The organism is Nocardia sp. NPDC046473, from assembly GCF_040645995.1.
Taxonomy (GTDB): domain Bacteria; phylum Actinomycetota; class Actinomycetes; order Mycobacteriales; family Mycobacteriaceae; genus Nocardia.
Window position 1 is genome coordinate 227,949 of the sequence record NZ_JBEYZJ010000013.1, and the last position, 97,072, is coordinate 325,020.

The window sequence follows — 97,072 nt, forward strand, 5'->3', positions numbered from 1 at the left end:
TGATCTGCTACGAAATCGCGGTCACCACCCGGGAGAAGGAATACTTCGGGCTGCTCGTCGACGAATGTGTCGAGGTGTTCTTCACGAAGTATGGCGATTACACCCTGGCGGCCATGTTGCCGGAGCTCGGCCTGTCCGCCGACGCCATTGCCACCGAAATCCTGCGCTACGGCCCGGCGGTGATCGAGGGTGCGAAGCGAAACGGTGTGCTGTCCACGTTGATTCGGGAGCGGCTGGAGCCGTTCTACACCTCGGAGAAGGTACTCGCAATTCTCGGCGGCGAGTAGCCTCCGTCCTCGCTTGCTGATGGGTTGCCGATCCTCGGCAGCCCATCAGTGCGTTCGGCAGCGGACCGTCGTCGCTCGAGGTGCGCGCAAGGCGACGACTCGGCTACTATCCGAGGGCATTTCGGGCCGGCGCCCGGATGCCGACTGATCGACAGCGATGCCGCACCGACCTCGGTAGGTATTAAGTTCTGCTACAACCTTGAACCACCTTTCTGTCCAGATCTGGACAGTTGGTAGCAACGGGTTGCAGTGCGGGTTGAAAAGTATGAACAAAGTTCCCTATCTGGGGTTCTCGAGTTGACGCCGGACCGGGCATATGGGATTTTGCTCGGAGACTTTCCGTGCGCTCGTCGTGGAGCTGTCACGGCCAGCTTTTCGGAGGAGTAGCAGGTTGGTGCGTTCACGTCTACGGCAACCAAAGCCCGGGGACACACCGGATCTCACTATTGCGGTTCCCTCCGGGAACTCCAGTGGCAGAATGTCGGCCGTCATCCGGCCGAGGACCATCGGCGGTCAGCTGACCCGAATTCTCGCGCTCGCGCTGATTTTGGTGCTCGCCCTGCTGGGAGTCACTGTCTATCGCGAACTCTCGGACTTCCGCGAGTCCAACGACACGGTGAAGTCCGTCTCGCTGGCGCTGAGCGTGCAGGACCTCACCAACCAGATCCAGCGTGAGCTCGGTCTGAGCAACGGCCTGCTCGGCGGCGACAACCGCCTGCAGCAGCCGCTGCTCGACCAGCGCGGCAAGGTGGACAGCGCGCTCGGCGCGCTCACCAGCGCCGCGGCCGGGGATACACCCGGTGCGGATCAGGTGCGTTCGGCGCTCGGCCAGCTGAATCTGCTGTCCAACACCCGCACCCAGATCGACACGCGCCGCGTCAGCAGGCAGGTCGTCTTCCAGTTCTACACCGACGGCGTCACCGCGCTGAACCGTCTCGCGCTCGGCCTCGACCAGGCGCGCGACCCGCAGATCCAGCGTGGTCTGCAGGCCCTCTACGCGCTCGGCGCGGCCAAGGAGGAGGTCGACAAGGAGCGAGGCTTCCTCAACGGCGTCTTCACCGCGGGCCGCTTCAACGGTGGCGAGTACGTGCAGTTCATGGAGATCCGCTCCACCAAGCTCGCGGGCTTCACCGCGTTCTCCCGCTACGCGACCAAGGGCCAGCAGGCCAAGCTGGACGCGGCGCAGCTGAGCGAGAACGCCACCAAGGCAGACCAATCCGAGAGCATCGCGATCGCCTCGAGCGACGGGCCGCTGGTCCGCGAGGTCGACCCGATGACCTGGTGGACGCAGATGTCCAGCGTGCTCGATGAGCAGCGCACTGTGCAGCAGGCCGTCGGCGACGACGTGCAGGCCCGCGCGGACAGCCTGCGCGCCGCCGCGGCGACCAAGCTGATCTTCTTCCTCGTCGCCTCGGCCATCGCCATCGCCGCGATGATCGTGCTGGTGATCACCTCGGTGCGCGCCATCGTCCGCCCGCTGGCCGCGCTGGCCGGCGAGGCCGACGACGTGGCGACGCGCCGCCTGCCCCAGGTCATCGAGGCCTGGTCGCGTGCGGACGACAGCCGACCGGAGGCGCCGATGCCGGTGCTGGCGCCCGCGGGTGCGAGTACCGAAATCGCCGCCGTGGCAGGCGCGCTGGACCGCGTGCAGACCACCGCCTTCGAGCTGGCCTCGCAGCAGGCGCTGGTGCGCCGCAACACCACGGAGTCGATGGCCAACCTGGCCAGGCGCAACCAGAACCTGGTCCGCCGCCAGCTCGGCCTGATCAGCGAGTTCGAACGCGAGGAACTCGATCCCAAGGGTCTGTCCAACCTGTTCGAGCTCGACCACCTGGCCACCCGCATGCGCCGCAACGCTGAGAGCCTGCTGGTGCTCGTCGGTGAGGCGAGCCCGCGGCGCTGGGCCCAGCCGATCGCACTGAGCGACGTGATCCGCGCGGGTCTGTCCGAGGTCGACGACTACCGCCGGGTGGTGCTGCGCCGGGTGGACGATGTGATGATCACCGGCGCGGTGGTCAGTGAGCTCGCGCATATGCTCGCCGAGCTGATCGAGAACGGACTCGCCTTCTCCCCACCGGATCTCGAGGTCGAGATCTACGGGCGCCGGGTGCCGCACGGCTATCTGCTCGCCGTCGTCGACCACGGTGTCGGCATGCCGATGGATCAGCTGGCCCAGTCGAACGCCAGGCTGCGCGGCGAGCAGGACTTCATCGTCGCGCCGACCCGCTACCTCGGCCACTACGTGGTCGGTCGGCTGGCCGAGCGGCTCGGCATCGACGTCGAGCTCAACGTCTCGCCGGTCAGCGGCATTGTCGCGCGGATGTCGCTGCCATTGGAAATCCTTGTGCAGGAAGGGGATCGACGGCCCGCCGCGGTGCAGGCCAAGATCTCCGGCACCGGGTTGGAGCGGTCCTGGGGCGCCGATTCGGAATCGAACGGCGTGCCTGAACTGGAGTCGGGGCCGAATACGAACGGCGCCATGACTTCTCCGGCCGTGATCCGCGGCAACAGCGCGCCGGAGCCGATCCCGCCGAGCCCGCGCGGTCCCGCCCATGCGGCGCCGGCGATCTCGTCGAACGAGCAGAACGATGCGGACCGCAGGGCCGAGGGGCCGTGGACCGCGGCGCAGCGGGCGGTGCCGCGCAACGACCAGTACAACGGTCCACAGCATGCCGCGCCGAACGCTCCCGCGCCCTCCGCGTACTCCCAGTTCGTTTCCCCGCCATCGGTTTCCACGCCGCCACCGGCACCGCCGGCGCAGCCGAGCAACCTGACCGATACCGGAACCTGGCGGCTGCCCGATGCGCCGGACGGTCACTACGGTGTTGCCGAAAGCCTGTACAGCGGAAACGGATCGGCGAACACGGGCTCGGCACCACGCACCACGCGGAACGGACTTGTCAAGCGCAACAAGAAGTCTCGCACCGCGGGCACCGCGCCGGGCACCGAGCCGCGGCGGGACACCAACGGTACGTCGGAGCGTCCGGATCGGGCGCCGATTCCGGAGCGGTCGCCGGAGGAAACCCGTAGCATGCTTTCGTCGTTCCGGGCCGGACACGACCGCGGCGCCCCGCCGCCGCCGTCGACCACCCGTCCCTACGTCGGTGCCCGCGACCACGACACCCGCGCCGACGATCAGGCTCAGACCATCGCAGAGGAGAACCGGTGACCACTCACTTGCCGAGCGCCGACCCGCACACGTTCAACTGGATGCTCGCGAACTTCGTCCGGGAAACCGACGGTGTCCGCGACACCGTCGCGGTCTCCTCGGACGGACTGCTCATCGCGATGTCGGACGGCCTGGACCGCACCTCAGCGGACCGGCTTTCGGCCATGGTGTCGGGGCTCGCCAGCCTCGCCAAGAGTGCGTCACGCAGTTACTCCTTCGACGGACTCAAACTGATCATGATCGAGATGAAGCGTGGTTTTTTGCTCGTCTCGGCCATGGGTGACGGCAGCTGCCTCGGCGTGATCGCCGACGGCAATTGCGATGTCGGCCTTGTCGGCTACGAAATGGCCGTGCTGGCCGAACGCGCCGGGTCGCTCCTTGACCCGGCGTTGATATCCGAGTTGCGAGAGACGTTGCGAAGATGAGAGATCCTGACCGGCCGAGGCTGCCGGACCCGCGGATGATCCCGATGAATCAGATGTTCGGGTGGTTCGATCCGGACCGCCCAGGCCAGCAACAACCGCCGGCCGAAGAACTTGTCGACAGTGATGAACAGTTTGTGCGTCCCTTTGTCGTCACCGCGGGGCGCACTACGCCGTTGATGGACGGTTTGCGCATCGAAACCCTGGTGCAGGCGCCGCCCTCGGCGCTCTCCGCACCGCTGCAATTCGAACAGCGCACCGTGGTGCAGCTGTGCCAGCAGCCCCACTCCATCGCCGAAATCGGTACCGCGCTGCGTGTTCCGGTCGGTGTCGCAAAGGTCGTCGTGAGCGACCTCGTCGCCGGCGGGTATGCGACCGTGCGCGAGGCCGATCAACTGTCTACCGCTGCCATCGAGAGGATCAGGGACCTTGTACGGGCACTCTGACGTGAACAGTCCGCCACCGCCGACGATGCCGTCGTCGGTGAAGATCGTGATCAGCGGTGGATTCGGTGTCGGCAAAACAACATTCATCGGCGCGATCTCCGAGATCGAGCCGTTGGTCACCGAAGCGGCGATGACCGAGGTATCGCTCGGCATCGACGATCCGGGCCGGCGCGCGGACAAGACGCAGACCACGGTCGCGCTCGACTTCGGCCGAATCACGTTGGACCGCTCGTTGATTCTGTACCTGTTCGGCACGCCGGGCCAGGACCGGTTCGTCTTCCTGTGGGACGACCTGGTCGACGGCGCGCTCGGCGCGGTGATCATGGTGGACACCAGCCGGGTCGACGACTGCTACCCGGTGCTGGACTACTTCGAGGAGAAGCAGACGCCATTCGTGGTGGTGGTCAACCGCTTCGACAACGGCGTGCATTTCGACCTTGCCGAGGTCCGCGAGGCGCTGGAACTGGACGACTGGATTCCGGTGCTGGAATGCGATGCGCGCAACCGTGAATCGGTCAAGGACGTCCTCGTCGCCTTGCTCGAGCAGGTCCTGTTCCACCGACTATCGGTGCAGGGTCTGCCCGCCTGACGATCCCCCGTGGGTCACGGCCGCAGCCATTCCGTCAAAGCGGCCGTGACCACGTCGGGTCGCTCCTCCATCACGTAGTGGTCGGCGCCCGCTATCCGGGTCAGCGTCGCGTGCGGAATACGCGCGGCGAGATCCTCGGCAATGGAGTACGGGCACGGCCGATCCTGGTCGCCCCAGATCACGGCGGTGGGCGCGGTGATCGTGGGCAGGCCCGCCGCCAACTCCGGCCGGATCTCGACGCGATAGTCGGCGCAGAAATGGGCGAACCAGCGTCTACCGGCGCGGGTATCCAACCAGCCGACGTACTCATCGAGCAGGGCGTCGTCGAAGCAGCCCTTGCGGGCGTAGCGGGCCAGCGACTTTCGATGTAAATCGCCGAGTGGCAGGCGAATCAGCAACTCCCGCAATACTCGTCGTCGTCCGGCTATGCCGAGCCTTGCGAAGTGGCGGTAGTACGTCGCCGAAAATGTTTGGTGTGCACGGGAATTCATAATCGCGAACCGGCGAACCCGCTCCGGATGCCGTAGCAGAAACCCGAGGCCGAGGAATCCGCCGTAGTCGTGCGCGGCCAGATCGACCTGCCCGAGCCCTATCTCGTCGAACATCATCTCGATCCGGGCGACCTCGCTGTCGTAGTCGCAGCGCAACGCGGGATTCCGGTCGGAGGCACCCCAGCCGAGCAGGTCCGGCGCGATCACTCGCCGCTCGGTCGCCAACGCGGTGATCTGATGTCGCCAACAGTGATGGTTCTGCGGGTACCCGTGCAACAGCACCAGCGGATCCCCTTCGCCCACTTCGAGATAGCGCAGCCGCGCACCCTCGATGACGACCTCACGCATCCGCTCGTCCGTCTGCATCAACACCCCTCCACCCGCGTTCCGGCGTATCCCCGCCCGATGCTACGACCAGCACGCCGTTCTCAGGCAGGATTTTGGTGCACGGCGGCAGGCTAGGGTGGCGCGGGTGGGTGAGATGAAGGAGCGGATGCTCCGTGGGGAGTTGTATCGGGACAACGATGTGGAGTTGGTGGGGGAGCGGCGGCGGGCGCAGCACCTCTGCGATCAGTTCAACCGGTGTGGGCCGGAGGAGACCGAGCAGCGGGACGCGGTGTTGCGTGAGCTGCTCGGGCAGTTGGGAGAGGGGTCGTGGATCATGCCGCGATTCCAGTGCGACTACGGCTATCTCATCGAGATCGGCACGAACAGTTTCCTGAACTATGACGCGATCCTGCTCGACTGCGCGCCGATCACCATCGGCAACGACGTGTCCATCGGGCCGCGCTGCCAGCTGCTGACGGCGCTGCACCCGATGGCGGACCACGAACTGCGCAGGCAGCGGTGGGAGACCGCCGCTCCCATCCGGATCGGCGACAACGTCTGGTTCGGTGGCGGCGTCATCGTGTGCCCCGGGGTCACCGTCGGGGACGACACGGTGGTCGGCGCGGGCAGCGTGGTCACCCGAGACCTGCCGCCACGGGTTTTCGCAGCCGGTAACCCGGCGCGGGTGATCCGCGAGTTGTAGCCGCGGCGGCGTTACTTCTGAGCGATGATGCGCGTGCCGATTAGTTCGGCTCTGCTGTGCCGTCAGTACTGGTGTCCCGCTTTACCGAAGGAGAACAAACAATGAGCAACGGCAAAGATCTCGCTCTCAGCCACGTCGCCATGCTGGTCGGCGACCAGGAGCAGGCGCTGGAGTTCTACCGTGACGTGCTCGGGCTCGAGGTCCGCCAGGACATGCCGTTCCCCGGCGGCCGCTGGCTGACTGTCGGACCGTCCGGTCAGCCCGGCATCGAATTCATCCTCGAGGTGCCCGAGATGAACCCGTCCGACGAGGCGCGCAAGGCAGCTCAGGCGCGGCTGCAGAACGGCGCGGCAGGCACGCTGATCTTCACCACCGAGTCGGCCGACGACACCTTCGCTCGTCTGCGCGATGCGGGCGTCGAGGTCACCCAGGAACCGATCTCGCAGCCGTACGGCGTGCGCGACTGCGGCTTCCGCGACCCGTGGGGCAACCACCTCCGGTTCTCCGAGGTGCTCGGCTGAGTCCAGCGAAACTCGTTGATCCCCCGGGTCTCCCGGGGGTGACAGCGCAGGCCGGACGGCTTTCCGGCGCTCGGCGGCGACACGGTGTGGGCGGCGTCGCATACCAACGCGCGCCGGACGGCAATACTGTTTGATCATGGGTGAATCGACGAGCGAGACGCAACAGGACGCCATTCGGCCGCTACGCGACGACATCCGATTCCTCGGTGGTGTACTCGGCGACACCATTCGGGACCACGAGGGTCCGGAGGTGTTCGACCTCATCGAGCGGGTGCGTATCGAGGCCTTCCGGGTGCGGCGGGCGGAGGTGGACCGCAGCGCGGTCGCCGAGATGCTGGACGGGGTCGAGATCGGGGTGGCGCTGCCGCTGATCCGCGCGTTCAGCTATTTCGTGCTGCTGGCCAATCTGGCCGAGGACATTCAGCGCGATCGTCGCCGTAAGGCGCACGAGGCGGCCGGTGAGCCGCCGCAGGATTCGTCGCTGGCCGCCACCTATCGCAAGCTCGACGCGGCGGCGTTGGACGGTGCCGAGGTCGCGGACCTGCTCGCCGACGCGCTCGTTTCGCCGGTGATCACGGCGCACCCCACCGAGACCCGCCGTCGCACCGTCTTCGACAGTCAGACCCGCATCACCGAACTGATGCGGCTGCGTCAGCGCTACACCGAAACCGAGCGTGAGCGCACCGAATTCGAGCAGCAGATCCGTCACCAGGTGCTGAGCCTGTGGCGCACCGCGCTGATCCGGTTGCAGCGCTTGCGGATCCAGGACGAGATCTCGGTGGGCCTGCGCTACTACGACATCACCCTGTTCGACCTGATCCCCGCGATCAACGCCGAGGTGCGTGCGGCGCTGCGCTCGCGCTGGCCAGGCGCTGAACTGCTGCCGCGGCCGATCCTGCGGCCCGGCTCGTGGATCGGTGGCGACCGCGACGGAAACCCGTACGTGACAGCGGATGTCGTGCGGCAGGCCGGACATCAGGCGGCCACGGTAGCCTTCTCGCGGTATCTGCGCGAGCTGGTGGAACTGGAGAAGGCCCTCGCCCTGTCGGCGCGCCTGGTTCCGGTGACGCCCGCGGTGGCCGCCCTCGCCGCGGCCGGATATCCCGATCCGGCCAGTCACGCCGACGAGCCGTATCGCCGTGCGCTGCACCGCATTCGGGGTCGACTGACCGCGACCGCCCAGCGTGCGCTCGGTGCGGTGCCGCCGAACGGTTTGGATGTCGACGCCGAGCCGTACCCGACCCCGCAGGCGGTGCTCGACGATCTCGACGCCGTCGACACCTCGCTCCGTGCCAGCGGCGACGGTCTGCTCGCCGACGACCGCCTCGCCGCCCTGCGCCACGCGATCGAGACCTTCGGCTTCCACCTGCAGGGCCTGGACATGCGACAGAACTCGGAGGTGCACGAACAGGTCGTCGCCGAGTTACTGGCCTGGGCCGGTGTGCATCACGACTACGCGAGCCTGCCCGAGCAACAGCGCGTCGAACTGCTCGCCGAGGAACTGCGCACCCGCCGCCCGCTGCTCGGCCCGCACGCCAGGCTGAGCGAGCTGGCCCGCAAAGAGGTCGACATCGTCTGTGCCGCACGGGATGTGGTGGACACCTTCGGCACCGAGGCGGTACCCAACTACATCATCAGCATGTGCACCTCGGTCAGCGACATGCTGGAGGCCGCGTTGCTGCTCAAGGAGGGCGGCCTGCTCGATCCCGGCGAGCCGGACGGGCCGCCGCACTGCTCGGTGGGCATCGTTCCGCTGTTCGAGACGATCGAGGACCTCGGCGCTGGCGCGGCGACACTGGCTGCCGCACTGGACGTTCCGGTGTACCGAGACCTGGTCGCGGCGCGCGGGATGCGGCAGGAAGTGATGCTCGGGTACTCCGATTCCAACAAGGACGGCGGCTACCTGGCCGCGAACTGGGCGCTCTACCGGGCCGAACTCGATCTCGTCGAGGTCGCGCGTAAGTCCGGTATTCGATTGCGGCTCTTCCACGGTCGCGGTGGCACCGTCGGTCGCGGCGGCGGCCGCAGCTACGACGCCATCCTCGCCCAGCCGGCCGGTGCGGTGCGCGGTTCGCTGCGGTTGACCGAGCAGGGCGAGGTGATCGCCGCCAAGTACGCGGAACCCGGTGCGGCGCACCGCAATCTGGAGTCGCTCATCGCGGGCACACTGGAATCCACGCTGCTCGACGTGGAGGGACTCGGCGCGGACGCCGAGCCGTCCTACGAGCTGATGGACGAACTGGCCGACCGGGCCCGCGCGGCCTATGCCCGGCTGGTGCACGAAACACCGGGATTCGTCGAGTATTTCCGCCAGTCCACCCCGGTGGCCGAGGTCGGCGACCTGAACATCGGCAGCAGGCCCGCCTCCCGCAAACCGACCAACTCGGTGTCGGACCTGCGCGCCATCCCGTGGGTGATGTCCTGGAGCCAGGCCAGGGTGATGCTGCCCGGCTGGTACGGCACCGGCACCGCGCTGGAGGAGTGGATCGGCGGCGATCCCGAACGGCTGGCGACCCTGACCGACCTGTACCGCCGCTGGCCGTTCCTGCGCACCGTGCTGTCGAACCTGGCGCAGGTGATGGCCAAGAGCGACCTCGACATCGCCGCCCGCTACGCCGAGCTGGTCGAGGATGCGGCGTTGCGCGAGCAGATCTTCGGCATGATCCGCGACGAGCACGCCAGGACCATCCGGATGCACGCCGCGATCACCGGCAACGACCACCTGCTCGCCGACAACCCATCCCTGGCCGAGTCGATCCACAACCGCTTCCCCTACCTGGAACCGCTGAACCAAATGCAGGTAGAGCTACTGCGCAGACTCCGCGCCGGCGACGACTCGGAGTTGGTCAAACGAGGCATCCTGCTGACCATGAACGGCCTCGCCACCGCACTACGCAACTCCGGCTAGCCGCACGTCCCGCACGGTCGCCCCGCCATCGACCGAAGGCGCCCTTCAGCACGTCCAGCCAACCCAAGGGCGCCCTCGGTCGAGGTAGACGCTGACGGGCGACTGACCGGCGGCGGCCTTCGGTGCCTCAGGGCGGCTGGAGGGCGCCTTCGGTCGGGGTTCGTATCCGATGTAGCCAGACGTGGCACTGGTCGTAGGCCCTTTTTCCGGACGCGGACTCGCCGCGTTGACACGCGTGCGTTTGTCAGAAGTGGTGCGGCTTAGGCGACCGAGCGGGCGGCCTGGGACAACGTGGTGTCGACGAAGGCTTGCGCGGCGGCGGTCAGTGGGCCGCCGCGGTGCACCAGCCACTGGGGGAGCTGCTCCGGTGGATCGAATCGGTAGACCTCGGCTCCCGCGCGCACGGCCAGGTCGTGCCAGCCGTCGGGCATCAGCCCGGAACCGATGCCGCGCAACACCATCGGCAGCACCACACTGCGGTCGCCGACCTCGGCGGCGATGTGCAGATCGCCGACGGTGGCGGCGAGCCGGTCGAACCGGGCCCGGACGGCGGTGGCGGGCTGGGTGATGACAAAGCTCATGCCGCGCAAGTCTTCTGGCGTAACTGTGCCATCGGTGCCGATCTTCGTGCCGGGCGGCGTGACGAGCAGGAACTGTTCGTCACGCAGGTGATGCGCCACCAAACCGCGGCCCGCGGGTCGCTCCGCGCTACCGCAGACCCCCGCCTCGCAGCGTCCACGCAACACCATGGCGACCACCTCCGCCGCCGACAGTGCCGACCACGTGCCCACTGTCAGACCGGGGTGATGCTCGCGCAGTTCGGCGATGGTGCTGATCACCGGTTCCAGCGTCGAGGACGAGGTGGCGGCCACATCCACCCGCCCGACCACGCCCTCGCCGACCGCCTGCGCGGCGGCCCGCAGCGCATCCAGATCACGCAGCACCTGCCGCGCCCGATCGGCCATGAATTCCCCGGCATTGCTCAGCACGGCGTTGCGGCCGACCCGGTGGAACAGCGCGACCCCCAACTCCCGTTCCAGCTTGCCGATCGCCCGCGACAGCGACGGCTGGGCTACCCGTAACGCCCGCGCAGCGTGGGTGAACCCGCCGTGCTCGACGATCGCGACGAAGTACTCGAGCTGCCTGCGTTCCATAACCATAGGCTATCGGTTTGGTGCCATAGATGTCTTGGACGTACGTACCGTTAGCGGGAGATACTCGGCAGGTGTTCACCACGCGTCCCACCTTGCAGGGCACCTTCGGGATGGTGTCGTCAACCCACTGGCTCGCCTCGGCCGCCGCGATGGCGGTGCTCGAGGACGACGGTAACGCGTTCGACGCGGCGGTCGCCGCGGGGTTCGTGTTGCACGTGGTCGAGCCACATTTGAACGGCCCGGCCGGCGAAGTGCCGATCATCCTGGCGCCCGCGGGGCTGCCCCCCCGTGTGTTGTGCGGCCAGGGTCCGGCGCCGGCCGGGGCCACCATCGCGCGCTACAACGCGCTCGGCCTGGACCTGGTGCCCGGCACCGGCCCGCTGGCCGCAGCCGTTCCCGGCGCGTTCGATGCGTGGATGGTGCTGCTGCGCGATCACGGCACCAAGCGCCTCGCCGAGGTGCTGTCGTACGCGATCGGCAATGCCGAGCGCGGCCATCCCGCGGTCGAGCGGGTCGGCGAGACCGTCGAGACGGTGGCCGAGCTGTTCGAGAACGAGTGGACCACCTCCGCGGAGCTCTACCTGCGTGACGGCAAGGCCCCCGCCGCGGGCGCGTTGCTGCGGAACCCGGTGCTGGCCGCGACTTGGCGACGGCTGATCGCCGAGGCCGAGGCCGCCAGCTCGGATCGAGATGCCCAGATCGAGGCCGCCCGCCGCATCTGGCGCGAGGGCTTCATCGCCGAGGCGCTGGTCGCCGCGTCCGCGCGGCCGACCATGGACACCTCCGGCGAGCGGCACGTCGGCACGCTGACCGGCGACGACCTCGCGAATTTCAGTGCGTCGTACGAGAACCCGGTCACCTACACCTGGAACGGCTGGACCGTCGCGAAGCCCGGCCTGTGGAGCCAGGGCCCGGTCATGCTGCAACAGCTCGCACTGCTGCCGGAACGGCTGGAGTACGGCACGCCGGAGTATTACCACACGCTGATCGAGGGCTCGAAGCTCGCGATGGCCGACCGCGAGGCCTGGTACGGCGACAGCACCCAGGTCTCGCTCGCGACGCTGCTTTCTCCTTGGTACAACGCGCAGCGCAGCGCGCTGATCGGCCCGCAGGCCTCCTTCGACCTGCGCCCGGGCAGCCCGGACGGCCAGCGCCCCCGGCTCAGCGGCTACGTGCAGACCAATTCCGTTGACGCCGTGGACGTTCCGCTGGGTGCGGGCGAGCCGACGGTGGCCACCTCCGGCGCCACCCGGGGCGACACCTGTCAGCTCGATATCGTGGACCGCTGGGGCAATATGATCGCGGCGACGCCCAGTGGCGGCTGGCTGCAGTCCAATCCGGTGGTGCCCGAGCTCGGCTTCCCGCTCGGCACCCGACTACAGATGGCGTGGCTGGAACCGGGCCTGCCCAATTCGCTCGCGCCGGGCCGCCGCCCGCGCACCACGCTCAGCCCGTCGCTGGCGCTACGCGACGGCGAGGCGGTCATGGCCTTCGGCACGCCGGGTGGCGATCAACAGGATCAATGGAGCCTGCATTTCTTCCTCGCCGTGGCGATGCGCGAGAAAGTGCGCGGCGGCCTCGATCTGCAGGGCGCCATCGATGCACCGAACTGGCATCAGGAAAGTTTCCCCGGCTCGTTCTATCCGCGGGCGATGAGCCCGGGTGCGGTGATCGTCGAGTCGCGGATCGGCACCGAGGTGATCTCCGACCTGGAACGACGCGGACATCGCGTGACGGTGGGCCCGCCGTGGTCGGAAGGCCGGTTGTGCGCGGTAGCTCGCGACCGGGAGAACGGTGTACTTTCAGCTGGAGCCAATCCCCGTGGCATGCAGGGCTACGCCGCGGGACGATAACTGAATATTTGAACGACAAATAGCGGTCCGGATACGCCGGACCGCTATTTGTCGTGTCATTTGTGAGTTCGCACCGATTCATCCGATGACGTAAACAAGAACAATCTACGAAAAGGAATACCCGGCGAGAAAAGTGCGAAACGTTGAAGTATCTTGTAGCGCATGCTCGCTCGCTTCACACGGATGCTGGTGCTCGGCGTGACCGCCGTCGCCATCGCCTCCTGCGCACCCGTACAGCACCCCGCTGGAACGGCAACGCACACAGATGATTACGGCACACCCGTGGGATCGCAGCCGGTACGTGAGGGCGGCGACCTGGTGATGGGCCTTTCCTCCGAACCCGACAAGCTCGACCCGACCACTTCCAGCTCGCTGTACACGCGGTTCGTCATGAACTCGATCTGCGAGAAGCTCTACGACAACGACTCGTCCGGAAACCTGGTGCCGCAGTTGGCAACCGCGTTGCCCACCGTCTCCGAGGACGGGCTCACCGTCACCATTCCGGTCCGCGAAGGCATCAAGTTCGCCGACGGCGCCCCGTTCGACGCGGCCGCGGTGCAGACCAGCCTGCAGCGGCACTTCAGCATGAAGGGCTCGCAGCGGACCAGCGAAATGGGTCAGATCGCGGCCATCGAGACGGCCGATCCGACGCACGTTGTGATTCGCTACAAAAAGCCGTTCGCACCGATCACCGCCGCGCTCGCCGACCGGGCCGGAATGATCATGTCCCCGGTCGAACTCGCGAAGGACGAGGGTAAGAACTTCTCCGATCACCCGGTGTGCGTCGGGCCGTTCAAATTCGTCAAGCGGGTGCCGCAGACCTCGATCGAGGTGGCCCGCGACCCGCTGTACTACGACGCGAAGAATGTGCACCTCAACAAGGTGACCTACCGGATCATCACCGACGCCAACATCCGCGCGGCGAATCTGCGCTCGGGTGACATTCAGGTCGCCGACACCATCTCGCCGCAGGACGTGGACGCGTTGGCCAAGGATCCCGACCTGCGGGTGCTGCAATCCGGCTCGCTCGGCTTCTACGGCGCGTACCTCAATATCGGCAACGTCGACGGCGTCGGCAAGCCGACCAAGCAGATCGACACCCCGATCGCGAAGGATCCGCGGGTCCGGCTGGCGTTCTCGCTGGCCACCGACCGGAAGACGCTGGTCGACACGGTCTTCAACAACTGGTTCGAGACGGCCTGCTCGGGCATCGTGCCCAAGAGCACGTTCGCGACGGACGCCGGAATCGCCTGTCCCGCTTACGACCCGGAGCGGTCGAAGCAATTGCTCACCGAGGCCGGGGTGAAGCTGCCGTACCAGGTGACAATGCAGGTGACGAATTCCCCGGACCAGCTCCGGTACGCACAGGCCTGGCAGGCCAGCCTCGCGGCGGGCGGATTCGACCTGAAAATCGTGCCCACCGAGTACGCGACCCTGTTGGACGTGCAGAAGCGCGGCACCTATGAGGCGCTCTACCTCGGCTGGTCGGGCCGGCTCGACCCGGACGCGAATATCGCGAAGTTCCTCACCACCGGCTCGGCCGGTAATTACGCCGGATACAGCAACCCCGCGCTGGACGACCTGTTCGGAAAGGCCGCCCGCGCCACCGACCCGAAAGAGCGGGCCGAGCTGTACGGCAAGACAACGGCGTTGATCCAGGCGGACAATCCCTACGTCTACACCTACCGAATCCGGGTGCTCACCGTGCACACCAAGAAGGTGACCGGCATCGAGGCCTACGCCGACGGTGTCATCCGCCTCGGTAAGGCCGCGTTCACGGACTCGAAGAGCTGAAAAGGCGCGTCGCAGCGCAATAGCTGAACACCGAACGGGAATAGCGGTCCGGAGTCGCCGGACCGCTATTTTCCGTATCGATTTCCGTCCGCCTTCATTTCGTTCAGTGGCGGTTAAGAGAACAATGTACAAAAAGAAACGGTGGTGGCGAAAAATGCAGCGTGTTGAAGTATGTTGTAGCCCATGCTCGTTCGCTCCACTCGGATGGCGGTCCTCGGTGTCGTCGCCGCCGTCCTCGCTGCCTGCGCACCGACGCAACACGCCACCGAGACCGCAACGCACGTCGATGATTACGGCACACCCGTAGGCACGCAGCCGGTGCGTGAGGGCGGTGATCTGGTGATGGGCCTGTCGAACGACCCGGACAAGCTCGATCCGACCACCTCCAGCTCGCTCTATATGCGCTACGTGATGAGCACGATCTGCGAGAAGCTCTACGACAACGACGCGTCCGGAAACCTGGTGCCCCAGTTGGCCACCGCGCTCCCGGATATCTCGGCGGACGGGCTCACTGTCACCATTCCGGTGCGCAGCGGGATCCAGTTCGCCGACGGCACTCAGTTCAACGCCGACGCGGTCGAGACCAGCTTGCAGCGGCACTGGAAGATGGAAGGCTCCCAGCGCACCGGCGAGATGGGCCCGATCGACGAGATCGAGGCCGCCGACTCCACCCACGTGGTGATCAAGTACAAGGAGCCGTTCGCCCCGCTCACCGCCGCGCTCGCGGACCGCGCCGGGATGATCATGTCCCCGACGGCGCTCAAGGAGTCGGACAAGAACTTCGGCGATCACCCGGTGTGCGTCGGGCCGTTCAAGTTCGTCAAGCGGGTGCCGACCACGTCGATCGCGGTCGTCCGCGACCCGTTGTACTACGACGCGAAGAACGTGCACTTCGATTCGATCACCTACCGGATCATGGCCGATCCCAAGTTGCGCGCGTCGAATCTGCGCTCCGGTGACATCCAGGTCGCCGACACCATCTCCCCGCAGGACGTGGACGCGATGACCAAGATTCCGCAGCTGCGGGTGCTGCAGTCGGGGTCGTTCGGCTTCCAGGGTCTGTATCTCAATGTCGGCAATGTCGACGGCGCGGGCAAACCGGTCAAGCCGATCAACACCGCCATCGCGAAAGACGCGCGGGTCAGGCTGGCGTTCTCGCTGAGCACCGATCGGGAATCGCTGGTCAAGAAGGTGTTCAACAACTGGTACGACACGGCCTGCACGCCGATCGCGCCACGCACGTCTTATGCGACACGGGCCAGCACCGTATGCCCGCTCTTCGATCCGAAGCGATCCAGGGAGCTGCTCGAGGAGGCGGGTGTCCAGCTCCCGTACCCGGTCACCATGCAGGTGATGAACGTGCCGGATCAGCTCCAGTACGCCCAGGCGCTGCGGGACAGCGTGGCGGAGGGTGGCTTCGATCTGCGGATCGTGCCCGCCGAATACTCGGCCATGCTGGACGCGCAGAAGAAGGGCACCTACGAGGCCCTGCTGCTCGGCTGGTCCGGCCGCATCGACCCGGACGGCAACATCGCCCGGTTCCTGACCACCGGCTCGAACGGTAACTACAGCGGATACAACTCGCCCGCCCTGGACGACATCCTCGGCTGGGCCGCACACAGTACGAGCGCCGCGCAACGCGGCGCGCTTTATGAGCAGGCGGTGCGGTATATCGCACGGGAGAACCCGTATGTCTACACCTACCGGCTGCGTAACTTGACCGTGCACTCGACATGGGTGACGGGCATCGAGGTGTACGCCGACGGCACTGTCCGGCTCGGCAAGGCCGCGTTCGTCGCGGATCGGAAGGGCTGAAAATCCATGTTGCAGTATGTGTTTCACCGTCTGTGGCAGTCCGCTGTCACGTTGGTGCTCGCGTCGATCGTGATCTTCATCGGGGTGCGCGCGCTGCCCGGTGACCCCGCCACGGTGATGGCGGGCGAGCAGGCCGACCCGGCGGCCATCGCCGCGGTGCGCGCCGAACTCGGGCTGGACCGGTCGCTGCCGGTGCAGTACTTCGAATTCGTCTGGCACGCGCTGACCGGTGATTTCGGCCGGTCGATCCGTACGGGCACGCCGGTGATCGACATGATCGGCACCACGCTGCCGGTGACCGTGCAGCTCGCGGTGTACGCGATGATCATCGCGGTGCTGGCCGGGGTGATCGGCGGCGTGATCGCGGCCGTGTACCGCGGCCGCTGGCCCGAGTGGGTGGCCAACGGGTTCTCGCTGGCCGCGCTGTCGGTGCCCACCTTCTGGGTCGGCATCCTCTCGGTGCTGTATCTCTCGGTGCACCTGAACTGGTTCCCCGCCTCCGGTTACGTCTCGCCGTTCGAGCATCCGCTGCGCGGCCTCTACTTCCTTACGCTGCCGGCGATCATCCTCGGCCTCGCGCACGCCGCGGTGGTGCAGCGCCAGACCAGGTCGTCGATGGTGGAGACGCTGACCGCCGACTTCGTTCGCACGGCCCGGGCCAAGGGCCTCGGCCGCGGCGCGGTGATCTTCCGGTTCGGCCTGCGCAACAGCCTGATCGTGGTCACCACGATCGTCGGCCTGCAGCTCGGCGGGCTCATCGCGGGCGCGGTGGTCACCGAGCGCATCTTCAGCCTGCCCGGCATGGGCAAGCTGACTCTCGACTCGGTGTTCACCCGCGACTACCCGGTGATCCAGGCGGTCATCCTGGTGATCGCCGCGGCCTACATCGTGATCAACCTGCTGGTCGATGTGCTGTACACGGTGATCGACCCCCGCGTGCGAGTGTCCGGGAGGGCGCAGTGACTATTACCGATACTCCGGTCGTCGAAAACTCCCCCGGCGTCGAGAACAAGCCGCTGGAAACGCCGCCGCTGGCGGCGGTGCGTGGTCGGGTGCTGCGTCAGCTGTTGCGCAACCCGCTCGGCGTGGTCGGCGGCGTACTGCTGCTGATCGTGATCTTCGTCGGCGTGTTCGCGCCGCTGCTCGCCCCGTATTCGCCGAGCGAGGTGCACTTCCCGACCCCGTTCCAGCAGCCAGGCACCGTCGGATTCCTGTTGGGCACCGACGATCTGGGCCGCGACATTCTGTCCCGCGTGTTGTACGGCACGCGTGCCTCGCTCGAGGTCGGCGTGCTGTCGGTGCTGTGCGCGGTGCTGATCGGCGTACCGCTCGGCCTGCTCGCCGGGTACTGGCGGACGCTGGACATGATCCTGTCCCGGCTGTCCGACGTGCTGCTCGCCTTCCCGTTCATCATCCTCGCGGTCGGGCTGACCGCGATCAACGGCGGCGGGCTCGCCGACGCCGCGATCGCGCTCGGCATCGCCCAGGTGCCGATCATGATGCGGGTGGTGCGCGCGGAAACGTTGCGGCTCAAGGAAACCGACTTCGTGCTCGCCGCGAACACGATGGACGTGCCGTCCTGGAAGATCCTCGGCGAGCACATCCTGCCCAACTCGCTGGCGCCGATCATCGTGCAGGCCACGGTGATCATGCCGACCGCGGTGCTCGGCGAGGCGATCCTGTCGTTCCTCGGGCTCGGCATCAAGCCGCCCGCGCCGAGCCTCGGCATCATGCTGTCCGACGCACAGCAGTACCTGACCCGCACGCCGTGGCCGGGCATCTTCCCCGGTGTGGCGCTCGCGATCATCTGCTTGGGATTCAACCTCTTCGGCGACGCCCTGCGGGACGCGCTCGACCCGAAGACACGGCGCTGAAGGAGCCCGAATGAACACAGTATCGCCTAGCGATTCCATGAGGGGCGGCGGTCGGGTGGCGGGTGGGCCAGAACCACTCTTGGAGATCAGCGATCTGCGGGTGTCCTTCGGTGACGTGACCGCGGTGCACGGCGTGGACCTGGTCGTCCAGCCGGGGGAGCGGGTCGCGGTGGTCGGCGCCTCCGGATCCGGCAAGTCCACCATGGCCCACTCGATCATCGGCCTGCTGCCCGGCTCCGGCCGGGTGACCGGCGGCACCATCAAGTGGCGTGGCGAGGACATCACGCACGCCGAGGAGAAGCGGCTGCGCGCGTTGCGCGGCAAAGAGATCGGGCTGGTACCGCAGGACCCGATGTCCAACCTGAACCCGGTGTCGCGGGTGGGTCGACAGGTGTCGGAAACCCTGCTGGCGCACAAGCTCTGCACGCGCAGCGAGGCGAAGGAACGCGCGATCGAGCTGCTCGGGCAGGCGGGTCTGCCCGAGCCCGCGCGGCGCGCGCGGCAGTACCCGCACGAGTTCTCCGGCGGTATGCGCCAGCGTGCGCTGATCGCGATCGGCCTGGCCTGCCGGCCGGATCTGCTGATCGCCGATGAGCCGACCTCGGCGCTGGATGTGACGGTGCAGCGGCAGATTCTGGATCATCTGGAGAAGTTGACGCAGGAGCTCGGCACCGCGCTGTTGCTGGTTACCCATGACCTGGGGCTGGCGGCCGAGCGGGCGGACCGGGTGGTGGTGATGTCGGACGGGCGGATCGTCGAGTCGGGGCCCGCGCGGCAGGTGCTGACGGATCCGCAGGAGGAGTACACGCGGCGGTTGGTTGCGGCCGCGCCTGCGTTGATCGCGCCGCGGCGGGCTGATCCGGTTGTGGTGGACGAGGTGCTCGAGGAGAAGGCTGCGGGTGGCATTGCCGAGGGTGCGGCTGCTGACGAAACAGCCACTGGCGGTACGGGTTCCGACGAGAAGGCCGCCGAGGACAAGACAGCGGCCGAGGACAACGCTGCCGACGAGAAGGCGATCGACGAGAAGGCTGTCGATAGCAAGGTTGCCGTCAAGAAGGCCGCCAAGGGCAACGGCAAAGTGGTTACCGAGAAGGTAGTCGCGGAGACCGAGGTCGAGGCAGCCGACGGCGAGGCCGCTGCTGAGAAGTCTGCTGGCGACAAGAGTGCCGACGAGAAAGCCGTTGCCGAGAAGGCCGCCGACAAGTCGACCGACGCGGCGGCTGTTGACGATGCCGCCGAGGAGAAGGCCGCTGACGCGAAGGCCGCTGACGACAAGTCGACCGATGCGGAGGTTGCCGGCGACGCTGCTGCCGAGCAGGGCGCCCACGGCGAGGTCGCCGACACGAAGACTGCCGACGACGCAGCGGCCGAGGCGAAGGTCGACACCGCGAAGGTGTCCGCCGACGAGCCCGCTGCCGACGAGCCGTCAAATGCGGTGCCCGCCAAGGATTCGCCGATCCTCGAGGTGTCCGGCATCAGCAAGGAGTACCGGATCCGCGGTCGCGGTGGGGTGCTGCGCGCGGTCGACGACGTGTCGTTCACCATCGCGCGCGGCCGCACCACGGCGATCGTCGGCGAGTCCGGCTCGGGCAAGACCACCACCGCGCGGATGGTGCTCGGCCTGGTCACCGCCACCTCCGGCACCATCAAGCTGAACGGTGTCGACATGGTCGGGCTCAGCGGTGCGCCGCTGCGTGCGGCGCGGCTGTCGATGCAGCCGGTGTTCCAGGACCCGTACGCCTCGCTGGACCCGATGTGGACAGTCGAGCGGCTGATCGCGGAACCGTTGCGCGCCTTCGGCATCGGTGATCGCGAGGCTCGCCGCAAGCGGGTTGCCGAACTGCTGGAGCAGGTGGCGTTGCCCGCCGCGATGGCGCACCGGTACCCGAACGAGCTGTCCGGTGGTCAGCGCCAGCGCGTCGCGATCGCCAGGGCACTGGCCATCGAGCCGCAGCTGGTCGTGTGCGACGAGGCGGTGTCGGCGCTGGATGTGCTTGTGCAGGACCAGATCCTGACGCTGCTCGCGTCACTGCAGGAGCGGCTCGGCGTCAGCTACCTGTTCATCTCGCACGACTTGGCCGTGGTTCGCGCGCTGGCCCACGAAGTTGTCGTGATGCGGGATGGCCGTGTGGTGGAACAGGGTCCGGTCGAGGACGTCCTCACCGCGCCTGCCGACCCGTACACGCGCCAGCTGCTGGACGCGATCCCCGGCGCGGGTGTCCTCGGCGGTGGCGTGTCCGGCGATGACAAGACCGACGCCGATGCTGTCGCAGCAGCGGTCGATAGTGAATTGGCTGCGAAGGTCTAAGGACCGCAGCCGAACCCAGCCCCCGCGTCGCGGCTGACTACGCGGCGCGGCAACAGCCGCCCCGACCCATCCGTGGGCCGGGGCGGCTTGTTGGTTGTCGCCCGCCGCGCATCTATTCTCCAGCCGCGCAAGTAATTGCTGGCAATCTTGTGCGCGGCTGGAGAATTTGTGCGCAGGCTGAATCTGAACGGGGCGCTGTTCGTTTTCTACTCGGAGACGATCGCGACGGCGTCGATCTCGACGAGCATTTCCGCCCGCGGCAGTCCCGTGAAAACGGTGGTGCGGCTGGGCAGTACGTCACCGGTGGTGTTGGCGTTGACGAACTCGCCGTAGGCCTCGTTCATCGCGCCGAAGTCGTCGCGGGTGGTCAGGTAGACGCGCAGCATCACCACATCGTCGAACGTCGCCCCGCTCGCGTCGACGATCGCCTTCACATTCTGCAGCGTGCGGATGGTCTGTGCCGCAACGTCACCCGGGTACAGGTACTCGTTGGTCACCGGGTCCACCGGGCCCTGTCCAGAGACCTGCACGAACGGCCCCTTGCGCACGCCCTGGGAGAACGTGTGCGCGGGGGCGGGCGCGTCGGTGGTGCGGACGGCGATCTTCTCACTCATGGTCAGCCTTTCGTGGATGTGGTTGCGCGGCCGGGGATCCAGCCGAGCTCGGCGGAGATGGCGTCGGCCGCCGCGCGAACGCGCGGCAGTTCGGCCAGCACCTGGTCGTGGTCGAGGAGCATGTCCGGCACCGACATGGAGACCGCGGCGACCACCGCGCCGGTGCCGTTGCGCACCGGGACACCGATGCAGTTGACGAAGCTCTCGTGTTCCTCGTGGTCTTCCGCATAACCGAGGGCGGCAACCTTTTCCAGCTCGATCAGGTAGCGCTCGGGCGTGCGGATGGTCCGTTCGGTGAACGGGTGGAAGTCGATCTTGTCGGCGATGATCCGCCATTCCGACCGGGGCAGCGCCGAGATCAGCACCTTGCCGACGGCGGTGCAGTGCAGCGGCGCCGGGCGGCCGACCCGCGAGTACATCCGCACGCTCTGGGTGGCGTCGAGCTTGTCGATGTAGATGACATCGCCGGACTCGTAGGTGGCCAGATGGATCGTCTGTTTGGTGTCGGCGTTCAACGCGCTCAGGTGCGGTCGCGCGAGGGTGCGCACGTCGCGCTGCTCCAGGGTGCGGTTGGCCAGTTCGAACAGCCGCGACCCGAGTCCGTACCGGTGCTGGCTGTCGTGGGTGACGAAGCGCTGCGCCTCCATCGTCTGCAGCAACCGCAGCACCGTCGACTTGTGCACGCCGAGCTGGGTCGCCAGCTGATCCAGCGATCGCGAATCCTCGCCGAGCGCAACAAGAATGGTCAACGCACGCGACAAACTCTGACTCATGACTGCGACTCGCTAGCTCTAAGGTGACTCACGACTCCGCCTCGCTAGCGCTCGGCTCCGTCGTGCGCCACGGCACACTGGGTACTTGATTCACTCGCTGACGCTCGTTCATGAGGCCACATTCTGATTGACGCTGTCGTTGTAATGCAGCTCGGCCCAAGCAATTTCGTCCACGGCGGCCAGTCGCTCCAGTATCGCCGGTGCGGGCAGCACGGCGCCGTCGCCGGTTTCGGTCAATGCCGCTGCGGCACAGAGGTGCCCGAATCGGAGGCGCTGCACGAGCGGTCGTCCGTGTAGCAGCGCGGCGAGATAGCCGCCGGCGAACGCGTCGCCCGCGCCGATCCGTTCGGTGATCTCCAGCCCGAGCGCGGGTACCTCGACGCGCTCGGTACCGGCGAATCCGGTGACCGTGTGCGCGTCGTTCTTGACGATCAGCTGCGCGGGTTCCGGGAACAGCGCGCGCAGCTCGTCGGCGTCGTCGGTGCCGAACACCGCACCGGCCTCGTCGGCGCCGAGGAACACCACATCGCTGCCGCGGACGTGGCGCGCGAGCACCTCGGCGGCCAGTTCGCCGCGGCCGGCCCACAGCGCGGGCCGGAAGTTCAGGTCGAAGCTCACCAGTCTGCCGTCCCGGGGGAGTGCGAGCAGCGCCTCGGTGAGGCCGGTCGCCGACTCCGAGAGCGCGGTGGTGATCCCGGTGAAGTGGATCAGACGGCATTGCGCGAGCAATTCGGCGGCCGCGGTCGCCGCGAGATCGGCGGGCGAGAGCGCGCTGGCCGCCGAGCCGGTCCGGTAATAGAGCATGCGGCTGGCCCGGTCGGCCAGATCGGTGGCCTTACCCGAGCCGCTGCCGCGCTCCTTGACATACACCGCGGTCGGCCTGCCCGGATCGGTGACGACCGCCGACACGTCGACGCCGCGTGCCGCCAGATGCGCGACGAGATATCTGCCGAACCCGTCGTCACCCACTCGGGACAACCACGCGGTGTCGACGCCGAGCTGGCGCAGCACGGTGGCCACGTTCGCCTCCGCGCCGCCCGCGGTCCGTTCGAAGATCTCCGACTCCTCCAGCGGTCCCGGCTGCGCCACCAGCACCGCGAGTCCCTCGCCGACGGTTACCGCCCGTGAGCGGGTCGACGTAGGCCACGTCACACCGATCTCCTTCCTGTGCTTGCGGCCACCGGCCATCCCGTGCAGAATAACCACACGAAACACGATGCGCAACAAGCATTGCAAAATATGCAATAGCCATACGCTATGCATAATGAGGTGAATTCGCTGGGAAGGAATGCCGTGGCGATCGACGAAGACGTCGTAGCAGGACTCGGAGACCGGAAGATCGGTCCCGAGCACAAAGGGCTGCCGCCCGCCGCCTGGGGGCGCACCGTGCGCGAATTCCTCGCCACCGCACCGAGTCTCGAGCAGTTCGAGACGCCACTGCTCACCATCGACCGGTCCGCCGTCGCGGCGAACATCACTGTGATGGCCGAGTGGGCCGGTGCCGCAGGGGTGCAACTCGCGCCGCACGGCAAGACCACCATGTCACCGCAGCTGTGGGCACAGCAGCTGGCCGCGGGTTGCTGGGGCATCACGCTGGCCACCATCTGGCAGGTGCAGGTGGCGCGTTCCTTCGGCGTCGGCCGGATACTGCTGGCCAATGCGCTCGTCGATCCGGTCGGATTGCACTGGGTGGCCGCGGAATTGGCGAACAATCCGGGCTTCGAGTTCGTCTGCTGGGCGGACAGCGTCGAGACGATCGAGCTGATGGACGAGCACCTGCGGTCCGCGCCGGGCTCGGCGCAGGTTCGGGTGCTCGTCGAACTCGGTGGGCCACATGGTCGTACCGGTGCGCGCACTATCGAAGAGGCGCACGCCGTCGCGGCAGCTGTCACCGGCGCGCAGCGGCTGACGCTCGCCGGCGTGGGCGGCTACGAGGGCGCGCTCGCGCACGACCGCACTGCCGACGCCACCGACACGGTGCGGCATTACCTCGACGAACTCGCCCGCCTGCATCGCGAACTCGCGGCCGCCGGACGGTATCCGGACGGCGCGATCGTGACCGCGGGCGGCAGCGCCTACCAGGACCTGGTCGTCGAACGACTGGCCGGTCTCGCCGATGAGCAAGGCGCACAGGGTGTTCCGACCTCGGTGGTGCTGCGGTCCGGGGCGTACATCATCCACGACGACGGCTTCTACTCGGGCATCTCGCCGTTCGCCGCGTCGCGCAGTGCGACGCCGCTGCGTTCGGCCATGCACGGCTGGGCGCGCACCGTCTCCCGTCCGGAGCCGGAATTGGCGCTGCTGGATGCGGGTAAGCGCGACCTGCCTTATGACGAGGGCCTTCCGGTGCCGCAATGCGTTGTGGGCAAGCAAGCTTCGGCGATGGACCCGGCGGCGACGGTTTCCGCGCTCAACGATCAGCACACGTTCCTGCGCCTGCCTGCCGGAACCGAGCTGCCGGTGGGTTCGGTGGTGCGGTTAGGCCTGTCGCACCCGTGTACCGCCTTCGACAAGTGGCGGCTCATCCCGGTGATCGATGACGCCGACGCGTCGTCGCCGCGGGTCGTCGACCTCCTGCATACGTTCTTCTGACGAGCCGATGACCATGACGGACTTACTCTTTCGCGACATCGACATCATCGATGGCACCGGTGGGCCGCGCTTCCGCGGCGACGTGCTGGTCGAGCAGGGGCGCATCGCGCGGATCGCCGAGCCGGGCAGCATCGACGGCGCTGAACGCATCGTCGATGCGGGACCCGGTGCGGTGCTGTGCCCCGGTTTCATCGACATGCACGCCCACTCGGATCTGCATCTGCTGACCGAACCCGGCCACTTCCCGAAGATCAGCCAGGGCATCACCACCGAGCTCATCGGGCAGGACGGCCTGTCCTACGCACCGATCGACGACGCCACCCTCGCGGTGGTGCGCCGCCAGATCGCCGGGTGGAACGGCAATCCCAGCGATCTCGACTTCTCCTGGCGCAGCGTCGGCGAGTACCTGGATCGGCTCGATCGCGGGATCACGCCCAATGCGGCCTATCTCGTTCCGCAGGGCACGCTGCGGTTGCTCGTGGTCGGCTCGGACCAGCGTCCGGCGACGGCCGAGGAGATCGGCCGCATGCAGGACTTGCTGGCGCAAGGGCTGCGTGAAGGTGCGGTCGGTATGTCCAGCGGGCTCACCTATACGCCTGGAATGTATGCCGACACCGGGGAATTGGCGGCGTTGTGTCAGGTGGTCGCCGAGTTCGGTGGGTTCTACGCGCCGCATACCCGGTCGTATGGCGCGGGCGCGCTCGACGCGTACGCGGAGATGATCGGCCTGGCGCGGACCACCGGCTGTGCGCTGCATCTCACGCACGCCACCATGAACTTTCACGTAAATCGTGGGCGGGCACCGGAATTCCTTGCGCTGATCGACGCGGCGCGGGCCGAGGGCTGCGACATCACCCTGGACACGTACCCGTATCTGCCTGGTGCGACGACGCTTTCGGCGCTGCTGCCGAGTTGGGCGATGTCCGGCGGGCCGGATGCGGCGCTGGCCCGGCTCGACGATGCCGAGACGCGGGCGCGAATTGCCGTGGATGTGAACGTGAACGGGTCCGACGGCTGTCACGGGGTGACCGTCGAATGGGAGACCATTCAGATCAGCGGCGTGGCGAACGCGGAGCTCGACGAGTACGTCGGCAAGCGGGTGGCCGAGATCGCCGCCGAGCGTGGCCTGGCGCCGGTCGAGGTGTTCTTCGATCTGCTGCGGCGCGACCAGTTCGCGACCAGCATCCTGCAGCACGTCGGGCACGAGGAGAATGTGCGCGCGATCATGGTGCACCCCGGGCATATGGGCGGCAGCGACGCGCTGCTCGCACCGGCTCGGCCGCATCCGCGCGCCTGGGGCACGTTCCCGCGCTATCTCGGACATTACGTGCGCGAACTCGGCGTGCTCGAACTCGAAGACTGCGTGCACCACCTGACCGGGCGGCCCGCCGATCGGTTGCGACTCCGTGATCGCGGCCTCGTATTCACCGGGTACGCCGCGGATTTGGTGGTATTCGATCCGGCCACCGTCGTGGACACCGCGACGTTCGACAACCCGAAACAGCAGGCGCGCGGCATTCGGCATGTGCTCGTCAACGGCGAGTTCGCCATCGAAAACGGCGCCCCCACCGGAACACTCGCCGGACGTGCGCTGCGCATGGACGCTTCGCGGAAGGAAACATATTGAGTACCTCGGCCATGCAGGTGATCCGCGCCGATCGCGTGCTGAGCGTGGTTCGCGCACCCGAGATCCCCGATCCGGTCGCGCTCGCCGAAGCGCTTGCGTCGTCCGGTATTCGGGCGCTGGAGCTCACCTTCACCACGCCGGGAGTGCTCGGCTATCTGACCGCCGCGCGCGCGGCCGAGGGTGCTGTGCTCGGTGTCGGCACGGTGCTGACCGGTGAACAAGCCAAGGCCGCCATCGACAGCGGCGCGCAATTCCTGGTGACCCCGGGTCTGCGCGTGGAGGTGGCGGAAGTCGCCGCGCAGCACGATATTCCGGTCGTGATGGGCGCTTTCACGCCGAGCGAGGTGCTGACCGCGCTGGATCTCGGTGCGGCCGCGGTGAAGATCTTCCCCGCCAGGGCGCTCGGCCCCGGCTACCTGAAGGACCTGCGTGGTCCGTTCCCTGACGTGGCGCTCATCCCTTCGGGTGGCGTCAACGCGGGTAATGCCGCCGAATTCCTGGCCGCGGGCGCAGTTGCCGTCACGGCCGGAACCGACGTTGTTGCCCCTTCCGATGTCGCAGCGGGCCGCTGGTCCGAAATCGCTTCGCGCGCGACATCGTTCGTTCGATCCATGAATTGAGAGGTCCACCATGGGTGCCACCGTAGATTGGTTGCGCACTACCACCCCGGGGCTGCTTGTGCTCTGTGGGCTCGCGATCGCTGTGTTGCTGTTCGCCATTATCAAGGTCAAGCTGGAGCCGTTCATCGCGCTGCTGCTCACCGGACTAGCGCTGGCGCTCGCCGCCGGGCTACCGGTGTCGAAGATCGTCGGCACGGCGATCAAGTCCGGTGATTCCATCCTGGAGACCGGCTTCGGTGGCATCCTCGGGCACATCGCGGTGATCATCGGGCTGGGGACGGTGCTCGGCGCGATCCTCGAAAAGTCCGGTGGCGCCGATGTTTTGACCCGCAAGCTGCTGGATCTGTTCGGTGAGCGGGGCGCTCCGGTGGCGATGGGCCTGCTCGGGCTCATCTTCGGCATCCCGGTGTTCTTCGATATCGGCATCTTCGTGCTCGCGCCGCTGATCTACGTGGCCGCCAAGCAGGGCGGTCGATCGCTGGTGCTGTACGCCATGCCGATGCTGGCCGGGCTCTCGATGACACACGCGTTCCTGCCGCCGCACCCGGGTCCGGTGGCGCTCGGTGGCCTGCTCGGGGTGAGCCTCGGTTGGCTGATCCTGATGGGATTCGTCTGTGGTATACCGGGATTCATTGCCGCGGGCATCGTGTGGGGCAGCTACATCGGCAAGCGCATCCAGGTCGAGGTGCCCGAGGAGTTCCTCGTCCGCAAGGACGCGGAGACGGAGACCGCTCCCGATGAGGGGGAGCGGGCTTCCGGCGGTTCGGGCGGCGTCGCCACCAAGACCGTGACCGCGACGCCGCCGTCGGTCGGCCTGATCGGCGCGATCATCGCCATCCCGTTGATCCTGATCCTCGGCGCCACCTTCGGTACCCAGTTGCTGGACAAGGATTCCCAGCTGCTGCAGGTGCTGACGTTCTTCGGCACGCCCGCGGTGGCGCTGCTCATCGCGGTGCTCGTCGCCTTCTACGTGCTCGGCGTGCGCCGCGGCTCCACCGTGCAGGAACTCAGCCAGCTCACCGCGGAATCGCTGCGGCCGGTCGGCATGCTGCTGCTGGTGGTCGGCGCGGGCGCCTTCTTCGGAAAGGTCATCTCCGCCACCGGAATCGGCACCGCCCTCGCCGACACCATGTCCGCGGCCGGGCTGCCCGTGATCGTTCTCGCCTACATCATCAGCTGCGGTCTCCGCATCGCCCAGGGCTCGGCCACCGTCGCCATCGTCACTACTGGCGGCATCGTCGCGCCCCTGGTAGCCGGTGGCGGCTACTCCCAGATGTCGATCGCGCTGATCGCCATGGCCATCGCCGCAGGCTCGATCATCCTCAGCCACGTCAACGACGGCGGCTTCTGGATCATCGCGAAGTTCTTCAACATGTCCGTCAAACAAACCCTGCAAACCTGGACCGTCCTCGAAACCATCCTCTCCGTAGTGAGTTTCGCGGTAGCGGCAATCCTGTTCGCCATCGTCAGCTAGCCCTGGCGGCCGACACCGAAGTCCTTTGCGGGGCTGGATAACTGGTGGAGCACCACGCTCGTCGAGACAACCGACGATCGCGGCCACCGAACTCCAGCCCCGCGTCGGTACAGGCAATGATTCCATTGCACCAGTGCTCGACTGGACGTGCTGACAGCGGAGTCATTGTGATCTATCGAATGCGGATCTATCGGGCCGTCGAGGAGAACCTCGCGGTCTTTCACGACTTCTTCCGGACGCATTTGCTGCCGGTGCAGCTGCGGCATGGGGCGCGGCTGGTCGGTCGGTGGGAGACGGAGGACGGGCGGGTCGTCGCTGTGTGGGAGTACGACGATGACGAGGCGTATCGCCGGATCCAGGCTGCGGTTGCGGCGGATCCGGCGACGCATCGGGCGCAGGAGGTTCGTCGGACCCTGCCGATGCTGTTCACCGCACGGGAAGAGGTGTTCATGCGGGCAGCTCCGGAAGGGCTGGCCAGTCCTAAATCATCTGATGGTGCAGGCTAATTGGCTAAGCCGTGGTGGCAGCGGGTGGCTTTCTCGGAGGGCGGGTATCAGCCTCGGTCAGCTGCCTCGAACGATCTGTGCCGCGCCTGCTTTTGCTCGCCGCGCACGAGATGGCTGGCTATTGCGTACGCGGCGGGCGAGGTTGTGCGCGCGGAGCGAGATTGTGCGCGGCGGCGGTGGTCTACCCTGCGGGCGGTCTGCGAGTTGTTGCGCTAGTCGTGGTAGCGCGCGTGCATTCGGGCTGCGGTTTGCGCCATCTGGGCTCGTAGTGCGGGGGGATCGAGGATCTCGGCGTATTCGGCGAGGGGCATGAGGCCGTGGGCGAGGACCTCGTAGGACTCTGAGGGGACGGTTAGTTCGACCCAGCCCTCGGCGTCGGGTTCGGTGGCGGAGGCCAGTGCTTCGGCGACGGCGACCGGTTCGTTCATCAACCTGAGCAGGTGGAGGTGGGTGGTGGCGATTCGGCAGCGGGCGCGCACGCGCAGCATCGATTGCGCGAAATCGGCTGCTGCCGTTGACCAGTGGTCGGCGAGGTCGAAATCTGTAGGTCGGTCGAAGGATTCGCTCGTCTGCTCGGCGGAGCGGACGCGGCTGACGCGGTAGGAGCGGATAGCGGTGCCGTCTCGGGCGACCAGGTACCAGGTGCCTGCCTTCATGACCAGGCCGAGCGGGTCGAGGGTGCGGTCGACGACTTTGTCCTTGCGGCCGTAGCGCACCCGCAGCTTGCGGTCGTGCCAGAGTGCGTCGGCGACGGTGCTCAGGGTGGGGGTCTCGTCGGGGCGATGGAACCAGCCGGGCGCGTCGATGTGTACTCGTTCGGCGATTCGGGTTGCGCGGCCGCGCAATTCGGGTGGGAGGGCGGCGAGCACCTTGAGTTGCGCGGTGGCCAGGACGGTGCCGAGGCCGAGATCGGCTGCCGCGCCGGGCAATCCGGCGAGTAGGACGGCGTCGGCCTCGTCGGTGGTCAGGCCGGTCAACCGGGTTCGGTAGCCGTCGACGAGTTGCACGCCGCCGGCGCGGCCCGGCTCGCTGTATACCGGCACGCCCGCCGCGGACAGCGCTTCGACATCCCGGTACACGGTGCGCACCGATACCTCGAGCTCCTTGGCGAGCTCGCCTGCCGTCGATCGCCCGCGCGTTTGCAGGATCAGCAGCAGCTGCACCAGTCGACTCGCGCGCATGAGTCGAGATTAGCCGTAAAACCTGACATAAGATGTCAAGGATTGTTCGTACTGTCGTGAATATGACCACTTGGAGCGAGTTCACCGCAGCAGCGCCACATATCTCCGAGCTCTTCGTGCGCAGGTACACCGCCACCGGCTACCTGTGCATGCTCGGCACTCTCCGCTCGGACGGCTTCCCGCGGATCAGCCCGGTCGAGCCGCGGATCTTCGAGGACATGCTGGTGATCGCGGGTATGCCGGGCACGACGAAGTTCCGCGATCTGGCTCGCGACCCGCGATTCTGCCTGCACACCGCGACCGTCGACACGAAGGTCAGCGACGGTGACGCGAAACTGTTCGGCACGGTCGTCGACTTCCTGGACAAGGAGGTTCATGTGCGCTTCGCGCAACAGTTGTTCGATGACACCGGGTTCGATATTCGCGGTCAGGAGTTCGACCACTTCTACGTCGCGGATGTGAGCAGCGCGTCCACCGTCGAGGTCATCGATGACCACCTCGACATCACCATCTGGAAGCCGGGTCAGGGGGAACGGGTAGTGCGTAAGCACTGACGCCGGTCAGCGCGCAGGCGCGAGCTGTGCGGCGATCGCCGCCGGTACCGGCACGCCACGTTTGCGTATCTCGTGTTGAAACCGTTGCACCAGTGGGTCATTGGGCGTGGTGGTGAGGCAGACCACGTCGCGGAAGATCGGCGGGCGCAGGCTGCGGACGACGCCGGGGAAGCTCGCGGACAGCGCGGTGGTCGGCACCAGGGCGGTGCCGAGGCCCGCTGCGGCGAGTTGCGCCGCGGTGGTCGCCTGCCTGGTGCGCGTCGCGACGGTGAGCGTGACGCCGTGGGTGGCGGCGATGTCGTCGAGCCAGGCGCCGAGGCCGTTGTCCGGGTGATAGTGCACGATCGGTTGTGCGGCAACGTCTTTGAGGGGCATCGGTGTCGCGGTATCCGCCGCTGCCAGCGCGGCGACGATTTCCTCGCGCCCGACCACTTCTAGCGGCCCGTCCCACTGCGACGGTCGCGGTCCGATGCCCAGATCGGCCGCACCCGTGCCGACGAGCTCCGAAAGTGTGTCGGCACTGGTCATTTCGTGCAGCGTGACGTGCACGTCCGGATGACGCCGCCGCCACCCGCGCAACACCGGCGCGAGCAACCCGGCGGTCATGCTCTCCGCGCACGCGATGCGCAGCTGTCCCTGCGCGCCCGCCGCTACGGCCCGCCCGGTGGTCACCACCCGCTCGGCCGCCGCCAATGCGGCCCGGGCATCCGCCGCGATCGCCCGCCCCGCCGCCGTCGCCCGCACCCCGCGCGGCAATCGCTGCACCACCGGCGTGCCGATCTCCCGTTCCAGCGCCGCGAGCTGATGCGACAGCGCGGGCTGAGACATGTGCAGCCGGGCCGCCGCCTCGGTCACCGACCCGAAGTCGAGCACGGCGACGAGGCATTCGAGCGCTCGCAACGTAGCCATTCGCAAATTCTATCGGAAGGTTAGAAAAGATCGATATCACGACGGGATTGCACCGCTGCGGCACCACGTTGGAACTCGGTGAAGGACAACCACTACCGAGGAGATACCCATGACAGGTTCGATGGACGGCAAGAAACTCGTCATCATCGGCAGCAGCTCCGGCATCGGTCGGCAGCTCGCCGCCGACGCCATCGCCGCGGGCGCGACGGTCGTGCTGGCCGGGCGGAACCCGCGAGCATCGGGCACCGCGAGCGTTGATCTCGGCGATGAGGAATCGATCGCGCGACTGGCACACGACGTAGGCGAGCTCGACTACCTGGTGTCGGTCGCCGCCGCCCACGCGAACGGACCGGTGGCCGGCCTTGACCGCGCGGCCGTGACAAGGGCCTTCGACGCCAAGGTGATCGGACCGATCATGCTGGCCAAGCACTTCGGACCGCAGATTCGGGAGGGCGGTGCCATCCTGCTCTTCTCCGGAGTAGCAGCCTGGCGGCCCGCGCCGGGCCGAGCGGTGATGGCGACGACCAACGGTGCCGTGAGTTTCCTCGCCGAGGCACTGGCGGTAGAACTCGCACCGATTCGCGTCAACGCGTTGTCGCCAGGCATCGTCGACTCCGGCGCCTGGGATGGCATGGGCGAGAACAAGAACGACTTCTTCGCCGCTATCGCCGCAGCCAATCCCGCACGGCGCGTGGGCAGTTCGGCCGACATCTCAGCGGCCGCGATACTCGCCCTGACGAATCCGTTCATGACCGGCACGACGCTGCATGTCGACGGTGGTGGTCGCCTGGCGTGAAATCCACGCCACCGGTGTAGCGGTGTGCTGCGCACCTTCTGTGCCGCCGCGCACGAAATCGGCAGCTGATTTGTGCGCGGCGGGAGAACCTGTGCGCGGCAGCCGACTCGATGCGTGGTCGGTCAGCGGTCACTCGGCGCGGGGGATGCGGTTGAGCACCTCGGTGGCGAGTTGGTTTGGATCGATGCCGAGTGCTTGCAGTGCGGGGCGCACGACCTCGTCCTGCTGCGCGAGGAGCCCGAGCAGCAGGTGCCCGGTATCGACTCTCTTGCTGTTGGATTTGCGCGCTTCGGTATCGGCGCGCGCCAACGCCTTCTGCGCTTGCGTCGTGAAATGCGGGGTGACCGTGGCGGTGACCCGATACTTCGCGACGGCGCGCAGCGCCTGCCGTAGTTTCTCGTGCGTGAGACCCAGCGTGGTGACGGCCGTGCCGACCGGCGTCGCCGGATCGTCGGCCGCGGTGCTGGTCAGCGCGAGCAGCAAGTCGCTCGGTTCGATGTGCGCGTGTTCGAGCTCCTGCGCTTCCCGCAGACTGTTCTCCAGCGCCTTTCTGGCCTGCTTGGTGAACGGAATGTGGCCCGACATGCTGTGATCCGTGGTTCCCGGCGGCAGCGCGATCTCCGCACGTGCCGTCGCCGGATCGATCCCCAGCTCGGCCAGTGCGCGCGCCGTGGTGGCAGCGGAACCGATCTCGCAGGTTCGCAGCACGGCGAGCAGCATGTGCTCCGCGCCGATGTAGTCGTGGCCGCGCTCGCGCGCCTCTTCTTGCGTCAACACGATGACCCGGCGGGCTTGATCGGAGAATCTCTCGAACATAGCGACCCCCTTTCGGCCGTTGGCCGCTGATTCCGATGGTAGTCAACTATGTGGAGCGGCTGGTCGATATGCGCGTGTCGGGTTGGCAGTCAATCGCGGTCGGTCAACCTGCGACGGCGGGTGAGAAAGGCTTGTTCGGCGGCATTCTCGGTGCGGGCGAGCGCCGCGTCGAAGGCGGTCGCGGCTTCCGTTGTGCGGCCGAGGCGTTCGAGCAGGTCGGCCCGAATCGCGTGGTACAGGTAGTACTTTTCGAGGTCGAGATCGTCGAGCAGGGCGAGCGCGACGGCGGGGCCGTCGACCTCGGCGACCGCGACCGCCCGGTTGAGCGCGACGATCGGGCTCGGTGCCAGTCCGGCCAGTTGGTCGTAGAGCCGCACGATCTGCGGCCAGTCGGTGGCCGCCGCGATCGGCGCGTCCGTGTGCACGGCGTTGATCGCGGCCTGGAGCTGATACAGACCGGGTCGGTTGCGGCGCAAGCACTCTCGCACGATGGCGTGGCCCTCGGCGATGCGTGCACGATCCCACCGGTCGCGGTCTTGCGCGGGCAGTGGCACCAGGGATCCGTCGGCGGCGGTGCGGGCCGCGCGGCGGGCGTCGGTCAACAGCATCAGCGCGAGCAGCCCCGCGGCTTCCGGCTCGTCGGGCATGAGCTCGGCGAGCAGCCGGCCGAGCCGGATCGCCTCCGCGCACAGGTCGGCCCGGACGAGCCGGTCGCCGGAGGTCGCCGTGTGGCCCTCGGTGAAGATCAGATAGATCACCGCGAGGACGGCGTGCAGCCTGGCGGGGAGGTCGGCGTCGGCGGGTACCCGGTAGGGGATGCGGGCGTCGCGGATCTTGCCCTTGGCGCGGACAATCCGTTGCGCCATAGTCGATTCCGAGGTCAGGAAGGCGCGGGCGATCTCGGGGGTGGTGAGCCCGCCGAGCAGTCGCAACGTGAGCGCGACCTGCGCGGCGCGGGCCAGCGCGGGGTGGCAGCAGGTGAAGATGAGCCGTAGGCGGTCGTCGTGCACCGCGCCCTCCTCGGCCAGTTCGTCGGCGGCGTGCAGCAATGCGGCCTGCGCGTGGCGGTCGTCGCGGGAGGCTTCTCGCCGGAGTCGATCGATCGCCCGGTTGCGTGCGGTGGTGATGATCCAGCCGGGCGGGCTCGGCGGCAGCCCGTCCGACGGCCATCGCTGCACCGCCGCCGTGAACGCGTCCTGCACCGCGTCTTCGGCGACACCGATATCGCCGAAGACGCGGATCAGGCTGGCGACCGCGCGGCCGTGATGTTCGGTGAACACCCCTTCGATCACCGCGGTGGTCACGGGTGCGCCCATCTAGCTGTCCCGTAGTGGGCGGACCTCGATCGGCAGCGTGATCGCCGCGGCCAGCCTGCGACCCCACGCCAGGGCCTCGTCGAGATCGGCGGCTCGGATGACGGTGAACCCGCCGATGTGTTCCTTGCCTTCGACGTAGGGACCGTCGGTGATCAGGACGTCATCGCCCTTGGCGTGCAACACAGTTGCGGTGCTCGGGGCGTGCAGCCCGGCCGCGAACACCCACGCGCCCGAAGCCTTCAGGTCGGCGTTGACCGCGTCCAGATCACGCATGATCTCGTCGATATTGTCGGGGACGCCCGCACCGTCGGGCTGGTAGATGCTGAGCAGATATTGCTTCATCGGGTTGTCCTCCTCATCCGCGCTGGTAGGTGGCGATGATGACACCGGTGCTGGTCGGCGTGGCGCCGACGAGCCGCAGATCGCCCAGTTCGATGCCGTCGAACAGGCGGCGGCCGGTGCCGACGACCGTCGGGGCGATCAGCAACAGATACTCGTCGACGAGATCGTGGCGCATCAGCGATTGCAGCCGATCTCGGCTGCCGAGCGGCACCAGATCGAGGTCGCGGCGCAGCTCGGCGACCGCGGGGACGGCGTCGCCGGGCAGCAGGGTGGAGTTCTGCCGGGACAGCGGCTCGGTGAGCATGTTCGCTCCTTCGGTAAGGCCGGTCGGTTACCGGCTTCACCGACTACACGAACGCCGGACCGCCGAATCGACACCGACACCAGAACTTTCTCCCGGCGAGATCCCCGGCTGGTCTCGGCCGACGGCGAATCGGTCGTTGAAACGGGACAGGGGGTGGCAAATTACCGAGAAGCACCACCACGTGGTCAGTCGGTCAGCGCCTGGATTTCGGTGTACGGCGGCGCGGCGTGCGGGAGGGGAGCGTCCTCGCGGACTGCGCGGGCGGTGTCGACGGCTACGGCCAGCGCTGTGCGGTACAGCAGCGAGCCGGTGCTGACCCGCCGGACACCGAGTGCGCCGAGTTCCGCGATGGACGGGCCGGTCGGCGAGAAGAGGATGTTGACCGGCAGCGGGATCGCGGCGACGATCCGGGCAATGCCATCGGGATCGGTCAGCCCGGGCACGAAGATGCCGTCCGCGCCCGCGGCGACGTATCGCTCGGCGCGAGCCAGCGTGCGGTCGATGTCGTCCTTCACCCAGTAGGTATCGACCCTGGCGTTGACGAACAGGTCCGGCACGCGCTCCTTGATCGCGGCGATCAGCTCGGCCTGGTGATCCGGTTCGGCCAGTGTGTTTTCCGCGCGGCCGTCCTCCAGATTGACTCCGGCGATACCCATTTCGGCCAACTCCGCCGCGTATTCACCTACTGCGGTGGGACTTTCGCTGAAGCCACCCTCGATATCGATGGTCACCGGCACCGACAGCCGGGCGAGTAGCCGGGCCAGCGCCATGGTCGCCGCACCGGTCACGCCGGTGCCGTCCGGTAGCCCCGCCGCGACCGCGACGCCGAGGCTGGTGCTGCCGATCGCCGGAAACCCTTCGGCGGCAAGGACCGCTGCGGAGCCGAAGTCCCAGGCGTTCGGCAGGACCAGCGGCCGCTCGCCGTGATGCAGTTCGTGGAAGAGCTTCGTCTTGTTCATGCGGATCCCTCGATGATTCCGGCGGCGATGGCGATGGCGTGTTCTCGGCCGGGGCAGGCGTGCGGGCCTGCGCCGAATCCCAGTCCAGGGTGCCGCAAGTCGAGCTCGACCACCTCTCCGGCGACGACCCGTCTGGTCGAGCGCAGCGGCGGATTCTCGTCCACGGTGCGCGCGATGATCTGCTCGGCGGTGCCGGTCGCGTTCGACAGCCTGGCGTTGTCGACAAGGGCGCCGGTTGCCGCACAAGCCTGAACCAGCAGGCAGATTCGCGCCGCGGTGGTGTCGTCGGCGATGCCGCCGCAGGCCGCGACCAATGCCACGACGGCCTCATCGGCCGCGGGGTTGTCCGGCTCGTACGGCTGATAGTGCGCGGCGACCAGTGCCACCTGGTCGACGGAAATATCTTGTAGTCCAAGGGCTTCCGCCAGGGCATGGACATGGGGCAGCGACCCGTCGGCGGTACGTGCCCGCTCGCGCAGGTCGGCGGGGGAGAGCCGGTCGAGTTCCACGGTGACCAACGCGCGCAGCCGCTCGTGCTCGGGTCCGGTGCTGAAGCGTGGCACGTGCGCGCGCAGCCACGCGATGCCGACCGGCGCGTCCACCGCGGGCACAGCGGGTACCGGTGCGCTGATCAAGGTGGCGCGCACCTGATCGGGGTCGGTGAGCAGCGGAACTGTCCGATTCATGCGGTGACCGTATCCCCGCGTCGTTTCGGTCGCCGCCGAAACGATCGCGCACCATGATGGGGTTGTGTCATCACGAGGAGCCGAACTAGCAGGTCTGGCCGCATTGCTGGCCGACCGCACCCGCGCCGACATGTGCCTGGCATTGGTCGATGGCCGCGCGTGGACCGCGGGCGAGCTGGCCCGGCACACCGGTGTGGCCGCGTCGACCGCCACCGAACACCTCAATCGGCTGCTCGACGGCGGGCTGCTCATCGAACGCCGGCAGGGCAGGCACCGCTACGTCCAATTGGCGGGCCCGCAGGTGGCCGAGCTCCTGGAGTCCATGGTCACCCACCTCGACCCGCCCCGCCCGGCTGTCACCAGCCTCCGAACCGCCACTGTCGCAGCGGCTTTGGCGCGCGGCCGCACCTGCTACGACCACCTGGCCGGCCGCCTCGGCGTGGCCATCACCGACGCCATGACCGCCCGGGACCTGCTCGACCAGGACGGCGGTTTCGCACTCACCGACGCGGGCCTGGCATGGCTGACCGGACCACTCGGAGTCCAGCCCACCGCCTTGCGAGCAACTCGCCGCCCACTCGCCCGCCCCTGTCTCGACTGGACCGAACGCCGCACCCACCTGGGCGGTGCCGCAGGCGCGCAACTCTGCCTCCGCCTGCACGAACTCGACTGGATCACCCGAGTCGGCACCGGCCGCGCCATCCGCGTCACCGCGAAAGGCGAAGCCGGCCTGCACGCCTTGCTCGGCCTCGAACCCGCGAGTCTCTAGTGCTTACCCGGCCGCGATGCGGAGGCGCCCAACCGCCCAGTTCGCGGGCCGGTCGAGTTCAACAGTCCAGCGGTCGTCGCTTTGGCACATGCACGCGCAAATAACTGCTACCGCAACATGATTCGACCTCGATCAGAATCGCGCCGCCGGACACCGAGCGAAGGGTTCGAGCTTCCCCTTACACCGCATCCCGTAACTGCCGCAGCCGATAGGCGACCCGCGAAATAACCCCCGCCAACATCCGCGCCCCCGATTCCAACCGCTCCAACAGATCGACCAACTCGTCCTCGGTAGCCCGCGAAACATCGAGCCCACGCAGCCCGGCCACCGCCCGCTCCAGCGCGCTGACCTGCTCCTCAAAGGCTCTGTTCGAACGCATGTTCTAATGATAGCGCATCTGTCGTGTCGGCCGGGATCCGCTCGCTCGTGGATGCCTTCGAAGTAGATGTGATGCGTATCGCCTCGACGGTGTGGTCGAGTTCGGCTGATCGGAAGAGATCTCGCGTGGCCTGGCCGCAGGTTGTCGAAACGGGCACAGCAACTCTCGAATCAACAGGCAACATTCGGTGCATTGTCGCTTCGGTAGTTCGCTTCGGCCTAGCGTCGTGTGCGCCGAGCGCACACTATGAGCGGTGAACGCACGTCAGCGCTTAGCTCTGCGATCTGCACGAATCTCGAGTGTCGCAGAAATTGCCGGCTGGCCCGCGGTCGACATCCGTCGGCTCCGCCGTCGCGATCGTATGTGGTGCGGCGTGCCGGTCGTGAAGGTGATTCGGTCGATCGTGACGCCCGGCGTCGAGGAGGTCCGGGCCTGGCTCGCAGACCGGGCCATCGCCTACCCGTACGACGCCCGGGTCCGGCTGCTATGGGCAGAGCGCGGCTGCACTGGCCGCCCGGCGCCGGGCTGGCAGGCCGCGTTCCTGCGCGCACTGGTCGTGGGCTCCGACGGATGCTGTCCGTCGGACGACTCGCTGGATCCGGTCGGGCTCGACCTGGGCGGGCTGCCGTTCCAGCTCACCCTGGGCCGCGACTGGGCGCAGTTCTGTCACTCGCACGCGCTGGGGGACGGCACCGCCACATGGCATTTCCTCGGAATGCTCTTGGCGCCGGACTATCGACAATGCACTCGATCCGGTCCGGGGACCGGCGCGCCACTGACCCGCGGACTGCTGAGGGCATTCATCCCGCCCAGGTCACAACTTCCGCACGCGATCGCGGTCCAGCGAGAACTGATGCACCTGCGCAACCCGGGCACCCAGCACGCGATCCAAGGCGCGGACCCGCCACCTTCCTTCTCCGTGGCGACCGCAGTCAGTTCCGATTCGTTTACCCAGCGGGTCCGCATGTTTCGTACGGCGCGGGGATCGGCGGCGTCTGTCATGTCGATCATGACGATGCGGGCGCTGCTCCTGTGCCGCCACCACGGGCTCACGGTCGACGACACGGTCACGTTCATGGTCGACCTGCGACGATATCTAGTGGCCGATACGTCGGTCGACGGCAACTTCAGCTGGTCGAAGTCGGTGCCGGTCCTGGACTCGGACACACCGACCCAGCTGAGCACCCGAATCGGCGGCATCCTCGACAGCGGGCTGCCGGTGCTGATCTTCGGTGATGCTTTGCGACACTCCGCAATTCTGCGTTCCGGCCTGCCACCGGCGAGGCCGCGCGGCGACCGCACTGTCCGCTTGATGATCTCGTACGCGACCAGGTGGACAACCGCGCCACCGCCCGCCGGCTCGGCACCACCGCGGATCACCGTGTCGATCGCACCGCCGGGCCCGAACTTTGTGGGCTTCAACGTCGTCGAAGCCTATGGGCGCATCCACGTGTCGGTGAACTGGTGCACGGCGACACTGGATCGGGCAGTCGCCGAGCGGCTCGCCACGGAGTTCGTCGCCGACCCGGGCGCCGGACCGATCGACGAGTTGCTGTGGGAGCGCTGACGGGCCAGACCCTGGACACGGGCGGGTGTGGGTAAACCGGGGAAATGCTCGTCGCGAGTAGGTGCCAAATCAGCCGCCCAGATGAATGTCTAGGCGGCTGAATGGTTTTACTGCAGGACTACTTCCTCATACCTCGTCGGATTCATTGTGATACGTGCACGGGGCGACGTCGCCGGACGCGCATGTGCGGGTTGCAGTTCCCGCATTGATGGAGACTTGGTTAGGCGAGAACAACCCGGACACGAGCGACGCGGACGGATCGGATTCGACCATGAGCGTGGGCACTCCCGCGAAGGTGCGCTCACGGTTGATGACGCTGGTGCCAACCACCTGATTGCTGGCGTTGAACCATGTCACCTCGTCGTGTTCGTTGATGGTTGCCACACCAGGCGAGCCGGTCGCGGACCCTTCGATGGTGGCGGTCCCATGCGTGATGCTCGGTTGGGTAACCGATGTGCACGACGTATAGGTGATGGTGCCCGTAACGGTGTTCTCTTCGCCGGAGAAGTTCGCCACGTGCTCGTCGAGGGTGTAGCTGCAGGCATAGACCTGCTCGGTGGCGTGCGCCGATGTTGTCATGCCGAGCGGAATGCAGATCGCCGCCAGGCATACGCCGCCGGTCCTGAGCGTGCGCGAAAGGGTTTTCATGGTCTTCTCTTTTCTTCTCCGGCCAAGATCAGCCGTTAGTGATGCAAATCACATCGAAGAGTGGCGCCGAGCGTTACAAACAAAATCTGCGGGGTGGGACAGGCCCTATCTGATCTGAAACCGTTTCATTTGCCGCATGCCGGTCGGTATCGAAACATTCAGAATTCGTTTCGCCGAGTGCGGACTATCGACAAGCTGAATCGACTCTTCGGCTCAGCGCATTTCGGCGCTCAGTGCTCTGGATGGGCAGGCGTCCAGGGCCTCTCGTACTGCCGAGTGACTGCGTTGCGGTCGGGCGTCGAGCAACCGCACCCTGCCGTCTTCGTCCTCTTGATCGAAGACATCCGGCGCGAGGAGGGCGCACATGCCCGAGCCGATACAGCGCTCCCGATCCGCGGAGATTCTCATCTGGTTGTCTCCTTTCACCAGGTGACGGGCAGTGCGTGGACGCCGTAGATGTTCATGTCGGTCCTGAGCTTCACCTCGTCGGCGGGCACGGCGAGCGCGAGGGACGGGAAGCGACGCACCAATCCGGCGAAACCGGCGCGCATTTCGATGCGGGCCAACTGCTGGCCGAGGCAGGTGTGGATGCCGTGGCCGAAGGACAGGTGACCGCGCGCCTTGCGATGCAGGTCCAGGGTGTCGGGGTGGTCGAAACGCCGCGGGTCGTGGTTGGCGGCCAGTAGCGAGACGACGACGGTCGAGCCCTCGGGGATCGTTTCGCCGCCGAGTTCGATGTCCTCGGTGGCGTAGCGGTAGAAGATGTCGGCGACCGAGAGGTAGCGCAGGAGTTCCTCGACGGCGTCGGGCACCAGTTCGAGGTCGGCGCGCAGCTCGGCCAGTTGCTCGGGGTGTTCGAGCAGTGCGAAAGTGCCGAGCGCCAACATGTTTGCGGTGGTCTCGTGGCCGGCGAGGAGCAGCAGGAAGGCCATGCCGACCAGTTCCTCGATGCTGAGATCGTCATTGCGGGCCAGGTCGGACAGGATGTCGTCGCCGGGTTCGGCGCGCTTGCCGGTGACCAGTTCGGCGAGGTAGCCGGTCATCGCGCCGTAGGCGGCCATCTTCTCCTCGATCGGCTGCTCCTTGATCAGGAACTTGGCGGAGTTGACCTGGAAGGTCGCCCGGTCCTCGTACGGGACGCCGAGCATTTCGCAGATCACCAGCGAGGGCACCGGCAGCGCGAACTCCTTGACCAGATCGACCGGCGGGGTCAGCCGCGCCATCTCGTCGAGTTGCCGCTCGGTGATCTCGATGATGTGTTCTTCGAGTTGCCGCATCCGCCGGACGGTGAAGGTGCCGGTGAGCAGGCGGCGCAGCCGGGTGTGGTCCGGCGGGTCCATCGCGATGAACAAGCCGGGGATCTGCGGGGACGGTTCGGTGACCGGCGGCATGTCGGAGATGTCCTCCAGCGTGTGCAGGATGCCGATGTCCTGGCGGGAGCTGAACCGAGTGTCGCCCATGAGCTGGCGGACCGCGTCGTAGCCGGTGACGATCCAGCCCTGGTGACCGTCGGGGAAGACGATCGGGCTGACCGGGCGCGCCTCGCGCAGCGCGGTGATCTGGCTCGGCGGTTCGAACGGACTCGCATCGCGCTCGGTGGGCAGGCCGTGGGGGACTGTTTGCGTCATTGTTTTTCCTATCAGTGGCTGTTGTGACCACAGTCATCGCCGGGCCTGACACCGGCCTGTCACGGCCCTGACACCGGCTGTCGGCACCCGGAACCCACCCGATCGGCCATGGCAGGATCAGTCAGGTGCAGATCGGGATACTGGGACCATTCGAAATTCGCACGGCAGACGGCGCTTTCGCCGACGTGCCGGGCGCGCGGCTGCGCGGGCTGGTCGTCGCCCTCGCGCTCGAAGCTGGTCACGCGGTCCCGAAGGCGACGCTGATCGACTGGATCTGGGGGGAACAGCCGCCCGCCGACGCGGCGAATGCCTTGCAGCGCTTGGTTTCCCGGCTGCGCAAGGCGTTGCCGGAGGGGTCGGTCGATGGTCAGCCGGACGGCTACCGGTTGCGGGTGGAACCCGACGCCGTCGACGCCGTGCGGTTCGAACGCCTCATCGCCAAGGCCCGCAACGACGAGGACCAAGGGGTGCGGCGGCTGCGCGAGGCCCTCGCGCTGTGGCGCGGTGCGGCCATGCAGGACGTCGGTCTGCTGGAGAGCGGCGCGTTCGACGCGGCGGTCACCCGGCTCGAGGGGCTACGGCTGACCGCGATGGAGGAGCGGTTCGACGGCGAGATCAGCCTCGGTCACGGCGCGGAGCTGGTCACCGAACTCACCGATCTCGTTGCCGCGCACCCGGTGCGCGAACGGCTGGTGGCCGCGTTGATGCGGGCCCTCGTCGCGAGCGGTCGCGACACCGAGGCGCTGCTCGCGTATGAGCGCATGCGCGAAACCCTGGCCGATGAGCTGGGCGTCGACCCGTCGCCGGAGCTGGCCGCGCTGCACGTCGCGCTGCTACGCGGCGAGTTGGGACGGCGGGAGGAGAACCGCAAGACCAACCTGCGCGCCGAACTGGCCAGTTACGTCGGCAAGGACGCCGATGTCGCCGCGGTCCGCGACCTGATCGCCGACCATCGGCTCACCACGCTGATCGGGCCGGGCGGCTCGGGGAAGACCAGACTTTCCACGGAGACCGCGCGCACGCTGGTCGACGACCTGCCGGACGGCGTCTGGGTGGTCGAACTCGCGGCCATCGGCGCGGACAGCGGCAACGAAGGGGAGCGGGGCGGCAACAACGTCGCCCAGGCGACCCTGTCCGCCCTCAAACTGCGCGACGCGCTGCTCAGCGATGCGGACGTGGAGCCGACGGACCGGGTCGTCGCCGCGGTCCGCGACCGTTCGATGCTGCTCATCCTGGACAACTGCGAGCACGTGATCGAGTCGGCCGCGACCTTCGCTCATCGAGTACTCGGCGAGTGCAGGCGGGTGCGGATCCTCGCGACAAGCAGGGAACCCCTCGGCATTACCGGTGAGGCACTGTGGCCGGTCCTGCCGCTGGTCCTGCCCGCGGAAGACGCCGACCCGGCCGAGATCGAGGCCGCGCCGGCCATTCGGCTGCTGCGGGACCGAGCGAGCGCGGTGCACAAGGACCTCGCGACCGACGCCGAAACGGTCGCGACGATGGTGCGCGTCTGCCGGGCACTGGACGGCATGCCGCTGGCCATCGAACTCGCCGCGGCCAGATTGCGCACCATGTCCCTCGATCAGCTCGCACATCGGCTCGACGACCGGTTCCGCCTGCTGACCGGCGGCAGCCGCACCGCGCTGCCGCGGCACAAGACGCTGCGCGCGGTGGTCGACTGGAGCTGGGAACTGCTCACCGACGCCGAACGTGTTGTCCTGCGCAGACTTTCGGTGTTCTCCGGTGGGGCCAGTCTGGAAGCGGCCGAGCGGGTCTGCGCGGGAAACGAAGTCGAGCAGGACGAGGTGCACGAGCTGCTCACCGCGTTAGTCGAGAAATCGCTCCTGGTCGCCGCGGGCGACAGCGTGCCGCGCTACCGGATGCTCGGCACGATCAAGGAGTACGCCGAGCAGCGTCTGATCGAGGCCGGAGAATCGGATCTCGCGCGGCATGCCCATCTCGCCCACTTCATCGAACTCACCGAGACCGCGGAGCCGCACCTGCGCCGCACCGAGCAACTGGCCTGGCTGGCCACGCTAGAGGGCGAGCACGACAACATCGCCGCGGCGATGCGCGGCGCACTCGCGGCGGGCGAGGCCGCCGGGGCAATGCGACTTGCCGCCGCCGCGGGCTGGTACTGGTGGCTCGGCGGCCACAAGCTGGAGGGCAACGAGCTGATCATGGCCGCCGCGGCCCTGCCGGGCGAGGTGCCCGACGAGACCCGAGCTTGGGTGTACGCGCTGCTGGTGCATTTCTTGACTTCCGGTATGCAGAGCGACGAGCACCAGGCGGCGGAGTGGATCCACCGGGCGTACGAAATCAGTCAGCGGGCACAGCACCCACACCCGGCGCTGGGATTGATCGTTCCGCTCGAACGCATGCTCCAGGACCCGGACTCGGTCCTGTCCGCGTGGGAATCCTTGCTGAACGACAACGATCCCTGGGTGCGCGCCCTGGCCCGGCTGCATCTCGGCAAGATGCGGATCCAGCTCGGCCAGGGCAGCCTGGAAGCGGACGAATATGTCGAGTTGGCGCTCAGCGAGTTCCGGGCGCTAGGCGAACGATTCGGCATTTCGTTCGCCCTGATCGAGTTGGCGAATCGTATCGCCATGCGTGGTGAGTTCGCCGTCGCGTGCGAGTACTACGAACAGGCGATCGCGGTCGTCATCGAGGTCGGCGCCGCCGAGGATGTGGTGCCGATGCGGTCGCGGCAGGCCCAGTTATATTGGCTCCTGGGCGATGTGGAGTCCAGCGCGGCCGCAATGGCGCAGGCGCAGCGTGCGGCCGAACGCGTTGCCTGGCCGAACGCGCTGGCCGAGCTGGCGTTGTCGAAAGCCGAACTCGCGCGCTGGAGCGGCGATGCCGAGCAGGCGCACCGGCAACTCGCTCTCACGCGCGAGCTGCTCGGCGATGACGACAAGCGTGCCGTGGTCCGCTCGATGATCGAAAACCTGCTCGGCTACCTCGCCGTGGATATCGACGAGGCCAGGCAGCATCGCCTCGCGGCCTTCCAAGCGGTGTCGGAGGCCGCGCATCCGCTGCTGGTCGCACAGGTGCTGGTCGGAACTGCGGATCTGGCGCTGCGTCAGGAACAGTACGAGCAGGCCGCGCGGCTGCTCGCGGCGAGCGCTGCTGTGTGCGGTCTGTCGGATCGTTCGCAACCGGATGTGGCCAGGATCGAGGAGGCGGTACGGAGCCGCCTCGGCGACGCGGAGTTCGCGGAGGCGGCTCAAGAAGGCGCGGAAACGGGGTGGAGTCAGTTGATTTCGGTCACGCTCGCTTCTTGAAGGTGGCCGACGCCCACAGGTATCCGACGACGGCAATCCCGACGCACCACGCGACGGCGGCGATCGCGTCACCGGATTCCGATGCGTCGCTGAGCAATCCGCGGATGGTCTCGATGATCGGCGTGAACGGCTGGTACTCCGCGAATTGCCGCAGGCCGGGGCCCATCTTGTCGGCGGGCACGATCGCGCTGCTGAAGAACGGCAGCATGACCAGCGGCACGGCGGCCATCCCCGCGGTTTCCGGGGACTTCGCCGCCAAGCCGAGGGCGACCGTGAGCCAGCCCGCCGCGACACCGAGCAGCACCACGATGGCGGCAACGCCGAGCCAGTCGAGGGCACTTGCCGCCGGGCTGAAGCCCAGCAGGAACGCCACGCCGATGAGGGCCGCGATGGCGACCAGGTTGGTCAGCACGCTGGCGACGACGTGGCCGACCAGCACCGCACCGCGGGACACGTCCATCACCTTGAACCGGTTGATGATGCCCTTCGTCATATCGGAGTTCACCGAGGTCGCGGTGGCGCCGAGCCCATAGCAGACGGCCAGCAGGATCAGCCCCGGTGTCGCGTAGTCGATGTAGTCGACACCGACGTTGAACGCGTCGCCGAACATGTACACGAACATCAACATGATGATGATCGGCATCAGGACCGCGTTGAACACCGAGGTCGGGTTCCTGGCGATGTGCTTGAAGTTGCGGCGCAGCATGACAATTGCGGGGGATTTGGTGGTGGTCATTTCGCGAGAACCTCCGTGGCGTGGCCCGTCAGGGCGAGGAAAACGTCGTCTAGGTCGGGGGTGTGCACGGAGAACTCCTCGGCGGCGAGAGCGTGCTCGTCGAGCGAGTCCAGCAGTGCTCGAAGGGATTTCGTGCCGCCGTCGCTCGGCACGCGCAGGGTCAGTGTTTCCTCGTCCCGCGCGGCATCGGTGAACAGCCTTGCGGCGGCGCCGAGTTCGGCGACGGTGGTGAAACGGAGCCGGACGTGCGTCCCGGGGAGCTGACGCTTGAGCTCGTCGGGCGTGCCCTGGGCGACCAAGCGGCCCTGGTCGAGCACCGCGATCCGGTCGGCCAGCTGATCGGCTTCCTCGAGGTATTGGGTGGTGAGGAAGATGGTCACGCCGTCGGCCACCAGATCGCGGATGATCGACCACATCGTGCGGCGGCTGCGCGGGTCGAGTCCGGTGGTCGGCTCGTCGAGGAAGATGATGCGCGGATTGCCAACGAGTGTCATGGCGAGGTCGAGCTTTCGGCGCATTCCGCCCGAGTAGGTCGACGCGGACTTCTGCGCCGCCTCGGTCAGGTCGAACCGTTCCAGTAGCGCTGCGACGGTCCGCTTGCCGTCGTCGACCCCGTTGAGGTCGACCATCAGCTCGAGGTTCTCCCGGCCCGTCAACAGCTCGTCCACCGCCGCGAACTGACCGGTGACCCCGATCGCCGCGCGCACCGCCTTGGCCTCGGTCGCGACGTCATGGCCCGCGACGCGGACGGTCCCGCCGTCGGCCTTCATCAACGTGCTCAGCACGTTCACCGTGGTCGTCTTGCCCGCCCCGTTCGGGCCGAGCAGGGAAAAGATCGTGCCCGCACGCACATTCAGATCGATGCCGTCGAGCACGACCTTGTCCCCATATGTCTTACGTAGTCCGGAGACTTCGATCGCTGAATTACTCATGCGATCACCCTCGGCACCAGGCCTGACACGCCGCTGTCACGGCACTGTTCGGGCATGTCAGCGGCCGCGTCAGCACCGTGACGGTCCGGTGTCAGGACGGTCGGCGAGTGTTGTTCTCATCGAACGGCAGACCAGAGATGAGGAACCATGACAATCCAGTCCACCCAAGCGGCCACGACGACCACCGCGCCGGATCGCCCCGAGTTGCAGCAGGTGATCCAGGAGGTCATCGATGCGGGCTACGCCGGTGTGCAGCTGCGGGTGCGCGACGAGCAGGGCGAGTGGGTCGGCAGCGCCGGCGTGAGCAAGCTGGGCGAGGCCGCGAAACCGGCGACAAACGGGCACTTCCGGATCGGCAGCAACACCAAGACCTTCGTCGCGACCGTTGTCCTGCAATTGGTGGCCGAGGGCAAGATCGGCCTGGACACCGCGGCGGCCGACTACCTGCCCCGGTTCGAGCTGGATCCGCGGATCACGGTCCGAATGCTGTTGCAGCACACCAGCGGCGTGTTCAACTTCACCGGCGAGTACTTCCCCGACGGGACGATCGTGCCGGGGATCCCCTGGCAGGGCCAGGAGTGGGTGGACAACCTGTTCCACAGCTACCCGCCGGAGGATCTGGTGCGGCTGGCGTTGGCCAAGCCCGCGCGGTTCGAGCCCGGCACCGACTGGAGCTACTCGAACACCAATTACGTGCTGGCGAGGCTGGTGATCGAGAGCGTCACCGGCCGGTCACTGGCCGAGGAAACGCAGCGGCTGATCCTGGGTCCGCTCGGGCTCACCGGCACTGTGGTGCCGGACTTCCAGACGGAGATCCCCGAGCCGCACGCGCACGGCTACTACGCGTACCAAGACGGCGACGAGTGGAAGTTGGTCGATACCAGCAGCATGAACCCGTCCTGGATCTCCGCGGGCGGTGACATGATCTCGACCACCGCGGACCTGCAGACGTTCATTTCCGCGCTGATGAGCGGCAAGCTGCTGCCTGCCGCCCTGCTGGCCGAGATGCGCACCCCACGTGCGACGGGTCTGCCGAAGAACGAGTACGGCCTCGGGCTTTTCGTGGAGGAGACCGACAGCGGCGACATCCTCTACACGCACAACGGTGGCTTCTTCGGCTGGGCAGCACTGATGTACAGCACGCCCGATGGCAGCAAGACCATGACCGCCTCGATCACCACCGGGGACGCGAAGGTCGACTTCGCCGAAATGTCCGCGACGTTCCTGCAGGTGCGGCAGCGGCTCGTCAACACGGTGTTCGGCGCCTGATCGAAATCACTTCACACGCAATACATTTCACTTGAGGAGAACAACCATGTCTACTTTCCAGACCCCGGAACCGATCACCGTCACCGTCGAGGTGCCTGCAGGCAACGTCCAGGTGATCGCCTCGGACCGTACCGACACCTTCGTCGAGGTGCGGCCGACCGATTCGGCGAAGAAGGCCGATGTGCGCGTCGCCGCGCAGACCAAGGTCGATTTCGCCGGCGGCACCCTGACCGTGCGGACGCCGAGCGGGTGGCGGACCTACTCGCCGCTGGGTGGCAATCCGTCGATCGAGGTGATCGTCGAGGTCCCCACCGGTTCCCGGCTGAAAGCGACTGCGGGCGTTGGCCAATTGCTGGCCGCCGGTGAATTCGGTGAGTCCGTCCTGGAGATCGCCGCCGGTGACATCGCGGTCGAGAGTCCGCGCGGTGCGGTGACCGCGAAGGTCGCCAAGGGCGATATCCGCGTCGGCGACGCGTCGCGCGGGGTGCTCCGGCTGGAGACTTCCATGGGCGAGCTGGAGGTCGGTATCCGCCCGGGCAGTGCGGTTCGCCTGGAAACCAACGCCCTGTCCGGCACCGTGCAGAACCTGATGGCACCGGTCGCCGGGTCGGCGGACCCTGTCGACACCGTGCAGGTGTACGCCCGAAACTCATTCGGCAACATCATTGTTCGGCACGACGTCGCGGTCTGACCCGCCAGCGGCACGAGCGGCAACGGCCCCGGGGCCCGCTACCAGCGGGAGCAACCCCGGGGTTGAGCCGTGTCCGAGTTTGCTGATGCCGAGCCGTGCACCCCGCCACTTGCGCGGGGTGGCGAGGGTGCACGGGTCCTGTGCGGGGTTACTTGATGAATCGCACCGAGCGGAACTCGACGTCGCGCTCACGCTCGCCGGGGGCCATCGCGTTCACGACCTTGCCGTTGCAGTCGTCGCCGCGGAAGAGTTCGGCGACGCGATTGGTCTTGTTCTCGGCGAAGCCCTTGCCTTCGATGCGGTAGCAACGGTTGTTCTTGGGGTCTTCGAGCCGCCGGTGGTCGCCGTGATGGGTGTAGATGAAAGTGCCCTTCGCCTCCAGGGTGCCCGGATCGGGATCGGCATGGGCGGTCGTAGCTCCGCCGAGAGCCAATGCGAGAACCGCGCCGGCCGCGGCGAGAGCGCCTCCGATGTGTTTCATGATCTGCCTTTCGTAGAGCCTGCACCCACGTATCTCGTGAAACGTGGTCGCTCCCGGGCACCTTGTGGGTCGCGCCGGGAGTTTTGTCTTGGCCTGGCCAGTCGACATCGACGGCACTGAGCGTAGCAAGATTCACACTGGGGAAATCGATGAAATCTGTTGTGCCACAGTGGAATACGATGAAATTACGCGCCGTCAGATGGGCGCGCGGAAGCCTCGTGGGCGTCGAGTCGGAAGTTGACGCGCGGCAACGGAGCCGATCTTGAAATAGCTCTCCACGCCGAGTGGCGGGGTCGTTCCTACGCTGTGGGTCTTGCCCGCATGGGGCTCGAAATGCCCACTGGCTCAATGGGATTTCTCCCGTCGATCATGCTAACAACTTGTGCCTTCGGGAGTTCCCCAGTCGCCGGTGGGTGTGCCTCTTCGGTGGGGCCGTGTGGCGAAGGCCGCTGAGGAGGTCGGTGGGCAACTGTGGACATGTCGGCTTGGCTGATCTCGAAACGTGACAGAGGTGGCGGCAGGGGCCTGTGAGTGCGGTGTGGCGATGCCGTGCCTCGGGCTCAGGCGGCCATCGAGACCCCACCCGGTGAATGAGATTGCATAGTCGTGCATAATCATCACATGGTTGATTCGGTGCACGCGCCGGAGCCAGGCGCGCCCGCGTTGCGGGTCGCGGTGGCAGGGGCGAGTGGTTACGCGGGCGGGGAAGTGTTGCGGCTGCTGCTGGGGCATCCGGCGTATCGAGCCGGGCGCCTGGAGATCGGGGCGCTGACGGCGGGGGCGAATGCCGGGAGCCCGCTCGGGGAGTTGCAGCCGCATCTGCTGCCGCTGGCCGAGCGTGTGCTCGCACCGACGAGTGTCGAGGAGCTGGCGGGGCACGATGTGGTGTTCCTTGGACTGCCGCACGGGCAGTCCGCGGCCATCGCGGAGCAGCTGCCCGCCTCGACGGTGATCATCGATTGCGGTGCCGACTTCCGGCTGACCGACGCGCGGGCGTGGGAGAAGTACTACGGAAGCAAGCACGCGGGCAGCTGGCCGTATGGCCTGCCCGAACTGCCCGGCGGCCGCGAGAAGCTGCGCGGCGCCAGCCGGATCGCGGTGCCCGGCTGCTATCCGACCGTGGCGAGCCTCGCGCTCGCACCGGCCGTCGCGGCGGGGATTATCGAGCCGCGGGTGAATGTCGTTGCGGTGAGCGGCACCTCGGGCGCGGGCCGCAAGCTCGATGTCGGCCTGCTCGGCTCCGAGGTGATGGGTTCGGCGCGGGCCTACGGCATCGCGGGCGCGCACCGGCACACCCCGGAGATCACCCAGAACCTGTCCGCGGCAGGCGGTATCGACGTCGCCGTGTCGTTCACCCCGGTACTCGCGCCGATGCCGCGCGGCATCCTGGCGACCTGCACCGCGCCGACCGCGGTGGACGCCGCCCAGGCCCGTGCGGTCTACGAAAAAGCCTATGCCAACGAACCTTTCGTGCACCTGCTGCCGGAAGGCGTACTGCCGCAGACCGGTGCGGTGCTCGGTTCCAACGCCGTCACGCTGCAGGTGGCGGTGGATGCCGACGCGGGCCTGCTCGTGGTGATCGGCGCGATCGACAACTTGACCAAGGGCACCGCGGGCGCCGCGGTGCAATCCATGAACCTGGCGGTCGGATTCGACGAGACCGCAGGACTTTCCACCGTAGGAGTGGCACCGTGACGACATCCGCATCGATCGAAACCGGCAAGCTGGTGCGGAACCAGGGCGTGACCGGCCCGCTCGGCTTCCGTGCGGCAGGCATCGCAGCAGGCATCAAGGCGAGCGGAAAGCCGGACCTGGCCCTGGTTTTCAACGAAGGCCCGGAATACGCGGCCGCGGGCGTCTTCACCCGCAACAAGGTGAAGGCCGCCCCCGTGCTGTGGTCACAGCAGGTGCTGACCGGCGGCCGCCTGCGCGCGGTGATCCTCAACTCCGGCGGCGCCAACGCGTGCACCGGACCGGGCGGCTTCCAAGACACGCACAAGACCGCCGAGGAACTCGCTGCCGCACTGAGCAATTGGGGCTCCGAGACCGGCGCGGGCGAGATCGCCGTCTGCTCGACCGGTCTGATCGGCGACCGGCTGCCGATGGACAAGCTGGTGCCCGCGATCACCGAGATCGTGCACGAGATGGGCGGCGGTCTGTCCGGCGGCCTCGACGCGGCGCACGCCATCATGACCACCGACACGGTGCCGAAGGAAGCCGCCTTCCACCACCGCGACAAGTGGAACGTCGGCGGCATGGCCAAGGGCGCGGGCATGCTCGCCCCCTCGCTCGCCACCATGCTCGTGGTGCTCACCACCGACGCCGCCGTCACCGCCGACCAGCTGGACCAGGCGCTGCGCAACGCGACCAGCCGCACCTTCGACCGACTCGACGTCGACGGCTCCTGCTCCACCAACGACACCGTGCTGCTGCTGGCCAACGGCGCCAGCGCGGTCACCCCGAGCCAGGCCGACCTCGACGCCGCCGTCCTCGCGGTCTGCGACGACCTGGCCGCCCAGCTGATGGGCGACGCCGAGGGCGTCACCAAACGGGTGCTGGTCACCGTCGCGGGCGCGGTCAGCGAGGAAGAGGCGGTCACCGCCGCGCGCACCGTGGCCCGCGACAGTCTGGTCAAGACCGCGCTTTTCGGTTCCGACCCGAACTGGGGCCGGGTGCTCGCCGCGGTCGGCATGGCGCCGATCACCCTGGACCCGAACCGGATCTCGGTGTCGTTCAACGGAAATCCGGTCTGTATCGACGGTGTCGGCGCGCCCGGCGCCCGCGACGTCGACCTGTCCGGGATGGACATCGAGGTCCGCATCGACCTGAATGTCGGTGCCGCGCAGGCCACCATCCGCACTACCGACCTCTCGCACGGTTACGTCGAAGAGAATTCGGCCTACAGCTCATGACCGGGCAACTGCACGAAGACCTTTCGGCACTGGACAAGGCGCACATCCTCGCCGACGCACTGCCCTGGCTGCAGAAGTTCCGGGACAAGATCGTCGTGGTCAAGTTCGGCGGCAACGCCATGATCGACCCGGACCTCGAGCGGGCGTTCGCCGCCGACATGGCCTTCCTGCGCACCGTCGGCGTGCACCCGGTGGTGGTGCACGGCGGCGGCCCGCAGATCAGCGCGATGCTGAAAAAGCTTGGCCTGGAAGGCGAATTCCGCGGCGGTTTCCGGGTAACCACGCCGGAGGTGATGGATGTCGTGCGGATGGTGCTGTTCGGCCAGGTCGGGCGCGAGCTGGTCGGGCTGATCAACGCGCACGGACCGTACGCGGTCGGCATCTCCGGCGAGGACGCCGGCCTGTTCACCGCGACCCGGCGCACCGTCGAGGTCGACGGCAAGCCGACCGATATCGGCCTGGTCGGCGACGTCACCTCGGTCAACCCGGACGCGGTGCTCGACCTCATCGGCGCGGGCCGCATTCCGGTGGTCTCCACCATCGCCCCGGACGTGGACGGCGTGGTGCACAACATCAACGCCGACACCGCCGCCGCCGCGCTCGCCGAGGGCATCGGCGCCGAGAAACTGGTGGTGCTGACCGACGTCGAGGGCCTCTACACCGACTGGCCGGACCGGTCGTCGCTGATCACCCGCATCGATACGGCGGCGCTCGCGGAGTTGCTGCCGCGCCTGGATGCGGGCATGGTGCCGAAGATGGAAGCCTGCCTGCGCGCGGTGCAGGGCGGGGTGCCGACGGCGCACGTCATCGACGGCCGCGTGCCGCACGCCATGTTGCTGGAACTGTTCACCGGAGAAGGAATCGGAACGATGGTGACGCCTGTCCCGTCCTCGAATGGGGCAGGCTCGCTGGACGGAACGAAAAAATGAGCTCAGACCAAGACCTCCAGACGCGGTGGACCGCCGCGATGATGAACAACTACGGCACCCCCAAGCTCGCCCTGGTGCGCGGCGCGGGCGCGGTCGTCTACGACGCGGACGGCAACCGCTACGTCGACTTCCTCGGCGGCATCGCGGTCAACAGCCTCGGTCACGCGCACCCGGCCATCCTGGCCGCGGTCACCGAGCAGCTCGGCACGCTCGGGCACACCTCGAATCTCTACATCAACCAACCGACCGTCGAACTGGCCGAGCGGCTGCTCGCGCACTTCGGCGACGGCTCCACCGATTCCGGGCACAGCGGGCGGGCCTTCTTCTGCAACTCGGGCACCGAGGCCAACGAGGCCGCGTTCAAGATCGCGCGGCTGACCGGCCGGCGCAAGATCGTCGCCTGCGAGGAGGCGTTCCACGGCCGGACCATGGGCGCGCTCGCGCTCACCGGACAGGCGGCCAAGCGGACGCCGTTCGAGCCGATGCCCGCCGGCGTCGTGCACGTTCCTTATGGTGACGCCGCGGCCCTGGAAGCCGTCGTCGACGCGGACACCGCCGCGGTGTTCCTGGAGCCGATGATGGGCGAGAGCGGTGTCGTCGTGCCGCCGATCGACTACCTGGTCAAGGCCCGCGAGATCACCAGCAGGCACGGCGCGCTGCTGATCCTCGACGAGGTGCAGACCGGCATCGGCCGGACCGGAAAGTTCTACGCGCACCAGGCCGTTGGCATCGTGCCCGACGTGATCACCCTCGCCAAGGGTCTCGGCGGCGGGCTGCCGATCGGCGCGGTGCTGGCCACCGGCCGGGCCGCCGAACTGCTCACCCCCGGCCTGCACGGCACCACCTTCGGCGGCAACCCGGTCTGCGCGGCGGCCGCGCTCGCGGTGCTGCGCACCATCGACGAGCAAGACCTCCTCGCGCATGTCGAGTCGGTCGGCAAGCGGCTCGCCGACGGCATCGAACTGCTGGAGCATCCGCTGATCGATCACGTGCGCGGGGCAGGTCTGTTGCTCGGCATCGTGCTCACCGACGAGACCTCCGCCCATGTCGAGGCGCGCGCACGGGCGGCCGGATATCTGGTGAATCCGGCCAAGCCCAACGTGATTCGGCTCGCGCCGCCGCTGATCCTCACCGAAACCCAGGCCGACAACTTCGTCGCCGATCTGCCGGAAATTCTGGACGCGGCGACCCAAGATGCGAAGGAGGCTGCGGCGCAATGACTTCAGCACAGCACGCGGTACGGCACTTCCTCCGCGACGACGACGTGAGCCCGGCCGAGCAGGCCGAAATCCTCACCCTCGCGGCCGAACTCAAGCACGCGCCGTTCTCCCAGCGGCCGCTGGAGGGCCCGCGCGGCGTCGGGGTGATCTTCGAGAAGAACTCCACCCGCACCCGGTTCTCCTTCGAGATGGGCATCGCCCAGCTCGGCGGGCACGCGGTGGTGGTGGACGGGCGCGACACCCAGCTCGGTCGCGAGGAAACCCTCGGCGACACCGGAACGGTGCTTTCGCGCTACGTCGACGCGATCGTCTGGCGCACCTTCGAGCAGTCTCGGCTCGACGAAATGGCCGCGACCGCAACGGTTCCCGTGGTGAACGCGCTGTCCAACGAGTTCCACCCGTGCCAGGTGCTCGCCGATCTGCAGACGCTCGCCGAGCGCAAGGGCACCCTGGCGGGCCGCAACCTCGCCTATTTCGGCGACGGCGCCAACAACATGGCGCACTCGCTGCTGCTGGGTGGTGTCACCGCCGGGTTGAACGTAACCATCGCCGCGCCTGCGGGTTTCGAGCCGGTGCCGTGGATCCTGGAGGCCGCGCGCAAGCGGGCCGCCGAGACCGGCGCCACCATCACGCTGACCGGTGACCCGGTCGCCGCGGCCGACGGCGCCGACGCGCTGGTGACCGATACCTGGACGTCGATGGGGCAGGAAAACGACGGTCTCGATCGCGTCGGTCCGTTCCGCCCGTTCCAGGTGAACAGTCAGCTGCTCGCGCAGGCGCAGCCGGATGCCGTTGTGCTGCACTGCCTACCGGCGCATCGCGGTGAGGAGGTCACCGACGAGGTGCTCGACGGTCCGCACAGCGTGGTGTGGGACGAGGCGGAGAATCGGTTGCATGCACAGAAGGCGCTGCTGGTGTGGTTGCTGGCCAAGCGAAGTGACGGTGTGGGGTGAGTGAGCGTAGCGAGCGAACCATAGGCGCAGCGTCCGCAGGAACGACGGAGCCGAGCGCCGGCGAGGTGGAGTCGTGAGTGTCACGCATCCGGAACCGGGTAAGGCGGGCCCGGAGATCGCGCGCACTCGGGCCGGTCGACAGTCCCGCATCGTTGAACTGCTCACCGCCCACGCGGTCCGCAGCCAGACCGAGCTGGCCGCGCTGCTGTCCGCCGAGGGCATCGAGACCACCCAGGCCACTCTCTCGCGTGATCTCGACGAACTCGGCGCGGTGAAGCTGCGCGCCGCCGACGGTGGCGCGGGCGTCTATGTGGTGCCCGAGGACGGCAATCCCATCCGTGGCGTCATCGGCGGCACCGATCGGCTCGCGAAGCTGCTCGGCGATCTGCTGGTCTCCACCGACCACAGCGGCAACATCGCGGTGCTGCGCACGCCACCGGGTGCCGCGCACTACTTGGCCAGCGCCTTGGACCGGGCCGCGCTGCCGTACATCGTCGGCACCATCGCGGGCGACGACACCATCGCCGTCATCGCCCGTGAACCACTGACCGGCGCCGAACTCGCCGCGAAGATCGAGGAGATCGCCTGACCGCAGGTCAGGAGAACGGGTACTGACCGGTGCCGCCGCCACCCGGCGCGTTCTTCGGCGTGCCCGCGTTGATCACGTCCTGGATGAGGTCCACCACGGCCCGTCCGACGTTGAGGACGTCGTTGCCCAGGGTGCTGAAGTCTTGCGCGATGAGGTGCAGCATTGCGTCCGTCCTTCTATCCGCCCGAAGATTCCGCTTCTCAGGGTCGCACACCGGACAGGGCGCGCCAAGGGGGTAAATCGCTTGATGGGCAGTGACTTTCGCGAACGACCCGAGGCGACGGGGGAGCACACCCGACCCCCGCTGTGAATGGGCTTGCATCATCGTGCATAATCATTTGCAGGACGTGCGGGCCGCTGCCGCGGGAAGCCGGTCCGTACTTTCGTAGACAAGCATCGAAACCGAGGAGCACACAGACCATGTCCGAACGCGTCGTACTCGCCTACTCAGGTGGGCTGGACACCTCCGTGGCGATCAGCTGGATTGCCAAGGAGACCGGCTCCGAGGTGGTGGCCGTGGCCATCGACCTCGGCCAGGGCGGCGAGGACATGAACGTGGTGCGCCAGCGAGCACTGGACTGCGGCGCGGTCGAGGCCATCGTGGTGGACGCGCGCGACGAGTTCGCCAACGACTACTGCCTGCCGACCATCCAGGCCAACGCCATGTACATGGGCCGCTACCCGCTGGTGTCGGCGATCAGCCGCCCGCTCATCGTCAAGCACCTCGTCGAGGCGGCCAAGTTCCACGGCGCCAGCACCGTCGCGCACGGCTGCACCGGCAAGGGCAACGACCAGGTGCGCTTCGAGGTCGGCATCGGCGCGCTCGCGCCAGACCTGAACGTGATCGCCCCGGTCCGCGACTACGCGTGGACCAGGGAGAAGGCCATCGCCTTCGCCGAGGAGAACTCGCTGCCGATCAACGTCACCAAGAAGTCCCCGTTCTCCATCGACCAGAACGTCTGGGGGCGCGCGGTGGAAACCGGCTTCCTGGAGGACCTCTGGAACGCGCCGACCAAGGACGTCTACGACTACACCGCCGACGCGACGGTCAACTTCGAGGCACCCGACGAGCTCATCATCACCTTCGAGAAGGGCGTCCCGGTCGCCATCGACGGCCGCCCGGTCAGCGTGCTCGAGGCCATCGTCGAGCTGAACCACCGGGCCGGCCGTCAGGGCGTCGGCCGGCTCGACATGGTCGAGGACCGGCTCGTCGGCATCAAGAGCCGGGAGATCTACGAGGCGCCCGGCGCCATCGCGCTGATCACCGCGCACCAGGAACTCGAGGCCGTCACCGTCGAGCGTGAGCTCGGCCGGTACAAGCGGCAGGTCGAGCAGCGCTGGGGCGAGCTGGTTTACGACGGCCTCTGGTTCTCCCCGCTCAAGCGCGCGCTGGACGCGTTCGTCGGCGAGACCCAGGAGCACGTCTCCGGCGACATCCGGATGGTGCTGCACGGCGGCAACGCGGTCGTCAACGGACGCCGCTCGGAGCAGTCGCTCTACGACTTCAACCTGGCCACCTACGACGAGGGCGACACCTTCGACCAGTCGCTGGCCAAGGGCTTCGTGCAGATCCACGGGCTGTCCTCCAAGGTCGCCGCGCGCCGGGACCTGAACCAGAAGTAGTCGCGACCTCGCCCGCGCTCGGTCGTCGAGCGTGGGCGAGTCGGTTGCTCGAGCAGCGGTCTCGGTCGATGAGCGTGGGTGAGCGTGGCACTCAGGAAGCGGTCGTAGTCTCGGGGGCGGCCGAGGAATCGGCTCGACTCGAAGGGAGCGACGATGCGGACCGATGACGACAGCTGGGACATCGTGAGCAGCGTGGGCGCGACGGCACTCGGTGTCGCGGCGCTGCGCGCGGGCGAGAGCAGGCGGGCCGACGCGTTGTTCCGCGACCCATACGCCGAACTGCTGGTGCGCGCGGTCGGTTCGCCTTCGTGGACGCAGCTGAGCCAGCGCACTATCGGCGAGATCGACCAGTCCGTGGTGCGTTCCTACGGTGCGCTAGGTGATCTCCTGGTGGCCCGCACCTGCTACTTCGACGACTATCTCGAAGCGGCGGCCGCCGCGGGCATCCGGCAGATCGTCATCGTCGCCGCCGGACTCGATGCCAGGGCTTATCGGCTCGACTGGCCTTCGGGCACCACGATTTTCGAGCTGGATCAGCCGAAGGTGTTGCAGTTCAAGGCGTCCGCGCTCGCCGAAAGCAAGCCTGCGGCCGATCGTCGCGAGGTCCCGGTGGACCTGCGCAACGATTGGCCTGCGGCGTTGCGCGACAAGGGTTTCGACCCGGCCGCGCGGACTGCCTGGCTGGTCGAGGGGTTGCTGCGCTATCTGCCCGCGGACGCGCAGGATCGCCTGTTGGCCGACATCGCGGCGCTGAGCGCACCGGGCAGCCGAGTGGCGATCAATATGACGACGCAGGGCGACCTGATACCGGATCGGCAACAGCAGCAAGACAATCGAGACCGCATGCTCGCCGCGCTCGACATCGATCTCGACGTCGACTCGCTGTGGTACTCGACCGAAGGGCGCAGCGATCCGGTCGCCTGGTTCGCCGAACAAGGCTGGACGGCCGAACGGGCCGACGCGGTCACCGTGCTGGCCGACCGCGGCCGCGCGGTGCCCGCCGACGTCGCCGAGCAAATGCATTCCCACTTACTGATGACCGCAATCCGACCCGGAGGAGACAGCACACCATGACGCAGAGCGGCAGCACGAACACCGGTGCGCTGTGGGGCGGGCGCTTCGCGTCCGGCCCGGCCGAGGCGATGGCGGCGCTGAGCAAGTCCACCCAGTTCGACTGGGTCTTGGCGCCGTACGACATTCGCGCGTCCAAGGCGCACGCACGCGTGCTGCACAAGGCCGGACTGCTCTCCGAGAGCGACCTCGCCGGGATGCTCGCCGGGCTGGATCAGCTTGCCGCGGACGTGGATTCGGGCGCGTTCGCCCCCGCCGACTCCGACGAGGACGTGCACGGCGCGCTGGAGCGCGGACTGATCGACCGGGTCGGCACCGAGCTCGGCGGGCGGCTGCGGGCCGGCCGGTCGCGGAACGACCAGGTGGCCACGCTGTTTCGGATGTGGCTGCGCGACGGCGTGCGCCGGGTCGCGGTCGGCGTGCTCGATGTGGTCGACGCGCTGGTGACCCAGGCGGCCGCGCATCCCGACGCGGTGATGCCTGGCAAGACGCACCTGCAGGCCGCGCAGCCGGTGCTGCTCGCCCATCACCTGCTCGCGCACGCGCATCCGCTGCTGCGCGATATCGATCGGCTGCGCGATTTCGACAAGCGAGCGGCGGTGTCGCCGTACGGTTCCGGCGCGCTGGCCGGTTCCTCGCTCGGGCTCGATCCCGAGGCGATCGCCGCCGAACTGGACTTCGACGGCTCCGCCGCCAATTCGATCGACGCCACCTCCTCGCGCGACTTCGCCGCCGAGGCAGCGTTCGTGCTCGCCATGATCGGCGTCGACCTCAGCCGGATGGCCGAAGAGGTGATCCTCTGGAGCACACCGGAATTCGGCTACATCACCCTCGCCGACGCCTGGTCCACCGGCTCGTCGATCATGCCGCAGAAGAAGAACCCGGACGTCTCCGAGCTCACCCGCGGTAAGGCGGGCAGGCTCATCGGCAACCTCACCGGCCTGCTGGCCACCCTGAAGGCGCAGCCGCTGGCCTACAACCGAGACTTGCAGGAGGACAAGGAACCCCTGTTCGACTCGGTCGCCCAACTGGAACTGCTGCTCCCCGCCATCGCGGGCCTCGTCGCCACCCTCACTTTCCACACCGACCGGATGGCCGAACTAGCCCCCGCTGGCTTCACCCTCGCCACCGACATCGCCGAATGGTTGGTCCGCCAGGGTGTTCCGTTCCGCGTCGCCCACGAGGCCGCCGGCGCCTGCGTCCGCGCCGCCGAATCCCGCGGCGTCGGCCTGGCCGACCTCACCGACGAAGAATTCGCCACCATCGACCCCGCCCTCACCCCACAGGTCCGCGAGGTCCTCACCGTCCAAGGCTCCATCGCCTCCCGCAACGCCCGAGGCGGCACCGCAGCCCCCCAGGTAACCCTCCAACTGAACGAAATCGCCACCACCACAACCCAACTCCGCACCTGGCTGAGCTGACCCCGGCAAGCAGCTACATCTGCACCCTCTCTCGGGACCTGCACTCGCTCTAGGGCCCTATTCCGAGTGCAGATCCCGAGAGAGAGTGCAGATCTCGCCAACAGCACCACCCGGGCCCGTCGACCGTGTACCCCCACACCCCCTCGGTCAGCCGAACACCGTTTCTCTGACCCTCACACCCGCGACAGCGGGTGTGAGGGTTGGGGAAAGGGGGCTCGGCCAGAACAAAGAGTGCACATCGGAGCCCCTAGCGGCCCTGAAAATGTCCACACGACATGCTCATTCCTTCGAAAGCGCTCGAGAACAGCACCACAGCCAGGTGACCACCTCGGGAACGCGACATCGCGCACCTGACCGTTAACTAAGGTCGGGGACCCCACCTCACGCGCCCAGCACTACTCCGGTCATCGGATGAACCAGTCGAAAACCTCGGAGACAGCACACCACCGGAGATCTCTGCGCACACCAACCCGAACCAGTACACCCAGAGACCCCCGGGAAGGTGTACCTATCGGGCAAGAGCTTCTAAGGAACTCCGCACGTGGACAGTCCATAGAAGCTGAAGACCCTATCCACGGTTTCCCGTGAGTAGTGCTGGGCGCGTCGTGTGCCGTACCCGGCTTTAGTTAACGGTCAGGTGCGCGATGTCAGGTTCCAGGGTGGTCGTCTGGTTGTGGTTGCGTTCCAAGCGTTTTGGGGATGGGGTGGCGCGGGGTGGCGGTTCCAGGGTGGTCGTCTGGTTGTGGCTGCGTCCCGAGCGCTTTGGAGGATGGGGGTGGGTGGTGATGGTTCCGGCGTGGTCTGGCTGCGGTTGCGTCCCAAGCGCTTTAGACGAGAGCCGAGTAGTCGGTCATCGTCCCGTCGAAAGATCCTGCGCTGGTCGCTGCGCATGAATTGTGGTGCTGCGCACGGTATTGCTAGCGATTTCGTGCGCGGCCGCATAACTCGTGCGCGGGAGGGGCTTGCTGGCCGTGGGTATTGCGGATCTGCACTCTCTCTCGGGATCCGCACTCGCTCTAGGGCCCTGGAGCGAGTGCGGATCCCGAGAGAGAGTGCGGCTGTTGCCGATGGCCGCGCTGGGGGGCCGGCGTTGGATGTTCGCTGTTAGCGGCGGGGGGGTTTGCAGACAGAGTACGGATCTCCGGCTGCGGTAGCGTATGTGGCTGATGAAGCGTGCTGCGGGACTCGATACGCTGCCGCTATGACCCTGTTGTTGCTGGCCATTGCCATTGCGTCCGAGGTGACCGCTACTGTCTTTCTGAAGCTTTCCGACGGATTCAGCAAGGTCATCCCGTCGGTGATCGTGGTCATCGGCTACGGCAGCGCCTTCTACTTCCTCTCCCAAGCCCTGAAGCGCGGCATGCAGATCGGCGTCGCCTACGGCATCTGGTCCGCCGTGGGCGTAGCTGCTATCGCCCTCATCGGCGTGCTCTTCCTGGACGAGCGGCTCACGTTGGTTCAAGTCGGCGGCATCGGCCTGGTCATCCTCGGCGTCCTCGCATTGGAGCTGGGCGGCGCGCACTGAGCTAGCGGGATCGGTCCATTCGGCGCTCCTTACTACTGGGCGCCTGGGACACTTGCATTAGCTTCGACGTGGCACGCAGCCCAATGGTTCCCGCGAAACTCGGCGAGTTTCAGCGCTGAAACTGCGGCATTGGCGATCCACTACCCGATACGGTGTCGATGTGGGCATTCCGTGCATTGTTTTCTCGGCTCGGAAACCGGATTCCGTTGCGTCTTCCGCATTTTGCCGAATACGTCCCACGAGGTGATGGGGCGAACGTAGCATCGGGCGATGGACTGGACGTTTGCTCAGCTGTGCGCGCACGGATGTGGCCGATGACCTCGGACGATGCGGCGAAGCTTGCCGATACCGGGGGTGATTCCGTCGTCACGCTGCGGGCCGAGGGGCTGGTGAAGCGCTATGGCGGGGTCGAGGCGTTGCGTGGCGCGAACTTTGAGGTGAGCGCCGGTGAAGTCGTCGCCTTGATCGGCGACAACGGCGCGGGTAAATCGACTCTGGTGAAATGCCTTTCCGGTGCCGAGCAGCCGGATTCCGGGCGGATTTTGCTGGACGGCAAGCCGGTGGTGCTGAATACGCCGACGGCCGCCCGCAAACTCGGCGTGGAGACCGTGTATCAGGACCTCGCGGTGGCGCCCGATCTGGACCCGGCCGCGAACCTGTTCCTCGGCCGCGAACTGGTGCGCAAGGGGCTGGCGGGCCGGCTCGGCATGCTGGACCGCACCGCCATGAGAGCCCAAGCGGTCGAACACTTCCGGCGCCTCGGCGTCACGCTGCAGAGCGCGGACGTGCCGATCGGCTCGCTGTCCGGCGGGCAGCGGCAGAGCGTGGCGGTGGCCAGGGCGGTGATGTGGGCCAGCAAGGTGGTGTTCATGGACGAGCCGACCGCCGCGCTCGGCGTGGTGCAGCGCGAGCGGGTGCTCGACGTGATCCGCCGGGTGGCCGGCGAGGGCATCGCGGTGGTGCTGATCAGCCACAACATGCCGGAGGTCTTGGCGGTCGCCGACCGCATCGAAGTGCTTCGGCTCGGGCGGCGGGTGGCGCGGTTCACCGCGGCCGAGGCCACGCTCGAGCAATTGGTGGGCGCCATGACCGGCGCGCTGTCACAGGAGGGGGCCGCGTGAGTGAGGTCAAGTCCGTCAACGTCGACGGAAACGGCAACGGCGGCACCGAGCTGCCCGAACGCACTGTCCTGCAACGACTGATGGGCGCGAGCACGGTGTGGATCGGCGTCGTGCTGGTCGCGTTGTGCATCGTGTTCAGCGTGCTGCGGCCCGACGCGTTCCCGACCCGGTTCACCTTTCAGACGTTGCTCATCGAAACCTCGGTGCTGCTTGTCCTTTCGGTGGGGATGACGTTCGTGATCATCACCTCCGGCATCGACCTGTCGGTCGGCATGGTGCTGATCTTCTCCGGCGTGATCGGCGCCAAATCGATGGAGTGGCTGAGCCCCGACCAGGACGCCACCGGCGCGGGCTGGGGCATCATCGCCGTCGGCTTCCTGCTTTCCATTGCGGGCGGCGGCCTTTGGGGCCTGATCAACGGATTGCTGGTGGCCAAGGCCAAGATTCCGCCGCTGATCGTCACGCTCGGCTCGTTCGGCGCCGCACTCGGCGCGGCCCAGCTGATCACCGGCGGCGTGGACACCCGGACCGTCCCCGAAAACCTGCGTGACACACTCGGTTTCGGCACCACGCTGGGCGGGATCCCGAACCTGGTGCTGGTCGCCACCGTGGTGACGGTGCTCGCCGCCTGGGTGCTGCACACCACCCGCTTCGGCCGCTACACCTACGCCATCGGCTCCAACGAGGAGGCCGCCCGGCGCTCCGGCATCGCGGTCACCCGGCATCTGGTGACGGTGTACCTGCTCACCGGCGTGCTGGCCGGCCTGGCGGGCTTCATGAACCTGGCCTACTTCGGCACCACCACCATCGGCGGGCACACCACCGACAACCTGGATGCCATCGCGGGCGTAGTGATCGGCGGCACCAGCCTTTTCGGCGGCGTCGGCTCGATCGTCGGCACCGTGATCGGCGTGTTCATCCCGTCGGTGCTGAAGAAGGGGTTCGTCATCGCGCAGGTGCCGGTGTTCTGGCAGCCGATCGCGGTGAGCGTGGTACTCGTCGCGGCGGTCTGGTTCGACCAGCTCCGCCGCCGGGCCCGCGATCGGAAATAGGAATTCGATAGTGGAACAACAATATACGGCGGAGGTAGCCAAATGAGGGTGGCCAAGCGGACAGCGGTGGTGATCGGCGCGATGGCGTCGATCAGCGCACTGCTGGTGTCTTGTAGTGGGCAGGTGAGCAATTCGGGCAGCACGGACAGCAAGAAGCTGGTGCTGATCCCCGGTGTCGCCGACGAGCCGTTCTACATCTCGATGCAGTGCGGCGCACAGGACGAAGCCACGAAGCTCGGCTACAAGCTGGACACGCAGGCGCCGACCAAGTTCGACGCAGGCTCCCAGACGCCGGTGCTGACCGGTGTGGTGGCGAACAAGCCCGGCGGCATCCTGATCGCCCCGACCCACGCCACCGCGATGGCCAATCCGATCAAGCAGGCCAAGGACGCGGGCATCAAGATCGTCGAGGTGGACACCGCGCTCGACGACACTTCCATTGCGCTGTCGTCGATTTCGTCGGATAACAAGAAGGGCGGCGCGCTCGCGGCGCAGACCTTGGCGAAGCTGGTGGGGGAGAAGGGGCCCGTGCTGGTGATCAACACCAAGGCGGGCACGTCCACCACCGACGCTCGCGCGCAGGGCTTCGAGGACGCGGTCAAGAGTTTCCCCGGCATCACCTCGCTCGGCGTGCAGTACAACAACAACGAAGCGGCACAGGCGGCCTCGATCGTCACCGCGACGCTGGCCGCGCACCCGGATCTGGCCGGTATCTTCGCGACCAACCTGAGCTCGGCCGAGGGCGCGGCCACCGGCCTGCGCAACGCGAACAAACTCGGTCAGGTCAAGCTGGTCGGCTTCGACGCGAGTCCGAAGCAGGTCGAGGACCTGAAAGCCGGTACCGTGCAAGCACTTATCGCCCAGGATCCGGCGGGCATCGGCGCCAAGGGCGTCGACCAGGCGGCCGCGGCGATCGAGGGCAAGCCGGTCACCCGCAATATCCAGACCGACATGATCGCGATCACCCAGGCGGACATGGACGCCAACTCGAAGTACTTCTACAAGCGCAAGTGCTGACAGTCACCCGATGAGGGGCCGACCGGACGTCTTCGCGTCCGGTCGGCACGGGTTCCGGCCCCGCTATCGCGCGGGTCATCAGCAAATAACTGGAAACACCCATGACGGGCTAAACATGACCTATCATGATTCGCGGCGCTCCTCTGCTGGGCGTTCGTGCACCTCGCCTTTGACCAGGTGAAGTGGCCTCTACCCGGTTCACTGCTTTATGGCACTTCGAGTCTTTATACAGCTCGATAGCTACCGGAAGTAACGAACAGAAGGAGAAGAGGAATGATCGGATCCTTTGTGGGCAACAGTCTGGCAATGTTCATGGCCGCCGTCCTGGCCGTCGCTTTTCCGATCGGCGGCTCCATCATGGACGCCGTGCTGCTGCCGATGGCCGCCGTCGTGAGCCCCATGTTGTTCTTGGGCAGCTGAGCGCCGGTAATTCTGCGGGTAGCCCAGCGTGAGTTCGGCTGTGCGGGAGGGTGTCCGACCGGACCTCGCGGTGATCGGATCGAATTGCCCGAGATCCGACCACGGCGAGGTCGCCGTCAGTCCTCCACTCGGACAGAGTATTCCGCGTTGGCGAGCGCGTGCAGGACGTCGTCGCGGTGGTTCGGGCCTCGCGTTTCGAGAGTGAGGAAGACCTCGACCTCGTCGAGGGCGAGCCGGGCGCCGGTGCGGGCATGGGCTACGTCGACCACGCTGGCGCCGGTTTTGCCGACCACCCCGAGCAGCGTGCTCAAACCGCCCGGCCGATCCGAAATCGTCACGCGGACAGCGAGATAGCGGCCTGCGGCGCTCAGTCCGTGGCCGATCAGGCGGGTGAGCAGCAGCGGGTCGATATTGCCGCCGGACAGGATCGCGCAGACCGGACCCTTCAGGTCGAGATCCGTTGCGGCGCAACTCATCAGTGCCGCGACCGCCGCCGCGCCCGCGGGCTCGACGATCAGCTTGGCCCGCTCCAAACAGAGCAGCAGCGCCTTGGACAGCGAGTCCTCGTCGACGGTCAACATCGTCGAAACATGCTCGGCCACATGCACGAACGGCACCTGTCCCGGCTGCCCCACGGCAATACCGTCGGCCATCGTCGCCATCCGCCCGACCCGCACCGGCTTGCCCGCCGCCAGCGAACCCGGCCAGGCGGCCGCCTCCTTCGCCTGCACTCCGATCACCCGCACCTGCGGGGCCAGCTGATGCAGCGCCACCGCGATGCCCGCGAGCAGCCCGCCGCCACCGGTCGGCACCAGCACCGTGCCGACGTCGGGGATCTGCTCCAGGATTTCCAGCGCGACCGTCGCCTGCCCGGCCACGATGTCCGGATGGTCGAACGGATGGATCAGCGTCGCCCCGGTACGGTCGGCGAGTTCCATGGCCGCGTCCAGCGCGTCCTCGATCGTCTCACCCACCTGCCGCACCTCGGCCCCGTACGCCTTGGTGGCCGCCAGCTTGGGCAGCGAGGCGCCGACGGGCATGAAAACCGTCGAGGTGATACCGAGCGAGGTAGCCGCCCAGGCCACCCCCTGCGCATGATTACCGGCACTCGCCGCAACCACTCCGCGAGCCCGGTCCGCCGCAGGCAGATTAGCAATCCGGTTATAGGCGCCGCGCGGCTTGAACGACCCGGTCCGCTGCAGATTCTCGCACTTCAGCCACACCTCGGTGCCGGCCCGCTCGGAAAGCACACGCGACGCCACGATAGGCGTCTTCCGAATCACCGGTGCCAGCAACTCCGCAGCCCCCATGATCCGTTCCATACCGACCAACTCCATGCCGCACATGCTGCCACCCCGCACCCGATACGTCCCACGATTCCCCAGCGGGTGTCTCGTCCCCAAGACTGACCACCTCCCGACCGAAGGCGCCCTTCATCCCGTGACAGCCACCGAAGGCCGCCTTCGGTCGGCATCGTCCTTCGACTGAAGGGGCCCTTCATCGCGTTATGGCGACTGGAGGTGGCCTTGGGTCAGGCTGCCTTGGCGAGGTTGTGGGCGAGGGTGCCGAGGCGGGCCAGGCGGGCGTCGCCCAGGGGAGTGAGGCGGCCGCCCAGGCGGTTGGTGACGAAGCCGAGGGACATGCCGGTGGCCGGGTCGGCGAACGCGCCGGAGCCGCCGAGGCCGAAATGGCCGAAGGCGGAGATCGGGTCGGCCCTGGAGGGCTTCATCGGGACGGCGTGGTAGCCGAGGGCCCACGGGACCCGCAGGGCGAGAACGTAATCCGGGGTGAACACCTGTCGCTGGGTGATCTGCTCGATGGTTTCCGGGCGCAGCAGCTGGTATCCGTCGAGTTCGCCGCCGTTGGCGAGCGCGCCGTAGACGCGGGCGAGGGCGCGGGCGGAGAACACGCCGTTGAGGCCGGGCATCACCGAATCATGCAGGCGCGGATCGGAAACCAGATCGGCGAAACCCTTCGGCGTGGTGTCCACGGCGGCCGAGAACCTGGTGCGGCCGAGCAGCCGGGAGCTGTTCTCCCAGCTCATGCCCGCGACCGTCAGCCGGGGAAAGTTGGTCGCGATGCGGTGGCGTTCGCCCTCCGGCACCCGGAACCAGAGTTCTTCGGCGACAAGCGGTTCGGCGATCTCGGTGCGCAGCACCTCGGTGAACTCCGTGCCGGTGATCCGGCGCACCAGCTCGGCGACCAAGTGCCCGAAGGTGATTCCGTGATACCCGCTGGTGACCAGGTGCCGCGGATCCGGCACCGCCGCGGCGAGCGCCGCCGTCACCGCCGCGTCATCGAAGAACCGATCATAAGACCCGGGCAGCAGCCCGCGCAGCCGATGCAAACCCGCTCGGTGGCTGAGCAATTCGCGCACGGTGATGCGCTCCTTGCCCGCGGCACCGAATTCGGGCCAGTACGTCGCGACGGGTTCGTCGTACGCGACCTGACCGCGCTCGGCGAGCCGATGCAGCAGAGTGCTGGCCACGCCCTTACCGGTCGAATAGGCCATGGCCACGGTGTCCCGTTCCCAGGGCACCGCCGGCCGCGCGTACCCCGCCCAGACGTCCACCACCGGCTCGCCGTGCAGGTAGACCGCGAGCGCCCCGCCGCCGTCGGTGGGTCGCCGGAACAGCCGGTCGAACTCGGCGACCAGGGTCGCGAACCGGCGATCTACGAACTGTGCTGCCGAAACTGTCATCGGAAACTCTCTGTCGTTACGTGTCCGAACAGAATTACATGGACGTGACCAACCGACGCCAATGCCCTCCCACGGGACCGGTTGGTTCCGTCCGAATACGTTTCCTGAGCGTCACAAACCTGACCGAAATCGCAACACGCCTGGCCTAGCGTGTTTCGCATGCCCCCGAGACGACGTTCGGCGCTGCTCGCGAGGTTGGTCATCGACGCACCCGGCCGACCGCAAGTGATTCTCGGTGAGCTCCGCCGGGTGATCCTGGACGGCGCGGTGCCACCGCTCACCGTCATCCCGCTGCGCGAGGTGGCCGAACTGTTCGGGGTGAGCCACATCCCGGTCCGTGAGGCGCTCAAGACGCTGATCGGGGAGGGACTGGTCACCCACGAACCGCACGGCGGTTACGCGGTGGCCCAGCTGACCGCCGCGGAGCTGCGCGAGATGTACATCGTCCGGGAGACCTTGGAGACCGCCTCGCTGGCCGCGGCCGCGCTGAACGCGAGCGGCGCCGACCGCGCGGCGTTGATCGAGGTGAACGCGCTGCTGGAGCAGGCGATTCGGGACGACGATCCGGTCGCCTACCACCGCGAATCCCGCAACTTCCACATCGCGCTGACCAAGCCGTCGCGCATGTTCCGGCTGCTGCACATGCTGGAATCGGCGTGGAATGTCACCGAACCCGTGCAGTCGATGGTGCACATCAGCCGCGGCGATCGGGTGCGCCTGCACACCGATCACGCGCTCATGATGGACGCCTTTCTGGCCCGCGATGTCGATTGCCTGCTGCTCGTCGCCGAACGCCATCACCGCAGGTTGGAGACGGTCATCGCGACCCTGCCGACGGATACCGGCCTGCTCGCGCCGGAAGATATATCTGCCGCGCAATAGCCGGGAAATAACAGCGCAATGGCCGGGCAATGCCGAATACCTACGGTCGGTTCGAGCACAGTTTCACCTCCCGGATGGGAAAACCATGACCGAAACCATCGCGGCACCGAGCCTCGCACCGCCGACGCTCGTCGCAATTCCCGACACCGCGGCGCGGAATACCGCGCCCGATTACGACCCGCGCCTGACCAATGCGGACCTCGCGCCGTTGACCGAGCAGACCTGGGGTTCGTACCACATCTTCGCCTTCTGGATGTCGGACGTGCACAGCGTCGGCGGCTACGTCACCGCGGGCAGCCTGTTCGCGCTCGGCCTGGCCAGCTGGCAGGTGTTGGCGGCGTTGCTGATCGGCATCACCATCGTCTACTTCTTCTGCAACCTGGTCGCCAAGCCGAGCCAGGTGACCGGCGTGCCGTACCCGGTGATGTGCCGCAGCGCCTTCGGGGTGATCGGCGCGAACATCCCCGCCATCATCCGCGGCTTGATCGCGGTGGCCTGGTACGGGATTCAGACCTTCCTGGCCTCGGCGGCGCTGGATGTGGTTCTGGTGAAGCTCTTTCCGGGCTTGGCGCCGTACGCGGTGGCCGATGACTATGGCTTCCTCGGGCTTTCGCTGCTCGGTTGGGGGAGTTACCTGGCGCTGTGGGTGGTGCAGGCGTGCGTGTTCTGGCGCGGCATGGAATCCATCCGCAAGTTCATCGACTTCTGTGGGCCCGCGGTCTACGTGGTGATGTTCCTGCTTTGCGGGTATCTGATCGCAAAAGCCGGGTGGAGCGCCATCGATTTGAACCTCGGCGACGTGAAATACACGGGCTGGGACTCGGTTCCGGTGATGCTCGGCGCCATCGCGCTGGTGGTGTCCTACTTCTCCGGGCCGATGCTGAACTTCGGTGACTTCTCCCGCTACGGAAAGACTTTCGCCGCCGTGCGCCGCGGCAACCTGCTCGGGCTGCCGGTCAACTTCCTGCTGTTCTCGCTGCTGGTGGTGATCACGGCCTCGCTGACCGTCCCGGTCTACGGCGAGTTGATCACCGACCCGGTGGCGACCGTCGCGCGGATCGACAGCACCTTCGCGATCGTGCTGGGCGCGTTGACCTTCACCGTCGCCACGGTCGGCATCAACATCGTCGCGAACTTCATCTCACCCGCCTTCGACTTCTCGCACGTGAACCCGCAGCGGATCAGCTGGCGCGCGGGCGGCATGATCGCCGCGGTCGGCTCGGTGCTGATCACCCCGTGGAACCTGTACGACAACCCCGAGGTGATCCACTACACCCTGGAAGTGCTCGGCGCGTTCATCGGCCCGCTGTTCGGTGTGCTCATCGCCGACTACTACCTGGTGCGTAAGCAACGTGTGGTGGTGGACGACCTATTCACCATGTCGAAGACCGGAAGCTATTGGTATAGCAAGGGATACAACCCGGCGGCCGTCATCGCGACCGTGCTCGGCGCGATGGTCGCGGTGATTCCGGTGCTGGCCAAGGACATCACCGGCATGTACACCGCCGCGCAGTACAGCTGGTTCATCGGCTGCGGACTCGGCTTCGTCGTCTACTACCTGCTGGCCACCCGAACGAGGCTGGCCGTGCCGGGAGTACCTGCCTGATGCGTATCCGTGTGGTCAACCCGAACACGACGCGGGCGATGACCGACACGATCGAGCAGTGTGCCAGGGCCGTCGCCGGTCCCGGCACGCTGCTCGACGCGGTGACCGCCGAGATGGGGCCCGCGTCGATCGAGAGTCACTACGACGAAGCCCTCAGCGTCCCAGGGATTCTCGCCGCCATTGGACGCGGCGAGGACGAAGGCGTCGACGGCTATGTGATCGCCTGCTTCGGTGATCCCGGCTTGGACGCCGCGCGAGAGTTGGCGCGCGGACCGGTGATCGGCATTGCCGAGGCGGCGATGGCGGCGGCCAGTCATCTCGGTCGCGGCTTCAGCGTCGTCACGACATTGGGCCGAACCATCGGACGGGCCAGTGACCTGGTGGAACGCTATGGGCGGCAACGGTTTTGCCTCGGCATCCACGCCTGCGAGCTACCGGTACTAGCGCTGGACACCGACCCCGACGCCCGCAAGATCGTCACCGAGGCCTGCCGTGACGCGGTGGACGCCGATGGCTCCGACGCGATCGTGCTCGGCTGCGCGGGCATGGCGGACCTGTGCGCGCACATCCGCGACGAGATCGGAGTGCCGGTGATCGACGGCGTGGCGGCGGCGACGCTGACCGTGCAATCGCTGATCACGCTCGGACTGCACAAGTCGGGTAGGGGAGAGTTCGCACCGCCGCCACCCAAGCCGTACACCGGCCTGCTGCGTAGCTTCGGCTCGGCTGGTTAGGCGGCGACGGCGGTCCGGAGGGCCTGCAGGGTGAGGTCCGGGTCGTCGACATCGACGACGAGGCGGGTGAACGGGCCGCCGTCGAGTTCGATGCGGACCGCGCGGCCGTCGAACCTGGTGTCCCAGAACTCTTTACGGCCTTTGCCGCGGAACGTCCCGGCGGCGATCACGCCGGGGAAGAAGGTGCCGGGCGCGCGCACCCACGGCGGGCGCAGGTCCACTTCGGCTCTGACCACCGCGGTGATGTTCGCTAGGTCGAAGGTGATGTGCTCACGCAGGGCGAGGACCTGATGCCCGCCGACCACCTGGATCGTCACGGTTGTCCCCGTGACCTCGATTTCGACCATCGCACACCTCATTTCGTGGAGAACTCCAACGCATCCCACAATGCCGGGCCGACCTGGTCATAGCCTGTGCCCTTCCTATGATTTCTCTCAGGGTTTGAAACATTGACTTACGTAGATATGCGCATTTATCAACGTTGTCGGTTGGAACTATCCAGGCTCGGTCCTGAGTGTGTCGGTCTAGAACAGCACGGACGGTATGGGATTCTCACCGTGCTCGTGCTCCATCCGTTTCTGCAGGTACATCGCCCGCGAGAAGAGGTTGTCGATGCTCGGGAAGTTCGTCACCACAGCCGCAATTGCCGCGGCATTGCTCGTCCCCTTAGATATGTCGGCCGCCTCCGCCTTGCCGCCCGCAGGCAGCTGCGCGAACGGCGACTTCCGCTGGACCGTCGCGGACGGCGCGATCGATATGACCCCGCACGCGCTCACCTTCACCTCCGTCGGTGTCCTCCGCGACTGCACCGGCGGCACCGGCGGCATCACCGGCGGCACCTTCACCGGCACACACATCGCGATGTCGGACTGCATGCGCCCGGCGGACGGCCCGATCACCGTCGACGTGCTCTGGTCCGACGGCGAGACGAGCAAGCTGTGGGGACCGTGGCCGGTGACCATGCAGCAGCCGACGATCGGCACCCTGGACGTCGTCGACGGGCTCGGCCAGGGCAGCAAGGTCCGGATCACCGCCGACTACGAGATGATGACGCCCGCGATGATCGGCGGTTGTCTCGGCCCCGGGGTGCGCACCGGCGTCGGACGGCTCAGCGCCGCTACGTTTCAGTGAGCGCCCGCTCGGCGAGCTCGAGCACGCCGGCCAGCCACGGCGTGTAGGCGGCCGGATCGGCGGCCATCGCCTCGCGCAGCGCGCCGAGCTCGATCCAGGCGTAGTCGGCGACCTCGGCCGGGTCGGGACGCGGGACACCGGCGCTGAGCTTGCCGAGCAGGACGTGGTCCCACTCGAACTCGACGCGGCCGGTCGACGGATCCTCGGCGCGGTAGCGGTAGACACCGACCTCGGTGAACGAGGTGGCCAGGCCCATCTCCTCGGCGAGGCGGACTGCGGCCGCGGCGGCGACGGGCTCGCCGGGCGCGGGATGGCCGCAGCAGGTGTTGGCCCACTGCGACGGGAAGCGGGTTTTCACCGCGGCCCGCTGCTGCAGCAGCACCCGGCCCGCGTCATCGAAGAGCAGCACCGAGAACGCGCGATGCAGCTGTCCCGGCGCCTGATGAGCCTGCGACACCGGGCAGGTGCCGATCGAGTGCCCGGCGTCGTCGACCAGCTCGACGGGCAGGGCCTCGCGGTCGGTGATCTCCTGGGCGAAGGTCTCGGTCACCTGCCCACCTTATCGGCGGCGATGAGCAGGTATTGGAAGCTGCCCTCCCGGTAGGCGGTCAGGAACGGTCGCTCCACGCCCGTCGCGAACTCGGATTTCGTGCGCAGTTCCCAGTAGGGGATGGTGGCCGCGGTGAGGTCGGTCACGTCGATCGGGACCAGGTTGTTCTCGGCCATCGCGCGGAAGTATTCGCTGCGCGGGTGGATCATGCAGCCGTAGTGCGCGTCGATCCAGCTGACCGAGGAGGAGCGGCCGCCGGTCAGATCGTTGGAGCAGCCGGTGATGCACACGTAGCGGCCGCCCGGCTCGAGCAGCCGGGAGAATTCGTGGAACAGCTCGAACAGGTCGACGTACATGGTGGTCTCGTTGGTCCAGATGCCGCGCATCGACCACGGCTCGAAACCGGTCTCCAACATGTTCCGGAAATGGAACCGCACGTTGGCCTGCACGCCTCGCTGGGCGGCCTGCTCGTTGGCGAAGCGGACCTGGTACTCGGAGATGGTGACGCCGTCGACCTGGCAGCCGAAGCGCTGGTTGGCCAGGAAACTCGTGCCGCCGCGACCGGATCCGCCGTCCATCAGGCGCTGGTCCGGGTGGACTGTGCCGAGGTGGTCCAGCAGTAGATGAGCCTGCGCGGTCTCTAAACGGTGCAGTTCCTTGACGATTCGTTCCTGGCGGGTCTGCTCCGGACCGCCCAGCACCGAGAGATCGGGTGCGCCGATGCCGTAGTGGTGGTGGTAAAGGCCGTCCACCTCACCGAGTTTCGTGTTGACGCGGTCGTCGTTGGGGTTGTTGTTCCAGTACGCGGCAACGGCTTTCTGGTAGCTGGTCTGGAGCACGGCGTCGGTGTCCGGATTGAGAATGGTCATGCCAATTCACCCTCTCGTTGCAGCACTGTCTATTTCGCTAGCGGTGTCACAGCTCTGGAGGTGTCGCGGGTGTCAATCGGAGTAGCGCCTGCTGTCCGCATGCCAAGCGCGGCTGCCGCCGAGCCAGGCCCACACGCCGGTGAGGTGGCGGCGTAGTTCGGCGGAGCCGAGCGCGGCCAACGGGGCTGCCTCGAGCTCGAAGCGGTGCATGAGTTCGTCGTGCAGCTCGGCCGTGCGGCGGACCGCCTCGCGCCGGGTGCAGCCCTCCTCGGCTACCAGAACTGTCGGGAGATTGAATTCCGTACCGTCCGAACGGTCTTCGCGAGCCATCGAGTACAGGTCGTTCACCAGTTGGCTGGCGAGGGCGGCCGTGGTGATCACGCGGCGCACCCGCGGATCGGTGTATTCGGCGGCCTGGAGTTCGTAGCCGCCGACCACATCGATCAGTGCCATGCACGGCAGGAAGCTGTGCGGCTGCCGGTTGGTGAGGTACTCCCAGACCGGTGGCGTCCGTCCGGACAGCCGCCAGCCCGCTTCGGCGCCCAGTGCGATGAACCAGCCCGCGATCTCCGTGCGCAGGCGGGCCAGTTGTGCGGGCGTGGCGTATTCGGCCACGTGCGCGAAAGCGCTGCGGAATGCGCGCAGGATCGGGTCCGCCCGCATCGCCTCTTCGAGCCGTGCGGCGTAGCCGGCGGGCAGGTGGGCGGGATCTATTGCGGCAGCGGCTAGTTCGAGTCGCGGCCCGAGTTCGGCCGCGGCGCTCGACGGTGTGCCGTCGGGCGCGGTGTCGTCGGCTCCGGCGTCACAGTAGTAATCGTCGACCGCCCACTCGGCCACCGCGCATTTCGCCGCGGCGAGTAGCCGGTCCGGGTCGTTGCAGTCGGGGTGAGCGAGCATGATGAGCCGACCGAAGCCCGCATCGCGCAGATCGGCCAATCTGCCCTCGTACAGGCCGATCGCCTTGGCCCAGGCCAGGATTCGCTCGTTGACGACAGCGGCCAGCGCCGGATCGTCGCGCGTCGGCGGCGGGCAGTAGAGCGGTGGGATCGTGGCGCCGCCGGTATTGCGGCGCGTCGACGCGGTGCCTAATCCGGTTGGGCCGGTGGGTATGCGACCGGTGGGCGGTTCGCCGATCCATGGTGCGGGAGTTAGCCCGGGTGACATGGTCGTACCCGGCAGGTTTGCCGGGCTGGGCGGCGCAGCAGCCTGCTCCGCAATGGTGTGGGTGGTGGCCGTTACGCGTGGCGGTGCTGAACCTGTCGACGAAATGACCGGCGAGACAGTCGTTCCCGTCGTACCGACCGGTGGTGTGATCAACAGCGACGCAGCCCCGAGCCCGGTCGGACCGAGTATCCGCGGCCGGGCGGGCACGTCGGCCGCGGGTGTGCCGGGTATCTGTCGCGCGAGTGCGCCGGGCACGTCCGGTGCGAGTACGTCGGCCACCGCTGGCGCGGGTGCGTCGAGCACATCCGGCGCAGGTCGACCGGCCACCCCAGGCGCGGGTGGATCCGCCATGTCCGGTACATCGTTGTGCGCCAATACCGTTGGGGCGCCGCCACCCAGGTCGGACAGCAGTGCGGCGACCGTGGTGGCGATCTCGTGGGTGGCGGGTAGGGCCAGGGAGCGTGAGAGCATCGACACGGCTCATCCTCCGTCAGTCCGTTTGTCGAGCGACCAGGACGTTGTCGAGCGCGCCGAGCGCGTCCGGTACCAGTACGGCGGCCGAGTAGTAGCAGCTGACCAGGTAGGAGATGATCGACTGGTCGTCGATGCCTTTGAAGCGGACGTTGAGGCTCGGCTCGTACTCGTCCGGGATGCCGGTCTGATGCAGGCCGACCACGCCCTGGTCCTGGTCGCCGGTGCGCATGGCGAGGATCGAGGTGGTCTGGGTCGGGCTGACCGCGAGCTTGCCGCACGGGAAGATCGGCACGCCGCGCCAGGCGGGTACCCGGTGGCCGTCCACGTCGACCGGATCCGGGTACAGGCCGCGCTTGCTGCACTCGCGCCCGAACGCGGCGATCGCTTTCGGGTGTGCCAGAAAGAGTTTGGTGCTGCGGCGCATGCTGAGCAGCTCGTCCATGTCGTCGGGGGTCGGCGGGCCGGACTCGGTCGAGATGCGCTGCTTGAGGTCGCAGTTGTGCAGCAGCCCGAACTCGGGATTGTTGACCAGATCGTGCTCGCGCCGCTCGTAGAGTGCCTCGATGGTGAGGCGCAGCTGCTGCTGGACCTGGTCCATCGGGTCGTTGAACAGATCGGCGACGCGAGTGTGCACCCGCAGCACGCTCTGCGCGAGGCTGAGCTCGTATTCGCGTGGCGCGGCGTCGTAGTCGACGAACGTTCCGGTCAGCAGCGGCTCGCCGACGTGACCGGAGGCGATCTCGATGGCGGCCTCGCCCTTGGCGTTCTGCGGCTGGGCCGGCGCCTCGGCCATTCTGGTCAATTGCTCGCGTAGCTGCGGCGCGTTGCCGAGCAGGTCGTGCAGGGCCTGGCGGGGGAGTACCAGCAGGGTGGTTTTTGTGACGGTTTTGACGGTGACCGGCCAGATCGCATGCGGGTCGGTGAGGATTTGGTCGCCGAAGTAATTGCCGCCCGCCAGAATGCCGAGCATGGTGTGTTCGTTGTATTCGCCGGAACCGTTCTTGCTCAGCTTGCCGTGTACGACGAGGACGACCTGATGCATCGGATTACCGAATTCGGCGACGATGCTGCCCGGCGCGAGATCATGCTGCTGGAATCGCTGTGCGAGGGCATGCAGCACCTCCTCGTCGTCGAAATCGCGCAATGCGGGCAGCTCACGCAATTCCGACGGAATGACCCGAGCCTGCGGGCCGTCCACGTCGAATTCGACCTCGCCATTGCCCACGGTGTGTGTGAGCCGCCGGTTCACCCGGTAGACGCCGCCTTTGACCTGGGTCCACGGCAGCATGCGGGTGAGCCAGCGGGAGCTGATGCCCTGCATCTGGGGTTCGGATTTGGTGGTGTGCGCCAGCTTGGCTGCGGCCGAGGTGCTGAGGCTCTTGCGGTGGTTGTTTTCCGTTTGGACCGGCATTTCGATGGTCATGCGTTGTCCTCACCTCGAGACGGGGTGACCCGTTATGTGGAGACGGTTATTCTGCACAGCAAAACACGCGGGCAATGCGGCCCGCGAAACCAGTCACTCGAGCGAAATGGCTTACGCGACAGTGCGTTCCGGACGGCATCGATGGTAGGCCGGACGGCGGCCCGCACGCAGCGAAACGGCGGATGCCGTCGCGGATGGTGACGACACGCCGCCGATCGAATCGCCGGGCCATTACTTCCCGGGCGGAATCGAGGGAACCGCGGACAGGTCGCCGCCCGGTAGCTGCCGCGCGCGGCGGGCGTCGCTGTGAATCTGCCGATAATCGGCCACTGACCCCGCAATACGTGCATGGATCGGGTCACAGCGGCCACATAATGGACACACGATGTGGGAAGCTCGTCTGAAACATCGCCGTGTACTTCTAGGGGACCGAAGGGGATCCCTCCGGTGGAGTACGCGGATGCGGATGAGGGTTACGTTCTAGGGTAGGGCCAGGAGCGATCTTGAAGTTCAGTGCGAAGGATTTGGTCGGATCGGTGCAGCGGTTGATGGCGACCGCGCAGAACGGCCTCGAGGTCATCCGCTTCGGCGGGTTGACCCACGATGTCGAGTCGTCCCCGTTCGAGGTGGTCGAGCGAAGGCGGATGTACCGGCTGCGGCATTACTTCCCGGACGACACCACGCCGGGGCGTCCCGTCGCGCTGCTCGTACCGCCGCTGATGGTGAACGCCGACATCTGGGATGTGAACGTCGAGGACGGTGCCGTCGGCATCCTGCAGCGCGGCGGAATCGATTGCTGGGTGGTCGATTTCGGCTCGCCCGCCAGCGAGGAGGGCGGCTGGGAACGTGATCTCGCCGACCATGTCCTCGCGGTCAGCAGCGCGATCGACGCGGTGACCGAGGCGACCGGCAGCGCCGTGCATCTGATGGGCTATTCGCAGGGCGGCATGTTCGCCTATCAGGTCGCCGCCTATCGGTACGGCAAGGGCGTGCAGAGCATCGTGACGTTCGGCAGTCCGGTCGACGTGGTCGCGGGCATGCCGTTCGGCCTGCCCTACGGGATGGTGTCCGACGTCGCCGACTTCCTGGCCGATCACGTGGTCACCCGGCTGCCGATCACCGATTCCATGGTGCGCATCGGCTTCCAGCTGCTCGACCCGATGAAGACCGCGAAGGCCAGGATCGACTTCCTGCGGCAGCTGCACGACCGGGAGGCATTGCTGCCCAAGGAGCGGCAGCGCCGGTTCCTGAACAGTGACGGCTGGGTCGGTTACGCCGGTCCGGCCGCGGCGGATCTGCTCAAGCAGTTCGTCGCGCACAACCGGTTGATGTTGGGCGGCTTCGTGATTCGCGATCAGCCGGTCTCGCTGGCCGAGTTGAAGTGCCCGATCCTGGCGTTCGTCGGCGAGGTCGACGACATCGGCCAGCCCGCGGCGGTGCGCGGCATCGTGCGGGCCGCGCCGAACGCGGAGGTGTACGAGGCCAATCTGCTCGCCGGACATTTCGGCCTGGTGGCGGGCAGCATGGCGACCAATCAGACCTGGCCGCTGGTGCGGCAGTGGATCGACTGGCTCGAACGCGACAAGGCGTTGCCGCCGGAGATCCATCCGATGACCGAGCATGTCGACTCGAATCGGCCGCGTTCGGCGGCCACCCGGGCGGTGCACACCGCCGCGTCGCTGGCCGAGGCGGGCGCGGGCGTCGGCAAGGCCCTGGAGGGCATCGCGAGCAACACCATGCGCGGGTCGGTCGAGCTGGCCGGTGAGGCCGCGCGGGCACTGCCGCGACTGACCCGGCTCGGCATGATCCAGCCGCACACCCGCATCTCGCTGGGGCGGCTGATCGCCGAACAAGGCAGACGCGCACCGCTGAAAGACCTGTTCCTGTTCGAGGATCGAGTGCATACCAACGCCGCGGTCAACGTCCGCATCGATAACGTGGTGCGTGGACTCGTCTCGGTCGGTATCCGGCCTGCGATGCGGGTCGGCGTGATCATGGAGACCCGGCCCAGTGCGCTGGCGACGGTCGCGGCTTTGTCCCGGCTCGGCGCGGTGGCGGTGCTGCTCGCCCCGGGGAGCGAACTCGCTCGTGCGCTCGAAATCACCGGTGTCGATACGGTTGTCGCTGATCCGGAGAACCTGCGGCAGGCGGTCGGCGCCGGTGCGCGAGTGCTGGTGCTCGGCGGCGGCGATTCCCGTCAGCTCGATATTCCGTTGAGCGACAAGGTGATCGATCTCGAGCAGATCGATCCGGCGCAGGTGAAGCTACCCGCTTGGTATCGGGCCGATCCTGGGTTGGCGCGTGAGTTGGCGTTCGTGCTCGTCACCGGCACCGGTGATCGGTTGGAGACCAAGTACATCAGCAATCATCGCTGGGCGCTGTCCGCCTTCGGGACAGCGACGACCGCGGATCTGAACCGCCGCGACACGGTGTATTGCCTTGCGCCGCTGCATCATTCATCGGGGCTGCTGGTGAGCCTCGGTGGCGCGATCGCGGGCGGTAGCCGGATCGCGCTTGCGCGTTCGCTGGATCCGGCGCAGTTCGCCGAGGAGGTGCACCGCTACGGCGTCACCGTGGTCACCTACACCTGGACGATGCTGCGCGACATCCTCGATGCCGAGGTTTTCCCGGCCGGGCATCGGCATCCGATCCGGTTGTTCATCGGTTCCGGCATGCCTGCGGGTCTGTGGCGGCGCACCACCGAGCAGTTCGCTCCGGCCCGGGTGCTGGAGTTCTACGCCTCCATCGAAGGTGACGTGGTGCTGGCCAACGTGAAGGGTGTGAAGCGCGGCTGCAAGGGGCGCCCGGTACCGGGGACCGCCAAGGTGGAACTGGTCGCCTACGACCCGATCACCGAGGAGATCCTGGTCGACGGTTCGGGTTACGCCCGGCGGTGCGCGGACAACGAGGTCGGGTTGATGCTCGGCAAGGCCTCCGACGGAGTGGATATCTCCGCAGGCGGGTTGCGCGGGGTGTTCGCGCCCGGCGACTCGTGGATGCCGACGGAGAATCTGTTCCGGCGCGACAGCGACGGCGACTACTGGCTGATCGATCGCAAGGACACGGTGATCCGCACCCAGCGCGGGCCGGTCTACGGGCAGCCGATCGTCGATGTCCTCAACGACATCACCGGGGTCGACATGGAAGTCGCGTACGGGCTGGAGGTCGGCGATCACTGCATCGCCGTCGCCGCAGTCAGTGTGCGCAAGGGTTTCCGGCTGGAGCCGAAGGACGTCACCGAGGCGCTGCGCGCGCTCGAGCCCGACAAGCGGCCTGATCTGGTCTATGTGGTCGACGAGATCCCGCGCAGCTCCTCGTACCGGCCGTCCACCCGCGCGGTGCAGGCGGCGGGACGCCCGACGCCCGGCCCCGACACCTGGTGGTACAACCGGGCTTCCGACGCCTACGAGGTCCTCACCGACGAGGACGCAGCCAAGATCCTCGGCGACAACTGACGCGCGTCGAGCCGCCGCGGATTCACCAGCTCGGCGGCTCGACCCGGTCGCGCGCGCAGGTGGCTCGGTCCGTACCATCCCACGCTGACGTTGCTGTCCGATTTGTCAGGAGTACTTGGTGAGTACGAGCCTTATCTACCGCAACGCCACCCTCTACGAGCTGCTGATCCGCGCGCTGTACGGCCGGTACTACACGGCCCGGTACCGCGCGGTCGAGGGGCTGCTCCCCGCGGGTGCCAGCGTGGTCGATTTGTGCTGCGGCCCTGCGACTTTGTACACGCGCTACCTGCGCCAGAAGTCGATCGACTACACCGGTCTCGATCGCAACGACCGATTCGTCACCCAACTCACCAAAGCCGGTGGGCAAGGCCAGGTCTGGAACCTGAACTCCGACGCCGCACTGCCCGAGGCCGACTACCTCCTCATGCAGGCCAGCCTCTACCACTTCCTCCCCGAACCCGCCCCCGTCCTCGACCGCATGCTGACCGCCGCCCGCAAACAGGTCATCATCGCCGAGCCGGTCCGCAACATGGCCAGCAGCGACAACCGCCTCGTCGCCGCGATCGGCCAACGCTTCACCAACGCAGGCGACGGCATCCAGGCCCATCGCTTCACCGAACCCACCCTCGACGATTTCTTCCGCCCCTACGAATCGCGAGTAGTCCAGCAGACGCTGATCGCAGGCGGCCGCGAGAAGCTGTACGTCCTCGACGCCTAACTCCCCGCCGCACGCCTCTGACCTCCCGCACCCCAACTCGCCGCGCTGACCGGGTGCGTTTGTCAGAATCCGTGCGGCTGCGGCGTCAGGCTGTGTACGCGGTCGCGGTCGTCCAGCAGGAGTTGATCTGCGGGCGGCCGCGAGAAGGTCTGCGTGGTCGATGCCAATACGCTGATAGCCGCACGTCTTCTGATCTCTCGCACTCGGACTCGCCGCGCTGACACGCGTGCGTTTGTCAGAAGGCGTGCGGCTGAGCGAGCGGTCAGACGGTGAAGTCGGTGACGCCTTCGATGACGCGGGCGACCTGTTCGTCGGTGAGGTCGGGCCAGAGGGGGAGGCGCACAACGGTTCCCGAGAACTCGGCGCTGCGCACGCAGGGGTGCGGGGTGCGGCCCAGTTTGAGGCCGGCGGGGCTGGAGTCCAGCGGGACGTAGTGGAACGGGGCGACGATGCCGCGAGCGCGGAGGTGGGCGATGAGGTCGTCGCGGCGGTCCTCGGTGGGGGTGCGCAGGAAGTAGAGGTGTGCGGTGTGCTCGCGGTCGGCGGGGACCGTCATGAGGCGAACGTCGTTGCGGGCGGCCCACTCCGGAAGCGCGGCGGCGTAGGCGTCCCACACCCGGTGCCGTCCGGCCTGGATGGTGTCGAATTCGTCGAGTTGCGCGTCGAGCACCGCCGCGTTCAACTCGCTGGGCAGGTAGCTGGAGCCGATGTCCTGCCAGGAATACTTGTCCACCGCGCCGCGCAGGAACCGGGCCCGGTCGGTGCCCTTCTCCCGGATGATTTCCGCGCGCGCCATCAGGATCTCGTCGGTGAGCAGCAGCGCGCCGCCCTCGCCGCAGTGCACGTTCTTGGTGTCGTGGAAGCTGAGCGTGCCCAGGCTGCCGAGGGTGCCCAGCGGGCGCCCCTGCCACCGGCCGCCGAGGCCGTGCGCGTTGTCCTCCACGATGGCGAAGCCATGTGTGTTGGCCAGGGCGAGCAGCCGGTCCATGTCGGCGGCGACGCCACCGTAGTGGATGACCACCACGGCCTTGGTCCGCTCGGTGACCGCGGCCGCGACCGACTCCGGGTCCAGGTTGCCGGTTTCGAGATCGATATCCGCGAACACGCAGGTCGCCCCGCGCAACGCCATCGCGGTCGCAGTCGAGGTGAACGCGAAACTCGGCACGATCACTTCATCTTCGGGACCCAGTTCCAGCAGCAGGCCCGCCATCTCCAGCGCTGAGGTGCACGAGGTGGTCAGCAGCGCGTGCGGCGCGCCGGTGATGACCTTCAGCTTCTCGGTCGCCGTCGCGGTGAACGGCCCGTCGCCGTGGCTCTGGTCCGAGCCGAGTACCGTCTCGAGGTTGGCCAGTTCGCGGCGCGCCCGAAACGGTCGGCTGAAGATGATGCGGTCAGTGCTCAACCCGGTCGTTCCCCTTGTTCGCAATGGTCGTGGTCAGTTCCCTGGCACCGGTCGGATGGTCGGCGGCGTCCGGGCCGGCCGCTGCTACCGGGCGCGGCGTCGGTGAATCGACGGTCAGGTAGAGCGGCTTACCGACGAGGATATGCAATGCCACCCCGAGGTATTCGGCGATGAGGCCGAGCGAGAACAGGATCGCCCCGGACACCAGCAGCAGCACGACGATCATCGACGCCCAGCCCTCGGGCGCCCAGTTGTCGGTGGTGAGCGCCTCGTAGACGATCACACTCGCCATCACGCCGCCGCCCAGCCCCAGCGTCACGCCGAGCAGGCTGACCAGGCGCAGGCCGCGAGTTCCGCTGCACAGCACCATCTTCCAGAACAGCGAGAACAGGCGGCGGTAGTTGTAGCCGGACTCCTCGCGGCCCTCGGCGCGCAACACCACCGGCACCTGCGCGACGGTGCCGACCACCCAGGTCAGCGCGACGTCGAGATACACGCCGTTCGAGGCGACCTCGGCGAGCTGACGTCCGATGGCACCGCGGATCAGCCGGTAGCTTTCGAAGCGGGTGGAGTCGGGGAACGCGAAGATCGTCGCGAGCACCAGTTTCGCGCCGCGCGAGGTGATGTTGCGCAGGAAGCCGTGCGGGCGGGTGTTGCTCGGCTTGGAGTAGACCAGCTCGGCGCGCTCGTTCAGCGCGGCGTCGAGGAAGGTGCCGATGAACCGGGGATCGTGCTGGCCGTCCTCGTCCATGGTGACGATCCAGTCGCCGCCCGCGGCCGACATGCCCGCGATCGTCGCGGCGTCCTGGCCGAAGTTGCGGCTCAACCAGATGGTGCGCACCTCGGGATAGGTCTGCTCCAACTCCTGCAGCACCACGTCGGAACGGTCCGGGCCGCGGTCGTGCACCAGGATGATCTCGTCGATCTGGAACGTGGTGCCGCCGGGGGTCTGGGTGGGGCGGGTGAGCTCGTGTAATTCGGCGACGAGTCCGCCGATGGTTTCCTCGCCACGATAGATCGGCACCACCACGGAGACGGCGTGCGGCCGAGACGGCCTGCCGTTCGGGGTGACCGCGGCGGGGCGGGGCGTGCGGGAGGGAATCGGCATCAGCTGGATCGACTTTCGATGACGGTGCGTGCCGGTATCCCCCGCTGGACAGCAGGGCCCGAGCCGCCCAGAACTCTAGCATGGTGCGGGTTTCGGAATCGGGGCCGAGGCATGCCCACCATCATCATCGCGTCGGCGGCCGGATGCCAAGCGCCACACTGCTGTGTAGGGTTTGGAACTCGTGACGGATAGTGCAGTGTCGAGGGTGACGCGCCCCGGGTCCGCCGAGGTCAACGGGGGTGACCCGGTCGAGGCAGAAGTTCCGGCCGGAACCGCCGGAGCTGCCGCCGCCATGCCTGCCGCCACCGGGCCGGATGATCTTCACCGGGCCGAGCGCCGCAACGTGTACCTGTGGGGTCTGATCACCGCCGTCGGCGTCGTCCTCGGCTACGTCGCGGTGCTGCTCGCCAACGCCAGGCACTTCTATACCGACGACACCGAATCCCAATACACCGGATTGTGGGTCGGCCTCGGCCACGCCCTGCGCGACGGCACCTTCCCGGTGCTGGTGCCCGAGCGGTGGATGTCGGGCAACAACACGATGGACGATGCGGGCCTGTTCAACCCGCCGCAGCTGCTGATCGATCTGATCGCGCCGTCGGTCGACAACATGGCCCTGTATGCGACCGTCGTCAAACTGATCTTCGCGATCATCGCCGGACTGGGCGTCTACCGCATCTGCCTCGCCTACGGCGGCCGGCCCGCGTGGTCGGCGGTGGCCGGCGTCGCGTTCCCGCTGTCGGGCTTTTTCCTGTTCTTCGACGAGGCCAGCTGGATGACCGCGCTCACCGGCACCGCCTGGCTGGTGCACGCGTGGGCGTCGTCGGTGCGCTACACGCGCGGTCAGGGCGGGCCGATCCCGGTCTTCGTCTATCTGTATCTGACCATCTCCACCCAGTACATCTTCCCGGCGGTCGAGGCGGCGCTGATGCTGCTGGCGGTCGCGGTGGGCGAGATCATCTACCAACGCAAATGGTGGCCGGTGGTGCGGCTGGCGATCGTCGGCGGCTGTGCCGGGCTCGCGGGTCTGCTGACCTTCTTGCCGAGCATGCTGTCGGCGAAGGTGACCTGGCGCGGCACCATGGAGATCATCAACGACCAGTTCCTGACGGTGCCGTGGTCGGAATCGTTGAATGCCAGCCTGCCGAGCACGCATCCCGCGTTCACCTCCTGGTGGGGGTACGTGCAGCCGATGCCGGTCACCTACATCGCCTGGTTCCTGATTCCGGCGCTCGCGTTCATCGATTGGCGGCGGGCCAAGGACAGTTGGCGGGAGCTGTTCGGGGTCGCGTTCTTCGCGGTGATGATGCTGATGTGGGCGGCGGGGCCGGGTTCGATCGGTCCGCTGCGCTGGCCGGTCCGGGTGTTGCCGATGCTGGCGATCGGGCTGCTGGTGCTGGTGTGCGTGTTGCTCGCGCGCTACGGCACGACGAAGGATCTGAAGAATCGCGGGATCGCCGCGGGGGTGCTGATCCTGCTGCTGTGGGTGCGGACGTTCTCCGCCGATCCACACGACGTGATCTGGCATGTGCTCGCGGCCGCCGCGGTGGCCGCGCTCGGTGCCGCGGTGCTGTGGCTGGGGCGCGTCAAAGGCATTGCGGTGGCGTGCGTGCTGGTGATCGTCGCGATGTTCCCGATCGCGTACTTCCAGGTGCAGGCCGCGCAGCCGACCCCGATGACGTGGAACCTGCCGACCAATCGATCCGAGGCCAAGGCCGCGTTCCCGGATTTCCCCGGCAACACACTGCAACTCGCCGAGCGTGGACTGGTGCAGCCGGAGGACAAGAGCCTCGAAGGTGCCTACGGTTCCCTGGTTTTCGGCAACTACGCCAAGTCGCTGGAACTGAGTTACGTCAACGGTTACACCCCGACGGGTCACTTCTACTTCGGTGAGCTGCTGTGTATGCGCTGGGACAGCAGCGTCTGCCCGGACGCGTTCCGGCGCATGTTCACCCCCGAGAAGACCACCGAGCGCACCCTGGTCGATCTGATGAAACTGGATCGAGTGGTGTTGCAGCGCGCCCTGTTCCCGGACGCCCGTAACCAGCCCGCGCCCGACGGCTGGAAGTGGGTCGACTATCCAGGCCACGAGAAGTTCATCTCGGTGCTGGAACGGGCCGACGGGCCGATCTCGACGGTGAACGGCCGGGTCTCGGCGACCAAGAACGTGACGGCGGCGTCGATCTCCGAGACCGACACCACCAGCCGGGTGCGGGTCAGCTCGCCCAACGGCGGTCGCGTGGTGTTCGCCCGGCTCGGCTGGCCCGGCTATCGCGTCACTATCGACGGCAAGCAGATTCCGATCACCACGGTCGCGAAATCGTTTGTCGCCGTGGATGTTCCCGCTGGTACACAGAACGCGGAACTGGTGCTGACCTGGCGTCCGCCCGGGTGGAAGATCGGTATCGCCGCGCTGGCCGCCGGCGTGATCGGTACCGGCGTACTGCAATGGCTGTACGTGCGGTCGCGGCGGCGTGCCAGGGCGCAGCCCGCCGCCATGTAGGGTCTGGAACTCGTGGTGGAAAGCAGCGCCCTCGCCCGGCGGGACGTGTACAAGTGGGGCCTCATAACCGCGCTCGGTGTGGTGGTCGGCTACGGTGCCGTTCTGCTGGCCAACATCCGGCATTTCTATACCGACGACACCGAGTCGCAGTACGCCCCCCTGTGGGTGATGCTCGGGAATCGCCTGCGGGACGGGCAGTTCCCGGCGATGATCCCCGAACACTGGATGGCCGGTAACTACACCATCGAAGAGGCGGGGCTGCTGAATCCGCCGCAGCTGCTGATCGATCTGATCGCGCCCTCGGTGGACAACGTCGCGCTCTACGCCACCATCGTCAAGTTGATCTTCGCGATCGTGCTCGGGCTCGGTGTGTATCGGGTGTGCCTGGAGTACGGGGCCAGCGCGCCGTGGGCTTCGGTCGCGGGCATCGCGATTCCGTTCACCGGGTGGCTGCTGTTCTTCGACGAGGCCAGTTGGTATACCGCTTTTGTCGGTACCGCGTGGTTGGTGCACGCGTGGGCATCCGGGGTTCGGTATGCGCGCGGGCGCAGCGGGCCGATCCCGACGTTTGTCTTTCTATATCTGGCGATCTCAGTGCAGTACATCTTCCCGGCGGTCGAGGCCGGTCTGATGATCGGCGCCGTGGCCGTCGGTGAGGTTGTCTACCAACGCAAGTGGGTGCCGTCGCTGCGGTTGCTCGCCGCGTCGGCGTGCGCGGCGCTGGCCGGGCTGGCCACCTATCTGCCGAGCATCCTGTCGGCGAAGGTGACCTGGCGCGGGACCGCGCAGATCAACAACGACCAATTCCTCACCGTGCCATGGTCGGAATCGCTCAACGCGAGCCTGCCGAGCACGTTGCCCGCGTACAGCTCCTGGTGGGGCTATGTGCAGCCGATGCCGGTGGTCTATATCGCGTGGTTCCTGATTCCGGCGCTGGCGTTCATCGATTGGGGCAAGGCGCGGCAGAACTGGCGCGAATTCACCGCGATCGCGCTCGTCGCGATCATGGGACTGATGTGGACCGCCGGGCCGGGCACCATCGGGCCGCTGCGCTGGCCCGCGCGGGTGCTGCCGATGGTGGCGCTCGGGCTGCTGGTGCTGGTGTGCGTGCTGCTCGGTCGCTTCGCCACCTTCGACGGGTGGCGGCGACGCGGGATCGCGGCCGGTGTGCTGATCGGGCTGCTGTTCGTGCGCTCGTTCTCGGCGGCGCCGCATCAGCTGGGTTGGCATGTGCTGGCGGCACTTTCGGTGGCCGCGCTCGGCGCCGGGGTGGTGTGGCTCGGGCGGACCCGGGGGATGGTCGCGGCCTGCGTGCTGACGCTGGTCGCCGTGTTCCCCATCGCCTATGTGCAGGTGCGTGGCGCGCAGCCGACGCCGATGAGCTGGAATCTGCCCGCGAAGCGGTCCGAGATGAAGGCCGCGTTCCCCGACTTCACCGGCACCACACTGCAACTCGCCGACCGGGGGCCGATCCCGCCCGCCGAGAAGAACCTCAAGGGCGCCTACGGGTCGCTCGTGTTCGGCAACTACGCCAAGGATCTCGAGCTGACCTACGTCAGCGGATACACCCCGAACGGGCACTACTGGTTCGGTGAGATGCTCTGCATGCGCTGGGACACCAGCGTGTGTCCCGACGCGTTCCGGCGGGCATTCGAGGTCGAACCGACCACCGGACGCACCATCGTCGACCTGATGAAGGTCGACCGAGTCGTGCTGCAACGCTCGATGTACCCCGACGCGCGCACCCAACCCGCACCCGACGGCTGGAAATGGGTCGACTATCCCGGCCACGAACAGCAGATCTCCGTGCTGGAACGCGTCGGCGGATTGATCTCCACCCGCAACGGCCGCGTCGCCACCACCACCGGCGTCACCGCGACCTCCGTCGCCGAATCCGACCTGACCAGCCGCGTTCGGGTGAACTCCGACAACGGCGGCCAGGTCGTCTTCGCCCGCCTAGGCTGGCCCGGCTACCGAGCCACCATCAACGGCCACGAGATCCCGATCAAGGTTGTCGCGAAATCCTTTGTCGCCGTAGACATCCCGGCAGGCACCAAAAACGGTGACCTGGAACTGAGCTGGCGCCCACCCGGCTGGAAGATCGGCGGCGCGTCGCTGCTGCTCGGCCTCCTCGGCGTCGGCGTCCTGCAGTGGGCGTTCCTGCGAAGCCGCCGCCGCGACGACGGACTGGCTTCCCCGGCCCCCACCGACACCCCCGAGCCCACACCCCAGCCCGACCTGGTCGACGCGAAGCACTGACCCCATGCCGCGGCATCAGCCTTGATTTCCGGCACCTGGAATCGCATGCGAATCTCGGTGCCGGAAATCAGAAACAGTGCGGCTGGTGGTGGGCTGGAGTGTCGGGGCGATAGAGTGCCTGGCGCGACTGGAGGTGGGCGTCTGATGGAATTCAACGGTGAGCGAAGCGTGGCGTCTGTGGGCGTTGACGGGGTCGTGCCGACAGTGTCGCGAGGCCCGCATTCGTTGATCGACGAGGATGCGCGCGCTGTGGGTGAGGGCGATTCGATCGGCTCATCGGACGACGTCGGTGTCGAGCAGGCGAAACCCGGTCCGCTGCTGCGGCTCGTGCAGCGGCAGGAGGTCGCGTTCGCGGCGGTCGGTGGGTTCAACACCGCGTTGGGGATCGGGCTGACTGTTGTCTGGCTCGCGGTGCTCGGCGACAACGTGCCGCCGTCGGTGGCGGTGGCCGCGTCCTACGCCGTCAGCATCGTCATCGCGTTCGTGTTGCATCGCACCCTGGTGTTCCGGGTGCGCGGGCATCTGCTGCGCGACTTCCTGCGGTTCGTCGCGGTCAATTCCGGTGGGCTGCTGTTGAATATGGTGCTGCTCGAGCTCGCCGTCTCGGTCTGGCACTTCCCCGACAAACCCGCTGCGGTCGTGGTGATGGCGCTGGTCGCCGTCGCCAGCTACTTCGGCCACCGCCATATCTCGTTCCGGCGCCGACCGCCGGTCGAGGCGGACGGCGCCGTCGGGTAGGTTTTGCTCATGCCGGAGCACACCTTGGACGCCACGCTGTTGAGCCTGCTGGCCTGCCCCCAGGACAAGGGCCCGCTACTGCTGGTCCGCGCGACCGAGGGCACCGTCCTCTACAACCCGCGCCTGCGCCGCGCCTACCCCATCGACAACGGCATCCCAGTGCTGCTCATCGATGAGGCTCGCGACGTCACCGACGCCGAACACGCCAACTTCATCGAGCAACCAGTAGAAGCCTGACCCTCCTTCTGATTCCGCGCGTGTCAGAAGGCGTGCGGCTGCCCTCAGGCCCCGATCTCGCCGGTGAGGTAGCGCTGGAGGGTGGGGGCTATCGCGGTGACGAGGTCTTCGGATTGCACCGAGGCCATCGGTTCGATGCCGATCACCTTGCGGGCCATCAGCAGGCCGATCATTTGTGAGCCGAGCAGGGCTACCCGTAGTCGGCCGTCGTCGTCGGGGGTGGCGATGCGCAGGCGGACTCGTTCCATGACGACCTCCAGGATGAAGGCGCGGGCCAGCGAGGTGTCGCCGCCGCCGATGATGCTGCGGACCATCGCGACGATGCCGGTGCCGGCGGGGGAGTCCCAGACGCCGAGCACCGCACGCAGGATCGTTTCGCCGAGCCGATCGAGTGGGGCGGTGTCGACGGCGGTGAGCGTGAGTTCGGGATCCACCGGCAGTTGCACGACCGCGCCGAACAACTGCTGCTTGGTGCCGAAGTAGTGATGCACCAACGCGGGATCGACACCCGCGTCCGAGGCCACCGCCCGGATGGACGTCTTGTCGAAACCTATCTCCGAGAACCGCGTTCGAGCCGCCGCCAGGATCGCCTCGCGCGCGCCGGACTGTCCCGGCCTGCGCCCGGAACGGGGGCGATCGCCGGTATCGGATCCGTTCGCCGTCACGGAGTGCGCCGCCGCAGCGTCGCCGCACCGAGACACAGGGCGACCACCGCGAACCCGGCGACCACCGCGAGGTCGCGCCACATCGCCCCGGTGGCGTTCGGATGCGTCGAAACCTGTTGCAGCGCATCGACGGCGTAACTCAACGGCAGTACATTGCTGATCGCCTCGAGCCAACCGGGCAGCTGCCCGCGCGGAACGAGCAAGCCGCACAGGAAGATCTGCGGCGCCACCACCACCGGCATGAACTGCACCGCCTGAAACTCGGTGCGCGCGAAGGCACTTGCCAGCAGGCCGAGGGCCACCCCACAGATCGCGTCGAGCACCGCGATCAGCACCACCCAGCCAGGATTGCCCGCCGAGTCGAGACCGAGCAGCCCGAACGACACCAGGCACGCCACCGCCGCCTGCGCCGCGGCGGCCAGCGAGAACGCCGTGCCGTAACCGCCGAGCAGATCGAGTTTCGCCAGCGGCGTGGTGAGCAGCCGCTCCAGCGTGCCGGAGGTGCGTTCGCGCTGCATGGCGATGGCGGTGATCAGGAACATCACGATGAACGGCAGGATGCCGAGCATGCTGATGCCGACCCGGTCGAACAGCGACACCGGGTTGAACGGATTGGTCGGGGTATCCCGATAGATGAAGTACAGCAACGTCATCAGCAGCGCGGGCACCACCAGGATCATAGCGACGGTGCGGTGATCATTGCGCAGCTGGCGCAGGATGCGGGTGGTCGTCGCGACGTAGGGGCGAAGGGTGGGAGTCCGCCGAGGCGCGGGCTCGAGTACGGCGGTCATGATTCCTGCCTGGTGTTCGTGCGGTTGCGGAGTGTGCTCATGCCGCCTGTCCCGTCGTAATCAGTGTGAGGAAAGCACGTTCGAGGTTCTGCTCGCCGGTTTCGGCGCGCAATTCGTCCGGACTCAGCTGGGCGAGCAGATGACCGTCGCGCATGAGCAGCAGCCGATCACAGTGCTCGGCCTCGTCCATCACATGGCTCGACACCACCAAAGTGGTGCCACCGGCGGCCAATTCATGGAACTGCTTCCAGAGATCAACGCGCAGTACAGGATCCAGTCCGACCGTCGGCTCGTCGAGCACCAGCAGCTCGGGCTGGGCGACCAGCGCGCACGCCAGCGAGGCGCGGGTCTGCTGTCCGCCGGACAACTGGTCACCGCGCTGGTACGCGTACTCCGCGAGTCCGACCGCGTTGATCGCGTCGTCGGTGGCGCCGCGCTCGCGACCGTAGAGCGCCGCGAAGTACGCGACGTTCTCGTGCACGCTGATGTCGGAGTAGATGCTCGGCGCTTGCGTGACGTAACCGATCCGCCGCCGCAACTCCGCCGCCCCCGCCGGCCGCCCCAGCGCCGAGATCTCCCCGGACTCGACGATCTGGGTGCCGACGATGCTGCGCATCAACGTCGTCTTGCCGCACCCCGACGGGCCGAGCAATCCGGTGATCGAGCCGCGCGGAATCGTCAGCGAGACGTCGTGCAGGACCTCACGTCCGCCGCGTCGCACCGTCAGGTTCTGCACCTCGACAGCAGGTGATGAGGTGTTTTGCGACATGGTCGCCTCAATTCATCGAATGTTGAATTCACTGTGTGATGAATTTAGCGCGGGTATGCCGCAGGGGCAAGAGGTGGCTGGTTGAACCTCGGCGTGTCCGCCCGCATCGGCGTTGCGTTCCGGCTGAGCGTCGCCATCGCGAGTCGTCAACTCGAGGTGCGTCTCGGTCCGGCAGGATCGGCCGCCTGCCTCACGGCGTCCACTCGGGTTGACGGGCCTGTACCCGAGCCCGACACCCTCGGATGAGACGACGCGCCCGGCCAGGTCTGGCCGGGCGCGGAGTGTCCTTGCGTTTTAGGCTCCTGCCGTGAACAACCAGAACACCGCGTCGTCCAGCGACGGCGGCCAGCTCCGAGCGTCGACGCTGGAACTTTTCTTCGATCTAGTCTTCGTCTTCACCATCACCCAGCTCACCCATGTCTTCTCCCACCACCCCGGCTGGCAGGCGCTGGGGCAGGTGGCGCTGCTGTTCGGCGTGATCTGGTGGATGTACAGCGGATTCGTCTTCCTCACCAACGAGGTGGCGCCGAGCAGCACGGCCCGGCGCACCTGGCTGCTGATCGGGATGTTCGGTTTCTTCGTGGTGTCGCTGGCCATTCCGGACGCCTTCCACGGCACCGGCGTGGCCTTCGGCGTCGGCTACTTCGTGATCACCGCGGTGCACACGGCGCTGTTCTACAGCAACGGCGGCGAGTCGGCCGTCCTCGCGATCAAGCGGATCGCGCCGCTCAATACCCTCGCCGCCGGGTTGGTGCTGGCCGGTGGATTCGTGCACGGCTGGCATCGATACGCCCTGTGGGGTGCGGCGCTCGCGGTGCAGGTGCTGAGCCCGTATCTGGTCGATACCGGCGACTTCCGGATCCGGGCCAGTCATTTCTGTGAGCGGCACGGCCTGGTGATCATCGTCGCGATCGGCGAGTCGATCGTCGCCATCGGCGTGGGGCTGGCGGAGGAGAAGATCACGGTGCCGCTCATCGCGACCGTGGCGCTCGGTCTGTGCCTGGCCTACGTGCTGTGGTGGGCGTACTTCGGCATCGACGACGAGCGCGGCGAGCACGCGCTCGCGGCGGTGCCGGATCGCGAACGTTCCCGGCCCGCGGTGCTCGCCTACGGATACTCGCTGTACATCCTGCTCATCGGCATCATCGTGACGGCGGCGGGAATTCAGATGAGCATCGCGCACGGCAACGAGCCCGCCTCCGTCGCGACCGCCGCCGCGTTGTCCGGCGGTGTCGCGGTGTATTTCCTCGGCCAGTTCTTCTTCCGCCTCGCCCTGGGGCTGCCGCGTGCGTGGAGTCGGCTGGTCGCCGCCGCCGCGGTCGCGGCCACCACGCCGATCGGGGTGGTGTGGGTGTCGTGGGGGCAGTTGGCGGCGCTCGTCGCGGTGGGCTACGCGGCCGTCATCATCGACGATCTGATCACCTTGCGCAGCGGCCAGCACAGCTCGTATGTGTAGGTCGTACGACTGATACCGGGGCACCTCCGGCGCGCGGTAGGTTGTTGCGACCGGCGAGGAATGCTCTACGTCTCGTCGAATGTCATTCTGTCGCAAGGACTTTCGTAATGAGAACGAAATCTCTACTCGGGCTGTTCGCGGCCGTCGCCGGTATCGCCGCGTTGGTCTCCGCGCCCGCGTCGGCGGCCCCGGCGCTGCACACCGCATGCCCGGCGAGCCAGTACGAGAACGTCGACCACCGGTGCGTGCCGCGTCCGCAACAGGCCGCGACCCCGCCGCCGGGGGCGACCGCGCTGTGCAAAGACGGCACCTACAGTCAGAGCCAGCACCGCAGCGGCACCTGCTCCGGACACAAGGGCGTCGCGCAGTGGCTGGTGCAGCTGCCGTAGGCGCCGTCTTGGACAATGGCGGCTGTGTGTGCCGATGAGCTAGCCGTCGAACCGCCCGTCGCCGCCCGCCGACTGCTGGGAGCCACCCTCTGGTCCGGCGCGATCGGCGTGCGGATCGTCGAGGTCGAGGCGTACGGGGGAGATCCCGCTGGGCCGTGGCCGGATACCGCGTCGCATTCCGGGCGTGGGCGGACCAAGCGGAACATGGTGATGTTCGGCCCGGCCGGGGTGTTGTATGTATATCTCAGCTACGGCATGCACACCTGCATCAATGTGACGAGCGGACCGGACGGGATCGCCAGCGCCGCGCTGATCAGATCCGGTGAGGTGGTGGCCGGGCTCGACGAGGCTCGCGCGCGCCGCCGCGCCGCGCGGACCGAGGCCGACTTGGCAAGGGGGCCGGGCAATCTCGGCAGCGCGCTGGGAATCACGTTGAGCGACTACGGAACTCCGCTGTTCGATTCGTCCTCGACGATTCGGCTGGAACTCGGCCGTCGCCTCGCCGCCGAGCAGATCGCCAGCGGTCCGCGCGTCGGCGTGAGTACCGCGGCGGACCTGCCGTGGCGGTTCTGGTTGCCGTCCTCACCCGCGGTCTCCACCTACCGGCGCAGTCCCCGGGCGCCGCGCGTCGAGGTGTCCTGAAAGTTTTTCGCGGCCGCCGATGAGTTTTCTCGAGGGGCCACGTCCTATCAGGTGAACGCGCTAACACCCGGCGCGACCGACCTGAAGGAACGACATCATGACCGCCATCCCCGCCTCCGCCCCCGCCACCGACGCCCGCCCCGGCAAGAAGCTGAACGTGGTCCTGTGGACCCTGCAGATCCTGCTCGGCCTCTTCTTCATCATCGCCACGGGCCTGCCCAAGCTGTTCGGCCAGGAAGACGCCGTGCAGGCCTTCAAGGACATCGGCTGGGGCGACTGGTTCCGCTACTTCACCGGCATCGTCGAGGTCTCCGGCGGCATCGGCCTGCTGGTGCCGCGGCTGAGCGGCCTGGCCGCCGCAGGCCTGTCGATCACCACGGTGCTCGCCGCCGCCACCCAGGCCTTCCTGCTGGACGCGCCCCAACTCGCGCCCTTCCCGCTGGTGCTGGCCGTCATCTTCGCCTGGATCGCCTACGAGCGGCGCGACAGCATCGTCGCGGTGCGGGAAATGCTGTCCCGCTGAACAATTCGATAACGCGGACGCTCGGCGGACTTCGGTCCGTCGAGCGTCATGCTGCGTTGCGGGGCAGGCTCACTCGGTAATCGGCTGGGAGAGATCGTCTTCCGCGACCACCTGGTACACGGCGTTCAAGGTCGGTTCGCCCACCAGGTGCTTGATGCGTTCATGGCGGCGCTCCTCGATCGGCGTGAGGCGTGCCATCCAGGCGGGGATATCGGCGGGCTCGGCGTGCTCGATGAGCGCGAGGGTGAACAGCTCGCGGGGGTCTTCGACGTTCAGCGCGCTGAACACTCGGGTGCGTGGATCGCCGGGGACGGTCTCGTCGGGGAGCCACGCCTTGCGGAAGGTGGCGTAGTCGACATCGTCGTTGAGGCGGCGGGACATGGCTGCGATCAGCATCTTCGAGGGCCTTTCGGTTTATCTTGCAGTGCAAGATAAACCGTAGCCGCCGTTTTCTTGCAGTGCAAGAAAAATCTGGGAGGATGACTGCGTGGCTGATCGGAGATCCCGCCCGCGCGCCGGGCTCACCAGGGAAAAGATCCTGGACGCAGCGATCGCGTTCGTAGGCGAACACGGGCTCACCGCCCTGTCGACCCGCAAGCTCGGCGCGGCGATGGGAGTGGACGGCATGAGCCTCTATCACTACGTGCCCAGCAAGGCCGCGCTGCTCGACGGCATGGTCGAGCGCTTGCTCGAACAATCGGAGTTGCTGCCCGCCGGAGATCGGCCGTGGCCCGAAGCGGTGACCGCGATGGCGCACGGATTCCGTGCGACGCTGCTCGCCCATCCCGCGACGCTCGGCATCCTCGCGACCAGGCCGGTCAACTCACCCGGCGCCTACCGGATTCTGGAATCGGGCCTGGCGGTGATGTGTGACCAGGGTGTGCCGCTCGGGCGGGCGATGGACATCGTCAATGCCGTGATGACGTTCGTCATCGGGCACACCCTCGCCGAAGCGGGCACCACACCCGGCCACGAGCAGGACGACACCGGCCAGGCCGAGGCGGACCCGACCGCCTATCCGCTGCTCGCCGAATCACTGGCCACGGGTGCGGGACTCGACTTCGCCTCCCGCTTCGCCACCACCGTGGACATCCTCGTCCGCGGCTTCGCCGAGACCGCGTAATTCGCTCGACCTGCGCCGGATAACACCGACACACTGAGGTGCAGTCCAGTCACCTACTACCCGTGCGGAAAGATGGGACACCGTGAGCGGCGACATCATCGACGAATTGACCTGGCGCGGACTGATCGCGCAATCCACCGACCTGGACGCGCTGCGCGCTGCCCTGGACGCGGGACGGTTGACCGTCTATGCCGGTTTCGATCCCACCGGGCCCAGCCTGCACGCCGGACACCTGGTGCCGCTGCTCGCGCTGAAGCGTTTCCAGCGCGCGGGCAACCGGCCGATCGTGCTGGCCGGCGGCGCCACCGGGCTCATCGGCGATCCGCGCGACGTCGGCGAGCGCACCATGAACTCCACCGACACCGTCGAGGAGTGGGCCGGACGCATCCGCTCGCAGCTGGAACGCTTCGTCGACCTGGACGATCCGACGACCGGCGCGGTGATCGCGAACAACATGGACTGGACCGGCCAGCTGTCCACCGTCGACTTCCTACGCGACGTCGGCAAGCACTTCTCGGTGAACGTCATGCTGGCGCGCGACACCATCAAGCGGCGCCTCGACGGCGAGGGCATCTCCTACACCGAGTTCAGTTACATGTTGCTGCAGGCCAACGACTACTTGCAGCTGCGGCGGCAGTACGACTGCACGTTGCAGGTCGGCGGCTCCGATCAGTGGGGCAACATCATCGCGGGCGTCGAGCTGAACCGGCGGGTCGACGGCGCCGCGGTGCACGCGCTCACCGTTCCGCTGGTGACCTCGGCCGACGGCAAGAAGTTCGGCAAGTCGACCGGCGGCGGCAGCCTGTGGCTCGACCCGGAGATGACCAGCCCCTACGCCTGGTACCAGTACTTCGTGAATACCGCCGACGCCGACGTGATCCGGAACCTGCGGTGGTTCACCTTCCTGTCGCGGGAAGAACTGGCCGAACTCGAACAGGCCACCGCCGAACGGCCGCACGCGCGGGAGGCGCAGCGCAGGCTGGCCGCCGAGATGACGACGCTGGTGCACGGCGAGGCGAACACCCGCGCAGTGCAGTTGGCGAGTCAGGCGTTGTTCGGTCGCGGCGAGCTGCGCGAACTGGACGAGCCGACGTTGGGCGCCGCGCTGCGGGAAGCCGCCGTCGCCGAGCTGGCAGCGGGGGAGCCGAGCACGATCGTCGATCTGCTCGTCGCCACCGGACTCAGCGAAAGTCGCGGTGCTGCCCGGCGCGCGGTGAACGAAGGCGGGGCGTCGGTGAACAACGAGCGGGTCTCGGATCTGGAATGGACCCCCGCCGACACCGACTACCTGCACGGACGCTGGCTGGTTTTGCGGCGCGGAAAGAAGAACCTCGCGGGGGTACTGCGGGCAGGTGCATGAAGATCGCGGTGGCTTGAGTCACATCCATGTGATTCAAGCCCCCGGTCGGGCCGTAACCGGGGCTCTGACCTGGGGAAACACCGGCCGGAACAGCGGATTTGACTCTGCGTTATCCGCCGCGTAACTTAGTTCGAGTCAGAGCGACACGGACACCGACCCGGAGCCGAGAAGCCCAGTGGAAACACTGAGCGGATGGACCGGGAAACGAGGTAGTACGAGAGCGCCTGGCCATCAGCTAGAAACCTAAGGTGATCACGCGGACTTGACTCTGCGGAAGATGCCGTTTAGGCTGGAACAGTTGCCTCACGGACGAACCGGTTAGCGCCGGGGGTGAAGTGTGTGCGTGTGTTCTTTGAGAACTCAATAGTGTGTCGATGAATGTCAGTGCCAATTATTTGAATTGGTTCCGGCCTCTCATACCCCCCGGTTG

Annotated in this window: 90 protein-coding genes and 2 pseudogenes (1 of these 92 running past the window's edge); 57 read left to right on the forward strand and 35 right to left on the reverse strand. The window is 67.4% G+C overall.

The window, feature by feature from the left end; genetic code table 11:
* The 5 genes from ABZ942_RS39820 to ABZ942_RS39840 all read left to right on the forward strand — a co-directional run.
* Positions 1 to 287 carry the final stretch of a hypothetical protein gene (locus tag ABZ942_RS39820; protein WP_357391426.1) on the forward strand. Its footprint begins 736 nt before the window's first position, so 287 of the gene's 1,023 nt are visible here — the last part of the coding sequence; its start codon lies beyond the left edge, outside the window; its stop codon occupies positions 285 to 287.
* A gap of 478 nt (positions 288 to 765) precedes the next feature.
* Positions 766 to 3,456: a nitrate- and nitrite sensing domain-containing protein gene (locus tag ABZ942_RS39825; protein WP_357391427.1), complete on the forward strand. Its 2,691-nt coding sequence runs from the start codon at positions 766 to 768 to the stop codon at positions 3,454 to 3,456.
* A 41-nt stretch (positions 3,457 to 3,497) separates the two neighbouring features.
* The gene (locus ABZ942_RS39830; protein WP_357391518.1) at positions 3,498 to 3,881 is read left to right on the forward strand and encodes a roadblock/LC7 domain-containing protein; all 384 of its coding nucleotides are present in this window, start codon (positions 3,498 to 3,500) and stop codon (positions 3,879 to 3,881) included.
* On the forward strand, positions 3,878 to 4,324 hold the full coding sequence (locus tag ABZ942_RS39835) for a DUF742 domain-containing protein (RefSeq protein ID WP_150407629.1): 447 nt from the start codon (positions 3,878 to 3,880) through the stop codon (positions 4,322 to 4,324). The genes ABZ942_RS39830 and ABZ942_RS39835 overlap by 4 nt, the downstream gene beginning before the upstream one ends.
* A 25-nt stretch (positions 4,325 to 4,349) precedes the next feature.
* Positions 4,350 to 4,913: an ATP/GTP-binding protein gene (locus ABZ942_RS39840; RefSeq protein WP_357391519.1), complete on the forward strand. Its 564-nt coding sequence runs from the start codon at positions 4,350 to 4,352 to the stop codon at positions 4,911 to 4,913.
* 14 nt (positions 4,914 to 4,927) lie between these two features.
* Here ABZ942_RS39840 and ABZ942_RS39845 read toward each other — a convergent pair whose 3' ends face one another.
* Positions 4,928 to 5,770, reverse strand: a complete 843-nt coding sequence (locus ABZ942_RS39845) for an alpha/beta hydrolase (RefSeq protein ID WP_357391428.1) — start codon at positions 5,768 to 5,770, stop codon at positions 4,928 to 4,930.
* 106 nt (positions 5,771 to 5,876) lie between these two features.
* Here ABZ942_RS39845 and ABZ942_RS39850 point away from each other — a divergent pair, with 106 nt between their 5' ends.
* The 3 genes from ABZ942_RS39850 to ppc all read left to right on the forward strand — a co-directional run bounded on the left by ABZ942_RS39850 (position 5,877) and on the right by ppc (position 9,863).
* Positions 5,877 to 6,434 carry a sugar O-acetyltransferase gene (locus ABZ942_RS39850; protein ID WP_357391429.1) on the forward strand — a complete coding sequence of 186 codons (558 nt, stop codon included), beginning with the start codon at positions 5,877 to 5,879 and terminating at the stop codon, positions 6,432 to 6,434.
* A 101-nt stretch (positions 6,435 to 6,535) separates the two neighbouring features.
* Positions 6,536 to 6,955: a VOC family protein gene (locus ABZ942_RS39855; RefSeq protein WP_357391430.1), complete on the forward strand. Its 420-nt coding sequence runs from the start codon at positions 6,536 to 6,538 to the stop codon at positions 6,953 to 6,955.
* A 136-nt stretch (positions 6,956 to 7,091) separates the two neighbouring features.
* Positions 7,092 to 9,863, forward strand: a complete 2,772-nt coding sequence (gene ppc, locus ABZ942_RS39860) for a phosphoenolpyruvate carboxylase (protein WP_357391431.1) — start codon at positions 7,092 to 7,094, stop codon at positions 9,861 to 9,863.
* A gap of 260 nt (positions 9,864 to 10,123) precedes the next feature.
* Here the strand turns inward: ppc and ABZ942_RS39865 are convergent, their stop codons facing one another.
* Positions 10,124 to 11,017, reverse strand: a complete 894-nt coding sequence (locus ABZ942_RS39865) for a LysR family transcriptional regulator (RefSeq protein ID WP_357391432.1) — start codon at positions 11,015 to 11,017, stop codon at positions 10,124 to 10,126.
* Positions 11,018 to 11,088: 71 nt separating this feature from the next.
* On the opposite strand from ABZ942_RS39865, the gene ABZ942_RS39870 reads away from it, so the two are divergent.
* From ABZ942_RS39870 to ABZ942_RS39900, 7 genes and pseudogenes are all read left to right on the forward strand, one after another.
* Positions 11,089 to 12,870 (forward strand): gamma-glutamyltransferase, encoded by a 1,782-nt coding sequence (locus ABZ942_RS39870; protein ID WP_357391433.1) that lies wholly within the window; start codon positions 11,089 to 11,091, stop codon positions 12,868 to 12,870.
* 162 nt (positions 12,871 to 13,032) lie between these two features.
* The gene (locus ABZ942_RS39875) at positions 13,033 to 14,664 is read left to right on the forward strand and encodes an ABC transporter substrate-binding protein (RefSeq protein ID WP_357391434.1); all 1,632 of its coding nucleotides are present in this window, start codon (positions 13,033 to 13,035) and stop codon (positions 14,662 to 14,664) included.
* Positions 14,665 to 14,847: 183 nt separating this feature from the next.
* Positions 14,848 to 16,479 carry an ABC transporter substrate-binding protein gene (locus ABZ942_RS39880; RefSeq protein WP_357391435.1) on the forward strand — a complete coding sequence of 544 codons (1,632 nt, stop codon included), beginning with the start codon at positions 14,848 to 14,850 and terminating at the stop codon, positions 16,477 to 16,479.
* Between the two features lie 18 nt (positions 16,480 to 16,497).
* A complete protein-coding gene (locus ABZ942_RS39885; protein ID WP_357391436.1) occupies positions 16,498 to 17,442 on the forward strand; it encodes an ABC transporter permease in 945 nt (314 codons plus the stop codon).
* Positions 17,439 to 18,353, forward strand: coding sequence for an ABC transporter permease (locus ABZ942_RS39890; RefSeq protein ID WP_357391437.1), 915 nt, complete (start codon positions 17,439 to 17,441; stop codon positions 18,351 to 18,353). Before ABZ942_RS39885 ends, ABZ942_RS39890 begins: the two co-directional genes overlap by 4 nt.
* Before the next feature lie 37 nt (positions 18,354 to 18,390).
* Positions 18,391 to 19,206, forward strand: a pseudogene (locus ABZ942_RS39895) (ABC transporter ATP-binding protein); the annotation flags it as partial.
* Positions 19,189 to 20,661 (forward strand): ATP-binding cassette domain-containing protein, encoded by a 1,473-nt coding sequence (locus ABZ942_RS39900; protein WP_357391520.1) that lies wholly within the window; start codon positions 19,189 to 19,191, stop codon positions 20,659 to 20,661. The pseudogene ABZ942_RS39895 and the gene ABZ942_RS39900, both read left to right, overlap by 18 nt.
* Before the next feature lie 206 nt (positions 20,662 to 20,867).
* Here the strand turns inward: ABZ942_RS39900 and ABZ942_RS39905 are convergent, their stop codons facing one another.
* The 3 genes from ABZ942_RS39905 to ABZ942_RS39915 all read right to left on the reverse strand — a co-directional run bounded on the left by ABZ942_RS39905 (position 20,868) and on the right by ABZ942_RS39915 (position 23,200).
* Positions 20,868 to 21,275: a RidA family protein gene (locus ABZ942_RS39905; RefSeq protein WP_357391438.1), complete on the reverse strand. Its 408-nt coding sequence runs from the start codon at positions 21,273 to 21,275 to the stop codon at positions 20,868 to 20,870.
* Between the two features lie 2 nt (positions 21,276 to 21,277).
* Positions 21,278 to 22,048: an IclR family transcriptional regulator gene (locus ABZ942_RS39910; RefSeq protein ID WP_357391439.1), complete on the reverse strand. Its 771-nt coding sequence runs from the start codon at positions 22,046 to 22,048 to the stop codon at positions 21,278 to 21,280.
* A 108-nt stretch (positions 22,049 to 22,156) separates the two neighbouring features.
* Positions 22,157 to 23,200 carry a sugar kinase gene (locus ABZ942_RS39915; RefSeq protein ID WP_357391440.1) on the reverse strand — a complete coding sequence of 348 codons (1,044 nt, stop codon included), beginning with the start codon at positions 23,198 to 23,200 and terminating at the stop codon, positions 22,157 to 22,159.
* Between the two features lie 105 nt (positions 23,201 to 23,305).
* Here ABZ942_RS39915 and ABZ942_RS39920 point away from each other — a divergent pair, with 105 nt between their 5' ends.
* The 5 genes from ABZ942_RS39920 (at position 23,306) to ABZ942_RS39940 (ending at position 28,867) form a co-directional block, all read left to right on the forward strand.
* Positions 23,306 to 24,640, forward strand: a complete 1,335-nt coding sequence (locus ABZ942_RS39920; protein ID WP_357391441.1) for an amino acid deaminase — start codon at positions 23,306 to 23,308, stop codon at positions 24,638 to 24,640.
* Between the two features lie 13 nt (positions 24,641 to 24,653).
* On the forward strand, positions 24,654 to 26,267 hold the full coding sequence (locus tag ABZ942_RS39925; RefSeq protein WP_357391442.1) for a D-aminoacylase: 1,614 nt from the start codon (positions 24,654 to 24,656) through the stop codon (positions 26,265 to 26,267).
* A gap of 11 nt (positions 26,268 to 26,278) precedes the next feature.
* Positions 26,279 to 26,887, forward strand: coding sequence for a bifunctional 4-hydroxy-2-oxoglutarate aldolase/2-dehydro-3-deoxy-phosphogluconate aldolase (locus ABZ942_RS39930; protein ID WP_357391521.1), 609 nt, complete (start codon positions 26,279 to 26,281; stop codon positions 26,885 to 26,887).
* 10 nt (positions 26,888 to 26,897) lie between these two features.
* The gene (locus ABZ942_RS39935; protein WP_357391443.1) at positions 26,898 to 28,361 is read left to right on the forward strand and encodes a gluconate:H+ symporter; all 1,464 of its coding nucleotides are present in this window, start codon (positions 26,898 to 26,900) and stop codon (positions 28,359 to 28,361) included.
* 167 nt (positions 28,362 to 28,528) lie between these two features.
* Positions 28,529 to 28,867, forward strand: coding sequence for an NIPSNAP family protein (locus ABZ942_RS39940; protein ID WP_357391444.1), 339 nt, complete (start codon positions 28,529 to 28,531; stop codon positions 28,865 to 28,867).
* A gap of 212 nt (positions 28,868 to 29,079) precedes the next feature.
* Here the strand turns inward: ABZ942_RS39940 and ABZ942_RS39945 are convergent, their stop codons facing one another.
* Entirely contained in the window at positions 29,080 to 30,048 is a 969-nt protein-coding gene (locus ABZ942_RS39945) for a YafY family protein (protein ID WP_357391445.1), read from the reverse strand.
* A gap of 62 nt (positions 30,049 to 30,110) precedes the next feature.
* On the opposite strand from ABZ942_RS39945, the gene ABZ942_RS39950 reads away from it, so the two are divergent.
* Positions 30,111 to 30,602, forward strand: coding sequence for a pyridoxamine 5'-phosphate oxidase family protein (locus ABZ942_RS39950; RefSeq protein ID WP_357391446.1), 492 nt, complete (start codon positions 30,111 to 30,113; stop codon positions 30,600 to 30,602).
* Between the two features lie 6 nt (positions 30,603 to 30,608).
* On the opposite strand, the gene ABZ942_RS39955 is transcribed toward ABZ942_RS39950, so the two are convergent.
* Positions 30,609 to 31,511 carry a LysR family transcriptional regulator gene (locus ABZ942_RS39955; RefSeq protein WP_357391447.1) on the reverse strand — a complete coding sequence of 301 codons (903 nt, stop codon included), beginning with the start codon at positions 31,509 to 31,511 and terminating at the stop codon, positions 30,609 to 30,611.
* 109 nt (positions 31,512 to 31,620) lie between these two features.
* Here ABZ942_RS39955 and ABZ942_RS39960 point away from each other — a divergent pair, with 109 nt between their 5' ends.
* A complete protein-coding gene (locus ABZ942_RS39960; RefSeq protein ID WP_357391448.1) occupies positions 31,621 to 32,307 on the forward strand; it encodes an SDR family oxidoreductase in 687 nt (228 codons plus the stop codon).
* Positions 32,308 to 32,436: 129 nt separating this feature from the next.
* Here ABZ942_RS39960 and ABZ942_RS39965 read toward each other — a convergent pair whose 3' ends face one another.
* The 7 genes and pseudogenes from ABZ942_RS39965 to ABZ942_RS39995 form a co-directional block, all read right to left on the reverse strand.
* Positions 32,437 to 32,892, reverse strand: coding sequence for a Clp protease N-terminal domain-containing protein (locus tag ABZ942_RS39965; RefSeq protein WP_357391522.1), 456 nt, complete (start codon positions 32,890 to 32,892; stop codon positions 32,437 to 32,439).
* Between the two features lie 42 nt (positions 32,893 to 32,934).
* Positions 32,935 to 33,123, reverse strand: a pseudogene (locus ABZ942_RS39970) (Clp protease N-terminal domain-containing protein); the annotation flags it as partial.
* 89 nt (positions 33,124 to 33,212) lie between these two features.
* Positions 33,213 to 34,439 (reverse strand): sigma-70 family RNA polymerase sigma factor, encoded by a 1,227-nt coding sequence (locus tag ABZ942_RS39975; protein ID WP_357391449.1) that lies wholly within the window; start codon positions 34,437 to 34,439, stop codon positions 33,213 to 33,215.
* Positions 34,440 to 34,781, reverse strand: coding sequence for a YciI family protein (locus ABZ942_RS39980; RefSeq protein WP_357391450.1), 342 nt, complete (start codon positions 34,779 to 34,781; stop codon positions 34,440 to 34,442).
* Positions 34,782 to 34,794: 13 nt separating this feature from the next.
* Positions 34,795 to 35,085 carry a dihydrofolate reductase family protein gene (locus ABZ942_RS39985; RefSeq protein WP_357391451.1) on the reverse strand — a complete coding sequence of 97 codons (291 nt, stop codon included), beginning with the start codon at positions 35,083 to 35,085 and terminating at the stop codon, positions 34,795 to 34,797.
* 185 nt (positions 35,086 to 35,270) lie between these two features.
* A complete protein-coding gene (locus tag ABZ942_RS39990) occupies positions 35,271 to 36,044 on the reverse strand; it encodes an isocitrate lyase/phosphoenolpyruvate mutase family protein (RefSeq protein WP_357391452.1) in 774 nt (257 codons plus the stop codon).
* Entirely contained in the window at positions 36,041 to 36,730 is a 690-nt protein-coding gene (locus ABZ942_RS39995; RefSeq protein WP_357391453.1) for a hypothetical protein, read from the reverse strand. Before ABZ942_RS39995 ends, ABZ942_RS39990 begins: the two co-directional genes overlap by 4 nt.
* A gap of 64 nt (positions 36,731 to 36,794) precedes the next feature.
* Here ABZ942_RS39995 and ABZ942_RS40000 point away from each other — a divergent pair, with 64 nt between their 5' ends.
* Entirely contained in the window at positions 36,795 to 37,499 is a 705-nt protein-coding gene (locus ABZ942_RS40000) for a winged helix-turn-helix domain-containing protein (protein WP_357391454.1), read from the forward strand.
* Positions 37,500 to 37,677: 178 nt separating this feature from the next.
* Here ABZ942_RS40000 and ABZ942_RS40005 read toward each other — a convergent pair whose 3' ends face one another.
* Positions 37,678 to 37,878: a hypothetical protein gene (locus tag ABZ942_RS40005; protein ID WP_357391455.1), complete on the reverse strand. Its 201-nt coding sequence runs from the start codon at positions 37,876 to 37,878 to the stop codon at positions 37,678 to 37,680.
* Positions 37,879 to 38,251: 373 nt separating this feature from the next.
* Here ABZ942_RS40005 and ABZ942_RS40010 point away from each other — a divergent pair, with 373 nt between their 5' ends.
* Positions 38,252 to 39,445, forward strand: coding sequence for a hypothetical protein (locus ABZ942_RS40010; protein WP_357391456.1), 1,194 nt, complete (start codon positions 38,252 to 38,254; stop codon positions 39,443 to 39,445).
* Between the two features lie 126 nt (positions 39,446 to 39,571).
* Here ABZ942_RS40010 and ABZ942_RS40015 read toward each other — a convergent pair whose 3' ends face one another.
* The 3 genes from ABZ942_RS40015 to ABZ942_RS40025 all read right to left on the reverse strand — a co-directional run bounded on the left by ABZ942_RS40015 (position 39,572) and on the right by ABZ942_RS40025 (position 41,721).
* Positions 39,572 to 40,093 carry a hypothetical protein gene (locus ABZ942_RS40015; RefSeq protein WP_357391457.1) on the reverse strand — a complete coding sequence of 174 codons (522 nt, stop codon included), beginning with the start codon at positions 40,091 to 40,093 and terminating at the stop codon, positions 39,572 to 39,574.
* 213 nt (positions 40,094 to 40,306) lie between these two features.
* The gene (locus tag ABZ942_RS40020; RefSeq protein ID WP_357391458.1) at positions 40,307 to 40,501 is read right to left on the reverse strand and encodes a ferredoxin; all 195 of its coding nucleotides are present in this window, start codon (positions 40,499 to 40,501) and stop codon (positions 40,307 to 40,309) included.
* Between the two features lie 14 nt (positions 40,502 to 40,515).
* A complete protein-coding gene (locus ABZ942_RS40025; RefSeq protein WP_357391459.1) occupies positions 40,516 to 41,721 on the reverse strand; it encodes a cytochrome P450 in 1,206 nt (401 codons plus the stop codon).
* A gap of 125 nt (positions 41,722 to 41,846) precedes the next feature.
* Between ABZ942_RS40025 and ABZ942_RS40030 the strand changes: the two genes are divergently transcribed.
* Positions 41,847 to 45,008 carry a BTAD domain-containing putative transcriptional regulator gene (locus ABZ942_RS40030; RefSeq protein ID WP_357391460.1) on the forward strand — a complete coding sequence of 1,054 codons (3,162 nt, stop codon included), beginning with the start codon at positions 41,847 to 41,849 and terminating at the stop codon, positions 45,006 to 45,008.
* On the opposite strand, the gene ABZ942_RS40035 is transcribed toward ABZ942_RS40030, so the two are convergent.
* Positions 44,992 to 45,744, reverse strand: coding sequence for an ABC transporter permease (locus tag ABZ942_RS40035; RefSeq protein WP_357391461.1), 753 nt, complete (start codon positions 45,742 to 45,744; stop codon positions 44,992 to 44,994). The two genes, ABZ942_RS40030 and ABZ942_RS40035, sit on opposite strands and share 17 nt — an antisense overlap.
* Complete coding sequence (locus tag ABZ942_RS40040) at positions 45,741 to 46,676, reverse strand: ATP-binding cassette domain-containing protein (RefSeq protein ID WP_357391462.1); 936 nt, start codon at positions 46,674 to 46,676, stop codon at positions 45,741 to 45,743. Before ABZ942_RS40040 ends, ABZ942_RS40035 begins: the two co-directional genes overlap by 4 nt.
* A gap of 147 nt (positions 46,677 to 46,823) precedes the next feature.
* Between ABZ942_RS40040 and ABZ942_RS40045 the strand changes: the two genes are divergently transcribed.
* Together ABZ942_RS40045 and ABZ942_RS40050 are read left to right on the forward strand one after the other, a co-directional pair.
* Positions 46,824 to 47,945, forward strand: coding sequence for a serine hydrolase domain-containing protein (locus ABZ942_RS40045; RefSeq protein ID WP_357391463.1), 1,122 nt, complete (start codon positions 46,824 to 46,826; stop codon positions 47,943 to 47,945).
* A gap of 46 nt (positions 47,946 to 47,991) precedes the next feature.
* Positions 47,992 to 48,636: a hypothetical protein gene (locus ABZ942_RS40050; RefSeq protein WP_357391464.1), complete on the forward strand. Its 645-nt coding sequence runs from the start codon at positions 47,992 to 47,994 to the stop codon at positions 48,634 to 48,636.
* Positions 48,637 to 48,784: 148 nt separating this feature from the next.
* Here the strand turns inward: ABZ942_RS40050 and ABZ942_RS40055 are convergent, their stop codons facing one another.
* Positions 48,785 to 49,117: a hypothetical protein gene (locus ABZ942_RS40055; RefSeq protein ID WP_357391465.1), complete on the reverse strand. Its 333-nt coding sequence runs from the start codon at positions 49,115 to 49,117 to the stop codon at positions 48,785 to 48,787.
* Between the two features lie 621 nt (positions 49,118 to 49,738).
* On the opposite strand from ABZ942_RS40055, the gene argC reads away from it, so the two are divergent.
* From argC to ABZ942_RS40085, 6 genes are all read left to right on the forward strand, one after another.
* Positions 49,739 to 50,812, forward strand: coding sequence for an N-acetyl-gamma-glutamyl-phosphate reductase (argC, locus tag ABZ942_RS40060; protein ID WP_357391466.1), 1,074 nt, complete (start codon positions 49,739 to 49,741; stop codon positions 50,810 to 50,812).
* Positions 50,809 to 52,029: a bifunctional glutamate N-acetyltransferase/amino-acid acetyltransferase ArgJ gene (gene argJ, locus ABZ942_RS40065; RefSeq protein WP_357391467.1), complete on the forward strand. Its 1,221-nt coding sequence runs from the start codon at positions 50,809 to 50,811 to the stop codon at positions 52,027 to 52,029. Before argC ends, argJ begins: the two co-directional genes overlap by 4 nt.
* Positions 52,026 to 52,958 (forward strand): acetylglutamate kinase, encoded by a 933-nt coding sequence (gene argB / locus ABZ942_RS40070; protein WP_357391468.1) that lies wholly within the window; start codon positions 52,026 to 52,028, stop codon positions 52,956 to 52,958. The genes argJ and argB overlap by 4 nt, the downstream gene beginning before the upstream one ends.
* Positions 52,955 to 54,178: an acetylornithine transaminase gene (locus ABZ942_RS40075; protein ID WP_357391469.1), complete on the forward strand. Its 1,224-nt coding sequence runs from the start codon at positions 52,955 to 52,957 to the stop codon at positions 54,176 to 54,178. The genes argB and ABZ942_RS40075 overlap by 4 nt, the downstream gene beginning before the upstream one ends.
* Complete coding sequence (gene argF, locus ABZ942_RS40080) at positions 54,175 to 55,131, forward strand: ornithine carbamoyltransferase (RefSeq protein WP_357391470.1); 957 nt, start codon at positions 54,175 to 54,177, stop codon at positions 55,129 to 55,131. The genes ABZ942_RS40075 and argF overlap by 4 nt, the downstream gene beginning before the upstream one ends.
* A gap of 73 nt (positions 55,132 to 55,204) precedes the next feature.
* On the forward strand, positions 55,205 to 55,720 hold the full coding sequence (locus tag ABZ942_RS40085) for an arginine repressor (protein ID WP_357391471.1): 516 nt from the start codon (positions 55,205 to 55,207) through the stop codon (positions 55,718 to 55,720).
* Positions 55,721 to 55,727: 7 nt separating this feature from the next.
* Here the strand turns inward: ABZ942_RS40085 and ABZ942_RS40090 are convergent, their stop codons facing one another.
* Entirely contained in the window at positions 55,728 to 55,883 is a 156-nt protein-coding gene (locus ABZ942_RS40090; protein ID WP_357391472.1) for a hypothetical protein, read from the reverse strand.
* Between the two features lie 257 nt (positions 55,884 to 56,140).
* On the opposite strand from ABZ942_RS40090, the gene ABZ942_RS40095 reads away from it, so the two are divergent.
* The 8 genes from ABZ942_RS40095 (at position 56,141) to ABZ942_RS40130 (ending at position 64,970) form a co-directional block, all read left to right on the forward strand.
* Entirely contained in the window at positions 56,141 to 57,343 is a 1,203-nt protein-coding gene (locus ABZ942_RS40095; RefSeq protein WP_357391473.1) for an argininosuccinate synthase, read from the forward strand.
* Positions 57,344 to 57,496: 153 nt separating this feature from the next.
* Entirely contained in the window at positions 57,497 to 58,417 is a 921-nt protein-coding gene (locus tag ABZ942_RS40100) for a class I SAM-dependent methyltransferase (RefSeq protein ID WP_357391474.1), read from the forward strand.
* Positions 58,414 to 59,835, forward strand: a complete 1,422-nt coding sequence (gene argH / locus ABZ942_RS40105) for an argininosuccinate lyase (RefSeq protein ID WP_357391475.1) — start codon at positions 58,414 to 58,416, stop codon at positions 59,833 to 59,835. The genes ABZ942_RS40100 and argH overlap by 4 nt, the downstream gene beginning before the upstream one ends.
* A gap of 1,201 nt (positions 59,836 to 61,036) precedes the next feature.
* Positions 61,037 to 61,360, forward strand: a complete 324-nt coding sequence (locus tag ABZ942_RS40110) for a multidrug efflux SMR transporter (protein WP_357391476.1) — start codon at positions 61,037 to 61,039, stop codon at positions 61,358 to 61,360.
* 314 nt (positions 61,361 to 61,674) lie between these two features.
* A complete protein-coding gene (locus ABZ942_RS40115; RefSeq protein WP_357391477.1) occupies positions 61,675 to 62,481 on the forward strand; it encodes an ATP-binding cassette domain-containing protein in 807 nt (268 codons plus the stop codon).
* The gene (locus ABZ942_RS40120) at positions 62,478 to 63,533 is read left to right on the forward strand and encodes an ABC transporter permease (RefSeq protein ID WP_357391478.1); all 1,056 of its coding nucleotides are present in this window, start codon (positions 62,478 to 62,480) and stop codon (positions 63,531 to 63,533) included. Before ABZ942_RS40115 ends, ABZ942_RS40120 begins: the two co-directional genes overlap by 4 nt.
* 42 nt (positions 63,534 to 63,575) lie before the next feature.
* Positions 63,576 to 64,550, forward strand: a complete 975-nt coding sequence (locus ABZ942_RS40125; protein WP_357391479.1) for an ABC transporter substrate-binding protein — start codon at positions 63,576 to 63,578, stop codon at positions 64,548 to 64,550.
* A gap of 273 nt (positions 64,551 to 64,823) precedes the next feature.
* A complete protein-coding gene (locus ABZ942_RS40130; protein WP_357391480.1) occupies positions 64,824 to 64,970 on the forward strand; it encodes a hypothetical protein in 147 nt (48 codons plus the stop codon).
* A 116-nt stretch (positions 64,971 to 65,086) separates the two neighbouring features.
* Here ABZ942_RS40130 and ilvA read toward each other — a convergent pair whose 3' ends face one another.
* Positions 65,087 to 66,316, reverse strand: coding sequence for a threonine ammonia-lyase (gene ilvA / locus ABZ942_RS40135; RefSeq protein ID WP_357391523.1), 1,230 nt, complete (start codon positions 66,314 to 66,316; stop codon positions 65,087 to 65,089).
* A gap of 185 nt (positions 66,317 to 66,501) precedes the next feature.
* A complete protein-coding gene (locus ABZ942_RS40140; protein ID WP_357391481.1) occupies positions 66,502 to 67,671 on the reverse strand; it encodes a serine hydrolase domain-containing protein in 1,170 nt (389 codons plus the stop codon).
* 159 nt (positions 67,672 to 67,830) lie between these two features.
* Here ABZ942_RS40140 and ABZ942_RS40145 point away from each other — a divergent pair, with 159 nt between their 5' ends.
* From ABZ942_RS40145 to ABZ942_RS40155, 3 genes are all read left to right on the forward strand, one after another.
* Positions 67,831 to 68,553: a GntR family transcriptional regulator gene (locus ABZ942_RS40145; protein ID WP_357391482.1), complete on the forward strand. Its 723-nt coding sequence runs from the start codon at positions 67,831 to 67,833 to the stop codon at positions 68,551 to 68,553.
* A gap of 85 nt (positions 68,554 to 68,638) precedes the next feature.
* The gene (locus tag ABZ942_RS40150) at positions 68,639 to 70,159 is read left to right on the forward strand and encodes an NCS1 family nucleobase:cation symporter-1 (RefSeq protein WP_357391483.1); all 1,521 of its coding nucleotides are present in this window, start codon (positions 68,639 to 68,641) and stop codon (positions 70,157 to 70,159) included.
* The gene (locus ABZ942_RS40155; RefSeq protein WP_357391484.1) at positions 70,159 to 70,893 is read left to right on the forward strand and encodes an aspartate/glutamate racemase family protein; all 735 of its coding nucleotides are present in this window, start codon (positions 70,159 to 70,161) and stop codon (positions 70,891 to 70,893) included. The genes ABZ942_RS40150 and ABZ942_RS40155 overlap by 1 nt, the downstream gene beginning before the upstream one ends.
* Here ABZ942_RS40155 and ABZ942_RS40160 read toward each other — a convergent pair.
* Positions 70,890 to 71,240 (reverse strand): hypothetical protein, encoded by a 351-nt coding sequence (locus ABZ942_RS40160; RefSeq protein WP_357391485.1) that lies wholly within the window; start codon positions 71,238 to 71,240, stop codon positions 70,890 to 70,892. The two genes, ABZ942_RS40155 and ABZ942_RS40160, sit on opposite strands and share 4 nt — an antisense overlap.
* Before the next feature lie 265 nt (positions 71,241 to 71,505).
* Between ABZ942_RS40160 and ABZ942_RS40165 the strand changes: the two genes are divergently transcribed.
* A complete protein-coding gene (locus tag ABZ942_RS40165; protein WP_357391486.1) occupies positions 71,506 to 72,024 on the forward strand; it encodes a hypothetical protein in 519 nt (172 codons plus the stop codon).
* Here ABZ942_RS40165 and idi read toward each other — a convergent pair.
* The 4 genes from idi to ABZ942_RS40185 all read right to left on the reverse strand — a co-directional run bounded on the left by idi (position 72,011) and on the right by ABZ942_RS40185 (position 76,504).
* A complete protein-coding gene (gene idi, locus ABZ942_RS40170; RefSeq protein ID WP_357391487.1) occupies positions 72,011 to 72,574 on the reverse strand; it encodes an isopentenyl-diphosphate Delta-isomerase in 564 nt (187 codons plus the stop codon). The two genes, ABZ942_RS40165 and idi, sit on opposite strands and share 14 nt — an antisense overlap.
* Positions 72,571 to 73,443: a geranyl diphosphate 2-C-methyltransferase gene (locus ABZ942_RS40175; protein ID WP_357391488.1), complete on the reverse strand. Its 873-nt coding sequence runs from the start codon at positions 73,441 to 73,443 to the stop codon at positions 72,571 to 72,573. Before ABZ942_RS40175 ends, idi begins: the two co-directional genes overlap by 4 nt.
* 72 nt (positions 73,444 to 73,515) lie before the next feature.
* Entirely contained in the window at positions 73,516 to 75,078 is a 1,563-nt protein-coding gene (locus ABZ942_RS40180) for a family 2 encapsulin nanocompartment cargo protein terpene cyclase (protein ID WP_357391524.1), read from the reverse strand.
* A 19-nt stretch (positions 75,079 to 75,097) separates the two neighbouring features.
* The gene (locus tag ABZ942_RS40185) at positions 75,098 to 76,504 is read right to left on the reverse strand and encodes a family 2B encapsulin nanocompartment shell protein (RefSeq protein WP_357391489.1); all 1,407 of its coding nucleotides are present in this window, start codon (positions 76,502 to 76,504) and stop codon (positions 75,098 to 75,100) included.
* Between the two features lie 503 nt (positions 76,505 to 77,007).
* Here ABZ942_RS40185 and ABZ942_RS40190 point away from each other — a divergent pair.
* Together ABZ942_RS40190 and ABZ942_RS40195 are read left to right on the forward strand one after the other, a co-directional pair.
* Entirely contained in the window at positions 77,008 to 79,959 is a 2,952-nt protein-coding gene (locus tag ABZ942_RS40190) for an acyl-CoA synthetase (protein WP_357391490.1), read from the forward strand.
* 118 nt (positions 79,960 to 80,077) lie between these two features.
* A complete protein-coding gene (locus ABZ942_RS40195) occupies positions 80,078 to 80,677 on the forward strand; it encodes a class I SAM-dependent methyltransferase (protein ID WP_357391491.1) in 600 nt (199 codons plus the stop codon).
* A 262-nt stretch (positions 80,678 to 80,939) separates the two neighbouring features.
* On the opposite strand, the gene rffA is transcribed toward ABZ942_RS40195, so the two are convergent.
* Both rffA and ABZ942_RS40205 read right to left on the reverse strand, forming a co-directional pair.
* Complete coding sequence (gene rffA / locus ABZ942_RS40200) at positions 80,940 to 82,079, reverse strand: dTDP-4-amino-4,6-dideoxygalactose transaminase (RefSeq protein ID WP_357391492.1); 1,140 nt, start codon at positions 82,077 to 82,079, stop codon at positions 80,940 to 80,942.
* Positions 82,069 to 83,187, reverse strand: a complete 1,119-nt coding sequence (locus ABZ942_RS40205) for a glycosyltransferase (protein WP_357391493.1) — start codon at positions 83,185 to 83,187, stop codon at positions 82,069 to 82,071. The genes rffA and ABZ942_RS40205 overlap by 11 nt, the downstream gene beginning before the upstream one ends.
* A 292-nt stretch (positions 83,188 to 83,479) precedes the next feature.
* Between ABZ942_RS40205 and ABZ942_RS40210 the strand changes: the two genes are divergently transcribed.
* From ABZ942_RS40210 to ABZ942_RS40225, 4 genes are all read left to right on the forward strand, one after another.
* On the forward strand, positions 83,480 to 85,690 hold the full coding sequence (locus ABZ942_RS40210) for a hypothetical protein (protein WP_357391525.1): 2,211 nt from the start codon (positions 83,480 to 83,482) through the stop codon (positions 85,688 to 85,690).
* A gap of 15 nt (positions 85,691 to 85,705) precedes the next feature.
* Positions 85,706 to 87,949, forward strand: a complete 2,244-nt coding sequence (locus ABZ942_RS40215) for a hypothetical protein (protein ID WP_357391526.1) — start codon at positions 85,706 to 85,708, stop codon at positions 87,947 to 87,949.
* A gap of 249 nt (positions 87,950 to 88,198) precedes the next feature.
* Positions 88,199 to 88,687: a GtrA family protein gene (locus tag ABZ942_RS40220; RefSeq protein ID WP_357391494.1), complete on the forward strand. Its 489-nt coding sequence runs from the start codon at positions 88,199 to 88,201 to the stop codon at positions 88,685 to 88,687.
* A 9-nt stretch (positions 88,688 to 88,696) separates the two neighbouring features.
* Positions 88,697 to 88,924 (forward strand): Trm112 family protein, encoded by a 228-nt coding sequence (locus ABZ942_RS40225; protein ID WP_357391495.1) that lies wholly within the window; start codon positions 88,697 to 88,699, stop codon positions 88,922 to 88,924.
* A gap of 44 nt (positions 88,925 to 88,968) precedes the next feature.
* On the opposite strand, the gene ABZ942_RS40230 is transcribed toward ABZ942_RS40225, so the two are convergent.
* Genes ABZ942_RS40230 through ABZ942_RS40240 form a run of 3 tightly spaced genes read right to left on the reverse strand, consistent with a single transcriptional unit; the run spans position 88,969 to position 91,149 of the window.
* The gene (locus ABZ942_RS40230; RefSeq protein ID WP_357391496.1) at positions 88,969 to 89,589 is read right to left on the reverse strand and encodes a TetR family transcriptional regulator; all 621 of its coding nucleotides are present in this window, start codon (positions 89,587 to 89,589) and stop codon (positions 88,969 to 88,971) included.
* Positions 89,586 to 90,380, reverse strand: coding sequence for an ABC transporter permease (locus ABZ942_RS40235; RefSeq protein ID WP_357391497.1), 795 nt, complete (start codon positions 90,378 to 90,380; stop codon positions 89,586 to 89,588). Before ABZ942_RS40235 ends, ABZ942_RS40230 begins: the two co-directional genes overlap by 4 nt.
* A gap of 37 nt (positions 90,381 to 90,417) precedes the next feature.
* A complete protein-coding gene (locus tag ABZ942_RS40240; protein ID WP_357391498.1) occupies positions 90,418 to 91,149 on the reverse strand; it encodes an ABC transporter ATP-binding protein in 732 nt (243 codons plus the stop codon).
* Between the two features lie 307 nt (positions 91,150 to 91,456).
* Between ABZ942_RS40240 and ABZ942_RS40245 the strand changes: the two genes are divergently transcribed.
* The 4 genes from ABZ942_RS40245 (at position 91,457) to ABZ942_RS40260 (ending at position 94,159) form a co-directional block, all read left to right on the forward strand.
* Positions 91,457 to 92,605 carry a low temperature requirement protein A gene (locus tag ABZ942_RS40245; protein WP_357391499.1) on the forward strand — a complete coding sequence of 383 codons (1,149 nt, stop codon included), beginning with the start codon at positions 91,457 to 91,459 and terminating at the stop codon, positions 92,603 to 92,605.
* Between the two features lie 107 nt (positions 92,606 to 92,712).
* Positions 92,713 to 92,994, forward strand: a complete 282-nt coding sequence (locus tag ABZ942_RS40250; RefSeq protein ID WP_357391500.1) for a DUF3761 domain-containing protein — start codon at positions 92,713 to 92,715, stop codon at positions 92,992 to 92,994.
* A 15-nt stretch (positions 92,995 to 93,009) separates the two neighbouring features.
* A complete protein-coding gene (locus ABZ942_RS40255) occupies positions 93,010 to 93,636 on the forward strand; it encodes a DNA-3-methyladenine glycosylase (protein ID WP_357391501.1) in 627 nt (208 codons plus the stop codon).
* A gap of 97 nt (positions 93,637 to 93,733) precedes the next feature.
* A complete protein-coding gene (locus ABZ942_RS40260; RefSeq protein WP_357391502.1) occupies positions 93,734 to 94,159 on the forward strand; it encodes a DoxX family protein in 426 nt (141 codons plus the stop codon).
* 69 nt (positions 94,160 to 94,228) lie between these two features.
* On the opposite strand, the gene ABZ942_RS40265 is transcribed toward ABZ942_RS40260, so the two are convergent.
* The gene (locus tag ABZ942_RS40265) at positions 94,229 to 94,555 is read right to left on the reverse strand and encodes a hypothetical protein (RefSeq protein WP_357391503.1); all 327 of its coding nucleotides are present in this window, start codon (positions 94,553 to 94,555) and stop codon (positions 94,229 to 94,231) included.
* Between the two features lie 91 nt (positions 94,556 to 94,646).
* On the opposite strand from ABZ942_RS40265, the gene ABZ942_RS40270 reads away from it, so the two are divergent.
* Both ABZ942_RS40270 and tyrS read left to right on the forward strand, forming a co-directional pair.
* Positions 94,647 to 95,282: a TetR/AcrR family transcriptional regulator C-terminal domain-containing protein gene (locus ABZ942_RS40270; RefSeq protein ID WP_357391504.1), complete on the forward strand. Its 636-nt coding sequence runs from the start codon at positions 94,647 to 94,649 to the stop codon at positions 95,280 to 95,282.
* Between the two features lie 82 nt (positions 95,283 to 95,364).
* On the forward strand, positions 95,365 to 96,642 hold the full coding sequence (tyrS, locus tag ABZ942_RS40275; protein ID WP_357391505.1) for a tyrosine--tRNA ligase: 1,278 nt from the start codon (positions 95,365 to 95,367) through the stop codon (positions 96,640 to 96,642).
* Positions 96,643 to 97,072 lie beyond the last annotated feature (430 nt).

Bases quoted from the DNA above. Each gene is read 5' to 3' on its own strand.
- ABZ942_RS39965 (WP_357391522.1), bottom strand. From the start codon at position 32,892: ATGTCGGGCCACATTCCGTTCACCAAGCAGGCCAGAAAGGCGCTGGAG.
- ABZ942_RS40260 (WP_357391502.1), top strand. From the start codon at position 93,734: ATGACCGCCATCCCCGCCTCCGCCCCCGCCACCGACGCCCGCCCCGGC.
- ABZ942_RS40265 (WP_357391503.1), bottom strand. From the start codon at position 94,555: ATGCTGATCGCAGCCATGTCCCGCCGCCTCAACGACGATGTCGACTAC.
- ABZ942_RS39925 (WP_357391442.1), top strand. From the start codon at position 24,654: ATGACGGACTTACTCTTTCGCGACATCGACATCATCGATGGCACCGGT.
- ABZ942_RS40100 (WP_357391474.1), top strand. From the start codon at position 57,497: ATGCGGACCGATGACGACAGCTGGGACATCGTGAGCAGCGTGGGCGCG.
- ABZ942_RS39910 (WP_357391439.1), bottom strand. From the start codon at position 22,048: ATGAGTCAGAGTTTGTCGCGTGCGTTGACCATTCTTGTTGCGCTCGGC.
- ABZ942_RS39835 (WP_150407629.1), top strand. From the start codon at position 3,878: ATGAGAGATCCTGACCGGCCGAGGCTGCCGGACCCGCGGATGATCCCG.
- ABZ942_RS39830 (WP_357391518.1), top strand. From the start codon at position 3,498: ATGCTCGCGAACTTCGTCCGGGAAACCGACGGTGTCCGCGACACCGTC.
- ABZ942_RS39855 (WP_357391430.1), top strand. From the start codon at position 6,536: ATGAGCAACGGCAAAGATCTCGCTCTCAGCCACGTCGCCATGCTGGTC.
- ABZ942_RS40255 (WP_357391501.1), top strand. From the start codon at position 93,010: ATGGCGGCTGTGTGTGCCGATGAGCTAGCCGTCGAACCGCCCGTCGCC.
- ABZ942_RS40020 (WP_357391458.1), bottom strand. From the start codon at position 40,501: ATGAGAATCTCCGCGGATCGGGAGCGCTGTATCGGCTCGGGCATGTGC.
- ABZ942_RS39845 (WP_357391428.1), bottom strand. From the start codon at position 5,770: ATGCAGACGGACGAGCGGATGCGTGAGGTCGTCATCGAGGGTGCGCGG.
- ABZ942_RS40125 (WP_357391479.1), top strand. From the start codon at position 63,576: ATGAGGGTGGCCAAGCGGACAGCGGTGGTGATCGGCGCGATGGCGTCG.
- ppc (WP_357391431.1), top strand. From the start codon at position 7,092: ATGGGTGAATCGACGAGCGAGACGCAACAGGACGCCATTCGGCCGCTA.
- ABZ942_RS39960 (WP_357391448.1), top strand. From the start codon at position 31,621: ATGACAGGTTCGATGGACGGCAAGAAACTCGTCATCATCGGCAGCAGC.
- ABZ942_RS39880 (WP_357391435.1), top strand. From the start codon at position 14,848: ATGCTCGTTCGCTCCACTCGGATGGCGGTCCTCGGTGTCGTCGCCGCC.
- ABZ942_RS39945 (WP_357391445.1), bottom strand. From the start codon at position 30,048: ATGCGCGCGAGTCGACTGGTGCAGCTGCTGCTGATCCTGCAAACGCGC.
- ABZ942_RS39955 (WP_357391447.1), bottom strand. From the start codon at position 31,511: ATGGCTACGTTGCGAGCGCTCGAATGCCTCGTCGCCGTGCTCGACTTC.
- ABZ942_RS39995 (WP_357391453.1), bottom strand. From the start codon at position 36,730: ATGAATCGGACAGTTCCGCTGCTCACCGACCCCGATCAGGTGCGCGCC.
- ABZ942_RS39825 (WP_357391427.1), top strand. From the start codon at position 766: ATGTCGGCCGTCATCCGGCCGAGGACCATCGGCGGTCAGCTGACCCGA.
- argB (WP_357391468.1), top strand. From the start codon at position 52,026: ATGACCGGGCAACTGCACGAAGACCTTTCGGCACTGGACAAGGCGCAC.
- ABZ942_RS40040 (WP_357391462.1), bottom strand. From the start codon at position 46,676: ATGAGTAATTCAGCGATCGAAGTCTCCGGACTACGTAAGACATATGGG.
- ABZ942_RS40095 (WP_357391473.1), top strand. From the start codon at position 56,141: ATGTCCGAACGCGTCGTACTCGCCTACTCAGGTGGGCTGGACACCTCC.
- ABZ942_RS39930 (WP_357391521.1), top strand. From the start codon at position 26,279: ATGCAGGTGATCCGCGCCGATCGCGTGCTGAGCGTGGTTCGCGCACCC.
- ABZ942_RS40015 (WP_357391457.1), bottom strand. From the start codon at position 40,093: ATGAAAACCCTTTCGCGCACGCTCAGGACCGGCGGCGTATGCCTGGCG.
- ABZ942_RS40130 (WP_357391480.1), top strand. From the start codon at position 64,824: ATGATCGGATCCTTTGTGGGCAACAGTCTGGCAATGTTCATGGCCGCC.
- argF (WP_357391470.1), top strand. From the start codon at position 54,175: ATGACTTCAGCACAGCACGCGGTACGGCACTTCCTCCGCGACGACGAC.
- ABZ942_RS40055 (WP_357391465.1), bottom strand. From the start codon at position 49,117: ATGAAACACATCGGAGGCGCTCTCGCCGCGGCCGGCGCGGTTCTCGCA.
- ABZ942_RS40110 (WP_357391476.1), top strand. From the start codon at position 61,037: ATGACCCTGTTGTTGCTGGCCATTGCCATTGCGTCCGAGGTGACCGCT.
- ABZ942_RS39905 (WP_357391438.1), bottom strand. From the start codon at position 21,275: ATGAGTGAGAAGATCGCCGTCCGCACCACCGACGCGCCCGCCCCCGCG.
- argH (WP_357391475.1), top strand. From the start codon at position 58,414: ATGACGCAGAGCGGCAGCACGAACACCGGTGCGCTGTGGGGCGGGCGC.
- ABZ942_RS40205 (WP_357391493.1), bottom strand. From the start codon at position 83,187: ATGCCGATTCCCTCCCGCACGCCCCGCCCCGCCGCGGTCACCCCGAAC.
- ABZ942_RS40025 (WP_357391459.1), bottom strand. From the start codon at position 41,721: ATGACGCAAACAGTCCCCCACGGCCTGCCCACCGAGCGCGATGCGAGT.
- argC (WP_357391466.1), top strand. From the start codon at position 49,739: ATGGTTGATTCGGTGCACGCGCCGGAGCCAGGCGCGCCCGCGTTGCGG.
- ABZ942_RS40075 (WP_357391469.1), top strand. From the start codon at position 52,955: ATGAGCTCAGACCAAGACCTCCAGACGCGGTGGACCGCCGCGATGATG.
- ABZ942_RS40250 (WP_357391500.1), top strand. From the start codon at position 92,713: ATGAGAACGAAATCTCTACTCGGGCTGTTCGCGGCCGTCGCCGGTATC.
- ABZ942_RS40175 (WP_357391488.1), bottom strand. From the start codon at position 73,443: ATGACCATTCTCAATCCGGACACCGACGCCGTGCTCCAGACCAGCTAC.
- ABZ942_RS40180 (WP_357391524.1), bottom strand. From the start codon at position 75,078: ATGCTCTCACGCTCCCTGGCCCTACCCGCCACCCACGAGATCGCCACC.
- ABZ942_RS39975 (WP_357391449.1), bottom strand. From the start codon at position 34,439: ATGGGCGCACCCGTGACCACCGCGGTGATCGAAGGGGTGTTCACCGAA.
- ABZ942_RS40035 (WP_357391461.1), bottom strand. From the start codon at position 45,744: ATGACCACCACCAAATCCCCCGCAATTGTCATGCTGCGCCGCAACTTC.
- ABZ942_RS39980 (WP_357391450.1), bottom strand. From the start codon at position 34,781: ATGAAGCAATATCTGCTCAGCATCTACCAGCCCGACGGTGCGGGCGTC.
- ABZ942_RS39865 (WP_357391432.1), bottom strand. From the start codon at position 11,017: ATGGAACGCAGGCAGCTCGAGTACTTCGTCGCGATCGTCGAGCACGGC.
- ABZ942_RS40160 (WP_357391485.1), bottom strand. From the start codon at position 71,240: ATGGTCGAAATCGAGGTCACGGGGACAACCGTGACGATCCAGGTGGTC.
- ABZ942_RS40185 (WP_357391489.1), bottom strand. From the start codon at position 76,504: ATGACCATCGAAATGCCGGTCCAAACGGAAAACAACCACCGCAAGAGC.
- ABZ942_RS40150 (WP_357391483.1), top strand. From the start codon at position 68,639: ATGACCGAAACCATCGCGGCACCGAGCCTCGCACCGCCGACGCTCGTC.
- ABZ942_RS39875 (WP_357391434.1), top strand. From the start codon at position 13,033: ATGCTCGCTCGCTTCACACGGATGCTGGTGCTCGGCGTGACCGCCGTC.
- ABZ942_RS39935 (WP_357391443.1), top strand. From the start codon at position 26,898: ATGGGTGCCACCGTAGATTGGTTGCGCACTACCACCCCGGGGCTGCTT.
- ABZ942_RS40225 (WP_357391495.1), top strand. From the start codon at position 88,697: ATGCCGGAGCACACCTTGGACGCCACGCTGTTGAGCCTGCTGGCCTGC.
- ABZ942_RS40240 (WP_357391498.1), bottom strand. From the start codon at position 91,149: ATGTCGCAAAACACCTCATCACCTGCTGTCGAGGTGCAGAACCTGACG.
- ABZ942_RS40145 (WP_357391482.1), top strand. From the start codon at position 67,831: ATGCCCCCGAGACGACGTTCGGCGCTGCTCGCGAGGTTGGTCATCGAC.
- ABZ942_RS39950 (WP_357391446.1), top strand. From the start codon at position 30,111: ATGACCACTTGGAGCGAGTTCACCGCAGCAGCGCCACATATCTCCGAG.
- ABZ942_RS40115 (WP_357391477.1), top strand. From the start codon at position 61,675: ATGACCTCGGACGATGCGGCGAAGCTTGCCGATACCGGGGGTGATTCC.
- ABZ942_RS40050 (WP_357391464.1), top strand. From the start codon at position 47,992: ATGTCTACTTTCCAGACCCCGGAACCGATCACCGTCACCGTCGAGGTG.
- ABZ942_RS39840 (WP_357391519.1), top strand. From the start codon at position 4,350: ATGCCGTCGTCGGTGAAGATCGTGATCAGCGGTGGATTCGGTGTCGGC.
- ABZ942_RS40140 (WP_357391481.1), bottom strand. From the start codon at position 67,671: ATGACAGTTTCGGCAGCACAGTTCGTAGATCGCCGGTTCGCGACCCTG.
- ABZ942_RS40165 (WP_357391486.1), top strand. From the start codon at position 71,506: ATGCTCGGGAAGTTCGTCACCACAGCCGCAATTGCCGCGGCATTGCTC.
- ABZ942_RS39990 (WP_357391452.1), bottom strand. From the start codon at position 36,044: ATGAACAAGACGAAGCTCTTCCACGAACTGCATCACGGCGAGCGGCCG.
- ABZ942_RS40155 (WP_357391484.1), top strand. From the start codon at position 70,159: ATGCGTATCCGTGTGGTCAACCCGAACACGACGCGGGCGATGACCGAC.
- ABZ942_RS40235 (WP_357391497.1), bottom strand. From the start codon at position 90,380: ATGACCGCCGTACTCGAGCCCGCGCCTCGGCGGACTCCCACCCTTCGC.
- ABZ942_RS40090 (WP_357391472.1), bottom strand. From the start codon at position 55,883: ATGCTGCACCTCATCGCGCAAGACTTCAGCACCCTGGGCAACGACGTC.
- ABZ942_RS39920 (WP_357391441.1), top strand. From the start codon at position 23,306: ATGCATAATGAGGTGAATTCGCTGGGAAGGAATGCCGTGGCGATCGAC.
- ilvA (WP_357391523.1), bottom strand. From the start codon at position 66,316: ATGTGCGGCATGGAGTTGGTCGGTATGGAACGGATCATGGGGGCTGCG.
- ABZ942_RS40210 (WP_357391525.1), top strand. From the start codon at position 83,480: ATGCCTGCCGCCACCGGGCCGGATGATCTTCACCGGGCCGAGCGCCGC.
- ABZ942_RS40045 (WP_357391463.1), top strand. From the start codon at position 46,824: ATGACAATCCAGTCCACCCAAGCGGCCACGACGACCACCGCGCCGGAT.
- ABZ942_RS40005 (WP_357391455.1), bottom strand. From the start codon at position 37,878: ATGCGTTCGAACAGAGCCTTTGAGGAGCAGGTCAGCGCGCTGGAGCGG.
- ABZ942_RS39985 (WP_357391451.1), bottom strand. From the start codon at position 35,085: ATGCTCACCGAGCCGCTGTCCCGGCAGAACTCCACCCTGCTGCCCGGC.